Origin of the sequence: Cupriavidus sp. SK-3 (assembly GCF_000611145.1) — a bacterium.
In the GTDB taxonomy this organism is placed as follows: domain Bacteria; phylum Pseudomonadota; class Gammaproteobacteria; order Burkholderiales; family Burkholderiaceae; genus Cupriavidus.
This window is the reverse complement of sequence record NZ_JFJV02000060.1, coordinates 1-91,009: the sequence shown is the minus strand read 5'-3', so window position 1 is coordinate 91,009 and position 91,009 is coordinate 1. Positions and strand designations below refer to the sequence as shown.

General features: G+C 64.6%; 86 protein-coding genes and 4 pseudogenes. 58 read left to right on the top strand and 32 right to left on the bottom strand.

Going from position 1 to position 91,009, the window contains the following annotated elements:
* Positions 1 to 24: 24 nt before the first annotated feature.
* The 7 genes from narI to norR all read right to left on the bottom strand — a co-directional run bounded on the left by narI (position 25) and on the right by norR (position 11,466).
* Positions 25 to 708, bottom strand: a complete 684-nt coding sequence (gene narI, locus CF70_RS06900; protein ID WP_035862321.1) for a respiratory nitrate reductase subunit gamma — start codon at positions 706 to 708, stop codon at positions 25 to 27.
* Positions 709 to 718: 10 nt separating this feature from the next.
* On the bottom strand, positions 719 to 1,423 hold the full coding sequence (narJ, locus tag CF70_RS06895) for a nitrate reductase molybdenum cofactor assembly chaperone (protein ID WP_051648101.1): 705 nt from the start codon (positions 1,421 to 1,423) through the stop codon (positions 719 to 721).
* A gap of 91 nt (positions 1,424 to 1,514) precedes the next feature.
* Positions 1,515 to 3,065, bottom strand: a complete 1,551-nt coding sequence (gene narH, locus CF70_RS06890) for a nitrate reductase subunit beta (protein WP_035862320.1) — start codon at positions 3,063 to 3,065, stop codon at positions 1,515 to 1,517.
* A complete protein-coding gene (locus tag CF70_RS06885) occupies positions 3,062 to 6,802 on the bottom strand; it encodes a nitrate reductase subunit alpha (RefSeq protein ID WP_035862319.1) in 3,741 nt (1,246 codons plus the stop codon). The genes narH and CF70_RS06885 overlap by 4 nt, the downstream gene beginning before the upstream one ends.
* Before the next feature lie 175 nt (positions 6,803 to 6,977).
* Positions 6,978 to 8,363 carry a NarK family nitrate/nitrite MFS transporter gene (locus CF70_RS06880; protein ID WP_035862318.1) on the bottom strand — a complete coding sequence of 462 codons (1,386 nt, stop codon included), beginning with the start codon at positions 8,361 to 8,363 and terminating at the stop codon, positions 6,978 to 6,980.
* A gap of 66 nt (positions 8,364 to 8,429) precedes the next feature.
* Positions 8,430 to 9,713: an MFS transporter gene (locus tag CF70_RS06875; protein WP_200876706.1), complete on the bottom strand. Its 1,284-nt coding sequence runs from the start codon at positions 9,711 to 9,713 to the stop codon at positions 8,430 to 8,432.
* Between the two features lie 184 nt (positions 9,714 to 9,897).
* Positions 9,898 to 11,466 (bottom strand): nitric oxide reductase transcriptional regulator NorR, encoded by a 1,569-nt coding sequence (gene norR, locus CF70_RS06870; protein ID WP_035862358.1) that lies wholly within the window; start codon positions 11,464 to 11,466, stop codon positions 9,898 to 9,900.
* Positions 11,467 to 11,615: 149 nt separating this feature from the next.
* Between norR and ytfE the strand changes: the two genes are divergently transcribed.
* From ytfE to CF70_RS06835, 7 genes are all read left to right on the top strand, one after another.
* Positions 11,616 to 12,296, top strand: coding sequence for an iron-sulfur cluster repair protein YtfE (ytfE, locus tag CF70_RS06865; RefSeq protein WP_035862317.1), 681 nt, complete (start codon positions 11,616 to 11,618; stop codon positions 12,294 to 12,296).
* A gap of 40 nt (positions 12,297 to 12,336) precedes the next feature.
* Positions 12,337 to 14,622, top strand: a complete 2,286-nt coding sequence (locus CF70_RS06860) for a nitric-oxide reductase large subunit (RefSeq protein WP_035862315.1) — start codon at positions 12,337 to 12,339, stop codon at positions 14,620 to 14,622.
* A 280-nt stretch (positions 14,623 to 14,902) separates the two neighbouring features.
* On the top strand, positions 14,903 to 16,933 hold the full coding sequence (locus CF70_RS06855) for a ribonucleoside triphosphate reductase (RefSeq protein ID WP_035862304.1): 2,031 nt from the start codon (positions 14,903 to 14,905) through the stop codon (positions 16,931 to 16,933).
* 75 nt (positions 16,934 to 17,008) lie between these two features.
* Complete coding sequence (nrdD, locus tag CF70_RS06850) at positions 17,009 to 17,209, top strand: anaerobic ribonucleoside-triphosphate reductase (protein ID WP_035862303.1); 201 nt, start codon at positions 17,009 to 17,011, stop codon at positions 17,207 to 17,209.
* Positions 17,210 to 17,282: 73 nt separating this feature from the next.
* On the top strand, positions 17,283 to 17,927 hold the full coding sequence (locus tag CF70_RS06845; RefSeq protein WP_051648099.1) for an anaerobic ribonucleoside-triphosphate reductase activating protein: 645 nt from the start codon (positions 17,283 to 17,285) through the stop codon (positions 17,925 to 17,927).
* 138 nt (positions 17,928 to 18,065) lie between these two features.
* Positions 18,066 to 18,419, top strand: a complete 354-nt coding sequence (locus tag CF70_RS06840; protein ID WP_051648098.1) for a metal-sulfur cluster assembly factor — start codon at positions 18,066 to 18,068, stop codon at positions 18,417 to 18,419.
* Positions 18,368 to 19,555, top strand: a complete 1,188-nt coding sequence (locus CF70_RS06835; RefSeq protein WP_235184919.1) for a hypothetical protein — start codon at positions 18,368 to 18,370, stop codon at positions 19,553 to 19,555. The genes CF70_RS06840 and CF70_RS06835 overlap by 52 nt, the downstream gene beginning before the upstream one ends.
* A gap of 37 nt (positions 19,556 to 19,592) precedes the next feature.
* On the opposite strand, the gene CF70_RS06830 is transcribed toward CF70_RS06835, so the two are convergent.
* From CF70_RS06830 to CF70_RS06815, 4 genes and pseudogenes are all read right to left on the bottom strand, one after another.
* Positions 19,593 to 20,042, bottom strand: a complete 450-nt coding sequence (locus CF70_RS06830; protein ID WP_035862301.1) for an RrF2 family transcriptional regulator — start codon at positions 20,040 to 20,042, stop codon at positions 19,593 to 19,595.
* A 119-nt stretch (positions 20,043 to 20,161) separates the two neighbouring features.
* Positions 20,162 to 20,461 carry a DUF2249 domain-containing protein gene (locus CF70_RS06825; protein WP_035862299.1) on the bottom strand — a complete coding sequence of 100 codons (300 nt, stop codon included), beginning with the start codon at positions 20,459 to 20,461 and terminating at the stop codon, positions 20,162 to 20,164.
* Positions 20,462 to 20,573: 112 nt separating this feature from the next.
* Positions 20,574 to 21,155: pseudogene (locus CF70_RS06820) on the bottom strand (Crp/Fnr family transcriptional regulator); the annotation flags it as partial.
* A gap of 319 nt (positions 21,156 to 21,474) precedes the next feature.
* Positions 21,475 to 21,996 (bottom strand): hemerythrin domain-containing protein, encoded by a 522-nt coding sequence (locus CF70_RS06815; protein ID WP_035862296.1) that lies wholly within the window; start codon positions 21,994 to 21,996, stop codon positions 21,475 to 21,477.
* Positions 21,997 to 22,341: 345 nt separating this feature from the next.
* Between CF70_RS06815 and CF70_RS06810 the strand changes: the two genes are divergently transcribed.
* Positions 22,342 to 23,652, top strand: a complete 1,311-nt coding sequence (locus tag CF70_RS06810) for a hypothetical protein (RefSeq protein ID WP_035862294.1) — start codon at positions 22,342 to 22,344, stop codon at positions 23,650 to 23,652.
* A 97-nt stretch (positions 23,653 to 23,749) separates the two neighbouring features.
* Here CF70_RS06810 and CF70_RS06805 read toward each other — a convergent pair whose 3' ends face one another.
* Positions 23,750 to 26,203: a TonB-dependent receptor gene (locus CF70_RS06805; RefSeq protein WP_152561710.1), complete on the bottom strand. Its 2,454-nt coding sequence runs from the start codon at positions 26,201 to 26,203 to the stop codon at positions 23,750 to 23,752.
* A 167-nt stretch (positions 26,204 to 26,370) separates the two neighbouring features.
* Between CF70_RS06805 and CF70_RS33715 the strand changes: the two genes are divergently transcribed.
* The 11 genes from CF70_RS33715 to CF70_RS06750 all read left to right on the top strand — a co-directional run bounded on the left by CF70_RS33715 (position 26,371) and on the right by CF70_RS06750 (position 37,505).
* Positions 26,371 to 27,786, top strand: a complete 1,416-nt coding sequence (locus tag CF70_RS33715) for a sensor histidine kinase (protein WP_081862051.1) — start codon at positions 26,371 to 26,373, stop codon at positions 27,784 to 27,786.
* The gene (locus CF70_RS06795) at positions 27,783 to 28,406 is read left to right on the top strand and encodes a response regulator transcription factor (RefSeq protein ID WP_035862291.1); all 624 of its coding nucleotides are present in this window, start codon (positions 27,783 to 27,785) and stop codon (positions 28,404 to 28,406) included. Before CF70_RS33715 ends, CF70_RS06795 begins: the two co-directional genes overlap by 4 nt.
* Before the next feature lie 228 nt (positions 28,407 to 28,634).
* Positions 28,635 to 29,630, top strand: coding sequence for a tripartite tricarboxylate transporter substrate binding protein (locus CF70_RS06790; protein WP_035862347.1), 996 nt, complete (start codon positions 28,635 to 28,637; stop codon positions 29,628 to 29,630).
* Positions 29,630 to 30,418 (top strand): ABC transporter ATP-binding protein, encoded by a 789-nt coding sequence (locus CF70_RS06785; RefSeq protein ID WP_035862289.1) that lies wholly within the window; start codon positions 29,630 to 29,632, stop codon positions 30,416 to 30,418. The genes CF70_RS06790 and CF70_RS06785 overlap by 1 nt, the downstream gene beginning before the upstream one ends.
* Positions 30,419 to 30,465: 47 nt before the next feature.
* Entirely contained in the window at positions 30,466 to 31,425 is a 960-nt protein-coding gene (locus CF70_RS06780; protein ID WP_414629428.1) for a PQQ-dependent catabolism-associated beta-propeller protein, read from the top strand.
* Positions 31,418 to 32,599, top strand: coding sequence for an ABC transporter substrate-binding protein (locus CF70_RS06775; protein ID WP_035862283.1), 1,182 nt, complete (start codon positions 31,418 to 31,420; stop codon positions 32,597 to 32,599). The genes CF70_RS06780 and CF70_RS06775 overlap by 8 nt, the downstream gene beginning before the upstream one ends.
* 19 nt (positions 32,600 to 32,618) lie before the next feature.
* Positions 32,619 to 33,443: an ABC transporter permease gene (locus tag CF70_RS06770; RefSeq protein ID WP_035862277.1), complete on the top strand. Its 825-nt coding sequence runs from the start codon at positions 32,619 to 32,621 to the stop codon at positions 33,441 to 33,443.
* On the top strand, positions 33,440 to 34,204 hold the full coding sequence (locus CF70_RS06765) for a quinoprotein dehydrogenase-associated SoxYZ-like carrier (RefSeq protein ID WP_035862275.1): 765 nt from the start codon (positions 33,440 to 33,442) through the stop codon (positions 34,202 to 34,204). Before CF70_RS06770 ends, CF70_RS06765 begins: the two co-directional genes overlap by 4 nt.
* Complete coding sequence (locus tag CF70_RS06760) at positions 34,201 to 35,133, top strand: quinoprotein relay system zinc metallohydrolase 1 (RefSeq protein WP_035862273.1); 933 nt, start codon at positions 34,201 to 34,203, stop codon at positions 35,131 to 35,133. The genes CF70_RS06765 and CF70_RS06760 overlap by 4 nt, the downstream gene beginning before the upstream one ends.
* A gap of 192 nt (positions 35,134 to 35,325) precedes the next feature.
* Positions 35,326 to 37,068, top strand: coding sequence for a PQQ-dependent methanol/ethanol family dehydrogenase (locus CF70_RS06755; protein WP_035862272.1), 1,743 nt, complete (start codon positions 35,326 to 35,328; stop codon positions 37,066 to 37,068).
* Positions 37,069 to 37,205: 137 nt separating this feature from the next.
* Positions 37,206 to 37,505 (top strand): c-type cytochrome, encoded by a 300-nt coding sequence (locus CF70_RS06750; protein ID WP_152561711.1) that lies wholly within the window; start codon positions 37,206 to 37,208, stop codon positions 37,503 to 37,505.
* 161 nt (positions 37,506 to 37,666) lie between these two features.
* Here the strand turns inward: CF70_RS06750 and pqqE are convergent, their stop codons facing one another.
* From pqqE to pqqA, 5 genes are all read right to left on the bottom strand, one after another.
* Complete coding sequence (gene pqqE / locus CF70_RS06745) at positions 37,667 to 38,863, bottom strand: pyrroloquinoline quinone biosynthesis protein PqqE (protein WP_051648095.1); 1,197 nt, start codon at positions 38,861 to 38,863, stop codon at positions 37,667 to 37,669.
* Positions 38,835 to 39,107 (bottom strand): pyrroloquinoline quinone biosynthesis peptide chaperone PqqD, encoded by a 273-nt coding sequence (gene pqqD / locus CF70_RS06740; RefSeq protein WP_035862268.1) that lies wholly within the window; start codon positions 39,105 to 39,107, stop codon positions 38,835 to 38,837. Before pqqD ends, pqqE begins: the two co-directional genes overlap by 29 nt.
* The gene (gene pqqC / locus CF70_RS06735; protein WP_035862267.1) at positions 39,104 to 39,796 is read right to left on the bottom strand and encodes a pyrroloquinoline-quinone synthase PqqC; all 693 of its coding nucleotides are present in this window, start codon (positions 39,794 to 39,796) and stop codon (positions 39,104 to 39,106) included. The genes pqqD and pqqC overlap by 4 nt, the downstream gene beginning before the upstream one ends.
* The gene (pqqB, locus tag CF70_RS06730) at positions 39,793 to 40,710 is read right to left on the bottom strand and encodes a pyrroloquinoline quinone biosynthesis protein PqqB (protein WP_035862265.1); all 918 of its coding nucleotides are present in this window, start codon (positions 40,708 to 40,710) and stop codon (positions 39,793 to 39,795) included. The genes pqqC and pqqB overlap by 4 nt, the downstream gene beginning before the upstream one ends.
* 111 nt (positions 40,711 to 40,821) lie before the next feature.
* A complete protein-coding gene (gene pqqA / locus CF70_RS34530) occupies positions 40,822 to 40,896 on the bottom strand; it encodes a pyrroloquinoline quinone precursor peptide PqqA (RefSeq protein WP_081862055.1) in 75 nt (24 codons plus the stop codon).
* Positions 40,897 to 40,982: 86 nt separating this feature from the next.
* Between pqqA and CF70_RS06725 the strand changes: the two genes are divergently transcribed.
* Together CF70_RS06725 and CF70_RS06720 are read left to right on the top strand one after the other, a co-directional pair.
* Positions 40,983 to 41,909: an alpha/beta fold hydrolase gene (locus tag CF70_RS06725; RefSeq protein WP_035862264.1), complete on the top strand. Its 927-nt coding sequence runs from the start codon at positions 40,983 to 40,985 to the stop codon at positions 41,907 to 41,909.
* 23 nt (positions 41,910 to 41,932) lie between these two features.
* On the top strand, positions 41,933 to 42,868 hold the full coding sequence (locus CF70_RS06720; protein WP_051648094.1) for an MBL fold metallo-hydrolase: 936 nt from the start codon (positions 41,933 to 41,935) through the stop codon (positions 42,866 to 42,868).
* Between the two features lie 28 nt (positions 42,869 to 42,896).
* On the opposite strand, the gene CF70_RS06715 is transcribed toward CF70_RS06720, so the two are convergent.
* On the bottom strand, positions 42,897 to 44,942 hold the full coding sequence (locus CF70_RS06715) for a sigma-54-dependent Fis family transcriptional regulator (protein WP_035862261.1): 2,046 nt from the start codon (positions 44,940 to 44,942) through the stop codon (positions 42,897 to 42,899).
* Positions 44,943 to 45,203: 261 nt separating this feature from the next.
* Between CF70_RS06715 and pedF the strand changes: the two genes are divergently transcribed.
* Positions 45,204 to 45,683: a cytochrome c-550 PedF gene (gene pedF / locus CF70_RS06710; RefSeq protein WP_035862258.1), complete on the top strand. Its 480-nt coding sequence runs from the start codon at positions 45,204 to 45,206 to the stop codon at positions 45,681 to 45,683.
* Between the two features lie 101 nt (positions 45,684 to 45,784).
* Positions 45,785 to 46,678, top strand: a complete 894-nt coding sequence (locus CF70_RS06705) for a substrate-binding periplasmic protein (protein WP_051648093.1) — start codon at positions 45,785 to 45,787, stop codon at positions 46,676 to 46,678.
* Positions 46,679 to 46,933: 255 nt separating this feature from the next.
* Here CF70_RS06705 and hmpA read toward each other — a convergent pair whose 3' ends face one another.
* The 3 genes from hmpA to CF70_RS06690 all read right to left on the bottom strand — a co-directional run bounded on the left by hmpA (position 46,934) and on the right by CF70_RS06690 (position 50,376).
* Entirely contained in the window at positions 46,934 to 48,145 is a 1,212-nt protein-coding gene (gene hmpA, locus CF70_RS06700; protein ID WP_035862255.1) for an NO-inducible flavohemoprotein, read from the bottom strand.
* Positions 48,146 to 48,283: 138 nt separating this feature from the next.
* On the bottom strand, positions 48,284 to 49,033 hold the full coding sequence (locus CF70_RS06695; RefSeq protein WP_035862252.1) for a creatininase family protein: 750 nt from the start codon (positions 49,031 to 49,033) through the stop codon (positions 48,284 to 48,286).
* 56 nt (positions 49,034 to 49,089) lie between these two features.
* Entirely contained in the window at positions 49,090 to 50,376 is a 1,287-nt protein-coding gene (locus CF70_RS06690) for an MFS transporter (protein WP_035862249.1), read from the bottom strand.
* A gap of 250 nt (positions 50,377 to 50,626) precedes the next feature.
* Here CF70_RS06690 and CF70_RS06685 point away from each other — a divergent pair, with 250 nt between their 5' ends.
* Positions 50,627 to 51,562, top strand: coding sequence for a LysR family transcriptional regulator (locus CF70_RS06685; protein ID WP_035862341.1), 936 nt, complete (start codon positions 50,627 to 50,629; stop codon positions 51,560 to 51,562).
* Positions 51,563 to 51,575: 13 nt separating this feature from the next.
* On the opposite strand, the gene CF70_RS06680 is transcribed toward CF70_RS06685, so the two are convergent.
* The gene (locus CF70_RS06680; RefSeq protein ID WP_035862339.1) at positions 51,576 to 53,363 is read right to left on the bottom strand and encodes a cytochrome c biogenesis protein DipZ; all 1,788 of its coding nucleotides are present in this window, start codon (positions 53,361 to 53,363) and stop codon (positions 51,576 to 51,578) included.
* A gap of 573 nt (positions 53,364 to 53,936) precedes the next feature.
* Between CF70_RS06680 and CF70_RS06675 the strand changes: the two genes are divergently transcribed.
* From CF70_RS06675 to CF70_RS06640, 8 genes are all read left to right on the top strand, one after another.
* Positions 53,937 to 54,176 (top strand): hypothetical protein, encoded by a 240-nt coding sequence (locus CF70_RS06675; RefSeq protein WP_035862246.1) that lies wholly within the window; start codon positions 53,937 to 53,939, stop codon positions 54,174 to 54,176.
* Between the two features lie 157 nt (positions 54,177 to 54,333).
* Positions 54,334 to 54,609 carry a DUF2282 domain-containing protein gene (locus CF70_RS06670; RefSeq protein WP_035862245.1) on the top strand — a complete coding sequence of 92 codons (276 nt, stop codon included), beginning with the start codon at positions 54,334 to 54,336 and terminating at the stop codon, positions 54,607 to 54,609.
* A complete protein-coding gene (locus CF70_RS06665; RefSeq protein WP_035862242.1) occupies positions 54,609 to 55,055 on the top strand; it encodes a DoxX family protein in 447 nt (148 codons plus the stop codon). The genes CF70_RS06670 and CF70_RS06665 overlap by 1 nt, the downstream gene beginning before the upstream one ends.
* 66 nt (positions 55,056 to 55,121) lie before the next feature.
* Positions 55,122 to 55,883 carry an alpha/beta hydrolase gene (locus CF70_RS06660; protein WP_035862239.1) on the top strand — a complete coding sequence of 254 codons (762 nt, stop codon included), beginning with the start codon at positions 55,122 to 55,124 and terminating at the stop codon, positions 55,881 to 55,883.
* Positions 55,884 to 55,926: 43 nt separating this feature from the next.
* The gene (locus CF70_RS06655; protein ID WP_035862237.1) at positions 55,927 to 56,196 is read left to right on the top strand and encodes a hypothetical protein; all 270 of its coding nucleotides are present in this window, start codon (positions 55,927 to 55,929) and stop codon (positions 56,194 to 56,196) included.
* 85 nt (positions 56,197 to 56,281) lie between these two features.
* The gene (locus CF70_RS06650) at positions 56,282 to 57,109 is read left to right on the top strand and encodes a DUF692 domain-containing protein (protein ID WP_035862235.1); all 828 of its coding nucleotides are present in this window, start codon (positions 56,282 to 56,284) and stop codon (positions 57,107 to 57,109) included.
* The gene (locus tag CF70_RS06645; RefSeq protein WP_035862232.1) at positions 57,106 to 57,867 is read left to right on the top strand and encodes a DNA-binding domain-containing protein; all 762 of its coding nucleotides are present in this window, start codon (positions 57,106 to 57,108) and stop codon (positions 57,865 to 57,867) included. Before CF70_RS06650 ends, CF70_RS06645 begins: the two co-directional genes overlap by 4 nt.
* 175 nt (positions 57,868 to 58,042) lie before the next feature.
* Positions 58,043 to 58,948, top strand: coding sequence for an alpha/beta fold hydrolase (locus CF70_RS06640; protein ID WP_235184920.1), 906 nt, complete (start codon positions 58,043 to 58,045; stop codon positions 58,946 to 58,948).
* Positions 58,949 to 59,049: 101 nt separating this feature from the next.
* On the opposite strand, the gene CF70_RS06635 is transcribed toward CF70_RS06640, so the two are convergent.
* Positions 59,050 to 59,760: an SDR family NAD(P)-dependent oxidoreductase gene (locus CF70_RS06635; protein ID WP_035862222.1), complete on the bottom strand. Its 711-nt coding sequence runs from the start codon at positions 59,758 to 59,760 to the stop codon at positions 59,050 to 59,052.
* Between the two features lie 496 nt (positions 59,761 to 60,256).
* Here CF70_RS06635 and CF70_RS06630 point away from each other — a divergent pair, with 496 nt between their 5' ends.
* Complete coding sequence (locus CF70_RS06630; protein WP_035862220.1) at positions 60,257 to 61,309, top strand: alpha/beta fold hydrolase; 1,053 nt, start codon at positions 60,257 to 60,259, stop codon at positions 61,307 to 61,309.
* A gap of 131 nt (positions 61,310 to 61,440) precedes the next feature.
* Here CF70_RS06630 and CF70_RS06625 read toward each other — a convergent pair whose 3' ends face one another.
* Together CF70_RS06625 and CF70_RS06620 are read right to left on the bottom strand one after the other, a co-directional pair.
* Positions 61,441 to 61,968, bottom strand: a complete 528-nt coding sequence (locus tag CF70_RS06625) for a thioredoxin family protein (RefSeq protein ID WP_035862218.1) — start codon at positions 61,966 to 61,968, stop codon at positions 61,441 to 61,443.
* Between the two features lie 3 nt (positions 61,969 to 61,971).
* Positions 61,972 to 62,673 (bottom strand): cytochrome c biogenesis CcdA family protein, encoded by a 702-nt coding sequence (locus CF70_RS06620; protein ID WP_035862216.1) that lies wholly within the window; start codon positions 62,671 to 62,673, stop codon positions 61,972 to 61,974.
* 479 nt (positions 62,674 to 63,152) lie between these two features.
* Here CF70_RS06620 and CF70_RS06615 point away from each other — a divergent pair, with 479 nt between their 5' ends.
* The 6 genes from CF70_RS06615 to CF70_RS06590 all read left to right on the top strand — a co-directional run bounded on the left by CF70_RS06615 (position 63,153) and on the right by CF70_RS06590 (position 67,873).
* On the top strand, positions 63,153 to 63,893 hold the full coding sequence (locus CF70_RS06615) for a response regulator (protein WP_035862215.1): 741 nt from the start codon (positions 63,153 to 63,155) through the stop codon (positions 63,891 to 63,893).
* Positions 63,890 to 65,215: an ATP-binding protein gene (locus CF70_RS06610; protein WP_035862214.1), complete on the top strand. Its 1,326-nt coding sequence runs from the start codon at positions 63,890 to 63,892 to the stop codon at positions 65,213 to 65,215. Before CF70_RS06615 ends, CF70_RS06610 begins: the two co-directional genes overlap by 4 nt.
* Positions 65,216 to 65,643: 428 nt before the next feature.
* Positions 65,644 to 66,033 (top strand): hypothetical protein, encoded by a 390-nt coding sequence (locus CF70_RS06605; protein ID WP_051648092.1) that lies wholly within the window; start codon positions 65,644 to 65,646, stop codon positions 66,031 to 66,033.
* Between the two features lie 83 nt (positions 66,034 to 66,116).
* Positions 66,117 to 66,536: an organic hydroperoxide resistance protein gene (locus CF70_RS06600; protein WP_035862213.1), complete on the top strand. Its 420-nt coding sequence runs from the start codon at positions 66,117 to 66,119 to the stop codon at positions 66,534 to 66,536.
* 28 nt (positions 66,537 to 66,564) lie between these two features.
* Entirely contained in the window at positions 66,565 to 66,975 is a 411-nt protein-coding gene (locus CF70_RS37465) for a LysR substrate-binding domain-containing protein (RefSeq protein ID WP_235184916.1), read from the top strand.
* A gap of 430 nt (positions 66,976 to 67,405) precedes the next feature.
* Positions 67,406 to 67,873 (top strand): RidA family protein, encoded by a 468-nt coding sequence (locus CF70_RS06590; RefSeq protein ID WP_035862200.1) that lies wholly within the window; start codon positions 67,406 to 67,408, stop codon positions 67,871 to 67,873.
* Between the two features lies 1 nt (position 67,874).
* Here CF70_RS06590 and CF70_RS06585 read toward each other — a convergent pair whose 3' ends face one another.
* Positions 67,875 to 68,786 carry a LysR family transcriptional regulator gene (locus CF70_RS06585; protein WP_035862190.1) on the bottom strand — a complete coding sequence of 304 codons (912 nt, stop codon included), beginning with the start codon at positions 68,784 to 68,786 and terminating at the stop codon, positions 67,875 to 67,877.
* Between the two features lie 124 nt (positions 68,787 to 68,910).
* On the opposite strand from CF70_RS06585, the gene CF70_RS06580 reads away from it, so the two are divergent.
* The 6 genes from CF70_RS06580 (at position 68,911) to CF70_RS06555 (ending at position 73,937) form a co-directional block, all read left to right on the top strand.
* Positions 68,911 to 69,564, top strand: coding sequence for a DsbA family protein (locus tag CF70_RS06580; RefSeq protein ID WP_035862187.1), 654 nt, complete (start codon positions 68,911 to 68,913; stop codon positions 69,562 to 69,564).
* Positions 69,565 to 69,818: 254 nt separating this feature from the next.
* Positions 69,819 to 70,043, top strand: a complete 225-nt coding sequence (locus tag CF70_RS06575) for a hypothetical protein (RefSeq protein WP_035862184.1) — start codon at positions 69,819 to 69,821, stop codon at positions 70,041 to 70,043.
* 62 nt (positions 70,044 to 70,105) lie between these two features.
* On the top strand, positions 70,106 to 70,345 hold the full coding sequence (locus CF70_RS06570; protein ID WP_035862182.1) for a hypothetical protein: 240 nt from the start codon (positions 70,106 to 70,108) through the stop codon (positions 70,343 to 70,345).
* Between the two features lie 314 nt (positions 70,346 to 70,659).
* The gene (locus tag CF70_RS06565; protein WP_035862179.1) at positions 70,660 to 70,983 is read left to right on the top strand and encodes a hypothetical protein; all 324 of its coding nucleotides are present in this window, start codon (positions 70,660 to 70,662) and stop codon (positions 70,981 to 70,983) included.
* 188 nt (positions 70,984 to 71,171) lie between these two features.
* Positions 71,172 to 72,494, top strand: a complete 1,323-nt coding sequence (locus tag CF70_RS06560; RefSeq protein ID WP_035862175.1) for an NAD(P)/FAD-dependent oxidoreductase — start codon at positions 71,172 to 71,174, stop codon at positions 72,492 to 72,494.
* A gap of 585 nt (positions 72,495 to 73,079) precedes the next feature.
* On the top strand, positions 73,080 to 73,937 hold the full coding sequence (locus CF70_RS06555) for a transcriptional regulator (RefSeq protein ID WP_235184915.1): 858 nt from the start codon (positions 73,080 to 73,082) through the stop codon (positions 73,935 to 73,937).
* A gap of 55 nt (positions 73,938 to 73,992) precedes the next feature.
* Here CF70_RS06555 and CF70_RS06550 read toward each other — a convergent pair.
* Positions 73,993 to 74,354 (bottom strand): annotated as a pseudogene (locus CF70_RS06550) (transposase); the annotation flags it as partial.
* A gap of 164 nt (positions 74,355 to 74,518) precedes the next feature.
* Between CF70_RS06550 and CF70_RS06545 the strand changes: the two are divergent.
* From CF70_RS06545 to CF70_RS38875, 7 genes and pseudogenes are all read left to right on the top strand, one after another.
* The gene (locus CF70_RS06545; protein WP_035862172.1) at positions 74,519 to 75,511 is read left to right on the top strand and encodes a Bug family tripartite tricarboxylate transporter substrate binding protein; all 993 of its coding nucleotides are present in this window, start codon (positions 74,519 to 74,521) and stop codon (positions 75,509 to 75,511) included.
* The gene (locus CF70_RS38745; RefSeq protein ID WP_081862049.1) at positions 75,453 to 75,719 is read left to right on the top strand and encodes an alpha/beta hydrolase; all 267 of its coding nucleotides are present in this window, start codon (positions 75,453 to 75,455) and stop codon (positions 75,717 to 75,719) included. Before CF70_RS06545 ends, CF70_RS38745 begins: the two co-directional genes overlap by 59 nt.
* 4 nt (positions 75,720 to 75,723) lie before the next feature.
* Complete coding sequence (locus tag CF70_RS06540; RefSeq protein WP_051648090.1) at positions 75,724 to 76,425, top strand: DsbA family protein; 702 nt, start codon at positions 75,724 to 75,726, stop codon at positions 76,423 to 76,425.
* Positions 76,418 to 76,768 (top strand): Rieske (2Fe-2S) protein, encoded by a 351-nt coding sequence (locus tag CF70_RS34520; protein ID WP_081862047.1) that lies wholly within the window; start codon positions 76,418 to 76,420, stop codon positions 76,766 to 76,768. The genes CF70_RS06540 and CF70_RS34520 overlap by 8 nt, the downstream gene beginning before the upstream one ends.
* 468 nt (positions 76,769 to 77,236) lie before the next feature.
* Positions 77,237 to 78,217 carry a quinone oxidoreductase family protein gene (locus CF70_RS06535; RefSeq protein WP_035862168.1) on the top strand — a complete coding sequence of 327 codons (981 nt, stop codon included), beginning with the start codon at positions 77,237 to 77,239 and terminating at the stop codon, positions 78,215 to 78,217.
* Positions 78,218 to 78,850: 633 nt separating this feature from the next.
* A pseudogene (locus CF70_RS37455) lies at positions 78,851 to 79,001 on the top strand (IS5/IS1182 family transposase); the annotation flags it as partial.
* Positions 78,991 to 79,100 (top strand): annotated as a pseudogene (locus tag CF70_RS38875) (IS5/IS1182 family transposase); the annotation flags it as partial. The pseudogenes CF70_RS37455 and CF70_RS38875, both read left to right, overlap by 11 nt.
* Before the next feature lie 14 nt (positions 79,101 to 79,114).
* On the opposite strand, the gene CF70_RS06530 reads toward CF70_RS38875, so the two are convergent.
* Together CF70_RS06530 and glaH are read right to left on the bottom strand one after the other, a co-directional pair.
* Positions 79,115 to 80,311, bottom strand: a complete 1,197-nt coding sequence (locus CF70_RS06530; protein ID WP_235184914.1) for an alpha-hydroxy acid oxidase — start codon at positions 80,309 to 80,311, stop codon at positions 79,115 to 79,117.
* A 117-nt stretch (positions 80,312 to 80,428) separates the two neighbouring features.
* On the bottom strand, positions 80,429 to 81,358 hold the full coding sequence (gene glaH / locus CF70_RS06525; RefSeq protein WP_035862160.1) for a glutarate dioxygenase GlaH: 930 nt from the start codon (positions 81,356 to 81,358) through the stop codon (positions 80,429 to 80,431).
* A gap of 51 nt (positions 81,359 to 81,409) precedes the next feature.
* Here glaH and CF70_RS06520 point away from each other — a divergent pair, with 51 nt between their 5' ends.
* Positions 81,410 to 82,363, top strand: a complete 954-nt coding sequence (locus CF70_RS06520; protein WP_235184913.1) for a LysR family transcriptional regulator — start codon at positions 81,410 to 81,412, stop codon at positions 82,361 to 82,363.
* A 75-nt stretch (positions 82,364 to 82,438) separates the two neighbouring features.
* On the opposite strand, the gene CF70_RS06515 is transcribed toward CF70_RS06520, so the two are convergent.
* The gene (locus tag CF70_RS06515; protein WP_035862157.1) at positions 82,439 to 83,710 is read right to left on the bottom strand and encodes an MFS transporter; all 1,272 of its coding nucleotides are present in this window, start codon (positions 83,708 to 83,710) and stop codon (positions 82,439 to 82,441) included.
* A gap of 368 nt (positions 83,711 to 84,078) precedes the next feature.
* Here CF70_RS06515 and CF70_RS06510 point away from each other — a divergent pair, with 368 nt between their 5' ends.
* Positions 84,079 to 84,309, top strand: a complete 231-nt coding sequence (locus CF70_RS06510) for a transposase domain-containing protein (protein ID WP_035862154.1) — start codon at positions 84,079 to 84,081, stop codon at positions 84,307 to 84,309.
* A gap of 221 nt (positions 84,310 to 84,530) precedes the next feature.
* Complete coding sequence (locus CF70_RS06505; RefSeq protein ID WP_035862151.1) at positions 84,531 to 85,526, top strand: Bug family tripartite tricarboxylate transporter substrate binding protein; 996 nt, start codon at positions 84,531 to 84,533, stop codon at positions 85,524 to 85,526.
* 243 nt (positions 85,527 to 85,769) lie between these two features.
* Here CF70_RS06505 and CF70_RS06500 read toward each other — a convergent pair whose 3' ends face one another.
* The gene (locus CF70_RS06500; RefSeq protein ID WP_035862148.1) at positions 85,770 to 86,330 is read right to left on the bottom strand and encodes an RBBP9/YdeN family alpha/beta hydrolase; all 561 of its coding nucleotides are present in this window, start codon (positions 86,328 to 86,330) and stop codon (positions 85,770 to 85,772) included.
* Between the two features lie 9 nt (positions 86,331 to 86,339).
* Positions 86,340 to 87,251, bottom strand: coding sequence for a TauD/TfdA dioxygenase family protein (locus tag CF70_RS06495; protein WP_051648089.1), 912 nt, complete (start codon positions 87,249 to 87,251; stop codon positions 86,340 to 86,342).
* Between the two features lie 129 nt (positions 87,252 to 87,380).
* Between CF70_RS06495 and CF70_RS06490 the strand changes: the two genes are divergently transcribed.
* From CF70_RS06490 to CF70_RS06480, 3 genes are all read left to right on the top strand, one after another.
* Positions 87,381 to 88,424: an AraC family transcriptional regulator gene (locus CF70_RS06490; RefSeq protein WP_035862324.1), complete on the top strand. Its 1,044-nt coding sequence runs from the start codon at positions 87,381 to 87,383 to the stop codon at positions 88,422 to 88,424.
* Positions 88,425 to 88,595: 171 nt separating this feature from the next.
* Positions 88,596 to 89,438 (top strand): GntR family transcriptional regulator, encoded by an 843-nt coding sequence (locus CF70_RS06485; RefSeq protein ID WP_035862144.1) that lies wholly within the window; start codon positions 88,596 to 88,598, stop codon positions 89,436 to 89,438.
* Between the two features lie 670 nt (positions 89,439 to 90,108).
* Positions 90,109 to 91,009 (top strand): porin (locus CF70_RS06480; protein WP_051648088.1); only part of this gene is annotated, 901 nt, incomplete at its 3' end.

The window sequence follows — 91,009 nt, the reverse complement described above, 5'->3', positions numbered from 1 at the left end:
GGTGGGTGGGCGGATCGGTGGGCGTTAGCGGCTGCGGACCAGCTGCCAGGCGCGGCCAAGGTAGCCGATGGATCCAAAGCCGCTCCACACGTGCACCAGCCGGGTGAAGGGGAAGATGACGAACAGCGAGATCCCCATGAACAGATGGAGCTTGAACAGCAGCGGCGCGTCGGCGATATAGCCGGCTGCGTCCCCGCGCAGGGTGACGATGTGCTGGGCCCAGGTCATGAGCTGCACCATCATGTGGCCGTCCATATGGCGGGACGATTCAAAGATGGTGGAAAGGCCCAGCAGCAAGGTCACCAGGATCCACAGCAGCAGCACCTTGTCGCCGGTGCGCGTGACCGCGGACACGCGGGCATTGGCGAAGCGGCGGTGGAGCAGGATCAGCAGGCCGGACAGGCACATGGTGCCCATCAGGCCGCCGGCCGCCATGGCCACGCCTTGCTTGAAGCCATGCGAGACGCCCAGTGCGTCCCAGACCGCCACCGGCGTCAGCAGGCCCGCCAGATGGCCGAAGAACAGCCCGATGATGCCGACGTGGAAGAGGATGCTGCCGACGCGCAGGTTGCCCCGATGCAGCAGCTGCGAGCTGTCGCTCTTCCAGCCGTACTGTTCGCGCTCGAAGCGCGCCAGGCTGCCGAACAGGAAGACGACCAGGGCGATGTACGGATAGATGCCGTAGAGGAATTGATTGAGCAGGTTCATGGTCGTTGCCTCAGCAAGCGTTGGGCATGGGCGTGCGGGTTGGTGTGCGGGTCGGCGTGCGGGTTGGCGTCGTTCCACGGGCGTAGAAGTGCACGGGCTGGTCGCCCGAGGGGCGCGGCGCGAGCAGCGGCTCCACGCCGTCCGCGCCGGGGCCGAAGGTCTCCAGCGCTTCGTCCATGTCGCGCACCGGTGGCTCGGTCTGGGCTTGTGGCTGCACGTCCGTGAGCGTGCGCAACACGGCGAACACCGCGGCATACGGGCTCTCGTTGCGCGCCAGCCGGTCGCCGACCGCGGCGAGCACGTGGATGGCGTCGCCCAGCAGTTGTTCGGCATGTGCGTCCTTGCCGTCCGCCACCAGCGCGCCCAGGAACTCCAGGAACAGCGGCACGTAGTCGGGCAGCTCCGCCTCGGCGGGCTCGAAGCCCTCGCGGCGGTATTCGTCGATCAGGTCGACCATGGCCTGGCCGCGATCCCGGCTTTCACCGTGCACGTGTTCGAACAGGTGCAGCGAGTGGGCGGGGTTGCGGTCGAAGGTGGCGACGTAGTTCTCCTGGAGCTCGATCAGCGTGTTCGTCTTCAACAGATCGCCCAGCGGTGCCAGCGTGGCTTGCGCCTGCGGCCACTCGGCCAGCGCGGCGTCGATTTCGGGCATGGCGTCGAGAAGGTCCTGCTCGGGGTAGCACAGCAGGGCGCTAAGGATGGGGTAAAGCGGCATGGGTAGGCTCCCGTTTTGTATAGATGGCAAAAATGCGGATGCCGGCCGCACCCGTTTGCCAACGGATGCGGGGCGGAAAGTCATGCGCCGGTCATGTCGCCATGGCTTTCTTGCGCGATTTCGGCATGTCCGCGAACATCACGCTGCCTTGCGGCTTCTTGCCGAACAGGGAGCCGTCCGAGGTTCCGCCCGAGCAGCCGTTGCCGAAGGTGAAGCCGCAGCTGGCCTTGTCGTTAAAGCTGTCCTCCACCATTTCCTTGTGCGAGGAAGGGATCACGAAGCGATCCTCGTAGTTGGCGATTGCCATGATCTGGTACATGTCCTCCACTTGCGCCGGCGTAAGGCCGACCTGTTCCAGCACAGCCAGGTCCTGCACGTCGTCCACCACTTCCGAGCGCTTGTAGGCGCGCATGGCCAGCATGCGTTCCAGCGCTTTGAGCACCGGCGCGACTTCTCCCGCGGTCAGCAGGTTGGCCAGGTACTTGACCGGGATGCGCAGGCTCTTCACGTCCGGAATCACGCCGTTCATGCCCATGTGGCCGGCCTCGGCGGCCGACTGGATCGGCGACAGCGGCGGGATGTACCACACCATCGGCAGCGTGCGGTACTCGGGGTGCAGCGGGAAGGCCACCTTCCATTCGCAGGCCATCTTGTAGACCGGCGACTTGCGCGCGGCGTCCAGCCAGGTTTGCGGGATGCCCTGGCGCAGCGCTTCGGCCTGGACGGCCGGATCGTGCGGATCGAGGAAGATGTCCAGCTGCGACTGGTAGAGATCCTGCGTGTTCTCCACCGAGGCGGCTTCCTGGATGCGGTCGGCGTCATACAGCATCACGCCCAGGTAGCGGATCCGGCCGACGCAGGTTTCCGCGCAGACGGTAGGCTGGCCCGCTTCGATGCGCGGATAGCAGAACAGGCATTTCTCGGCCTTGCCGCTTTGCCAGTTGTAGTAGATCTTCTTGTACGGGCACCCGGAGATGCACATGCGCCAGCCGCGGCATTTGTCCTGGTCGACCAGCACGATGCCGTCGTCCTCGCGCTTGTAGATCGAGCCGGACGGGCAGGAGGCCACACAGGTCGGGTTCAGGCAATGCTCGCACAGGCGCGGCAGGTACATCATGAAGGTGTTCTCGAAGGTCGAGTACATCTCCTTCTGCACGTCTTCGAACAGCTTGTCCTTGCTGCGCGCGCTGAACTCGCCGCCCAGGTCATCCTCCCAGTTCGGTCCCCATTCGATCTTGTCCATCTTCTTGCCGGTCAGTACCGATACCGGGCGAGCGGTGGGGGGCGTCTGCACCAGCGGCGCCTTTTGCAGATGCTCGTAGTCGTAGGTGAACGGCTCGTAGTATTCGTCGATCTGCGGCAGGTTGGGGTTGGTGAACAGCTTCGCCAGAATGCCGAGCTTGCTGCCCTGGCGCGGCTCGAGCTTGCCGGCGGCATTGCGCACCCAGCCGCCGTGCCACTTGTGCTGGTTCTCCCATTCCTTGGGATACCCGATGCCGGGCTTGGTCTCGACGTTGTTGAACCAGGCGTATTCCACGCCGTCGCGGCTGGTCCACACGTTCTTGCAGGTAATCGAGCAGGTATGGCAGCCAATGCATTTGTCCAGGTTCAGGACCATGGCTACCTGGGCGCGGATTTTCATTGCTCAGCTCCTTCCTTCGCTTGTTTTTCCACCAGCGGGCCTTCCAGCCAGTCCACCTTGTTCATCTTGCGCAGGATCACGAACTCGTCGCGGTTGCTGCCGACGGTGCCGTAGTAGTTGAAACCGTAGGCCAGTTGCGCGTAGCCGCCGATCATGTGCGTGGGCTTGGTCACCGTGCGGGTCACCGAGTTATGGATGCCGCCGCGCATGCCGCTGGTTTCGGCGCCGGGCACGTTCACGATCTTCTCCTGGGCGTGGTACATCAGGCACATCCCCTTGGGAACCCGCTGCGAGACCACGACCCGCGCGGTCAGCGTGCCGTTGACGTTGAAGACTTCCACCCAGTCGTTGTCCCGGATGCCGCTGGCCTTGGCCTCGGTTTCGGAGATCCAGACGTGCGGTCCGCCGCGCGACAGCGTGAGCATGCGCAGGTTGTCCGAGTAGGTGGAGTGGATGCCCCACTTCTGGTGCGGCGTGATCCAGTTCAGCACCAGCTCGGTGTTGCCGTTGGGCCTGGCGCCGAGCATCGGCGCGGTGGTCTTGGTGTCGATGGCCGGCTTGTAGACGCAGTTGCCCTCGCCAAAATCCAGCATCCAGCGATGGTCCTGGTAGAACTGCTGGCGGCCGGTCAGGGTGCGCCAGGGAATCAGCTCGTGCACATTGGTATAGCCGGCGTTGTAGCTGACTTCCTCGGATTCCAGCCCGGACCAGGTCGGCGCGGAGATGATCTTGCGCGGCTGCACCTGGACGTCGCGGAAGCGGATCTTGTCGTGCTCGCGTCCGGCGGCCAGGTGGGTGTGATCCCGCCCGGTGATGGCCGACAGCGCTTCCCATGCCTTTACCGCGACATGCCCGTTGGTTTCCGGCGCGAAGGTCAGGATCATCTCGGCGGCGTCGATCGCGGTATCCAGGCGCGGCCGGCCCTGGCTCACGCCGGGTTCGTCCACGGTCTTGCTGAGCGCGCCGATTTCCTTGACTTCGTGGCGGGTATCCCAGTTGATGCCCTTGCCGCCGTTGCCGTGCTTGTCGAGCAGCGGTCCGATCGAGGTGAACTTCTTGTAGATGTCGGCATAGTTGCGCTCGACCACGGTCATCGACGGCGCGGTCTTGCCGGGAATCAGCTCGCACTCGCCGCGCTTCCAGTCCTTCGGCTCGAATGGCTGGGCCAGTTCGCCCGGCGTGTCATGCAGCAAGGGGCTGCAGACCAGGTCCTTGCGGGTGCCCAGGTGGGCGCCGCCGATCTCGCTGAATTTCCTGGCGATCGCCTTGTAGATCTCCCAGTCCGTGCGGCTCTCCCACAGCGGCTGCACCGCTTCCGACAAGGGATGGATGAAGGGATGCATGTCGGAGGTGTTGAGATCGTCCTTCTCGTACCAGGTCGCGGTGGGCAGCACGATATCGCCGTACAGGCAGGTGGTGCTCATGCGGAAATCAAGCACGGTCAGCAGGTCGAGCTTGCCTTCGGCGGCGGGGCGCACCTTCACCTCGCTCGGCGTGATGGCATCGGCCTCGTCGCCGAACACGGCGTTCTGGGTGCCGAGCAGGTACTTGAGGAAATACTCGTGTCCCTTGCCCGAGCTGCCCAGGATGTTCGAACGCCAGACGAACATGTTGCGCGGGAAGTTCTCCGGGTTGTCGGGGTCGTCGCAGGCGAACTGCAGCCCGCCGGACTTCAGTTGTTCGACCGTATAGGCGACAGGGTCCTTGCCTGCCGCCGCGGCCGCGTCGGCGACATCGAGCGGATTGCTGCTCAGCTGCGGCGCCGAAGGCAGCCAGCCCATGCGCTCCGAGCGGGCGTTCAGGTCCAGCAGCGAGAGGTTCTCGTACTTGGCCTTGTCGGCGGTCGGGGCAAGGATCTCGTCCACGGCGAGCTTTTCGTGGCGCCACTGGCTGGTGTGGCTGTAGAAGAACGAGGTGCCGTTCATCTGGCGCGGCGGGCGCGACCAGTCCAGGCCGAAGGCCAGCGGCGCCCAGCCGAATTGCGGGCGCAGCTTTTCCTGGCCCACATAGTGCGCCCAGCCGCCGCCGCTCTTGCCCACGCAGCCGCACATCATCAGCAGGTTGATGATGCCGCGGTAGATCATGTCGTTGTGGTACCAGTGGTTGAGCGCGGCGCCGACGATTACCATGCTCTTGCCCTGGGTGCGGTCGGCGTTGTCGGCGAACTCGCGTGCCACCTGGATTACAAGGTGGCGCGGCACCGTGGTGTGCTTCTCCTGCCAGGCCGGTGTGTAGGGCACATCGTCGTCGAAGGAGGTGGCCACGTTGTCGCCGCCCAGGCCCTGGTCCACGCCGTAGTTGGCCATCTGCAGGTCATAGACGGTGGCCACCAGCGCGCTGCTGCCGTCCGCCAGCGTGATGCGCCTGGCGGGCACGCGGCGCTTGAGCAGGGCGTCGTGCTCCGCGCCGAAATACGGGAAGCCGACTTCCGCCACCTCGTGATCCGCCGCCATCAGCGAGAGCAGGGGGTCCAGCGCGCGGCCGCTGCCGCCGTCTTTCATTTCCAGGTTCCAGCGGCCTACCTTCTCGCCGTCGTTGTGCGCGGCCTCGCCCCAGCGAAAGCCGATGGTGCCGTTGGGTACCGCGAAGTCGCCGCTGGCGCTGTCGAGCACCAGCGTCTTCCATTCCGGGTTGTTGGCCTCGCCGCGGGCGCCGGCCAGGTGGGAGGCGCGCAGGAAGTGGTCGGGGACCAGCGTGCCGCCGTTGTCGCGCAGCAGCACCAGCATGGGCATGTCGGTGTACTGCTTGATGTAGTCGCGGAAATAGGCGGAGCGTCCGCTCAGGTGGAATTCCTTCAGCACCACATGGCCCATGGCCATGGCCAGGGCGGCGTCCGTGCCTTGCGTGGGCGCCAGCCAGATATCGCCGAACTTGACCATCTCGCCGAAGTCGGAAGACACCGCCACGGTCTTGGTGCCCTTGTAGCGGACTTCGGTGTAGAAGTGCGCGTCCGGGGTGCGCGTCTGCGGCACGTTGGAACCCCATACCATCAGGTAGGTGGAGTTGTACCAGTCGGCCGATTCCGGCACGTCGGTCTGTTCGCCCCAGACTTGCGGGCTGGCCGGCGGCAGGTCGCAGTACCAGTCATAGAAGGACAGGCAGACCCCGCCCAGCAGGCTCAGGTAGCGTGCCCCGGCGGCGTAGGACACCATCGACATGGCGGGAATCGGCGAGAAGCCGACCACGCGGTCCGGGCCGAAGCGCTTGATGGTAAAGGCGTTGGCTGCCGCGATGATCTCGGTGGCGGTGTCCCAGTCGGCCCGCACGAAGCCGCCCTGGCCGCGCACGCTCTTGTAGCGCTGTGCCTTGACCGGGTCCTGGCTGATGGAGGCCCAGGCGGCCACGGGGTCCATGGTCTTGCGGGCTTCGCGCCACATCTCCATCAACCGGCCGCGGATCATCGGGTACTTCACGCGTTGCGCCGAGTAGACGTACCAGCTGTAGGAGGCGCCGCGCGGGCAGCCGCGCGGCTCGTGGTTGGGCAGGTCGGGCCGGGTGCGCGGATAGTCGGTCTGCTGCGTTTCCCAGGTGATCAGTCCGTTCTTGACGTAGACCTTCCAGGAGCACGAACCCGTGCAGTTCACGCCGTGGGTGGAACGCACGATCTTGTCGTGCTGCCAGCGGTTGCGGTAGCCGTTCTCCCACCGGCGGTCCTCGTCCACCACGGCGCCGTGTCCACCCGCGAAGGTGGACTTGACGCGTGACATGAATTTCAGTCGATCCAGAAAATGACTCATTGTTGTTCTCCGCGAGTGCTTTTGCTGACCGTCGGGCAACCGGTCCAGGGATGTTGCAAGCTTATGGGCAGGGCCCTGCCGTGCCCATTCGCTGGTGGAGGAGTAGCGTGCGATGCGCTCGGGCTAGTTCGGCCGCGGCCGCCTAGTTCGGAAGAACTAGGCCGGCCGGCGCCGTTCAGCAGGGCATGGGCGCGTTCTTGCGTGCGTAATACCACCAGGTCACCAGCACGCAGCTCACGTAGAAGGCCACGAAACAGTAAAGCGCCGCGTCCGCCGAGCCGGTCAGCTCCAGCGAGGTGCCGAAGCTCTTGGGAATGAAGAAGCCGCCGTAGGCCCCGATGGCGCCGGAAAAGCCCAGCACCGCGGCCGATTCCTTGCCGGCGTCCAGCAGCGCCTGCTTTTGCGCCGCCTCGTCCTTGCCGCGCGCGGCGCGCTGGCGCTCGGTCAGGAAGATCACCGGGATCATGCGGAAGGTCGAGCCGTTGCCGATGCCGGTCAGCGCGAACAGCACCACGAACGCGGCCAGGAAGCCCTGGAAGCTGCCGCCGGCGCCGTCATGCGGCAGCGTGGCCAGCACGCCGAACACGGCGGCAATCATGGCCACGAAGCTCCACAGCGTGACCCGTGCCCCGCCCAGCTTGTCCGATACCCAGCCGCCCACGGGCCGCATCAGCGCGCCCACCAGCGGCCCGAGGAAGGCATAGGCGGTGGGGTTGACCCCGGGAAACTGCGACTTGGTGAGCAGCGCGAACCCGGCCGAGAAGCCGATGAACGAGCCGAAGGTACCCACGTACAGCCAGCACATCAGCCAGTTGTGCTTGCGCTTGAAGATCACCGCCTGGTCGGCGAACGAGGCGCGCGCATCGGCGATGTCATTCATGCCGAACCACGCGGCAAGCGTCGCGGCCAGGATGAACGGCACCCAGATAAAACCGGCGTTCTGCAGCCACAGGCTCTTGCTCACCTCGCCGGCCTGGTAGGTCTGTGCTTCGCCGCCAAAGGCGCCGAACAGCCCCACGGAAACCACCAGCGGGGTGAGGAACTGCACCACCGACACGCCCAGGTTGCCGATGCCGGCATTGAGCCCCGTCGCCAGGCCCTTCTTGGCCTTGGGGAAGAAGAAGCTGATGTTGGACATCGAGGAGCTGAAGTTGGCGCCGCCGAATCCGCACAGCAAGGCCAGCACCAGCAAGGTGGGATAGCTCGTGGTCGGGTCGCGCAGCGCGAACCCCATGCCCAGCGCCGGCACCAGCAGCGTGGCGGTGGAGATGGCCGTGAACCGCCGGCCGCCGAAGATCGGCACCAGGAATGCGTAGAAGATGCGCAGCGTGGCGCCCGAGAGCGCGGGCAGCGCGGTGAGCCAGAACAGCTGGTTCTTGCTGAAGCGGAAGCCGGCGCGGTCCAGGTTGACGGCCACCACGCTCCACAGCATCCAGATCGCGAAGGCGAGCATCAGCGCGAGGATCGAGATCCACAGGTTGCGGTAGGCGATGCGTTCGCCCTGGGTGCGCCAGAAGGTCGAGCTTTCGGGCTCCCAGCGGGTTAGTACGGAGCTAGACATGACAATGTCCTATGTGACGGAAGGAGGAATCGGGGAATCGGGGAATCGAGGAATCGGCGCGCCGGTTCAGGCCGGCTGCGCCGCCAGCACGCGCTGGCCGGCGCCCGCGCTCTTGCCGCGCTGGCTGTAGTGCATCCACACCAGGCTCACGCAAACGGTGCCGTACAGCAGCATGAAGCAGCTGCTGCGCACGCCGGTCAGGTCCGCCAGCAGGCCGAACAGCACTGGCAGGATGAAGCCGCCCAGGCCGCCGGCCAGTCCCACCACGCCGGAGACGGCGCCGAGGTTGTGGCCGAAATCGTTGGCGATGAACTTGAACACCGAGGCCTTGCCCACCGCCATGGCAATGCCGACGATAAAGAGCAGCGCGGTGAACGGCAGCGCCGACAGGCCGATATGGAAGGCTTGCGGGCCGCGCGCCGTGTGGATGATGAAATCGGTCTGCGGATAGCTGAGGAGGAAGAACGCCACCCAGCACACCCACATCACCCACCAGGTGGTGCGGTGCGCGCCGTAGCGGTCGGAGATCCAGCCGCCGATGGCGCGCAGCACGCCGCCCGGCAGCGAGAAGCAGGCCGCCAGCAGGGCGGCAATCTTGATGTCGAAGCCATACTCGCCGATGTAGTACTTGGTCATCCACAGCGACAGGCCGACATAGCCGCCGAACACCACCGAGTAATACTGCGAGTAGCGCCACACGCGCGGGTCGCGCAGCATGGCGAGCTGGTCGCGCAGGCTGGCCGAGGACGTGGCGCGGTGAGCGGGATCGCTGGACGAGAACACCCAGAACAGCACCGCCGTGACCAGCATGGCGATGGCATACACGCGCGGCACCACGGTCCAGCTGCCGCCGGCGGCAACGATCAGCGCCGGTGCCACGAACTTGGTCAGGGCCGAGCCGGAGTTGCCCGCGCCGAAAATGCCCATGGCCAGGCCCTGGCGGGAGCGGGGAAACCAGCGCGCCACATAGGGCGTGCCCACCGAGAAAGAACCGCCCGCGAGGCCCACGAACAAGCCCAGGACAAGCAACTGCGGGAGCGTGGTGGCACGCGAGATCATCCAGATCGGGATGACAGTGGCCAGCATCAGCACAAAGAAGACGATGCGGCCACCGTAGCGGTCGGTCCAGATACCCAGCGGCAGGCGGACCAGCGCGCCGCTGAGCACGGGCGTGGCGGCCAGCAGGCCGAACTGGGTTTCAGACAGGCCGAGCTGCTGCTTGATGGGAATGCCCAGCACCGCAAACATCATCCATATGGCAAAGCAGATGGTGAAGGCGAAGGTGCTGGACACCAGCACCGCATAGGCGCGCGGTGGCACCGGCTCATGCGGGAAGGGTTGGGTGGCCATGGCCATGCTCCTGTGTCAACAATGACGATTGGTTCCCAGCGTAGAGAGCGCGACCGCAATTGACCATTCGCCGGCAGCACATTTGCAGGTGCCGGTGGAGCTAGTTCGGATGGGGAGGGGTGTGCCCGCACGGGGCACGCCCGGCGCCGCGGGAGAGGGCGCCAGGCCGGGTGACGGGGTACGTTCAGCCCGCTATGCGTTGTGGCCTGTCGTCGGGCTTGACGCCGAGCCGGCGCGCGAGTTTGTGCAGGTTGCTCGCGTCCACGCCCAACTGGCGGGCGGCCTGCGCCCAGTTGCCGCCCTGCGCGGCGAGTGCCTGCTCGATGCAGTGCCGCTGGCATTGGTCTACCGCCTCGCGCAGGGTGTCGGCTGATGGCACGAACGCGCGCGGCCCGGCGGGTGGCAGCGGAGCTGCCGCGCCGGCCGGCGCTGGCTCCAGCCCGTCGAGATCGAGGAGTTCCGCCTCCAGCGTGATGATGTCGTTGCGGTTCGCGCCGCGGCTGACGGTCTTGAGCGCGGCGCGGCTGATCACGTGTTCCAGCTCGCGCACGTTGCCCGGCCAGGGGTAGCGGCGCAGCGCGGCCTCGGCCGTGCCGGACAAGCGCAGGCTGCGCAGGCCGAGCCGGGCGCGATTGAGTTCCAGCATCCGGCCGGCCAGCAGCAAGACGTCGTTGCCGCGCTCGCGCAGCGGCGGAATCGGGATCGGGTAGACCGAGAGCCGGTGATACAGGTCGGCGCGGAACGAGCCGTCGCGCACGTGATCGCGCAGGCTGCGGTTGGTGGCCGCGATGATCCGCACGTCGACGCGGCGGGGGCGGTCGGAACCCAGGCGCTGGATCTCGCCGTTCTGCAAGGTGCGCAGCAGCTTGGCCTGGATCGAGAGCGGCAGTTCGCCCACCTCGTCAAGGAACAGCGTGCCGCCGTCGGCCGCTTCGAAACGGCCAGGCCTTTCGCCCACCGCGCCCGAGAACGCACCCCTGGCGTGCCCGAACAGCTCGCTCTCGGCCAGCGATTCCGGCAGTGCGGCGCAGTTGACATGGATCAGCGGTTGCGCGCGCCGCCGCGAGAGCCGGTGCAGCCGGTGCGCGAACAACTCCTTGCCCACGCCCGTTTCGCCCAGCAGCAGCACCGGGAGTTCCGAGTCGGCCACCACCGTGAGCTCATGCAGCAGGCGGCCGATCGCCTCGCTCTGGCCAATGATCTCGCCATCGTCCCGGGCGGCGTCGCCTTGCGGGGCTTCGCCGCGCGTCAGCCGCAGCGCGCGGATCTCCGCTTCCAGCCGTGTGGTACGGATCGCCGCCTCGACGACCACCGTCAACTGCCGCAAATCGGCCTGCGCCTCTTCGCCAAAGGTGCCGACCGTCAACGCATCGAGCGTCAGCACGCCCCAGGGCTGGCCTTCCACATGCAGGCTGGTGCCCATGCAGTCGTGCACCGGCAGGGGCTCGCCCACGCGCTCGTCGATCAGCCCGTCGTAGGGGTCGGGCAGCACGCTGTCATGGTGGAAGCAGGTCACGTCGCGCCTGGCCAGGATGGCGGCCAGGCGTGGATGGAGTCCCACCGCGAAGCGCCGCCCGAGGGCATCGCGCACCAGCCCGTCGGTTGCCACTGGCCGCAACTGATCCTCCTCAAGCTGCAGCAGCGCCACGGCGCCGCAGCGGAAGTGGGCACGCAGGCTGCTGACCAGCCGCTGCAGCCGCACTGCCTGCGGCAGGTCGGCGACGAGATCCGTCAGCAATAGATTTTCCATCATGGTCAATTTAACCCTATGGGGTTGTTTTCACCCTTGTTTGATAAGGGTAAATAGTACCCTGAAAAAATTAAGTCTTTGATTTTTTTCGTTAATTTTTCGGGCACGGGTTTCGCTATGTGAGTGATGCACATCTTACACAGGAGAACATCATGAGCATGAGCGAACAATCGCTGGGCCAGCTCGCCCGCCAGATTCCCGGCGCCACCCGGGTATTTCACGATTTCCAGCTCGATTTCTGCTGCGGCGGCAAGCAGACCCTGGGCGAGGCCGCGCAAGCCGCGGGCCTGGATGCGCAGGCCGTCGAGGCAAGCCTGCTGTCGCTACAAGCCCAGGCGCAGCGCGACGGCCGCGACTGGGGCAGCGCGTCCGCGGCCGACCTGATCGCCCACATCCTCGCGCGCTATCACGAGGTGCATCGGCAGCAACTGCCCGAGCTGATCCGCCTGGCGCGCCGGGTGGAGCAGGTGCATGGCGACCGCGAGGATTGCCCGCTTGGCCTGGCGGACCACCTGTGCGTCATGCAGCAGGAGCTGGAGAGCCATATGCAGAAGGAAGAGCAGGTCCTGTTCCCGCTGCTCGCGCGCGAGCTCGGCGGCATGGCGGGCGGCCCCATCACGGTCATGCGCATGGAGCACGACGAGCACGGGCAGGCGCTGCAACGTCTCAGCGAGTTGACCAACGACATCACCTTGCCCCGCGCCGCGTGCAACACCTGGCGCGCGCTGTACCTGGGGCTGCGCACCTTGCGGGAAGACCTGATGGAGCACATCCATCTCGAGAACAACATCCTGTTCGACAACGCCGAGCAAGCCGCCCCGGCCCACGCCTGATCCGATCGCGACAGGCGCACGTATTACAGCGAGACCCATCATGGGACAATACAAAAGACTCTGGTTCACCCTGATCGCCGTCGTGGCGGTCACCTTTTCGCTGCTTGGCTATTACGGCACCGAGGTCTACCGCAAGGCGCCGCCGATTCCGCAGCAAGTCGCGACCGCTGGCGGCAAGGTCTTGTTCAGCAAGGACGATATCCTCGACGGCCAGACCGCATGGCAATCCGTCGGCGGCATGCAACTCGGCTCCATCTGGGGCCACGGTGCCTACCAGGCGCCGGACTGGACAGCCGACTGGCTGCACCGCGAGCTGACCGCCTGGCTCGACCTGGCGGCGCGGGATACCTACGGCCGCACCTATGCCGTGCTCGACTGGCCGACACAGGCCGCGCTGCGCGAGCAGCTCCGCGCCGAGTACCGTGGCAACCGCGTTGACCCGGACAGTGGCGTGCTCACCGTCTCCGCGCGGCGCGCACAGGCCATCGCCGACACCGGCGCCTACTACGCGCGGCTATTCTCCGACGCACCGGAACTGCGCAAGAGCCGCGAAAGCTTCGCCATGAAGGAGAACACGCTGCCCAGCGCCGAACGCCGCGCCAAGCTGACGCACTTCTTCTTCTGGACCGCATGGGCCGCCGCCACCGAGCGTCCCGGCCTGAGCGCCACCTACACCAACAACTGGCCGCACGAGCCGCTGATCGGCAACCAGCCCACTAGCGAGAACATCATCTGGTCCATCGCCAGCGTGGTGGTCCTGCTGGCCGGTGTCGGCTTCCTGGTATGGGCCTGGGCATTCCTGCGCGGGCATGAAGAGGCGCCGCCCGCCGTGGCCGCGCGCGACCCGCTCACGACGTTCGCGCTCACGCCGTCGCAACGCGCCCTGGGCAAGTACCTGTTCCTGGTGGTGGCGCTGTTCGTGTTCCAGGTGCTGATCGGCGGCGTGACGGCCCACTACACGGTGGAGGGGCAGAGTTTCTACGGCATCGAGCTGTCGAGGTGGTTCCCGTACACGCTGATGCGCACCTGGCACATCCAGAGCGCGCTGTTCTGGATCGCTACCGGCTTTCTGGCTGCCGGCCTGTTCCTGGCGCCGCTCATCAACGGCGGCAAGGACCCGAAGTACCAGAAGCTTGGCGTGGACGTGCTGTTCTGGGCCCTGGTGGTGGTCGTGGTGGGTTCGTTCACCGGCAACTACCTGGCGATCGCGCAACTCATGCCCGAGAACCTCAACTTCTGGCTGGGGCACCAGGGCTACGAGTATGTCGACCTGGGCCGGCTGTGGCAGATCGGCAAGTTCGCCGGCATCCTGTTCTGGCTGGTGTTGATGCTGCGCGCCATCGCGCCGGCGCTGCGCACGCCGGGCGGCGACAAGAACCTGCTGGCCTTGCTGACATCCTCGGTGGTGGCCATCGGCCTGTTCTACGGCGCCGGCCTGTTCTACGGCGAGCGCACCAACCTGTCGGTGATGGAGTACTGGCGCTGGTGGGTCGTGCACCTGTGGGTCGAGGGCTTCTTTGAAGTGTTCGCCACCACGGCGCTGGCCTTTATCTTCTCCACGCTTGGCCTGGTGTCGCGGCCGATGGCCACGGCGGCCAGCCTGGCCTCGGCGTCGCTGTTCATGCTGGGCGGCCTGCCTGGCACCTTCCACCATCTCTACTTCGCCGGCACCACGACGCCGGTGATGGCGGTGGGCGCCAGCTTCAGCGCGCTCGAAGTGGTGCCGCTGATCGTGCTGGGCCATGAAGCCTGGGAGAACTGGCGCCTGAAGGACCGCGCACCCTGGATGGCCAACCTGAAGTGGCCGCTGATGTGCTTCGTCGCCGTGGCGTTCTGGAACATGCTGGGCGCCGGCGTATTCGGCTTCATGATCAACCCGCCGATCTCGCTGTACTACGTGCAGGGCCTGAATACCACGCCGGTGCATGCCCATGCCGCGCTGTTCGGGGTCTACGGCTTCCTGGCGCTGGGCTTCACGCTGCTGGTGCTGCGCTACATACGGCCTGCCTGCGCGCTGAACCAGGGCTTGATGAAGACGGCGTTCTGGGGGCTCAACGCGGGCCTGGTCCTGATGATGGGCACCAGCCTGCTGCCCATCGGCATCATCCAGTTCCACGCCAGCGTCAGCCAGGGGCTGTGGTATGCGCGCAGCGAGGCCTTCATGCAGCAGCCCATCCTGCAGACGCTGCGCTGGGTGCGCACCTTCGGCGACGTGGTGTTTATCGTCGGCGCGCTCTCGATGGCGCTGCAAGTGGTACTGGGCCTGCTCGGCAAGGCACCGGCGCAGACCGCGCCGGAAGGGCGCCTGAACGCGGCGCAACGTTAAGCCCATTCACATACGCAAAGTAAGTAGCGGGTTGCGGCGGCCCTGTCGAGGCGACCCGCCCTGGTTGAAATAACAGCCGCCCGGGCACCCGGCCCAGCGGCTGTTTTTGCGTTCATGGGCTGGTACGCAGACACCCGGCCATCCATCGATAGGCAAACAGCTTGCCGTCCGCGCCTGACAGCTTCCGACATGTCATACGCTTGTCCGTCGTCAATCTACATATAGTGTTTGGGCGGTACGCTCTATCCCACATCTAGTGTGAATGCTGTTGGGAGAATATATGGAGCACTGTACTGAAACCGTCGTTGCCAGCCTGCCGAGTGAGGTCATCAAACGCAATGGCGAAAAGACGGCATTCGCCATCGAGCGGATCCAGTCCGCGTTGCGCCGCGCCGGCGTGGCAGCCGGCGAGTTCAACGATGCGCAGGCAGCCAGCCTCGCCGAGCAGGTGGCCAGGGTCCTGGCATACCGCTTCCATGACCAGACGCCAGGCGTCGAGCAGATCCAGGATGTGGCCGAGCAGGTCCTGATCGCCGCCAACTACTGGAACACCGCGCGTGCGTTCATTGCCTACCGCGGCCAGCACGCCAGGCTGCGCCAGGATCGCAAGGCACTGGTCGACGTGGAAGCCTCGATCAATGAGTACCTGAGCAAGGCTGACTGGCGGGTGAATGCCAATGCCAACCAGGGCTATTCGCTTGGCGGGCTGATCCTGAACGTGGCGGGCAAGGTCACCGCCAATTACTGGCTGTCCCATGTCTACGCGCCGGAAATCGGCGAGGCCCACCGCAACGGCGATATCCATATCCACGATCTCGACATGCTCAGCGGCTACTGTGCCGGCTGGTCGCTGCGCACGCTGCTGCATGAGGGATTCAACGGCGTGCCGGGCAAGGTGGAAGCGGGGCCGCCCAAGCGCATGTCCTCCGCCGTGGGGCAGATCGTCAATTTTCTCGGCACGCTCCAGAACGAATGGGCCGGCGCGCAGGCGTTCTCGTCGTTCGATACCTATATGGCGCCATTCGTGCGCAAGGACACCATGTCCTATGCCCAGGTGCGGCAGTGCATCCAGGAGCTGATCTACAACCTGAACGTGCCGTCGCGCTGGGGCACGCAAACGCCCTTTACCAACCTGACTTTCGACTGGACCTGTCCCGAAGACCTGCGCGAACAGGTGCCGGTGATCGGCGGGCAGGAAATGCCGTTCGCCTATGGCGAGCTGCAGGAAGAGATGGACCTGATCAACCGCGCCTATATCGAGGTGATGACGGCAGGCGATGCCAAGGGCAGGGTGTTCACCTTTCCCATCCCGACCTACAACATCACGCGCGATTTTCCGTGGGAATCGGAGAATGCCACGCGGCTGTTCGAGATGACGGCCAGGTACGGGCTGCCGTACTTCCAGAATTTCATCAACTCGGAGCTGGAGCCGAATATGGTGCGCTCCATGTGTTGCCGGCTCCAGCTCGACCTGCGCGAACTGCTCAAGCGCGGCAACGGTTTGTTCGGCAGTGCCGAGCAGACCGGCAGCGTGGGCGTGGTCACCGTCAATTGCGCACGCCTGGGCTACCTGCATGCCGGCGATGAAGCGGCGCTGCTGCGCGCGCTGGACCGCCTGCTTGAATTGGGCAAACAGAGCCTGGAGAACAAGCGCAAGCTGATCCAGCGCCTGATGGACCAGGGCCTGTTCCCCTATTCGAAGCGCTACCTCGGCACCTTGCGCAATCATTTCTCGACGTTGGGCGTGAACGGCATCAACGAGATGATTCGCAACTTCACCGCTGACCGGCACGACATCACGTCGGAGTGGGGCCATGCCTTCGCGCTGCGCTTGCTGGAACACGTGCGCGAGCGCATCGTGGCCTTCCAGCAGGAAACCGGCCACCTCTACAACCTCGAAGCCACGCCGGCCGAGGGTGCGACATACCGCTTTGCCCGCGAAGACCGCAAGCGCTGGCCGGAGATCCGCCAGGCCGGCACGGCGGCGCAGCCCTATTACACAAACTCCTCGCAGTTGCCGGTCGGCTGGACCGACGACCCCTTCGAAGCGCTGGCGCGGCAGCAGACCTTGCAGTCCAGGTACACCGGCGGCACGGTGCTGCATCTGTATATGGGCGAGCGCCTGTCCAGCGGCGAGGCCTGCCGCGAGCTGGTGCGGCGCGCGCTGACACGCTTCCGCCTGCCGTACATCACGGTGACGCCGACCTTCTCGATCTGCCCGACGCACGGCTACCTCGCCGGCGAGCATCCGTTCTGCCCGCGCTGCGACGAGGAGATCCTCGCGCGCAAGCGGGAACAGATCGCCGCCTGACCCGGCTCAACCGTTCTTCTCGTTCCTTTGTGTTTTTCTGTTGTTTCAACCCACTCTCAAGACGGAGCAAACCTGATGACTCACCAATTTCAATCCTCGCCATCCATGCAATCCCAGCCTCGCGACGCCGTGCTGCGCGACGAGGAGCGCCAGCCCTGCGAGGTCTGGACCCGGGTGATGGGCTACCACCGGCCGGTTTCCAGCTTCAATACCGGCAAGCAGGGCGAGCACCGCGAGCGCCGCTTCTTCGCGCAGCCCCATGCCGTTGCCTGCTGACGCTTGCGCGGTGGCCAGGCGCCGGCACGACGCGGCCACGTTGCCCACGTTGCCCACGTTGCGTATTGGCGGCATGACGGCGCTGACCACGATCGACTTCCCCGGGCGCCTGGCCGCCGTCCTGTTCTGCCAGGGCTGTCCCTGGCGGTGCGGCTACTGCCACAACCAGGACTTGCTGGATGCCAGCGCGCCACCCGCCATCGCCTGGGCGGACGTGCAGGCCTTCCTGCAGGCGCGGCGGGGCCTCCTCGACGGCGTGGTGTTTTCCGGGGGCGAGCCAACCCTGCAGGCGGGACTGCCCGGTGCCATCGAGGCCGTGCGGGCCGGGGGCTTCGAGGTCGCGCTGCACACCGCCGGCATGTACCCCGATCGCCTGGCCGCCATCCTGCCCCGGCTGGACTGGATCGGCCTGGACCTCAAGGCACCGCTGCATCGCTATGACAGCGTGACGCGGGTGCCGGGCAGCGGGGAGCGGGCGTGGGAATCGCTGCACCGGTGGCTTGCCAGCGGCGTGGCGGGCGAGTGCCGCACCACCTGGCACGCCGGCCTGTTCGATATCGCGGAGCTGCATGTGCTGGCCGAGGGCATCGCAGCGCTTGGCGTAACGCACTGGGCGCTGCAGGAGAGCCGCGGCAGCGGCGCGAGCGCATCGCTTGGCCGCGGCGATGTCGACAGGCTGGCATCGCACTTCAACCGTTTCACGCTGCGCAAGGCCTGACGGAAGCGCCGGCCTTGCGCAAGGTCAATCGATCGCAGTACGGGCCACGCAGAAGACGCGGCCCGTACTACGATGAAAGCTGCGTAACAGGAATAACAGCTATAACAGCAATAGCAGGAATTCGACAAGGAGAGAAGCATGCTCACCAGGCAAGCCTCAACCGAGGCACGCAGGCTTGACTACCACGGGCCGGAGGAATGGCGCATGCCCATCATGGACGCCCTGCGCCGCGTGGTGGATCCGGAACTGGCACTGTGCGTCCTTGACGTTGGCCTGATCTACGCCATCACCGTATCGGACGGATCCGTGCATGTCTCGATGACCATGACATCCGCCGCATGTCCGGTGGCCGACATGATCCTGGACGATGTGCAGCTCGAACTGGAAGGCGTGATGCCCCTGGGGTACCTGATCGATGTGGAATTGTGCTGGGAGCCCGCATGGACGCCGGAGCGCATGAGCGCCAGCGCGAAGCACGCCATGGGATGGTGAGCGTGGCCGCGCGTCGCGCGCAAGGACGCCAGCGCAAGACCTGGCCCCGGCTGGCGGTGCTGCTGCTGGCCGTAATCGCACTGCTCGCGGGCATGCTCGGCGGATTGTTGCGCGCCGGCGTGACGCTGCCCTGGGGCGGCGATTACCACCTGCCGTGGCACGCGCTTCAGTTTCACGGCGCCTTGATGACCGGCGGCTTTTTCGGCACGGTCATCGGCATCGAGCGTGCGGTGGCGCTAGGCCGTCCCGCCGCCTTTGCGGCGCCAGTGGCATCGGGGCTGGGCGCTTTGCTGATGGTGGCGGGATTGCCTGCCGCCGGCGCGTGGGCCATGGCGGCCGGCGCGCTGGTGTTCGTGGGCGTCAGCGTGGCGGTAGTGCGGCGCCAGCCGGCCGCCCATACCGCCTTGCTGCTGGTCGCCGCGGTGGCCTGGCTGGCCGGCAACGCGGAACTGGCGTCAGGTCACTGGCTGGACTCGGTCAACGCCTGGTACTTTATTTTCCTGGTTGTCACGGTCGCAGCCGAGCGGCTTGAGATGACGCGCCTGATGCGCCGCAGGCCCGGCGCACAAGCGGCCTTGCTTGCCATCCTGGCGATGCTGGTGCTGGGTGCCGCCGGCTCGGCGCTGGACGGGAGCGCAGGCAGGCTCGGCGGTGTTGTCTATGGCGCATCGCTGGCGTTGCTTGCCGCCTGGCTGGCACGCTTCGACATTGCGCGCCGCACGGTGCGCAGCCACGGACTGAGCCGCTACATGGCGCTCTGCCTGCTTCTGGGCTATGGCTGGCTGTTGGTGGCAGGCGTGGCGTGGGCGGCAACCGCGGCAGGGCTGCCATGGCGCGACGCCGCGCTGCATGCGCTGGGACTGGGCTTTATCGTCAGCATGGTGATGGCGCATGCGCCTGTCATCCTGCCGGCGATCACGCGTATCAAGCTGCAGTTCGGCAATGGCTTCTATGTGCCGCTTGCCGTGCTGCACCTCTCCCTGGCCGCGCGACTGAGTTTTGGCCACGCGTTGCCGGCAGTCAGGGCCGTGGCGGCGGCGGGCAACGTTGCCGCCATCCTGCTCTTCATCGCCGTTGCCGCCGCCGCGGCGCGGGCATGGCGAGCGCGCGAGGCGCCACGGCCCCGGCAGCCCTGAATCTTCCACCGGACGGCGAGGGCCACATCGGCCGGCCTCAGTGCCTGCCCGGATCTACTACTGCGCTGGCATGCGGCAGGGCCGGGAAGGCCCGCGCCAGCAGGTCGGCGAGCGTGTAGCTTTCAAGATGCCGCAGGAAACTCCGGCGAGCGCCATCCATGACGCAGCAAAGATGCTCGTCGCTCGCGAACTTGCGGGTGCTGCCGTCGGCGAGGCCGGCAACCAGATCGAAATCGGGCTCCACGCTGCGAACCACGTCGCCCAGATTGATGCTTCCCGGCCCGGACGACAGCTGCATGCCGCCGCCTCTGCCGCGCATGGTCGCGATCCATCCCTGGCGGCTGAGCTTGTGCGTCACCTTGACGATGTGTGCTCTGGAGATGCCGTAGGCCTGTGCGATCTCGCTATTGGTGCACATCCGTTCAGGATGTCGCGCAACGTAGATCAGCAACCGTAGCGCGTAGTCGGTCATGGTGGTGAGGCGCATCGTATGAACCTGTTGATATTCAGGCCTGCCCGGGCCGGCTTGTCCGCGGGCAAGCCAATTGCGGAAAAGGCGAATCGGGAGGGCGCGGACGGCCTGGATGCAGCGGAGGAGGGCGAGGTTCAGCCGCCGCTGCAGCCGCAGCCCGTGCCGTTTGCGCTACCGCATCCCTGTGTGGCAGCGGCGGGATGGACGGTGAAGTCGATCACCACGGCATCGCCCGCGCGCTCAACGTAGGCAATCTGGAGTTGATCTTGATAGCGCCGGCGCAGTTGCTCGATCAGGGGAAGGGGATCGTGATCGTTGACGAATCGCATCGACTCGCCTTCGCCCAGCGCTTCCAGCGCGCCAAAGATCGCGGCATGGCGAAAGCGCTTGGCAATGCCGCGCGCGTCGAAGAGAAAGGGTGTGTTGGTTTGCATGGTAGCGTCCTTGGTAGCGTGTCTACGCAAGCATGCTAGCGAGGTATTGGCCCGCCGCGATTGACGCCGGTCAAGCAATTTCCGGTTGGGGTTTCACGCGGCAAGGGCGCGCTTACCCACCGGCAAACCTGCGCTGAAGCGCCTGGATATCGTGAATCACGACTTCAGGGCCGGCCACGCTGATCAAGGCCGCTTCGCTGAGCCGCTGCAGGGTGCGCGAAAGCGTTGCCGGCGACAGCCCCAGCTTGGAAGCGATGAGATTCTTGTTGACGGCAAAGCGCGTGAGGTTGCCCTCGCGAGGCCCGTTCAGCAGGTAGCCGATGACTCTCTGTTGCGAATTGTGCAGGTTCACCGTCTCGATATCCTGCACCAGGGTATGCAGGCGCATCGACAGGCCCGCAAGCATGCGGCGCGCAAAGGACGGATCGCGATCGATGGCGGCAAATATATCCTGCTTGTCGAGCAGGATAAGCAGCGTGTCGTCGAGCGCCTGGGCGTCCACCAGGTAGGGGCGGTCAAGGAACATGACGGCCTCCCCAAATGCCTCGCCGGGGCCGAAGAACTCGACGATTTTCTCGGGGTTGCCGTGCACCGAGGGCAGTGCCAGCTTGATCTGGCCAACGGCAACAACGTATAAGCCCGCAGCCGCGTCGCCGCGCCGGAAGAGATGGCTGTGCTTGGATACCCTGACCTCNGTGCTTGGATCCCCTGCCCTCATGGCAGGAGCCCGCCAGTTCGGCCAGTTGCTCTGTGTCGAGGTTACGGAAGAGCGGCAGGCTTCCCAGCAGCCCCTCGAGATTTAGTTTGTGGCGCATGGATTGCCTCAGTGGCAGTGGTTGCATCGGTCAAGCTGTCGCAGCTTGCCTTTGGGGCAGGCCGGCCTTGCGGACCGGCAAATGACGGCGTATCCCGGCGTGCGGCGACAGCTACGTAGTGCATAGGATTCCACGCCCCGGTCAACCGGGTCTTGCGGCAGATCAAGTTCCCCTGTCCTGGCGGGCGAGCTATGACGGTCAGGACTCCTGGCGTGCGCCTCTTCGTTGCGCCATGCGCTGGCCAATCCCGGCGAGGCGATCGTGCGGCAGGCGGACGGCCGCGGGATAGACCTCGCGCTCCTCCCGCAATGCGTGCTCGGGATAGAGGGTGGAGAACGCCTCGAGCTCAGGCGGAGCAGGGTGCCTTGTCCCCAGCGACATCGCCTCCAGCCAGGGCTGCACGCAACACCACAATTCACCCAGGTACTCATGCTCGGCATCCAGCTCGTCGATACTTGCTGTCAGGCTGGCGTCACCCAGCTCCCGCAATGCGGGGAACAGGTCCTCCTCTTCGTCCGCATGGTGCAGCGGCGCCGCGAGCTGGAAGTATCTCAACACACTGGCGGCCGCGGCCCGTGCCTCTTCATCTGCGCCGTGCCGCGCCGCATGCTGCTCAAGTCTGGAACACAGGCCGGCGAAACGCCGGACTTTCTCATGGCATGCCAGCAGCAGCTCAATCGGTGAATCGAAGCCAGGAAGACTGGCCGCGGTAGAAAACATTGTTGCGCTCCGGTTGGGCCCGGCAACCTTCAATTGCCTGCTGCCGACTCTCAAGTATCGCCTGAAGCAAAGCACGCATTGTTGAGATAGCGCAAAGATGCGCGCTGCCGGTTCATGGGTAGCTTCGCCAGTTGCGCAACCCTTTGCCGCGATCAATCACGATGCGTGCGTTTGGCGTCTAGCATGGCGGCGCCAGGAGTGAGTTCCAGATGAATGCAGCAACCCTGCTGCCCTGCATGCGGAGATTGACAAGATGCCGACCCGACTTCCCCCTTCCGAAATCCGCGAGGATGCCGGTGCGCCACATCGCCTGTGCCGGCAGCGCCCCATGGCATGGCAGGAAGCATGAGGGCTGCGCACCTGAAATACGAGAATGCACCGCGGCCATCCGTAGTCCTTGGCTGCCTGCTGCCGGCGCCATGGCTTGGCGCCACCGCGGGATTGCTGCTGGCATTCGGTCCCTCTGCCGGCCTGCCGTTCCGCTTCTCCCCGACGGTGCTGGCGGCGGTCCATCTCCTTGCGCTGGGGATGCTGGTTCCCGTCATGGTGGGGGCATTGTTCCAGATGATGCCGGTGGTCGCCGGGGTGCGCGTACGCGGGTCCGATGCATTGGCTCGCCTGGTCGCGTTGATAGGAGGGGGTACGGCGCTCGGGCTGGCCGGTGGATTCCTTGCCGGCCGGCCACTCGGTTTTCGCGTGGCAATCGTGCTTGGGGCGCCTTTCCTGTGCCTGGTCGGCCTGGCATTGCTTCGGGCAGGCGCGCGCGTAGCCGCCGTGGACGCAACCACGCGAACACTGGCAGGCATAGGCGCCGCGCTGATCGCAACGGCCACGACCGGCGCGGCGCTGGCCGGCGTACTGGGCGGACAGTGGCAACTGGCGCCGGGTCCGTTGCTGCGGCTGCATGTCGCCTGGGGACTGGTGGGCTGGCTGGCCACGCTCGTTACCGGTGTCGCAACCACGGTGGTCCCGATGTTCTGGCAGACCAGGCGTCTCCCGGCCGCGCTGGAACGCTTCCTGCCTTGGGGAATCTGGTTGCTTCTGCTGGCCTATAGCGGCGCCGTGATCGACGCGCCGCGATTTTCCGGCGCCGGTGCAACGCCGCTTCTATTGCTGTTGGGAACACTCGCGGCATCCGGACTGCGGGGCCTACTGTGCGCGCGGCGCCGCCATGATCCGTGCTGGCGGCTATGGGCTGCCGCCTGCGTGAGCGCCATCGGCGCGGTGGCATTGTCGCTCGCGGCCATCGCCGTGCCTGCGTCCATCGCGATCCCCTGGTGGATCGGCACCGCCGTGCTGGTCGGATGCGGCGTATTGCCGGTAACGGCGATGATCGGCAAGATCGTGCCTTTCCTGATCTGGATGCATTTGCGCCGCCGCTTGCCATTGCCGGCCCGGATTCCCGCCATGCAGGCGATGATTTCGCCAGGCCAGCAGCGCTGGCAAGCCAACTTGCTGCTGCTGGCCTATGTCCTGCTGCTGGCGCTGCCGCTAGCCCCGCGATGGCTGGCTTTGCCTGGTGGCGTGCTGTTTGCAGCGGCCAACTTCTGGCTCGGTTTGCAACTGTTGCGCGCAGTGCGCTGCCTCCGCCGCACCATGAGCACCGGCGGGTTGCCACCTCGGCATTCTGATCTGGCCAGGAAAACGGATCGTTGAATTCAGGCGGGATCTCCCGCCATGACGAGCCGAATGCCGGCTGCATCTGATCGCGTTCAAGGTGCTCGGGTGCGCAAGGCGCGCTCCCATTGTCGGATCACATGCGGCAAATCACGCCGGCCCAGACGCTGCGGGGAGCGCCGGGGGCAACAAACAGTGCGCTGGCGTTGTCTCCCGGCGTATTCTGCGGCCGCAGCAGATTGCCATTGGGAAAGACGTCATTGGCGATCTGCCCGTAGGTCTCGTAGCGGCGGTCGAACAGGTTGGCCACACGCACATAGACTTCGAAGCCTTTGCTCACGCGATACGAGGCGCGCAGGTTGACCGTGGCATACCCCGGCGTACTCCAGTTCACGGACTTCGGCGCCTTGCCGGGCTGCGGGTCGGCGCGCAGGCCGTCTTCGTTGCCGCTGGTGACGCTGCTGGACACGCCAACCAGGTCGGCTCCCAGGGTCAGTTCGGGCAGCGCCTGCCAGTCCACGCCCAGCTTGATGGTGTGGCGCGGCAGGCCGGCCAGGCGCATGCCCGGCTTGACGTCGATGGTCCGTTCGCCCACCGCGAGCTGCCCGGTGGCCTGATAGGTGGCGTCGAGATAGCTGTAGCCGAGGCGCAGGGTGACGTTGCCCAGGCGCTGCCGGGCGGACAGGTCGAAGCCCTGGTTGCGGGTCCGGTCGAAATTGGCGAAGTAGCCCTGCTGCGTGTTGGGGGCGCGCAAGAAGAGGATGTCGTCGTGGTTATCAACGCGATAGAGTGAGCCGGACACTTCGGTGTCCTTCGAGGGCCGCCAGCGCGCGCCCACTTCATAGGAGTGCGAGACGACCTGCTTGAGGTAAGGGTCGGCCTGCAGGCCGGCAGGCAGGCGGCAGGGCTGGGCGGGATCGGCGCAGCCCAGCTCCAGCGCCGTCGGCACGCGGTTGTTCTGGGCGTAGCCGCCAAATACCGAGACCCCGGCGCCCAGCTTCTGCGTAATGCCAAGCGCAGGGTTGAGCCTGCGGTAGGTGAAGCTCTCGTTCGGCTGCTCGCTGCCGTCGCTGTTGCGCAGCGTATTGCTCACGGTCACGTGGTTCCACCGGGCCGAACCCGTCACGAAGGTGCTGGGCGTCACGGCCCAGGTGTCCGACAGGTACAGGCCAATCGCGCGCGAGGTGCCGCTGACGCCGGAGAACAGTTCGTTCGGTGCATCCGGGTTGGCGATCACGCCGCGGTCGTCGGTAAAGGTGCCTGGCTGCTCGTACTGCGAGTACGTCAGGCGGCTGCGGTCGAACGTCAGCCCGGCGTTGATCAGATGCTTTTCCGTTTCCTTGGCGAAGCTGAACGCCATGCCAATGGACTGCTGCCACATGTGCGTCGTGTTCAGCACCGCCGGATCCAGCGCCGCGCCTTCGGCCCGGGTGTAGCCGCAGCGGGACTTGCGCGGGCTGCCGTCGGCGTTGAAGCCGTCTTCGCAGTCTTCCGTGTAAGCCGCGTAGACCGGGTTCACGTCCCCGTTGGTGGTGTCGCGGCGGCTGGTGCGCACATAGGCGAGCACGGCGGTGCTGGTCTTCTCGTCGAACCAGTGGCGGCCGTTTAGTGCGGCCTGGGTGACCATGTTCTCGGTTTTGTCGGGATAGGTATAGACGGCACCGCGATTGCTCTCATAGAGCCCGGGCAGCATGGCATTGCCGCTCGCTCGGTAGCTGGGTACCAGGCCGTTGCCGATCAGGGTGCTGCGCCCATGCAGCACGGAGACGTCCCAGCTGTTGGTCTCGCCCTCGTGTCCGGCCTTGATGAACAGGTTGCCGAGCCGGCCCTCGGAATGATCGCGCCAGCCGTGCTCCTGGAACAGGGTGCCGGCGGCGAAGGCGTGCCAGCCGCTGTCGCTGCGGATGCCGCCTGACAGGTCGGCGCGCTTGCGGTTGCCGCTGCCATAGGAGAGATCAGCGGTGAAGCCAGGTGAAGTCAGCCCCGAGCGGGTGGTCATGGCAAGCGCGCCGCCGAGCGTGTTGAGGCCATAAGCGGGGTTGGCGCTGGAGACCAGCGAGACGCTTTCCAGGGCGGACTCGGGAATCATGTCCCAGCTCACCACATCGCCGAAGGGCTCGTTGACGCGGATGCCGTCCAGGTAGACAGACAGCCCTTGCGATACACCCGGGATCGACGAGGCGCGAAAGCCGCGGTAGGTGAGGTCGGTCTGGAAGGGGCTGCCCTGGATGTCGTTGACGTTGACGCCGGTGAAGTTGCGCGCCAGGTATTCGGCGAGGGTGCCGGTGCGCGTGCCGTTCAGCTCGTCGCCGCTGGCCGTCTGTACCGTGTAGGGCACGAGATCGCGGTCCACGCCGATGCCGGGCAGCGGAGCCGCCGCCACCACCAGGACCTCGGGCAGCGTGGCACTGTCCCCGATTTGCACACCATTGTCCTGTTGTGCAACAGCGGGCAGGGCGGCCAGCAGTGCCACGGCCAGTGCGATGGCGGTGACCGCGCCGCGCCGTGGCGCGCGGCGCAGCGGCGCCGGGCGCAGGGCAGCGCCTCGCGGCACGGCACTGCGCCTGGGCGGGGGAAGGTTGGCTGGCATCTTGCATCTCCTCGGAATGATTGGCCGGGGCACCTGCGTTGGGTGCCGGCCTGGCGGAAACAACTCGAGGGACAGTGAGCAGGTTCCATACCTCGGGCTTCGGGAAAACCTCCCGATCCGCAGGCGAATTCCACCGGCCACCGCAACCTTCCGGGGGCGTCATTGCCATGACGATGTCTCGCTATCTGTTAAGCCGTGCCATCCTGATCTCCGCGGCCTGCCTGTGCTGCGCGCTGGTGGTCGCGCTATGGCTCGCGGTGCGCGCCATCGGCGACGAGCGCCGTGGCGCGGACGCCATGGCACAACTGATTCCTCGCCTGTCGGCCTTGCAGATGGCGGCGCCGGACGAACGCGAGGCGCATCTTGCCGCCCTGCGCGCCATCAATGCATCGGCCCGGATGCGCCACTTGTGGCTGCATCTGGAGGACGCCACGGGCCAGGTGCTGGTGAGCACGCCGCAGCCACGGGACAGCGCCGCCTGGGGCGGCCTGCTTGCCCTTCCGGGCCTGGGCGCCGATGCGGCGCGGCTGGAAAGCCGCTGGGAGATCCGCACCCGCGACGGCGCCACCTACCGCGCCGCCTTGCGCTGGAATCCTGAGAGCGAAATCCAGGAAGCCAGCGACGACATGGCCGGCAATCTCGCCGTGCTGGCCGTCTATGGCGCGCTGCTACTGTTTGGCATCCACTGGGCCCTGGGACGGGCGCTTGCTCCCCTGCAACAGATCCTGGAGGCTATCCGGCGCTACGAAGACAAGGACTACAGCGTGCGCCTGCCGCCCATGCGCACGCGCGAGATGGACCAGGTCGGCCGTGCGCTCAACCACCTGGCCGGTGCGCTGGACGATGCCCAGGCGGAGCGCCGCGCCCTGAGCCGCAAGCTGCTGACTGCCCAGGAAAGCGAGCGCGCGCGCCTGGCGCGGGAGCTGCACGACGAGTTCGGCCAGGTGCTCGCCGCAATGCGCGCCGATGCCGCCTATCTGGTACGCAAGAGCGTCCATGAGCCCGTGCTGCAACTCGTGGCCAACGACCTGGCCGGGCATTGCGCCAGGATCCAGCACGAGGTACGCCATCTGCTGCACCGGCTTCGGCCGCACGGCGTGCAGCCCGACGGCCGGCTGGCCTCAGTGGAGCGCTTGCTGCAGGACCTGGTGCAAGCCTGGCGCGACCAGCCGGGCCAGCAGACGCAGGTGGACTGTGAGGTGGCGCTTGGTGGCGTGGCGCCGGGCCCGGACCTGGTCCTGACGCTGTACCGGATGACGCAGGAAGCGCTGACCAACGCGATGCGCCATGCCGGCGCGCGCCGCGTGGCGATCCGCATTGCCGCCACGGCCGCAGGGGAGGCGGTGCGCTGGAGCGTGGAGGACGACGGCCAGGGCATTGCCGACGTTGCCGCGGCCCTGCAGTGCAGTCATGGCCTGCGGGGGATGCAGGAGCGCGCGTGGGCCCATCTGGGCACGCTGCATATCGAACCTGCCTCTGCTGCGGTCGTTGCCACGCCCGGCTGCCGCCTGAGCGCCAGCTTCCCGCTTGCGCAGCAAGCCTTCGCCGAGCCGGTTCAACCGCATGGGAGCCAGAGCAAATGAAAACGATCGACGTAGTCATTGCCGATGATCACGCGGTAGTGCGAACCGGGTACCGGCGGCTGCTCGAACTGGAGGAGGGGGTGCGCGTGGTAGCCGAGTTCGGCGATAGCGATGCCGCCTACGCCTGGCTGACACAGCATTCGGCCGACGTGCTGATCCTGGACCTGTCGATGCCCGGACGCGGCGGCATGGAAGTGCTGCAGCGGCTGGGCGCGCGGGTGCCCGCATTACGGATCCTGGTGTTCAGCATGCACGACAGCGCCGCCATCGTAAGCCAGGCCATGCGGGCCGGCGCCGCCGGCTACCTGACCAAGAGCAGTGCGCCGGAGGCACTGGTGGACGCGGTGCGCAAGGTGGCCAACGGGGGGCAGGCGCTGTCCGACGATGTCGCGGGCCTGGTCGATGCCGGCAGCCGGCCGCCGCCGCACCTGGCCTTGTCGCCGCGCGAGTTCGACCTGTTCCGCCTGTTCGCGCGCGGCACGGCGATCGAGGAAGTGGCCGCGCAGCTCTATCTCAGCACCAAGACGGTGGCGAACTACCAGACGCTGATCCGCAAGAAGATGGGCCTGGCCAACCGGGTGGAAATGCATCGCTATGCGGTGGAGCACGGCTTCGGCTGAGCCTCTGTTTCAAAACGGGACAGGTCTGGCCCGGGCGCTGGTGGCGTGTTCCACGGCGGGACAACCATCAATAGTGCACTGCACAACGCACAGCCCTGCAGCGATGTCTGGCTGCCTCCAGGATGACGCCGGAGAAGGCCAGGCGCCCGATAGTCCGCATGTTGCGCCGCACATGGTATCGGCCTTGCTCTTCTAGCCAGCATGAACACTTCCACCTTCTGCCATGCCATGCTTCGTCGCCTCGCTTTCGCGCTGCTGCTCGGCTTTGGCCTGGCGCATGCGCTGGCCAATGCGCTGGCCGCGCCAGCGCAGGGGGCGCCGCGCTTTCCGGTGCGCCCGATCACGTTGATCGTGCCGTGGCCGGCGGGCGGTGCCACCGATATCTCGATGCGCGTGCTGGCGGAACTGGCCGGGCGGGAACTCGGCCAGCCCATCGTGGTGGAGAACAAGCCGGGCGCCGGCGGCACGCTGGTGGGCGGCGCGCTTGCCGCCGCGCGGCCGGATGGCTACACCATCGGCCAGTTGCCGCTGACGGTCTATCGCTTCCCGCATCAGCAGAAAACCGCGTGGCAGCCGCTGCGCGACATCCAGCCGGTGCTGATGATCTCCGGCTACACCTTCGGCATCGTGGTGCCCGCGGACAGCCCCTTCCACACGCTGGAAGACCTGATTGCCTGGGGCCGGGCCCATCCCGGCGCGCTGACGGTGGGTTCGACCGGCATCGGCACCACCGCCCACCTCGCCATGGAGGATGTGCTCGGACGCAGCGGCGTGCGCTACGTGCACGTGCCTTACCGCGGCACCGCGGACCAGATGCTGGCGGTGGCCAATGGCTCGCTGATGGCGGGCGTGAATTCGACCGGCTTCGCGCCCTTCGTGGAGAGCGGGCGGATGCGCCTTCTGGCCGTGTTCAGCGCGCAGCGCTCGGCGCGCTGGCCCGAGGTGCCGACCGTCAGCGAGCTGGGTTTCGACAACGCGATCCACAACTCGCCCTATGGCATCGGCGTGCCGCGCGGCACCGACCCGCTGATCGTCAGCCGCCTGCACGACGCGTTCCGCATCGCCATGCAACAGCCCCGCCACGTGGCCGAGCTGGCCAGATACGACCAGGAACTGACCTACCTGGACACCGCCCGGTACGAAGCCTACCTGCAGCGCGCCTGGGAGGCGGAGCGGCGCTTCGCCGAGCGGGTGGGCACGGCCCAGCCGAAGGAGCACCTGTGATGGCCCCGGAATCCCCGCTGGCGCTGCGCTGTGAAGCCGTGCGCAAGCGCTTTGGCAACCAGCACGCGCTGGACGGCGTTTCGCTCGACGTGCGGCGCGGCGAATTCGTCGCGCTGCTGGGCCCCAACGGCGCAGGCAAGACCACGCTGTTCCAGATCCTCAGCGGCTTGTTCGTGGCCGACGCGGGGCGGGTTACGGTCATGGGGGTGGATATGCGGCGCCACCCGGTGCGTGCGCTGGCCCGGCTCGGCATCGTGTTCCAGCAGCCGGCCATCGACCTGGACTTGTCGGTCTTGTCGAACTTGCATTTCCATGCAGGCCTGCATGGGATGGCGCGCCGCGTTGCCGCCGGGCGGATTGCCCGGCTGCTGGAGGATTTCGGCCTGGCGGAGCGGGCGGGGGCATCCGTGCGCGAGCTCTCGGGCGGCAACCGGCGCAAGGTGGAACTGGCGCGCGCGCTGCTGCACGAGCCCGCCGTGCTGCTGATGGACGAGCCTACTGTCGGACTCGATCCGGCTTCGCGCGCGCAGATCGTTGCCGATGCGCGCCGGCTTGCCGCGCAGGCGCAGGCCGGCGTGCTGTGGGCTACGCACCTGGTGCAGGAGGTGGAGCAGGCGGACCGCGTGATCGTGCTGCATCGGGGCGCGGTGCGCTTCGATGGCACGCCGGCCGCGCTGCGCGGCGCCGCCGAGTGCGACAGCCTGGAGCAGGCATTCCTGGCCCTGACGCGCTTCCCCGCAATGCCAGTCCATACCACCGAGCGCGCCAGCGAGCGTGTCCCGGCATGAACAAGCCGCCCACCCTTGGCTTTATCGCCTGCGTCACCCTGGCCGCCATGTTGCTGCTGATCGCCGCCGGCGTGGCGGGTGCCGCCGAAAGCCGCACCGCCACCGGGCAGGTCTTCGTCTCCAGCGAGAAGGACGATGCCGTGGTCGCCTATAGCGCGGCCAGCAGGCAACTGATTGCCGTCTGGCGGCAATGCAAGCGCCCGCGCCACCTGCAGTTGTCGCCGGACCGGCGGCGCCTTTACGTGGCCTGCAGCGACGATAACCGGGTGGACGTCGTCGACGTGGCGAGCCGCAAGACCGTGGCCTCGCTGCCGGTCGGCGACGACCCGGAACTGTTCGACCTCAGTCCCGACGGCCGCACGCTCTACGTCTCCAACGAGGAGGACGGACTGCTGTCGGCCTACGACATCGCGTCCGGCAAGAGGGTGTTTGCCATCAAGGTGGGCGAAGAGCCCGAGGGCGTGAAGGCCAGCCCGGACGGCAAGCGGGTGTACGTCACCTCGGAAGTCGCCAACCTGGTCCATGTGATCGACGTGGCATCGCGCAAGCTGATCAAGAACATCCGGGTCGGCAACCGCCCGCGCCGCCTGCTGCTGGCCATGGACGGCAAGGAGCTGTGGGTGACCAATGAACTGGCCGCCAGCGTCAGCGTGATCCGCACCGATACGCTGGAAGTGGTGCAGACCATCGCCTTCACGCCAAAGGGCTTTCGTGCGGAGGACGTGACTCCGGTCGGGCTGACAGCCAGCAGCGACGGCAAGCGTGCCTATATCGGGCTGGGCCGCGCCAATCGCGTGGCCGTGGTCGATGTGGCTGAGCGCCGGGTGCTGGACTACGTGCTGGTGGGCCGCCGCGCCTGGGGCCTGGCGCTGACGCGCGACAACGCCTTGCTCTATGTGGCCAACGGGCTGTCCGACGACGTCAGCGTGGTCGACACCGCAAGCAACAAGGCCGTGACCACGCTCAAGGCGGGCAGGGTGCCGCATTCGGTGGCGATCGATGATTAATCCGGCGACCGGGCTGCGCTGGTTGGCCGTGTTCGCGTGGCTGGCGGCCACCGCGCACGCGGCTGACCTGAGGGTGGCCGTGGTTTCCATGGCCGGCGACGGGCGCTATGCACCCAGGCGGATGGAGCAACGTTATCCCGGCCAGCCCCAAGGCCGTCCCGTGGACGGCGCGCGCGTGGCAGTGGCGGAATCGCGCTTTGCGCTGGAAGCCGCCGGGCAGGCACTGCGGCTCGATGCGCAGGAAGCCGGCAGCGAAGCCGAGGTGGGGCCGATGGTAGCCGCGCTGGCGCGCCAGGGCACGCGCTTTATCCTGCTGGACCTGCCGGCTCCGGCGGTCAGGCTGGCGGCGCGTGCGGTCAAGCCCGGCGAAGCGCTGCTGTTCAATGTTTCCGCCGACGACGACGAACTGCGCGGCGCCGGCTGCGCGCCGCATCTGCTCCACACGCTGCCCAGCCGGCGCATGCAGGCGGACGCGTTGATGCAATACCTGGCGCTGCGCAAGTGGCGCCGCGCGCTGTTGCTGAGCGGGCCGTCGCCGGAAGACGCGGCGCAGCGCGCCGTGCTCGCGCAGGCTGCCCGCCGCTTCGGCATTGCCTGGTCGGCGCAGCGCGCGTTCAAGCTGTCGAACGATCCGCGCGAGCGCGAGCTGGGCAATCTCGGCCTGCTGACTGCGGGCGTGGACTATGACGTGGTGGTGGTCGCCGATGCCGACGGCGAGTTCGCGCGCGGCGTGCCCTATGCCACCCAGCTGCCGCGCCCGGTGGTGGGCTCCAGCGGACTGACCGGCCAGGCCTGGCACTGGGCCTGGGAGCGCAACGGGGGGCCGCAGCTGAACCGGCGTTTCATCAAGGCGGCAGGCCGTCCCATGACCGGATACGACTGGGCCGCGTGGGTGGCTGTGAAGGCAATCGCCGAAAGCGTGGCGCGGCAGCCCAAGGACGGCTTTGCCGGGCAGGCCGAGGCGCTGGTCTCCGAGGCGGTGGTAGTGGACGGCTTCAAGGGGCCGCCGCTGTCCTTCCGGCGCTGGGACGGCCAGTTGCGCCAGCCCGTCCTGTTGGCGCATCCCGACGGCGTGGTCGGCGTGGCGCCGGTGGAGGGCGTGCTGCATCCGAAGAACAATCTCGACACGCTGGGCGCCGACGCGGCCGACACCGCGTGCCGTCCAGGCAAATAAAGGGGGCGACGGCCAGGCCATGACTACCACCCTGATCCATGCCTGGCGCGCCTTGCGCGCGGTGGCCGGGCGCGAACTGCACAAGTTCTTCCGGCAGCCCGGGCGGCTGTGCTCGTCGCTGGCGCGGCCGCTACTGTGGCTGCTGGTATTCGCGGCCGGCTTCCAGAATGCGCTCGGCGTCGCCATCGTGCCGCCCTATGACACCTATGTCGAATACAAGGTCTTTGTCACGCCCGGCCTGCTCGGCATGATCGCGCTGTTCAACGGCATGCAGTCCTCGCTGGCGATGGTGTACGACCGCGAGATGGGCGTGATGCGCCTGCTGCTGACCGCGCCGCTGCCCAGGGCCTGGCTGCTCGCCTGCAAGCTGGCTGCCGGCACCTTGCTTTCCTTGCTGCAGATGGTTGCCTTCCTGCTTGTCGCCATGGCCTTCGACGTGACGTTCGCGCCTGCATGCCTGCCCGGCGCGCTGGCGGTGATGGTGCTGGCCGCGCTGATGCTGGGGGCGTTGGGCTTGCTGCTGTCGGTGCATGTGCGGCAACTGGAGAACTTCGCCGGCACCATGAATTTTGTGATCTTCCCGATGTTCTTCATCAGCTCGGCGCTGTATCCGCTCTGGAAACTGGAGGAGTCCGGCGCCACGGTGGTCTACCAGCTCGCGCGCTTCAATCCCTTTACCCATGCCGTGGAAGCGATCCGCTTCGCCTTGTACGGGCAGGCCGCGCCAGTCAGTCTCGCGGTGGTGGCCGGTTGCACGGCTGTGTTCTTCGCTTTGGCGCTGTTCGGTTACGACCCGCAGCGCGGGATGGCGCGCCGCGTGCGCCAGGCCGGGGGGCCGGCATGAGGCATGCCGTGCCGCTGGCAGCTTGCCTGGCGTTGGCCGCAACGGGCGCGTGGGCCTTGGACAGCCGGGATCCGTTGCAGTCGCCGCAATGGCCGCTGGTGCACAAGGAAGCGCTGCAACAGGCGCCGTTCGTGTTCGACAGCCGCGTCAAGGTCACCGGGCCGGCCTTTGCCGAAGATCCGATGCGGGTACCGATCGCCTTCGATGCGTCGGCGCTTGGCGAGGTGGATCGCATCGTGGTGGCGGTGGACCGCAACCCGATCCGCAAGGTACTGGAGTTCGAGCCGCTCAAGGTGCGCCCCTCGCTGTCGTTCCGCTTCAAGCTGGAGCAGGCCTCGCCGGTGCGCGTGGCGGCCCGCACGCGGGACGGCGTGTGGCATGTGGGCGGGGTGATGGTGGATGCCAGCGGCGGCGGCTGCACGGTGCCGGGCGCTACCCGCCGCGATGGCTCATGGAGCACCACGCTGAACCGGGTCGAATCGCGCGTGTTTCCCGGCCTCGGCGGCGCGGGTGGCCGGGTGCGGCTACGCGTGATGCACCCGATGGACACCGGGCTGGTGGCCGGTATCCCGGCCTTCCATGTGGAGTCCCTGAGCCTGCTCGACGCCACCCGGGAAACGATGCTGCGGATGACGCTGTACGAACCGGTTGCCGAGAACCCGATCTTCTCCTTCGACCTGCGCGAGGCCATCGAGCGCGGCATGACGGTGACCGGACGCGATAACAACGGCAACCGGTTCGCGGCGCAGGTGACGCCATGAAGCGCGCGCTCGGGATCCTGCTATGGCTGGCAGCGCAGGCGGCGCTGGCGCAGGCAGGGGACTATCGCCTGGCGCCACGCCAGGTCGCCGCCGACGTGTGGCTGCTGGAAGGGGCCAATGCGGATTTCGCGCCGGGCAACGGCTGCAACATCATCAACACCGCCTTTATCGATACGGGTGACGGCGTGGTGGTGATCAATACCGGGCCGTCGCGCCAGTACGGCGAGCAGCAGCGCCGCGCCATTGCTTCGGTCACGGCGGCGCCGGTGAGGCTGGTGCTCAATCTCAACCTGCATCCGGACTACTTCTTCGGCAACCAGGCCTATGCCGAAGTGGGCGGCAGCGCGCTGGCCGGCACCATCGACGGCGCCCGGCGCGAAGGACCTGCTTATGCCGACAACCTCTACCGCCTGTGCGGCAACTGGATGCGCGACACCGAACCGGCGCCGCCGCGCCACGTGCTGACCCCGGGCCGGCGCACGATCGGCCGGCACACCTTCGATCTGATCCGGATGGACGGCCACACCGCCGACGACCTGGTGATCGTAGACCGCAGCGCCGGCATTGTGTTCGCGGGCGGCGTGGCATTCCGCGAGCGCGTGCCGACCACACCCCACGCCGATCTCAAGCGCTGGCTGGCCAGCCTGGACCAATTGCAGGCGCTGCTGCGCGACAGCGGCGCGCGGCTGCTGATCCCCAGCCACGGGCCGGCGCTCGGCAGCGCGGACGCCATCGCGCAGACACGCGGCTACCTGCAGTGGCTGGACGCCCGCATGACCCAGGCGGCCTCCGAGGGCCGCGACCTGGCCGAGGTGATCGCCATGCCGGTGCCGGACGCCTACGCGCGCTGGGGCGCCATGCCGGCGGAGTACTTGCGCAATGTGACGCACCTCTACCCGGCGTATGAGGATGCCGCGTTGAGACGCTGAGTCCGGACAGGTGTGCTGTTCAATTCCGCAACAACGGCAACGGAGTGTTCCGCGCTGGTACGCCATCCGCGCATCCACCGGCCGCCGCGGGGCCGGATGCGGGTGTTTTCCATTGGCATGGGAATTGCCAAGAGTCAGTCTGGTGTGCGTGGCGCACTGGTGAAGATCGACAACAAGAGAGAGGAGCAGACAATGAGGACGTTACGCGTGATGATGGTGCTCGCGGCGACTGCCGCGAGCCTGGCGGCGCAGGCCGCGGTGACCGATGCCATGATCGAGAATGACGCGAAGTCGCCGGGCGACGTGCTGTCGTGGGGGATGGGCCCGCAAGGCCAGCGCTTTTCCGCGCTGAACCGCATCAACACCAGGAACGTCAGCCAGCTGGTGCCGGCCTGGTCGTTCTCGTTCGGCGGCGAAAAGCAGCGCGGGCAGGAAGCGCAGCCGTTGATTCATGACGGCAAGATGTTCGTGACGGCCTCGTACTCGCGCATCTACGCGCTCGATCTGAAGACCGGCAGCAAGCTCTGGAAATATGAGCATCGCCTGCCCGAAGGCATCATGCCCTGCTGCGACGTGGTCAACCGTGGCGCGGCCCTGTACGACAACCTGGTGATCTTTGGCACGCTCGATGCGCAACTGGTGGCGCTGGACCAGAAGACCGGCAAGGTGGTGTGGAAGGACAAGATCGAGGACTATGCCGCTGGCTACTCCTACACGGCAGCGCCCCTGATCGTCAAAGGCATGGTGCTGACCGGCATCTCCGGCGGCGAGTTCGGCGTGGTGGGACGGGTCGAGGCACGCGACGCCAAGACCGGGCAACTGATCTGGTCCAGGCCGGTGGTGGAAGGCCATATGGGCTACAAGTACGACAAGGACGGCAACAAGACCGAGGACGGCGTGACCGGTACCCAGAACGCCAGCTGGCCCGGCGAGACCTGGAAGACCGGCGGCGCGGCCACCTGGCTGGGCGGCACCTATGACCCGAAGACCGGCCTGGCCTACTTCGGTACCGGCAACCCGGGGCCGTGGAACAGCCACATGCGCAAGGGCGACAACCTGTATTCGGCCTCGACCGTGGCGCTCGACCCGACCACCGGCAAGATCGTCTGGCATTACCAGAACACGCCGAACGATGGCTGGGATTTCGACGGCGTCAACGAGTTCGTGACCTTCGACCAGGATGGGAAGCGCCTGGGCGGCAAGGCCGACCGCAACGGTTTCTTCTACGTCAATGACGCCACCAACGGCAAGCTGGTGAACGCCTTCCCCTTCGTCAAGAAGATCACCTGGGCCAGCAGCATCGACCTCAAGACCGGGCGCCCCAACATGATCGCGGAAAGCCGGCCGGGCGACCCGGCCGCGGGCAGCGATCCGAAGAAGGGCCAGTCCGTGTTCGCCGCGCCGGGCTTCCTCGGCGGCAAGAACCAGCAGCCGATGGCCTACAGTCCGCAGACCGGCCTGTTCTATGTACCGGCCAATGAATGGGGCATGGACATCTGGAACGAACCCGTGGGCTACAAGAAGGGCGCCGCCTTCCTCGGCGCCGGCTTCACCATCCATCCGCTCAACGAGGACTACATCGGCTCGCTGCGCGCGATCAATCCCAAGACCGGCAAGATCGAGTGGGAGGTCAAGAACTACGCGCCGCTGTGGGGCGGGGTGATGACCACTGCCGGCGGTCTGGTGTTCTGGGGCACGCCAGAGGGCTACCTGAAGGCAGCGGACGCCAAGACTGGCAAGGAACTGTGGAAGTTCCAGACGGGCAGCGGCGTGGTGGCGCCTCCGGTTACCTGGGAGGAGGGCGGCGAGCAGTATGTGGCTGTGGTGTCGGGTTGGGGCGGCGCAGTGCCGCTGTGGGGCGGGGAAGTTGCCAAGCGCGTGAATTTCCTGGAGCAGGGCGGATCGGTGTGGGTGTTCAAGCTGCACAAGAGCTGAACGTTGCCGGACACCATGTAATAAAGCGGCCCTGCGCGTGCCGGCCTCGCACACCGAAGCCGGCACGCGCAAGGGCTGGTCGATGATCAGAGCATTGGGACGTAGATATGCGGAAGGCGAAAGGATACCTGTCGTTGATGGCCACGGTGGCGATGGTGCTGTGTGCCGCCCGGGTCGAAGCGGCGCCGGATATGCAGGCGCTGGCAGACAAGAGCGGCTGCTTTTCTTGCCACAGTATGAATGCCAAGGTGGTAGGGCCGGGCTTTGCCGAGGTAGCGGCCAGGTACAAGGGCGATGGGGAGGCGCCCGAGCGGCTGGCGAAAAAGATCCGTGAGGGCGGAAAAGGCGTTTGGGGACGGATTCCCATGCCGTCGCACGAGAGTATCAGTGAAGCGGATGCCAGGAGGCTGGCAGAGTGGGTGCTGAGTATTGGATGAAAATCGGATGAGCATTGGAAGAAACCGGTGCCTGACCTGACGGTCGGACAAAAACCGGATACGAAGGAAGGATTTGCAAAGACGTTTCACATCGGCCCGAACGGCAGCCCAGGCACGGCGTGAAACGTCTTTGGTTTTTTTGTTCTCTGTTCCCTGTCTTCTTACTTCCGTTTTTCGCTGCCAGCGCAGCCAGCTTCGCTGCTTAGCCTGAGCGAATTTCCATCGCTGCGGAAGACCATCCCGTTCTCCCGCCCACGCGCCTGCACTTCGGCCAGCCTGCCCTGCAACACGATCTCCGCGACCTTTCCATGGTCAGCCGACCGATCGCAAACCGGATCCGTGGCGGCGGCATCGCCAGTCAGCAGGAATGCCTGGCAACGGCACCCGCCATGGTCTTCCGCCTGCGAGTCGCAGGATCGGCAAGGCTCCGGCAGCCAGTGCGTGCCGCGAAAACGCTGGAAGGCGTCGCTCTCGCGCCATATCTCACTTAGCGATTGCGTGGTGACGTTCGGCAGGTCGAGCCCGGGCAGCATGCGGGCCGCATGGCAGGGCAGCGCGACGCCGTCGGGCGCCACGCCAAGGAAGGTCGTGCCCCATCCGTTCATGCATTTCTTGGGCCGTTGCTCGAAGTAATCGGGCACCACGAACAGGATCTTGCAGCGGTTGCCGATGCGGGCGCGGTATGCCTTCACGACCGCTTCGGCTTCGCGCAGTTGCTCATGCGTGGGCATCAGTGCCTGCCGGTTCTCCCAGGCCCATCCGTAGTACTGGGTATTGGCCAGTTCCAGGTATTCCGCGCCCATCTCCAGCGCCATCTCGATGATGGCGCCGACGTGGGGCAGGTTATGCCGGTGCAGCACGCAGTTCATCACCATCGGATAACCGTGCGCCTTGATCAGGCGGGCCACGCGTTGCTTCAGGTTGAAGGTGCGGGTGCTGGAGAGAAAATCGTTGAGTTCGCGCGTGGAGTCCTGGAAAGATAGCTGGATATGATCGAGCCCGGCGACGCGCAAGGCGGCCAGCCGCGCATCCGTGAGGCCGATGCCGGAGGTGATGAGGTTGGTGTAGAAGCCGAGCCCGTGGGCATGTTCGACCAGTGTTTCCAGGTCTTTGCGCAGCAGGGGTTCGCCGCCCGACAGGCCCAGTTGCACGGCGCCCAGCGCGCGCGCCTGCGTGAAGACGTCGCGCCACCGGGCGGTGTCAAGCTCGGTGTCGTGCCGGGCATAGTCCACCGGGTTGGAGCAGAAGGCGCAGTGGAGCGGGCAGCGGTAGGTCAGTTCCGCCAGCAGCCATAGCGGTGGCCCGGGCGGCGCCATGGCTGCCGGCGGCTCAGACCAGCCAGCCGCGTTCGATGGCATGTTTGACAAAGGCGTGTACCTCCGGTGCGATGCCCTGCACGCCGAAGGCGGACTGCAGGTCGTCGATCAGCATGTCGAGGGTGTGGCTGCCGTCGCAGCGCTGCAGGATGGCGGCCGCGCTGTCGTTGAGCGTGACCATGCCTTCCGGATACAGCAGGATCCAGCTCTGCTGGGCGTCTTCCCACTGCAGGCGGAAGGTCCGGTGCAGCGTGGGCTTGGTCAGGTCGGCTTCGGTCGGGGTCATGGGTGGGCGAGTTGGATGGCGTCGAGCATCGACCACAGGATGTCGAGCTTGAATTGCAGGATGTCCAGTGCGCGCTGCTGCTGCTCCGGCGTGCGGAAGTAGCCGAGCGTCACGCGCAGGCCGTGATCGACATCGCGCTGCGCAAGCGGAATGCGCGAGCGGAAATAATCCAGGCCTTGCGCTTCGATCCACGGATAGTGACCGGGCCAGCCGGCCAGGCGCTCCTTGTGGATCTCCGGGGCGAACATCTCGGTCAGCGAGGAGCACACGGCCTCCTGCCAGGGCGCGCGGCGCGCAAAATTCACGTAGGCGTCGACGGCGAAGCGCACGCCGGGCAGCACGTGCCGGTGCGACCACAGCGCCTCGCGCTCGAGTCCCACCGCCTGGCCCAGCCGCAGCCAGGCTTCGATGCCCCCTTCCTGGGTCCCGGTGCCGTCATGGTCCAGGATGCGCACGACCCATTCGCGGCGCGTGGCGCGGTCGGGGCAGTTGGAGAGGACCGCCGCGTCCTTGAGCGGGATGCTGGTCTGATAGTAGAAACGGTTGGCCACCCAGGCGCGGATCTGCTCCGGGGTGCATTGCCCGGCCGCCATGCGCAGGTTGAACGGGTGGTGGATGTGATAGCCCGCTTCTTTCGCGCGCAGGCGCGCTTCGAATTCTGCGGCGCTCCATGCCGTGGCTTGCGTCATAGCTTGATCTCCATGCCGTCGTAGGCTACCTCGATGCCGTGGTCCGCCAGCAGGCCGCGCTGCGGCGAGTCGTCCACCAGGATCGGGTTGGTGTTGTTGATGTGGATCAGGATCTTGCGGGCCGCGGGCAGGCGGTCGAGGGTCTCGATCATGCCGCCCGGGCCGGACAGGGCGAGGTGCCCCATGTCCGCGGCGGTCTTGGCGGAGAAGCCAAGCTGCTGCATCTCGTCGTCGCGCCAGCAGGTGCCGTCCACCAGCACCACGTCGGCGCGCTGCAGTTCGTCGAGCACGTGCGGCTCGATGCGGCCCAGCCCGGGCGCATAGAAGGCGCGCCGGCCGGTGGCGGCATCCACGATGCGCAGCCCGATATTGTCGCCACGCCGCGGCGCGTTGCGGTTGGGGGAATAGGGCGGCGCCTTGCTCTCCAGCGGCACCGGCGTCAGCATCACGCCATGGAGCGGCGGCACCGTGAAGGGCGTGTCGTCCAGGGACAGCGTGTGCGTGTCAAGGCCGCAGTAGTGCGACAGCATGCGTGTCAGCGGGAACGCCGTGCCGAGATCCTGCAGCACCGCCGCGGTGGCGTAGACCGGCAGCGCCTGCCGGTGCTCGCGCAACATCAGGAGGCCGGTGACGTGATCGATCTGCGCATCCATCAGCACCACCCCGGCGATGCCTGTGTCGCGCGGCTGACGCGCCGGCTGCAGCGCCGGCGCGTGGCGCAGCTGGTCGAGGATGTCGGGGGAGGCGTTGACCAGCACCCAGTCTTGTGCCTCGTCGCTCAAGGCGATCGACGACTGCGTGCGCGGCGTGGCGCGCAGTGTGCCGTTGCGTACGCCATCGCAATTGCGGCAATTGCAGTTCCACTGGGGAAAGCCACCGCCTGCAGCCGATCCAAGGACCCGGAGTATTGTCATGGCACGTATCGATAGGGTTCGTTACGGAGTCGAAGAGCAAAAAGCCCGCCAGCGAGAAAAAAGGCCCGCGGGGGCGGGCCTTGCCAGATCGGGGTGTTCAGGCAAAAGTGCTCAGCGGTTGGCTATGTACATCGTGATCTCGAAACCCAGGCGTAGTTCCTTGTAGGCGGGGGTACTCCAGTTCATGTCTCCTCCTCGGGGGTGGCATAGTTAGTGAATGCATCGCGTCTTCTTGCGGCGAACGTCGCCGCGTTCTTTTCGAGGCAACATCCATGCCCGCCGCACCGCTGCCGTCCCAATGTTTTTTTCTCCGTACGCGGGATGGCCACCGCATGCACGTGCGGCAGGCGGGCCCGGCCACCGGCGATCCATGGCTGGTGCTTCACGGCGGGCCGGGCAGCGGCTGCAGTCCGTCGATGGCGGCGTGGTTCGATCCGCTGCGGCACCGTGTGGTCATGCCCGACCAGCGCGGCGCGGGCCGTTCGCGGCCCGCCGGGACGCTGCGCCGGAATACGGCGGGCGCGCTGCTGGCAGACCTGGAACAGTTGCGCGAGGCGCTTGGCGTCCGGCGCTGGAGCGTGGTGGGTGGATCCTGGGGGGCGGCGCTGGCGCTGGCCTATGCCGCGCGCTATCCCGACGCGGTGGCGGCTCTGGTCCTGCGGGGCGCTTTCCTGACTGGCCGCGACGATATCCATCGGCTTTTTTCTCCGCGCGGCGGCGCGATGCCGCGGCGCATGGCGAGCGGCGAGCGGGCGTCCGATGCCCGGGCGCGCCTGCTCACTGTGTCGCAAGTGTTGCAAAGTGGTACGACTGTTCAAAAACTGGACACTGCCGGAGAGTGGCAGCGCGCCGAACGGCGGATGCTGGGCCTTGGCCAGACGCAGCCGGGGCGGCAGCCGTGGCGCGAGCGCATGGCGGCGGTGGACAAATACCGGATCCAGGCGCATTACCTGCGCCGCCGCGCCGGGCTGGGCAAGCCGGCGTTGCTGAAGGCGGCGTCGCAGATCGGTGCGCGGGACGTGCCGGTGACGTTGCTGCATGGCCGTGCCGATAAGGTCTGCCGGCCGGCCAACGCCCTGCGTTTGCAGGCGGTCATGCCCCAGGCGCGGCTGGTCCGGGTGCCCGGCGGACACTTGCCTGCCGGTGCCATGGCCGAGGCCCTGCGGGCCGCCATCCGCGCGGCGGGCTGCCCGCGGTGACGGATCCCACCCGGCGCGGATTCATGGGCGCCCTGCTGGCGATGGCGCTCGGCGGTGCCGGCCCGGCCGCCGCACATGGCCGCGTGGTGCTGGCGAGGCTGCAGCCTGGCGTGTACGTGGCCAGCGCAGCCAATGCCGAGGTGGCGCGGGCCAATGCCGGGGAGGTGGTGCCGACCCTGGTCCATGTGACCGGAGCCGGGGTGCTGGTGGTCGACCCGGGCCCGCATCTGGCCTGGGGGAACGGGTTGCTGGCGGCGATCCGGGCCGTGACGCCCGAGCCGGTGCGCTGGGTGGTCAACACCCATGCGCATCCCGAGAACGTGCTGGCCAACGCGGCCTTCGCGTGCTTGCGGCCGCGCCCCGCGTTCCTGGCCTCTGCCGCCACCGCCAGCCTGATGCGGCAACGCTGCGAGGCGTGCCTGGCCCGCCTGGCCGCGCTGCTGGGGCCAGCCGCGATGCGCGGCACGCGGATCGTGCTGCCGGAACCCGGCTTGCGGCATGGCGATCGCCTGCAGACCGGCGCCACCGCGTGGGAGGTGCATGTCCACGCGGGGGCGCATAGCGCTTCGGATACTGTGCTGCATGCGCCGCGGCGGCGGCTGTTATGCGTGGGTGGCCTGGCCTACCGCGACCGCGTTCCGGAGATGCAGGAGGCTTCCCTGCAAGGCTGGCGGCGCGCGCTGCGGGCCGTGTCGGCGCTACCCGCCGATCTCGTGGTGGGCACCGCGCCGGGCACGCCGGCGCAAACGCTGGCGCCCACGCTGGCCTACCTGGATGCGTTGGCCGGCGGCGTTGCCGCCGCACTGGAAGCGGGCGGCGATGCGGCGCGCGTGCTCAGCCCGGCGGCCGCCGGGCCATACCGCCATTGGCGCTACTTCGCTTCGCGCCATCCCTTGAATGTGCAGCACGCCTGGCGCGAACTGGAAGACCTTTGGATGAACGGCGAGCCGCTGGCCTGAGCGCCAGCCGGCGCGCGCGGCTGCCGTCTCAGCCATCTTGCGGCGGCAGCGCGCTGGCCTCGTCCAGCTTGCGGTAGACCGTATTGCGCGAGATGCCGAGCGCCTTGGCCGCCGCGGAAATATTGCCGTGGTGCGCCTTGACCGCGGCGACGATGGCCAGCACCTCGACGTCGGCCAGGCGGGTGGGCTGTGGGCGGGGCGCTACCTCCGGGCCGCGCTCGCCGGCCGGCGCGGCATCGGCTTCCAGCGTGGCGCCGTGCACGGGGTGGATGGCCTGGCGTGCCAGCCGGTCTTCCAGGAAATCGTCGGGCAGGTGGTCCTCGGTGATCTCCGCCTCGCCCTCGGCCATCAGGCGCGCGGTGCGCAGCAGGTTGCCAAGCTGGCGGATATTGCCCGGCCAGTGATAGCTGCGGAACATCGCCATCACCGAATCCTTGATGCGCGGTCCCCCGTTTGCCTCGCCCTCGCGCAACAGCTTGTTGGCCACCACATCGAGGTCGGTGCGCTCGCGCAAGGCCGGCAGGCGCACCACGAGGCCGTTCAGGCGGTAGTAAAGGTCTTCCCGGAACAGGCCATTGGCCACCTGCTCGCGCAAATTGCGATTGGTGGCGCAGATCACCGACACGTCGACGTGGATCACCCGGCTGCTGCCCAGCGGCGTGACCGCGCGCTCCTGCAGCGCGCGCAGCATGCGCGCCTGCAGGTGCAACGGCATATCGCCGATTTCATCCAGGAAGAGGGTGCCGCCGTTGGCCAGCAGCATCTTGCCGATACCGCCCTTCTTGCGGGCGCCGGTAAAGGCGCCTTCCTCGTAGCCGAACAGCTCGGATTCGATCAGCGTCTCGGGTATCGAGGCGCAGTTGACCGCGATGAAAGGCCCGGCATGGCGCGGGCTGTCGGCGTGGATGGCGCGGGCCAGCAGTTCCTTGCCGGTGCCGGTTTCCCCCAGCACCATGACGGGAATATCCTTGCCGATCACCTTGCGCAGCTTGGTGATGACGCCTTTGATCTGGGCGTCGCCGGTGTCCAGGTCGTCCAGCCCGGCGGGGCGCCGGGCGGGTTGCGCGCCCGCACGGCGGGGCAGGGAGGCGGCATCGGGCATGCACTGCGCCTCTGCGCTGCCATTGTCGATGGCAACCGCCGGGACGGACACGGCAGGCGCCTTCCACTCGACGCGCGCGCTGACCTTGACGCCGCTTGGCAGCGGCAGGTGCACGATGCCCCCCGGGGCCTTGCGCTCGGCGTCGAACAACTGCGACAGCGACAGGCCGAACAGCGAGGAGAAGGTGTGCGCGTGCAACGCGCCGACCGACATCCCGAGCTGGAACTGCGCGCTGCGGTTGGCCGACAGGAAGCGTCCGCCTGGCGTAAAGGAGGCGATGCCTTCGACCAGGGTGCCGATAAACTCCGCGCGCGAGTGGAAACGCACGCACACCATATCCTGGAAGGCATTGGCGAAAAGCTGGTTCTCGATCATTTGCGCCGACATCCGCACCAGCGCCATCGTGTGCTTGTGGAATCCGCGCTGGTCACCCGTCACATCGAGCGCGCCGACCGTCTTGCCGTAGGCATCGAGGATCGGCATGCAGGAGCAGGTGAGGAAGCGGTTGGCCTCCAGGAAATGCTCCGCGCCGTGGACCAGCGTGGCCTTGTTCTCGGCCAGCGCGGTGCCGATGGCGTTGGTGCCCCGGCTTTCCTCGGACCACAGCGCGCCGGGCTGCAAGGCCACCTTGTTGGCCCTGGCGAGGAAGTCGTCGTCGCCCAGCGAGTGCAGGATCAGGCCGGCGGCGTCGGTCAGGATCACCATGCTCTGCGTGTTGACGATCTGGTCGTAGAGCGTCTCCATGACCGGCAGCGCGTGGGTGAACAGCGACTGGCTGCGCTCTATCTGCGTTTTCAGCTCGCTTTGCAGCACCGGGCAGAAGTCCGGCGATTCATAGGGCCGCAAGCCATAGGCTTCGGATCGCTGGTGGGCCTGGGCGATCAGGTCTGGCCGTTCGCCCTCCGCCGGGTTGCCCGTTGCCGCCGGCGGGACGCCGGGCACCCGCGGGCCGCCGGCCGCTTGGAAAGTCATTTTTCTGTCTCCTGTGGAAGTCGCCCGCGATCTGTGCGCGGGTCGCTCCGGGTCCTGGCGTGGTCGACATGGCCCGAAGTGTTGCTTCATGAAGCAAAACGCTTGCCAGGGTGTTGCATTCCAGGGCACTGCTTTCGGCATGCTGTGTCACACGCCTGCCATTTGCCGGGGCCTGGTCCGGTTTATGGTCCACTTTGCGCTTGGTATGGCTTTTGCGGAAGTCACCTTCAAAACATAGTTCAACAACTGGAGGTGACACTGATGAAAACACCACGCTGCACACTTGCCCTGATTGCCATCTGCACGCTTCTGGCCGGGGGGCTACCCCAGTCCGCCTCGGCCCATGGGGACGTCACGCCGCAAGCCGTGGACACCAAGACACTACCGCAACTCGGTGAAGAATGGCGTCCGGATAATCCATACAGGACCGGCGGTGCGCAGCAGGAAGCACTGCGTATCGGCTCCTCGGCCTACAACCAGAACTGCGCGCGCTGCCATGGGCTGGAAGCGGTGTCGGGCGGCATCGCGCCGGACCTGCGCAAGCTGGACAGCGATTGCGCGTCGCTGGCCAACGCCAAGAAGAAGCAGGAATGCATGGGCGAGGTCTCGCAGTACTTCACCACCACCGTGCGCAAGGGGCGCACGCGAGATGGCCGGGTCTACATGCCGCCGTTCGATGGCGTGCTGAGCCAGGAAGCGGTCTGGTCCATCAAGACCTATCTCGAATCGCGGCACGAGTAAGGGCTGCGGGCCCGCCCGCGCGTCCCCACATTCCCGCATTCCGGCATTCCGGCATTCCGGCATTAGCAAACACAAAGATCAAGAAAACCAGGAGACCTCCCATGCGCGCCAGCCCTCTCCGGGACGCCGCTCCCTTCCTGCCGGTCCCCGCCGGTCCCCGTCGCCTGGCCGGCGCACTGCTGGCGCTTGCCGCGCTCGCCTGCGCCCAGCCGTCGCTGGCCGATATGGCCAGGATCCGCCAGATCGGGACCTTGAAGGTGGCCGTCTATAAGAGCCTGCCGCCGTTTTCCACGGTAGCGGGCAACGCGTTGCCGGGCATCGACGTGGCGCTGGCGAAGGCCCTGAGCAAGCAGATGGGGCTGTCGGTGTCGCTGCTGCCGTTCGATGCTGACGAGAACATGTCCGATGACCTGCGCAATATGGTGTGGCGTGGCCATTACCTGGGCTATGGCCCGGCGGATGTGATGCTGCATGTGCCGGTGGACCGTGCGTTCATGCGCGCGAACGACAAGGCGCTGATCTTCGCGCCTTATCACCGCGAGATGTTCGTGCTGGTCCACGACCGCGAGCGCGTCTCCGAGGTCCGGCAGCTGGAGGATCTGGCCGGCCAGCCTACCGGCGCGGAAGCGGGCTCCGCCGGTGCCAATGCCCTGTTGTCCGGGGCGCAGGGCGCGCTGCGCGACAAGGTCAAGATTTATGCTGGGCCAGACGAAACGCTGCGCGCGCTGTTCGCCGGCGAGATCGCCGCGGCGATGGTCACGCGCTCGCAATACGAAAGCGCGCTCAAGGCGGCCGGCCAGTCCGCCGGGCGCTTCGCCACGGCGGACATTGCCTCGCCGCTGCTGCCCGCGCGCGGCTGGGCCATCGGCATGGCGGTCAAGGCGGACGAGGGCGAACTCGCGGAGTCACTGCAGAACGCGCTGGACGCGATCCGCCGCAGCGGCGAACTGCAGCAGATCTTCGCGCAGTACGGTGTGTCGCTGCAGACGCCGTGAGATTCTCCAGCGGTTGGACGTGCGGAACCGGACCTGGCTTCAGGCGGGGGAGTGGTGCCCGGTCCGGCACTGTGTCGCTGTCTGACGCTGGTACCGCGCCCGCAAGGCGAACCGCCGGACTTGCCGCTGCAAGTCCGGCCTTGCAGGAAAGCGGCGTCGAAGAGTTTGACCGGCCCCATAACGCGTATAGCGCGTATAACGCGTCAAGCACCGGGGGCAGGGTGCAGGGCAAGTGCTTATTGCCGCCGGTTCGCGCTACTCATCGAACAGGTCCGGCCCGAACACTTCATAGTGGATGCGCGTCTCCGGGATGCCCAGGTTCTGGAGGGCATCGTGCTGCATCCGCATGAACGGGATCGGTCCGCAGATGTAGTAATCAGCATCCGGCAGCATGATGGAATCCTTGATCAAATTGACGTCGACCAAGCCCTTGTAATCGAAATCCTTACCCTGGATGTCTTCCGGGAGTGGCTCGTTATAGAACACAAGCAGCTTGAAGTTGGCGTGCTCATGCGATGCTTCGCGCAGACGGTTGCGCATGGCCTGCACCGCACTATTGCGGGCGCCATGCACGAACACTACCTGCCGCGGCGGTTCCTGAAGCGCCTTCTTCAGCATGCTGACCATTGGGGTCAGCCCTACGCCACCGCTGATCAGCACGATCGGGGACCTGGCATTTACGTCGATGTAGAAGATGCCGTACGGCGCGGCGAGCATGACCTCGTCGCCAACACCGACGTGATCGTGCAGCAGGCAGGAGACATAACCCGCCGGCGTCGTGCCGCCACTCTCGCGCTTCACCGATATCCGGTAACTTCGCCCATTCGGCACATCGGAGAGGCTGTACTGCCGAATCTGCTGCAGGCCAAGAGAGGGCACCTGGATCGCGACGCTGGTGTACTGGCCAGGCTCGAAATTTACCACCGGGCCACCATCGGCCGGTTCCAGAATGAACGAGGTGATGACGTCGCTCTCAGGCCGCTTTTCGCGGACGATGAATGTGCGCCAGCCTTTCCAGCCGCCATCCTGCTCGGCGGAGCGCTCGTACAAATCGCTTTCCATACCCATCAGGATGTCTGCGAGGTTCCCGTACGCCTGTGCCCAAGCGGAGATGATCTCGCCGGTCGCCGCATCCCCGAGAACATCCTTGATCGCGCCGAGCAGGTGTTCACCGACGATCGGGTAATGCTCCGGCCGCACGCCAAGACTTGCGTGTTTGTTTGCGATGTTCTTCAGAACGGCCGAGAGACTCTCGGGATTCTCGATATTCGCGGCGTAGGCATACACCGCGCGCGCCAGGGCCTGCTGCTGCTGCCCTTGTTCCTGGTGCGCCATATTGAATACGTTTTTGAGTTCCGGGTGCGCCTCGAACATGCGTTTATAGAAACGCTGGATGATGGGGTATCCGTGTTCCGCCAGCACCGGGGCGGTGGATTTGACGATGTCCTTGGTCTTCTGGGTGAGCATTGCATCGTTCCTTCGAAGATTGGCAACAGGTGTGAACCACACCCGTTCAAAGTCTATACCTCACCCGGCTTCGGGGGGGATGCGGCAACCCTGGCGCAGCCCGTCATGTACGCCGTAGCGAACTCGCGATCGCGTGCGTCAGAGGGTCATTGGCTCACACCCGAATGCCTCAAGCTCGCGCGCGAGGCTTTGCGCGGCCAGTTCGACCAGTGCGCGTCCCTTTTCCGGTGTCGCCTGTCCCGGGTCAGAACCGATGCGCCCGTCCGGGAACCGCGCACGAAAGTCGAGCGCCTCCCGGATGGGGCCCGATGGGGCGATTTGGGGTGCATAGCCGGCCGACTTCACGGCGCCGGGAAAGGCCCACTGTGTAATGGCAATCTCGGAAGGCGTGGCGTGAGAGCCATGGCCGGTCGGGAACTGCTCGCGCGCCAGCTCGTTGACGCCTGCCAGGTCCCACCAGTTGCACAGCTTCAGCGCAAATCCGGCGCGGCGCCGGGAAAAACTGGCTTCGGCATAGATCTCGGAGAACGCGGCCTCGATGGAGGCGATATTGCCGCCATGGCCGTTGAGGAACAGGATCTTCTCGAATCCGTGCCCCGCCAGTGAGCGGGTCCAGTCACCGATCGCGGCAATGAAGGTCGACGGGCGCAGCGAGATGGTGCCGGGAAAGCCGAGGTGATGCTGGGCCATGCCAATGTTGAACGTCGGCGCCACCAAGATATCGGCCGTCTTTTCCGCCTCGCGCGCAATGATCTCCGGGCAAAGCCAGTCGGTGCCAAGAAGCCCTGTTGGCCCGTGCTGCTCGTTGGAACCGATTGGCACGACAATCACGCGGCTACGTTTGAGAAACTGTTCGACTTCGGCCCAGGTGGATAGATGTAAAAGCATGGCTGCTCCTTCTTTCGTGTGTTCCTCTCGGAACCTTGTACGTGGTTTGTAGTGGACTACCGGCGCTCAGGCAACTTGTTGGCGAGGAGGATCAGCGAGGCAATCAGCGGCATCAACGCCATGACCAGCACGCCAGGATGCAGGCTGCCGGTCGCGGTCTTGGCCCACCCGATGATGGCCGGGCCCCAGAAGCCGCCGGACAGGCCGATCGTGTTGATCAGCGCAATGCCGCCGGCTGCCGCCGGGCCCTTGATGTACTCGGCCGGCATGGCCCAGAACACCGTGTAGGTCATCCAGAGCGCGGTGGTGCCGAGCGTAAGCAGGACAAGCGACAGACCGAGATTGCCGTCTGCGAGTGCCGACCCGGCGAGCAACAGCGCAGCGAAGAAGGCGGGCACGGCACTGTGATATCGGCGCTCGCCCTTTTGATCGGACCGGCGCCCCATGTAGTACATGCCGAATGCGGCGCCAAGGTACGGCAATGCGGTGTACCAGCCGAGCTGTACGGTATCGGTCACGCCCTGCGCCCTGATCAGGGTCGGGAGCCAGAAGCTCATGGCATAGATGGCCGCGATAATGCAGAAGTACGCAAGGGCGAGCACATAGACCCGTGCATCCCGTGCCACCGCCATGAACGAGTGCTTGTGCGCGACGGATACCCCGAGCTCGGCTGCCAGAAATCGTTTTTCCTGGTCCGTCAGCCAGGCCGCATCCGCGGGGCGGTTCGGCACGAGCGACAGTGCAAGGAACCCCAGCAATACGCAGGGGACGGCCTCGATCAAGAACATCCACTGCCAGCCGGCGAGGCCGGCGGTGCCGGACATGGTGGTCATCAGCCACGCCGAAGCGGGTCCTCCGACAATGCCGCCGATCGGTCCCGCCAGGAAGACGATCGCGATGGCGCGCCCCATGCGCTGCGGTCCGTACCAGCACGACAGGTAGTAGATCATGCCCGGGGCGAAGCCTGCCTCGAAGACGCCGAGCAGGAAGCGCATGGCATAGAACGTTGGCACATCGCGCACGAAGAGCATGCAGGCGGACGTGATGCCCCATAGCACGAGGATCCGGCTGAACGTCTTGCGCGCCCCCACGCGAGGCAGCAGCAGATTGCTTGGAAGCTCGAACAGCACATAGCCGAGAAAGAAGATGCCCGCACCCACGCCATAAGCGGCATCGGAGAAGCCGAGGTCGCTTTGCATCTGCAGTTTGGCAAAGCCGATGTTGACCCGGTCGAGATAGGCAAACAGGTAACAGATCAGGAGGAACGGCAGCAGGCGCCAGTTGATCTTGTTGTAGAGCGTCGAAGTGTCGTCGACGGCGCTTTCGTTCGGAATCACTAACATGCCGGTCTCCAGTGCGTTGTGTTTGATGCCGCTTATCCAGTCCGCCGATGGTGACAGAGCCGGGGGGGCCGACCAACAGTAAGCGGGCTCACGCTTCGTTCTAATCTGAGCAACGCAACCCATCCGTATCGCATGGTGAAGATGGCCGAAGTCAGGCGCGGTCGTCATGGCGGGGAATGGCCGGGCAGCAGCGATGAAGTTCATGTATGGTTGCCTTCTGCCCATCACATTGGCTCAATGGTGTTTCGACATGCGAGAGATCAATCAGCTGCGATTACGATACTTCCGTGAGGTTCTGGCGCACGGCACCATTCGCGGGGCGGCGGACAGCCTCAATACGTCACCCTCCGTGATCACTCGACAGATCAGGCTGCTTGAAGAAGAACTGGGTGCTACGCTGTTCGAGCGCCAGTCGCGCGGTGTGAAACCGACGGAGGCGGCCGCGCATCTGCTCGAGTTCTGGCGCGGCTACCGTTCGCATCAGGAGAATCTCGAGGACCAGCTGCACGCGCTGAAGGGATTGCAGCAGGGCAAGGTCCAGGTGGCCATGAGCGAGGGCTATGTCGATGCGCTCGTCAACGAAGTCCTTGCGCCGTTTTGCGCGCGGTATCCCATGCTGGATATCAGCATGGAGATCCTGCCAGTCGACGATGTCCTGAATGAAGTCGCTGAAAGCCGCGCCCACATCGGCCTTGCCTATAATCCACCGCCTCACCCGCGCATCGAGTACCGTGCCAGTTCTCCGCAGCCCGTGGTGCTGCTGGTTCGTCCCGATCACCCGCTGGCGTTGCGCGGCGGCGAAGCCAGCATCCGCGATGTGCTGTCATACCCGCTCGCGCTGATGCCGGAGTCCTTTGGCATCGGGCACGCCGCGAAGATGCTGGAGTTCGCGGAGAACATAAAGATCCGCCCGACGCTCGTCACCAACTCGCTGACGGCGCTGAAGCAATTTGTCGCCTATGAGAACTTCATTACTTTGATCGGAGAATTCGCGGCGTATCGCGAGATCGCGGCCGGGAGCCTGGTCACCGTACCGATCAATCATCCATTGCTCCGGGGCACCCAGGCGCGGTTGCTTGTGAAAACCGGCCGGCCCCTGCCTGCCGCGGCAACCGAGTTCCTTGAGCACATTACGCGCCGCATGTCGATGTTTGCCGCCAGCCGGAAGTCATCGGACAAGCAGTAGCCCGCGGAGACGGTTACCCAAAAGTGAAGACGAAGGCCTGGACGCCCGGGTCCAGGAAGCGGATGTCGAAGGTGTGCTCGCCGACTTCTCCCGACTGGCGAACGAGTTGGTAGAGCCTGGTCTGCGTGACGGTGCCGTTGCCATCCGCATCGGTATCGGTACCGTGGCTGGCGCCGGGCGCCTTGCCGTCGACCGTGACGCGGAAGCGCACCGGCTTGCCGTCGGCGCCGGGGCCGAGCACGAGGTGCAGGTCACGCGCGCGGAAGCGGTAGGCGATGCCGCCGCCGGCGCGGTTGAGCGTGGCTTGTTCGGCGTCCACCGTCCAGTTGCCGCTCAGGCCCCAGCGATTCAGGCGCGGCTCGGCGATCGTGTAGCCGCTTGCGGCGCCGGCGCGCAGGCCCTCGGGCGAAGCGAAGCCGGATGCCTGCCGGTAGCCGATATAGGTCTCCTGCGAGCGCACGTTGTCGAGGTCTGGCGCCGCTTGCGCACCTGGCATGTCGAACCTGACCGGCGCGGTGCCGGCCGTTTGCGCGCCGGCTTCCTGCAGCAAAGCCTGAATGACGGCCTCGGACTGTTCATAGCCGCCCTCTCCGAACTGGTGGTGGCGAATCTGCCCGCTGGCATCGATAAAGTAGAGCGCCGGCCAGTAGCTGTTGCCGAACGCCCGCCAGATCCGGAAGTCGCTGTCCACCGCGACCGGGTAGCGGATCTTGAATTGCTCCACGGCCTGGCGCACGTTGCCGATTCGCTTCTCGAAGGCGAACTCGGGCGTATGCACGCCGATGACCACCAGCCCCTGGTCCTTGTATTTTTCCGCCCAGGCGCGGATATAGGGGAGCGTGCGAATGCAGTTGATGCAGGAGTACGTCCAGAAATCCACCAGGACGACCTTGCCGCGCAACTGCCCGCTCGTCAGCGGCGGGGCGTTGAGCCATTCGACAGCGCCGTCGAGCGACGGGAGCTGGCCTTCGTAGGGTAGGCCGCTGCGCCGGGCCGGAAGCGACTCAGCCGCTACGCGCATCATGCCGCCGCCGGCTGCCGCCATCGTCGTCGCGGCGGTTGCCGGTGCGGGATGGCCAGCGTGGAACGCGTTCAGCAGCGCTTGTTCGAAGCGCGTGGTTGCCGCGCCCGGGAACACGGCAAGCAGACCCGTGCCGGCCCCGGCCGAGACCGCGGCCACGCCACCGAGCACCGCCGCGCCGAGGCCGCGGCGGATCCACTCGCCAGCCCGCAGGGACCGCTTGAGGGCGCCCAGGATGCGCCCCCCGACGGCCAGCGCCAGGGCCAGCGACGTCGCCGCGCCTGCCGCATAGGCCACCACCAGCACCGTGGTCTGAGCCTGGGCGTCGTGCAGGAAAGCACCGGCGAGCACTAGGCCCAGGATCGGCCCCGCGCACGGAGTCCATACCAGGCCGGTGGCGATGCCGAGCATCAGCGCGTAGCCGATGCCAGGCACGGCACGGGCCGCATCCCGGGGCGGCAGAAGGCGCTCGGCGAGCGTCATGAGCGGGCGCGCAAGGGCACTGGCCAGCCGTGGCGAAAGCAAGGTCAGGCCGAAGAGCGTCAGCAGCGCGAGCGCAATGTAGCGGCCGTCGCGGCTGGCCTCGACTGCCCAAGTGCCGCCCACCGCCGCCAGCGTGGCGACCAGCGAGAAGGCGAGGACAAGGCCGGCGAGCATCGGCAACCTGTAGCGCAGGAAAGGCTGGCTGGCGGTGCCGAACACAAAGGGCACGACGGGGAGGATGCATGGGCTCAGTATCGTCAGCACGCCGCCGAGATAGGCAATCAGGAGAGTGGGCATCATCGTCTTCCGGTAAGGGCGGGCGTGGCGACGCCGCGAGCCCGCGATGACCGTGATGAGACACCAGTCGCATGTCCGCGATGTATCGGCGCAGGGCAGGGCTGGTAAGACACTGTGCCAGGGCCACCGTCCGATACATTGCGATACAAGGCGGGGTGCCTCTGGTGCGCCGCTTTGGGCACACGCTGCCTTCCCGGCAGGTATGCCTGGCTCCCTCCCTATCCCTATCACGCCCGAATTGTTCCGGACCGGACGCATGCCGGCGGCGGACATTCCGTGTCGCCAAGACCAAGGCATCGGTATCTGTGGCGGACGCCTGCTACCGCGCCCGGTTGGTTCATGCCAGGCCGAGTGACAAGCATCGCCATTCTTTGAAGCCTCAGACGCACCGTTATTTGTACCCGTCTGTATCAAGCCGCGGCAACGATACGGGTAGTGACAAAAACGGCCCTCACGCGCTACGAGCGCGATACAGCAGTCTCCTTTAATGCGTTCCGTGGCCCCGCAGCGAACAGCAACGATGCTGTCCCAGGGCCGCGCAGTCACCGACGCAAATGTTCAAGGAGATCGACCATGAGTACCAACATCGCAAAGCACTTTGTATTCGCTATCGCCCTGGTTGCCGCCGCCGGCGCGCAGGCCGCCGGCCTGTCCCAGGGGAGCACGCGGGATCCTTACACCGATGGTGCCCGTTCGGTGCAAGAGCAACGCAGCCCTTACGCCGATGGCGCCCGCTCGGTGCAAGGGCCACGCGACCCATACGCCGACGGCGCGCGCCACGTTGATCCGTACTACGACGGCGCTAACGCCTGACGCGCCACGCGCCCAATGGCGACGGGACGCGATCAACATCGCCCCGCCAGGATCATAAGAAAAGTCTTCTCAGTGCGCGGACTACGACCGGCATCGCCGCGATCCGCTCCGGGCGGTTGGTTTAACACGCTTCCCCATTCTCAACTCTGGAGTTCCCATGAAACGCTCGAATGCACTTATCGCGGCCACGCTCGCTCTCTCGATCAATGCCTTTGCGGGCGCCGCCCACGCTGCGGAACCGGCCAAGGCCACCGAAAAATGCTACGGCGTATCGCTCGCCGGAAAGAATGACTGCTCCGCCGGCGCGGGCACCACCTGCGCGGGGACGTCCAAGGCGGACTACCAGGGCGATGCCTGGGTGATGGTGGAGAAGGGTACCTGTGCGCAGATCAAGACGCCCAAGGGCTACGGTTCGCTGAAGGCCATCCAGTGATGTCGCGCACCGGTCAATATGCAGGCGCCGCGGGGCAGGGCACGTCAGCAGTGGACGGTGCATTGCTGCTGGTTGCCCGTCTGGGCATTGCCTCTGTGTTCTTTCTCTCGGGACGGACGAAGGTGGAGGGGCTGCTGACGATCAAGGCGTCGACCTACGCGCTGTTCGCATCGGAGTACGCATTGCCGCTGATCCCGGCTGAACTTGCCGCCCGGCTTGCAACGTGGTCTGAACACCTGTTCCCGGTGCTGCTCGTGCTCGGCCTGTTCACGCGTTTCTCGGCGGCAGCGCTGCTCGGCATGACGGCGGTGATCGAGATCTTCGTCTATCCGGACGCATGGCCGACGCACCTGAGCTGGGCTGGCTTGCTGCTGCCGCTGGTGGCATACGGGGGCGGGGCCTGGTCGCTCGATCGCACAGTGCCCGCTGGCGTACGCAAGAACTAGCCGGCTCGCGCTTTATCTGTCTTCACACACCCAACGCAGGCCACACCGGCCTGCCGGAGATACTACATGCGGTACATTCCGTTGCTCGCCGCCGTGGTGGCACTTGCAATCCCCTCGCTCGCCCCGGCGGCTACGCCGGCCGCGCCTGCGGGCGCCAAGAACATCATCCTGGTGCACGACGCCTTCGTCGACGGCTCGGGCTGGCGTGTGGTTCACGACATCCTGATCCACAAAGGCTACAAGGTCAGTGTGGTCCAGCTTCCGCACACGACGCTCGGCGATGACATCGCTGTCGTGCGCGAGCGTATCTCCATGCAGATCGGCCCCGTGGTGATGGTCGGTCACGGCTACGGCGGGCTGGTCATCACGGAAGCCGGTGCCCGTTCCAAGGTGAAGGCGCTGGTCTACGTCGCAGGCATGGAGCCGGACGTAGGGGAAGGCATGAACCAGCTCAACGCTTCGATGCCGGCGGCCGCTGCTTCAAGCGTCCGCTCGACACGCGATGGCCACCTCTTCATCGATTCCGCCCGGTTCAACGCCGACTACGCCGCCGATCTCAAGTCCAACCGCACCGACTTCATGGCGGCCTCGCAGGTGCCGGTGCCCGGCGCCTTGTTCGCGGGCAATGTCTGGTCGGCCGCGTGGCGCGAAAAGCCGAGCTACGGCATTGTCGCAACGGAAGACCGTGTGCTGAACCCGGACCTGCAGCGCTGGATGTACAAGCGAGCGGGCGCCAAAGTCACGGAGATCAAGGCCAGCCACGCTCTCCCCATCTCGCAGCCCGAAGCGGTTGCGCTGGTGATCGAAGAAGCGGCGCGAAATTCGTGATTGCAGCAAAGCATTTTTCCCCCAACCAACCTGGAGTTTCACCATGAACATGACCAAAAAGTCCCGTGCCACCCTGGCCGCCGCCGCCGCGCTTGTCGCGCTGTCATCCCTTTCGATCATGGCACCGGCACGCGCGGCCGGTAGCGATGAGCCTGGCCGCTGCTATGGCGTCAATTCCTGCAAGGGCACCAGCCTGTGTGCCACGGCCAGCAACGACTGTGCAGGTCTTAACGATTGCAAGGGCAAGGGCGTCCTCGTCAAGCCCGCATCGGTCTGCCTGAAGGAAGGCGGCACGCTGGCGGAACCGAAGTAATCCCTGAAGTCAGGCCCAGGGGAGAGCCCGGGAGGCGCAAGCGTCCCGGGCTCTCCCGGCCTGTTGCACCGTTGGGAGCATACCCATGCCAGTTTTCAGTCCGCCCTTCGCCGGCTATGGTCTCGGCTTGCGCAAGGAACACTACCAGGACTTTCTTGAAACGGAAGTTCCGGTCGATTTCGTTGAAGTGATCTCCGAAAACTTCATGGTCGACGGCGGGCGGCCCCGCCATGTCCTGCGCGAGGTGCGCAGCCGATATCCGGTCGTGCTGCACGGCGTATCGATGTCGGTCGGCTCATCGGACGGACTTGACCGAAACTACCTGCAAAGACTCAAGGCGCTGGTCGATGAATTCGATCCACTCTACGTCTCCGACCATCTGAGCTGGTCGCGGATCGCCGGCTTCAATTCCCACGACCTGCTGCCGATCCCGTATACCGACGAGGCACTGAATCTCGTCTGCGCCAACATCGCGGTGGCGCAGGACGTGCTCGGCCGCGCCATGCTCTTCGAGAACCCGTCCAGCTATCTTGCCCTGCCAGGAGCCACCATGACCGAATGGGAATTCCTCGCGGCCATGTGCGACCGCACCGGCTGCGGTCTGTTGCTGGACGTCAACAACGTGTTCGTCAGCGCCACCAATCACGGCTTCGACGCGCACGCCTATATCGACGGCATTCCCGCGGCCCGCGTACGCCAGATTCACCTGGCCGGCCACAGCCAGGGGCGCGAGTTGCTGATCGACACCCACGACAACGAGGTCTGCGAGGCGGTATGGCAGCTCTACGCCCGGGTGCGCTCGCGCGTCGGCCCCGTGGCCACCATGATCGAGCGCGACGACAACATACCGCCGCTTGCCGGACTGCTTGACGAGCTTGCCGTCGCGCGCGCCATTGGGGGAGATGAAGCATGAGCCTGTCTGCCATGCAGGAGGATTTTCGGGCCTGGCTGATGACGGCATCCCCCGCGGCGGCGCGCCGGATCGGGTCTGATGCCGCGGCGGGCCTCGCGGTCTACCAGAACAATTACCGCGCGCAGCTTGTCGGCTGCCTTGAAACGTCGTTTCCGCGCGTGCACGAATGGATGGGCGACGAAGCGTTTCTCGCCTCGGCCATCGCACATATTGACAGTCATCCGCCGCACGCATGGACGCTCGATGCCTATGCCGACGGCTTTGGAAAAACGCTGATCGCCCGGTATCCCGACAATCCCGATCTCCATGAACTGGCCTGGATCGAACACGCAATGTCCCGGGCCTTCGTCGCGGCCGACGCTGCGCCGCTGCCCGCTGCCGCGCTGGAAGGCATTGACTGGGACGCGGCGACGCTGATCCTGGTGCCGTCCCTGCAGGTTAGTGCGGCAACGACCAATGCACGGGACATCTGGACTTCGCTCAGCGACGGCATGCCGCCGCCCGCCAGCGAGATGCTCGAAGCAGGCGCCGGACTGGTGGTCTGGCGCAGGGCGTTCGGCTGCTTCCTCCATCAGGTCGATGCAGTGGAGCACGACGCCCTGATCCAGGTCCAGGCGCACGGCCGGTTCGACGCGCTCTGCGCCATGCTGGTGGAGCGCCTCGGCGAAGCCGAGGGCATCGCCAGGGCCGGCGTACTGCTCGCCAGCTGGCTGGGCAACGCGCTAGTCGCCAATATTGCCGATATCAAGAATGTCTGACGATTCCCCCGATCCAACCCTGAGAAACAGCACTGTGTCCAACCATCAAAGTTCCCGCCGGGCGTTCCTGCTCTCCGGCGTCGCCGGCGCCACGCTGGTCGCCGCGTCGCAAGCGCTGGCCATACCGTCCGTGAATCGGGTCGAAGCCGGTACATCCGTTGCCCCTGTGCAACGCATGCCGGTCAGGCAGGTGCGCACCGACTGGCTCGAAATCGGCTATCACGAGACGGGCCCCGAACACGGCCGCCCCGTGATTCTGCTGCATGGCTTTCCTTACGACATCCATAGCTATGTGGATGTCGCTCCTATCCTGGCGTCGCGTGGCTGCAGGGTCATCGTGCCCCATCTGCGTGGCCACGGCACCACGCGCTTTCGCGAGGCATCCACGCCACGGGCGGGACAGCAGGGGGCGATCGGGGAAGACGTGATTGCGCTGATGGATGCGCTGCACATCCCCGAGGCTGTGCTGGCGGGATATGACTGGGGCGGCCGTGCCGCCTGCGTGGTGGCTGCAATCCGTCCTTCGCGCTGCGTCGGCCTGGTTTCCGTCAACAGCTATCTGATCCAGGACATTGCCCATGCCACCGCCCCCCTGGCGGCGCAGGTCGAGCGGGGCCTCTGGTACCAGTACTACTTCCAGACGGAGCGCGGTCGCGCCGGCCTCGAAGCCAACCGCCGCGATATCGCCCGCCTCCTGTGGGAGAACAATTCGCCGACCTGGCACTTTGACGAGCCGGCGTTTGCGCGCGCGGCCGAGGCATTCGACAACCCGGACTATGTCGATGTCGTGATTCACTCGTACCGCCACCGGCTTGGCCTGGCGCCCGGCTATCCGCAGCATGAGGCAACGGAAAGAAAGCTGGCGGCGATTCCGCCGATCCCGGTTCCCGCCATCACGCTGGATGGCACGGCCGATGGCGTCGTCCCGGCAACCGACGGCAAAGCCAGCGCCGCACGGTTTACCGGGCCGCGCATGCATCGGCAGATTCCGGGTGTCGGCCACAACTTGCCGCAGGAAGCACCCGAGGCCTTTGCCGACGCGGTGACAGAACTCGTGCGCGGCGGCAGATGGCGCACGTGAGTGGCGCGGGCCGAAGCCAGGCGGCATTGGACTGGCTGGCGCACGAGATGTCCGCCCCGCCCACGCGGGCCGGGCTGCGTTCAATGGCGCCCTGGAGTGCTCTAGTGACCAGCGCTCTGCCCGCCGTCGACATGCAGGATTTCGCCAGTTACGAAGGGCGCCGAATCCAGATACAGGATGGCGTCCACGATATCGCTCATCTCGCCCATACGGCCTACCGGATGGAGTGCCCCGAGCGCGGCATGGGTTTCCGGCGGGTGCATCGGGGACTTGATGATTCCCGGCGAGACGGCATTCGCGCGAATGCCGCTCCTGGCGTATTCGATGGCGAGCGATTTCGTGGCCGCGTTCAGTCCGCCCTTGGTCATCGATGCCAGTACGGAAGGCACGCCGTTGATGGCGTGGTCGACCAGGCTGGTGGTGACGCTGATCACGTGGCCGCTCGACCTCTTCTCCATTTCAGCGATGGCGAGCTGCGTGATGTAGAAGAAGCCTGCGAGGTTCACGCTCGTTTTCGCCGCGTAGTCTTCGGCGGTGTACTGGGTAAAAGGCTTCGCGATGAAGATGCCGGCGTTGTTGACCAGCGTGTCGATGCGGCCGAAGCGCGCCACGGCTTCGGAGATTACGCGCCGGGCGGTGGCCGGATCGGCGATGTCGCCTGCGACCGTCAGGATGTTGTCGTCGTCCGACGGCTTGATGGATCGCGCCGTTGCGACAACGCGGTAGTCGCGCTGGCGGAAAGCCTTGACCACCTCCGCACCAATACCTTGCGATGCACCAGTAACGACGACGACTTTTTGCGATGTGCTCATGATAAACCTCGATACAAGTTGATTCGGCTCTCTTGCCGATCGGGCCGGCGGCACCGATTGGTCCTAAATCTAGTTGAATCGATGCTGAGTTCGAATACCCGCCATGGACAAAGAGTCTTGCCTGACGGGAACAAATCAGGCGGACAGCCAGTGCCCGCGTCAATCTGTCCGTCTGTTGAGTGTGCGGGAACGCCGGCGCAGCGGCTCAACAGCCTCACGGGCCGGAAGACGGCAGGAACGGCGGCGCGCAGGCGTGCGCCACATGCCATGCGCCTTGCGATTGCCAACGCGGATAGCAGGCATCGGGGGCTGTGACTGCCACGTTGGGCGAAAGCCCGGCGCATTTCGATTTACACCATGTAACAACCCATGTGCTGTGCGGCGGGTTAATCGGCGGACCGATTGCACCTATATTTTCCGCACGGACGACGGGTAGTCATCCGCTTCGTTGGAAATTCTGGAAATCAAAGCCAACCACAAAGCAGGGGAATTAAGCATGTCTGAAGAGATTAACCCTGACCGTCGTCGCTTCCTTGGTGCCGCGGCTGTCGGCATCGGTGCCTTGGAGTTGGGCCTGACCGGACTCGCCCGTGCGCAGTCGGATCCTGCCGGGCAGTCTGTTCCTGTCGCCGCCTGGGCGACGTCCGGTGCGTCGTTCGGCAACATCAGGCAGATCGAAGCCGGTGTTCTCAGCGTCGGCTATGCCGAGGTTGGGCCACACGATGGTCCCGTCGTTATCCTGCTGCACGGCTGGCCGTACGACATTTACAGCTACGTCGATGTGGCCCCGCATCTGGCAGCCGCTGGCTACCGGGTCATTGTTCCGCATACGCGCGGTCACGGCACGACGCGGTTTCTCTCCGACAAGGCATTCCGCAATGGCCAGCAATCGGCAGTTGCGCTCGACACCATTGCATTGATGGATGCACTCAGGATCGACAAGGCGATTCTCGCCGGTTACGACTGGGGATCGCGGACGGCTTGTGTCATCGCAGCGCTGTGGCCGGAGCGTTGCAAAGCCATTGTTTCCGCCAATGGCTACATCATCAATAACCTTGAGTTCAACAAGCGCCCGTTGCCGCCGAACGCCGAGCACGCGTGGTGGTATCAGTTCTACTTCGCTACGGAACGCGGCAAGGCCGGCCTCGAGGCTCACCGGCGCGATCTCGCCAAGGTGATCTGGAAGGAGAATTCCCCTAAGTGGAACTTTGACGATGCAACGTTCGACCGTACCGCGGCGTCCTTCGACAACCCGGACTATGTGGCGATTGTGATTCACAACTACCGTTGGCGACTCAGTCTTGCCGCGGGCGAGCCCCAATACGACAGTCTCGAGAAGCGCCTGGCCACGGGCCCGGCGATCACGGTGCCGGCGATCACGATCGACGGAGATTCGAACGGCGTCGCACCGGCTACGGACGGTAGCGCTTACGCGAAAAGGTTCACAGGCAAGTACGCGCATCGGATTGTCAAAGGTGCGGGCCACAACCTGCCGCAGGAAGCGCCGAAGGCCTTTGCGGATGCCGTAGTCGAAGCCGCCCGCTACTGAGCGAGCGCGGGTCGGGGGAAGTTCCGGATCGTCTGTGCCGGGAAGGTCCCCCTGGTGGATCGGCGCGGCCCCGCGTCGATCTGTCTTTCCGGGGAGCGGCGGTTGCTGGCGTGATCCGGGCTTGCACAGGGCTATCTGCGATCGGAAAGGAGTTTCTGTATGGCCGCTTCCGTTTCCTCGTAGTGTCCTTCGCCAAAATGCTGGTAGGCGATCTTGCCGCTGGCATCGACAAGATAGAGGGCGGGCCAGTATTGGTTCCTGTAGGCGTCCCAGATGACATACGCATTGTCCTGCACGACCGGATAGCGGATGTCGAGGCGCTTGAGAGCAGCCTGTACGTTCGAGGTCGATTTCTCGAACGGGTACTCGGGCGTATGCACGCCGACCACCATCAGCCCCTTGTCCCGGTATTTGTCGTACCACTGCCTGACGTGCGGGAGCGTGTTGATGCAGTTGATGCAGGTGTAGGTCCAGAAATCGACAAGCACTACCTTGCCGCGCAGTGCGGAGATTGTCAGCGGCCCGGTGTTCAGCCACTTCGCGTTGGCGGGAAACTCCGGCGCCTTGCCATGGTCGGCAGGCGAGGGGGCTATCGCACTGCCGTGTGTTGCTGCGAGTAGGGATACGGCTGCGATACAGGCACGAATCGAGCGGTGCATGAGTCAGGCTCCAGGGTTGATTGAGGGAAACGAGTTGGTCAGCCAGGCTACGGCAAGCACGTCATACTGGAAGTACATGGCAACGGCGGTTGCGGCGACAATCGCGCCAAAGCCGCGCTGCAAATGATGTGCATGGCGGGCGACCTTGTGGCCGCGGGTGGTCACGAACCGGCCGCCGTAGGCAATGGCCAGCATGGGAATCGCGGCACCCGCGGCGAACAGCGTGAGGAGCTTTGCGGCACGCCCCAGGTCCTGCGCCCTGGCGACCAGTGCGAGGATGGAAGCCAGTACGGGCCCGGCGCACGGCGTCCAGACCACGCCCAGCGTGGTGCCTAGCACGAAGCCGCCAACCATGCCATTGCCTGCCCGGGCACCTACGCCGGCAAGGCGGTCGATCACGGCGCCAAACGGCGTCATGAGCCGGTCGAATAGCCTCGGCCAGATTCGAGCGAGCCCGGATGCGAACAGAATCAGGATGGAGACATCCCGGATCAGGTCGTGCACGTCACCGAGAGAGCTTGAAAGTGCACTGAACGCAATGCCCACCGAGGAGAACGCGGTGACGAACCCCAATGCGATTGACAGCGGACGCAGAGGATTCTGCTCGCCGATGGACGTGCTCACCACCATCGGCAGCACGGGAAGCACACATGGGGACGCGATCGTCAGCACGCCGGCCGAAAATGCCAGTACGAGTTCGATCATGGCTGGCGCCCGCGAAGCCCCGGCAAGGCGCGCCTGGTGATGCCCGCTCTGCGGCGCCGCTGCGGTAAATGGGGTAGGGTGGCGGTGGTTGTTGAAGTCACGAATGCCTCCGGTGTTGACGCAATGGCGCTATTGCAACGCTCGCGCGTATTCCGGATGTTTCGGGAAACGGCCGGAAATGAAATGTTTCTTGTCCGCGGGCGGTCCAGATACATGCCGATACAAAGCGCCGCTGAGGCCACAGCACAATGGCATCAAGGCGCGGGTTGCGCGCCGCGATCCTGGAGGGGAAACGAAAATGAAGCGTTCACTGCTGCTCGCCACGATGATCTTGTCCGCACTCGCGTATGAGCTTCGCGCAGGCGCGACCTGCCGATGGGCTTTCTCCAGACCGCCTGTTCTGCGCCTGGCGGGCGCCGCACGGCGACGGCGTGTTCGCCCTGTGACCGGAAACCACCCTGCCAATCTGAAGGTGCGCCATGACTCAGCCTGACCATATCCTTATCGTGGACGACGACCGGGATATCCGTACGCTGGCGGCCGAGTATCTCGAACGCAGCGGGATGCGTGTGACCCTTGCGGCGAACGGGCGCGAGATGCGCGCGGCCTTGGACAAGGGCGCGGTGGATCTCGTCGTGCTGGACCTGATGCTTCCCGGCGAAGACGGACTGACGTTGTGCCGGGACTTGCGCGCAAGCGAACGCAAGAACATGCCAGTGCTGATGCTTACTGCCCGCAACGAGGAGGCCGATCGTATCCTGGGGCTTGAGATGGGCGCGGACGACTACCTCGTCAAGCCATTCGCGGCGCGCGAACTGCTGGCCAGGATACGTTCGGTGCTGCGGCGCACGCGCATGTTGCCCCCCAACCTGCAGATCACCGAAGCGGCTACCATGCTGGCTTTCGGCCCCTGGCGGCTGGATACGACCGCGCGGCACCTGCTCGACGATAACGACGTCATCGTCGCCCTCAGCGGCGCGGAGTACCGGCTCCTGCGGGTCTTCCTCGACCATCCGCAGCGCGTGCTGAACCGGGACCAACTGCTCAACCTGACGCAGGGACGCGAAGCCGAACTGTTCGAGCGCTCCATCGACCTGATGGTGAGCCGCCTGCGGCAGCGCCTGCGCGACGATGCCAAGGAGCCCCGCTATATCAAGACGGTGCGCAGCGAGGGCTATGTGTTCGCGGCGATGGTGGAGATTCGGGAGGAGCGCACATGAGCCGCCCGGACGGGACCCTGCGAGGATGGCCGCGCACGTTGTTTGCTCGCCTGATGGTGATCCTGCTGATCGGCCTCGTGCTGGCGCAAGGGCTTGCCTTCAGCCTCGTGCTGCGGGAGCGCTCGCAGGTCGCCGACAGGTTGATGCTGGGCAACCTCGGGCGCGATGTAGCCAGTTCCGTTGCCATCCTGGACATGATGCCGGCGGATAAGCGGCCGGCCTGGCTCGATCGGCTGGGGCGCCGAAACTACAGCTACCTGCTCAACGCCGGCACGGCCGGCGGCGACCCGCCAGCCTTGCAACTATCCCAGGAAGCCGTCGCGACGATCGCAGAGGCACTGGGGGAGCGCTACGATGTGACGGCAAATACACTGTCTGCCGATGGGGCGCAATTCCAGGTGCATTTGCGCCTGAGCGACGGCAGTCCGCTCACCATCGATGTCCATCCGGCGCCAACGGGATTGTCGGCCTGGTTGCCGGGGCTCCTGTGCGTTCAGCTGGCGCTGCTGGCAGGCTGCGCCTGGATCGCCGTGCGCCTGGTAACGCGCCCGCTGAAGCAACTGGCGGCGGCCGCGGAGAACCTGGGGCCGGATCTGAAGGCCGACCTTATCCCCGAGCGCGGGCCGGCCGAGGTGGTACACGCTGCGGCGGCCTTCAACGCCATGCAGCAGCGCATCGCGGGGTATCTCGCCGAACGCGTGCAAATTCTCGCGGCGATTTCCCACGACTTGCAGACGCCCATCACGCGAATGCGGTTGCGCCTGGACTTGATGGAGAGATCCGAGGCGCAGGACAAGCTTTACAGCGATCTTCGCGCGATGGAGCATCTGGTCCGCGAGGGGGTCACCTATGCGCGCACGCTGCATGGCAGCGCGGAAGCGCTGGCCCGCGTGGACCTCGATGCACTGCTGGACAGCCTGGCTTGTGACTATCGGGACGGTGGGCATGCGATTACCCTGGACGGCAAGGTCGGCGCACCGGTACTGACGCGCCCGCAGGCGCTGCGCCGCATCCTGACGAACCTCGTGGACAACGCGCTCAAGTTCGGCGGCGACGTGGATATTGCTGTGTTCCGGGAGGAGGAAGGCAGTCTTGCCATTGCAGTGCGGGACCGCGGTCCCGGCATTCCCGAAGCCGAGCTTGAACGGGTCATGCAGCCGTTCTATCGCCTCGAGACGTCCCGGAACAGGGGGACGGGCGGTACGGGCCTGGGGTTGGCGATTGCGCAGCAACTGGCGCAGGCCCTTGGCGGGCGGCTCGTACTCTCCAATCGGCAAGAGGGCGGCCTTCAAGCCAGGCTCACCCTGCCTGCACAGGCATAGCGGGCTGTTCCGGCGCGCGGCGCCTCGTTTCCAGCGACGGCGGGCAGGGCGGGCTGCACGTCGCGTTTAGCGTTTAGCGGTGGCGGTTGGTGTTTGGCATGAAGCACTTCGTGCCGCGTCCCGACAAGGTGGGGTCCGTGCCGTCCTCTGGTCCGGGTCCAGTCTCTCCGCCCTCGGCTGCCGTGTCTTCATTCCCTCCTCCCCGCTGCCGCGACGGACGATTTTGTATTCGTTTGTATCGCTTGCCCAGTGCGATACGCGTGCTCACAGTGCCACGGCGAAATCGCTACGGGCCAGATACATCGGTCGCCTTAAATGCTTCGTGTAGCGCGGCGGCGGCAACCAAGACCAGATCCTCCCGCCCGCGCCGCAACACCGCCCGCGCCGGACACCGGCGCAACTGCCCTACACGAACCTGGATAAGCATCATGAAAATCATCAACGTCACAATCTTTGCCAAGCGCCTTGTCTCGATCGTTGCCCTCGCCGCCGCCGCCGGTGGGGTACAGGCTGTGTCCGCAGCCGAGCTGGCTTCGAATCATGGCGCTGGCCCAGGCGCAGCCGCCGCGCGCAGCGTAGAGCGGGACCCGTTCACCGACGGCGCGCGTAGTGGCGAGCGTGACGTCTACACGGATGGCGCCCGTTATGTCGATGGCACCGCGCGATTCGTCGCGGGCCTGGATCGCGTTGGCGTCTCCGCTTCGCCCACCCGCGGCTCAGATGCCGCTGCCGACAGCGCTGCCATGCTCGCCCGCATCAGCAACCGTGACGGCTATACCGAAGGCGAACACGCTGCAGATCCCCGCTTGGCCGCATAGCACGTACGGTCACTCCGATGACCGCCCGGATTGATCGCTTGCAATTGATAAACAGCTTTTCTATTTCCAGTAAGGAATCCACCATGACCCAACTCGAAAACGTACTCTACACCGGCAAAACCCACACTTCCTCCGGCGGGCGGAACGGCACATCCCGCAGCTCTGATGGCCGCCTGGACATCCAGCTCTCGTCACCTGGCACCGCCGGCAGTGGCACCAATCCGGAGCAGCTGTTTGCCGCTGGCTGGTCGGCCTGTTTTATCGGTGCGATCGGGATCGCGGCTGGCAAAATGAAGGTCGCTCTCCCGGCCGACCTGGCCATCGACGCGGAAGTGGACCTGGGCACAACCGGCGGCGCTTACTTCCTTCAAGCGCGTCTCAATGTCAGCCTCCCGGGGCTGGAGCACGAAGTCGCCCAGGCGCTGGTGGACGCCGCGCACCAGACGTGCCCGTACTCCAAAGCCACAAACGGCAACATCAACGTCGTGATCAACCTGGTCTGAGCCAGCGTTTCATAAATCCAGCCTGCCCGTGCCTATCGGGCAGGCAACCCTTCCACATCCCCTTGAACTCGCACCTGGCCTATCGATTTCCACGGGCGCCTGGGATGTACCGATCTGCCCGGCGGGCAAGCGGAGGTTCACACTGCCTGACGCGCGATTTCGCGTCAACGTACCGGATGCGATGGCGGTCGCCTTGCAAGAAGGGATGGGTATCGGCGCGCTGCCTACGCTGACGGTGCGCGCGGCCTTCCGGGCCGGCACCCTGGTTCACGTACTCCCCGAATATCATCTCCAGCGGCTAGATATCTACGTCCTCTATGCGTCGCGACAGTACCTCGACACCAAGATCAAGACCCGGATCGCCTTCATACGTGAATGGATTCCCGATGCGTTACGCGCGGACGAAATTCTTGTCCAGGGAGTAGACCGGCCTGTGTGACCCTGGCGGCGCCGGAAGGGATAACGCATCCGATCGGAGACTGGTGCGCGGGCACCGTGTGGGGCCTCAGGCATGCAAGACCCGGGAGGCGTCAAGTTACTGTGGCCGGCGAAGTCCTGGACGCGGCGGTGAAGGCCACCTGGATTTATTCCGTCGTGTACCAAGTGATTTTCCACGTTGGCGGCTTATCGGGGCGGCGCCGGAGCCTATAGTTTAGCCAAGGCGGAATGCGGATCGTCTACACCATCCGTCCGGCATGGAAGATCGGATTCCGCATCTGCGGCAACGCGGTTCCCGTTGTTGCTATGTCAATTCGGAAGACGTCCCTCGCCAGAAGTAGCAGATGGCCTACGGGAAGCATGCCGAGCCAATCAATCAATCAATCATTCTTGAGATGTCTTTGTTCAGCCGTAATCATTGAGGAGCCGAAATGTCCGTGGAATCCAATCTCGCCGATCTTGGCCTTGCGCTGCCGCAGCCACCGCAGCCCCTGGGCAGCTACACAGCGACCAGTGAAGCAGGCGACCTTCTTTTTATATCGGGGCAACTCCCGCTTCAGGAGGGCCGCGTCGTTTTTCAAGGGCGCGTTGGCGAAGTCCTGACCCTGGAGCAAGGCAAGCAGGCGGCTGAGCTGGCCGCTTTGAACGTTCTGGCGCAAATCAGGCACCACCTTGGCGGATTTGAGCGGCTGGATCATATCGTGCGCGTCGAAGGCCATGTGAGCAGTGCCGAGGGCTATTTCGACCAACCCGCGGTGATCAACGGCGCCTCGGATTTGTTTGCCGCCGTGCTGGGTGAAAAGGCCGGCCATGCACGTTCGGCGTTCTCGCATAGCCAGCTGCCTGCCAACGCCGCTGTCGTGCTGGTAGTCATCGCGAAGATAAGGCCGGCACAGTAGCTCAGTGCGCGAACTTCTCCACCAGAAAATCGACGAAGGCTCGCACGCGCAGCGACAAATGGCGCGCGTGTGGGTAGAGCAGGATGAACGGCCGGGTGGCCCCGCCGTACTCCGGCAACACCTCCACGAGATTCCCCTCGCGCAGGTCAGACTCCACCACGAATCGATAGGTCTGAAACAATCCCGCTCCTGCGCGCGCCAGCGTGGCGCCGCCGAGCACGTCCTCGGAGCATCCGTAGCTTCCTGTTGTCGCGACGTCGATGTGTTTCCCTTCATGACTGAAGGTCCAGGCCAACCGGCGTCCGCTGCTGGGAATATCGAACTGAATGCACTCGTGCGTGTGCAACGCGTCAAGCGTCGCCGGTTTTCCCGCGCGCTTGAGATAGCCCGGCGTAGCGACGACCACAAGTTCCGCGTCCTCCAGTTTCCTTGCGATGAGAGTGGAGTCCTCAGGCGCCTTGCCACGGACCGACAGATCGTAGACGTCGTCTGCGAATTCGACGTTGCGATTGCTGATATGGGTTTCGACGGAAACATCGGGGAAGCGCCGATGGAATTCCGGCAGTACCGGTAGCACCCGGTAGTGCGCATATGGGGTTGGCAGGCTGATGCGCAGCAGGCCTGCCGGACTCCCGTGCTGACCGCTCACTTGCCGCTCGGCATCGACCAGTTGCGCCAGCGCGTTGCGAGATTGCTCGAAATAGATCCGGCCTTCATCCGTCAACCTTATCTGTCGTGTCGTCCTGACAAAGAGGCGTACACCCAGGCGCGATTCCAGGCGGGAAACGGAGCGGCTTACTGCTGCCGGCGTCACGCTGGTGGCAATCGCTGCCGCCGTAAAACTGCTGAGTTCCGCGGCGAGACAGAAGAGCTCGATGCTGCCGAGCTGAAGGTCATCGAATTTGCGTTTCATCGTTTTGCGGGCATGTAACGACTGTTATGTCGCGAGGGGCGTTTATCGGTGCCGGCCCATCCAATAGATTGGAGTCCCCGGGCTGGACACGCATTGCAATCAGCCCTTCATTCAGGAGAATTCGATGCAGTTGATCTACGTTGGCGACCCGATGTGTTCGTGGTGTTACGGATTTGGAAATATTTTGACGGAACTCACGGAAACAAGGCCGGACCTCCCCTTGAAAATTGTAGTGGGCGGCATACGCGCAGGGGCAACGGACATTCTGGACGACGCCGGCAAACGCTTCCGCCTTCAGCACTGGACGCGCGTGGAGAAGGCTAGCGGTCTTCAATTCAACCGCAAGGGGTTCCTGGCTCGCGAAGGCTTTATATACGACACGGAACCCATCTGCCGAGCGGTGGTAACCGCGCGCGCATTCGCTCCTGGACAGAATCCGCTTCCGCTATTTTGTACTCTGCAGCGAGCATTCTACATGGATGCCCGGGATACCACGGCAACGGATGTCCTGGTCGAAGTGGCAGCGGGCGCCCTGGCAGACAGCGGCCTCGATGTATCGAAGCAAGCATTTCGCGATCTCTTCGAATCCGACAGTGTGAAGCAAGCGACGCAGGCGGATTTTGCCCTCGCCCGTAGCTGGGGTATATCAAGTTTCCCGAGTTTGCTCGTCGAAGATCGAGGGCAGTTGCAACTTCTGGCGATGGGGTTCACATCCCTGGATATTTTGAACAATCGATTGAACAAGGTATTGGGCGAGCGCGCATTTGCGGCGGCATGAATGAAACGTTGTCTCCATGGCCGGGGGGGGGCCATGTGTCGGCAATCCAGTTTCGCTGTATGGATCGTAGCGGTTCCGGCAATATCGCACCCTGAGATGCGCGGATTCTTGCGCGGCGAGCTGATGCGCAGCCTGCCCGGCAGCGGGGGCAGGTCCATCAGGTGCAAGACCTGTGTGGATGGTCTGCGTGGTCAGGTGCTACATGCTACGATTTCCTCCATAAAGCTCTCCGACATCCATACAGGGAGGCAAACATGGCGATAGTCGAAAACGGCAACCAGGAAACCGAGTTTTGGGAGGGCGTGCGCATAGCCGCGGACTCCCGCTACCGGGCCGAACAGGCCGCGAAGATGCGGCGCACTATCGGCTGGGCCCTGGGGTTGTCAATCGCAGGCCTGTGCCTTGCGCTGGCGGCTCACCGACGATACCGGGACACCGTGCATCTGTTTGGCTTGGGTGATGAGAACGACAATGGCTAGTGATTTTCTGCCCACTCCATGATCCATGGTCCATGATCCATGAGTAACGATGGGAGATTGCCGTGTCGAGCCATGTCTTTGTCGAAGAAGGGGATTACCACTGCCACTGCACGGTCTGGGAGTCACATGGCGGGATTTGGCAGGCATCAGTATTGTTCGAGCGGAAGATCGATCACACCAACGAGTTCATCCCTGGGTTGCGGCACAAGATGAAAACCCGATTCGGCAGCAAGGAAGAAGCGATCCGCGAAGCCATTGCCTACGCAAAGGCTTGCGTGGAGAACACGCAGACGGGGCTGTAGTCTCGCGCCATTTTCCCGGCCGATGTGCCTGCTTCATGGCCGATCATGGGCCGTGCAATGATGGCACTTGCCGTGCGACTGACCGGTATCGGCCAGGTCATACGGGGTATGACACCACTATCCAGGGGTGACCAGCGTGTACCTGGGCGTGGAAGCCCAGGCACGAGGCGGCCCGAAGCGCTTTTGACCGTGCGTATCTTCTCCGCTATTCCGCTATTGCGTCCCGGACACAGGTGGGGGCGGAGATGCAGGGCCCGGCGCCATTCAGCGCCGGGCCAGGCGAACTACGGACAGGCGCGGCTGAAGGAGTCATCATGCAAGAGCTTGCCTTTCGCACCATGCTGTACCGCTACTTCTTCTTCGGCTGGCTGTTCCGCGATGTCAGCCGGGGCAATCTCGTCGAACGTACCGTCGCCTGGCGTTTCAACCAGGCGCACGCGCACTGGCTGCTGACCTATATGCGGCGCTGGCTCTGGTGCGGGCTGGCCTTCTGCGCCTTGGGCGGCGTGGTCGAACTGATGCTGCGCGCGCCTGGCCTGTCAGCGCTCTTCTACGTGCCCGGTGTGCTCAGCGTGCCGGTCAATGTCGTCATCGTTGTGCTCTGGATCGGCCTGAAGGCACTTCCCGGGCCGCCGTGAGCGGTGGCGCCGGCATCGGCCAGAGTGCCGGATGTTTCGGACCAGGAAGGCCCGACATCCCCGGACGCTTCGGGGGATGGTGCCGGGCGGCCGCGGCCGGCCAGCCTTGATTCCCGCTGCCAGTCGCCATGTCAGGCCCACTATGTGTATAAAATGGCGCCTGCTCTTCCCGGGCAGCCAATTTATCAATGCAATCCATACACAAACGACCAGCCATCGACGGTGATCTCGGCTGGTATGAATCATCACCTTCCCGTCATTCCGGTCTCGGAGCGCGCCTCAAGGGGGAGCAGCATTTCGATGTTGCCATCGTAGGGGCCGGGTTCACCGGGATCTCGCTGGCACGCCGGCTGGCGGAGATCCGTCCGCAGGCAAGGATCGCCCTTATCGACGCACTTGAGATCGGCCAGGGCACCTCGGGCCGCAACGCTGGCTTCCTGATCGATGTGCCGCACAACGTGGATGGTGGACAGCCGGACGCCGAATACGAGCGTCAGCTGTTCGCGCTGAATAATCTTGCCATCGGCCAGTTGCGCAGCCTGAAAGAACGATACCGCATCGATTGCGGCTGGCACGACGCGGGGAAATACATGTCGGCGCACGAGGAAGGCAATCTCGCCAGGCTCGAGTGCTTTGCCGATGCCCTGAAGGCCGCCGGCTTCGAATATGAAGTCGTGGAAGGACAGGCCCTCTCGCGGCGGCTCGGCACAAGCTATTACAAGGCGGCGGTCTATACACCCGGCAACGTGCTGGTAAACCCGGCGGCCCTGGTTCGCGGTCTGGCCGCTGCGCTACCGGAATCCGTCACGCTGTTCACGGCGAGCCCGGTAGTGGCCTGCGACTACGGGCCAGTCCATACCCTGAAGTTCCTGGGCGGCACCTTGCGCGCTGACGTGCTGGCGCTAACCGTCGGCAGTTTCAGCGAGGCATTCGGCCGCGTCGGGAACCGGCTGGCTTCACTCTTCACCTATGCGAGCCTGACCGAACCGCTATGCGGCAGCGAAGTCTCGGCCCATTTCAACGGGGTACGGCCCTGGGGCACCACATCGGCGCACCCGGCCGGAACCACCGTCCGCTACACGCCTGACGGGCGCATCTTTGTGCGCAACACGTTTCACGTTCAGCCTGCGCTGCGCAGCAGCGACACCTGCCTGCAGGCCGCATGGGAAAACCACCGCAGGTCATTCGAGGCGCGCTTTCCCTCCATTGCCGGTAAGCGCTTCGAATACACATGGGGCGGGCTTATCAGCATGACGCTCAACCATCACTCCGTGTTCCGCAAGGATGGGGACAACTTCTTCAGCACCGTGGGGTGCAACGGTGTCGGTGTTGTCAAGGGCACGTATCTCGGCCACTTCATGGCCGAGTACATGAACGGCATGCGGAGCAGGGAGCTCGACTTCATCATGGCAAACAGCCTTCCAGGCTGGATGCCGCCTGAACCTTTCAAGCGCATCGGTGCATCGCTTCGACTCAGGCGTGAAGTGGCGGGCGCAGGAGGGGATGTCTAGGGAGGCTTGCGGAGCCGGGCCTTCGTCAGGCCCGAAGGGGGCGACGGAATATTCCTTGCTGCCCTGTGGAGGGCTTCCTGCCTGCCGCATGGGAACGCTGGGTGTGAAAAAAAACCGGAACTGTGCGGGGTGCCCGTTCCGGTTTCGCGCAGCGTGCGCGTAAGTGGTGCAGCGACGCTGCGAAGGGTGAATTTAAACATATTTACATCTGAAATAGATGTCTCTTAATTCTCATGTTGTTGTCAGCCAACGCTGAATAGTGATTTGAGGTCCGTCACGTGAGGGTTTCATCATATCCGGCGGGAACCTCGGAGACACTCATGTCCGGAAGACGGTTGGATGCACCGGACGATGCCGGGAGAGCCAGGCGGCAGGCGGTTTTTCCCTTGCACACTTGCGTGCGGCACCAGCGGATTTTGCGTGCCGTTAGAGGCGGGGAAGATATGGCGCCACGCCGCTGACGCCTGAGTTTCGAGTGTTGCACCCCGTCAACATCGGACAGGTCTCGGGCTTGCAATGCTGTCGGAAGTGGTTAAGCTCCACTCCTATCGTTATAGTTTTTATAACCAATAAGAGGCGTGAAGCATGAACGCACTAGCTGCGCTTGCCGTTGGATTGAGCGGGGTTGCGCCGAGCGACGGCATTCGGAATGCGGTTCAAGGAAACCCATCAAGTATTGCCGGTTTGTCCAGTGAGGAGGTAGATGCTTACCTTGCTTCCTATGTCGGCATGCACGGAAATCCCGCCGCGCCCGTCTGGCTCTGCGACATTACGCCAAAGACCGATGGCAAGTCGCTGACAGCACCGCTCAATCCTTTGCACGAGCCAGTTGTATGGGACAAATACTTTCGACAGCGGAATCAGGAAAGTATGATGCGCTGGCAAAGCCATCAGAAAGCGGCAAAGCTCATTTCCTCAGCGCGCTCGGCGGCAATTGGCGCAGAAGCATGCGACTGGAAGCATTACTTCATGCACCACCTTTACGGTCCCTCCGGCGGGGAATTCAGGATCAGTCTGTTTCCTTTGCCCACGGGCGCAAGCGGAAACAGATGCTGGGCCAGGGTGTACCGGAACCAACCGGCGCTTAATCCCCAGAGTCGATACCTCAGTCTATGCCGGACGGGTGGCCGTTTCCGCTTCATTGCGAAATTGAGGCAACGCATGCAGCCCAAGGTAATTGTCTGCATAGGCGCATGCCATGCGGACGACTTCCTGCGCGCATTCGAGTTCTCCAATGCGAGAGGTACGGACGCGATACTGCAGCCAGCGGATTTACCCGTGAGATTGCAGGTGTACACCCAGGACAATACGGCGTTGGTCATCTCGCCGGCGTTTGGAGGAGTGGCAGGCCTCAACTCCGACGTATTGTTAAATGCGATGGGGCGCTTCACCGCGCAATGGCTGGCCGCCACCGATTTCCCTTCGCCATTGGAGAAAGTCTGATCGTTAAAACGACTCGGCAGCTGCACCAAGAGCCCGTTTGAAAACTGAAGGATGAAGGATGGGCGACTCTGCGCAGTAGCAGCCCGCCCATTGCGATATAGGCCATGGTCTCGGACGCATCAGGACGCCGCTCGTAGTCCCTCCATCCGAAGGTACGCTCCATCACCCAACGCCAGGGTGACACCGCGAAGCCAACCTGATCCTCGTGGCGGCGCATCACCTGCACGACGAAGTCGAGCATCGCGGCCTTATCCATCAAAGTGCGACGATCGTACGCACCATCTGCAAACAGATCCTCAGTCCCGGCCGGCGCTTCGTTAGCGTCTCCAGAACCGCCAACGCCCCTGTGCTGTCGGCGATGCCCGCTGGCGTCAAGTTCACCATCGAGCACCGCGAGGAGCCGGTGGCGGCATGTCGCGTGCACCGCATGAATACAATAATGTCGACATTAAAATTTAGCGCTGCTATGATCGTGCTCACGATAGCCTGGGCCAATAGAAATCGCCTGCCGCACAGTTGCGCTGGTGAGGCAAGCAGCACCTGGCAGGCTGGGTGATAGTCCGGAAAACATGGGGGAGACGATGTCATTACTGAAAAAGCTGCTCGCAGCGGCGCTGTGCGCCGAGGCAATCATTGCCTTGTGCGCGGCAGGTCCGCTCCAGGCACAGGAAGCCTGGCCCGCGCGCCCGATTCAAATGATCGTGCCGTCGTCTCCCGGATCGGGAACCGACGCGCTGGCGCGGGTCATGGCGCGGCGCCTTTCCGAATCGCTGAAGCAATCCGTGGTCGTGGAGAACCGGCCGGGTGGCAGTGGGGTGATCGGGACCAACGCCGTCCTCAAGGCGGCGCCGGATGGCTACACGATTCTCTACACAACGGCATCCAACATGGTGGTTGCGCCGGCGGTCATCAAGCCCATTTCCCAGGAGGCAAGAAAGAGCCTCGTGCCGATCGCGCAAACTGCGGTGGGTGGGGTGTTGCTGCTGGTGAGCCCGGATCTGCCGGTGCACGACTTGCCTGGACTCATCGCGCTGGTGAAGGCGAATCCGGACAAGTACAGCTATGGCAGCTGGGCCACCGGCTCTTCCGCGCACTTGACGATGGAGTGGCTAAAGAAGCAGACCGGCATGAAGACCGAACACGTTGCATATCGGACATCCAGTCAACTGCTCACCGAACTATCCTCGGGGGTGCTGAAGATCGGCTGGACCGATCCCAGCGTGGCGGTTCCGTTCCTGCAATCCGGGAAGGTGCGCGGCATTGCCATTGTGGGCAACGTGAGGTCTCCCCAGCTCGCCGACGTCAAAACGATGGGTGAACAGGGTTACAAGTTCAGCACGGTGGGATGGTTCGGCATGTTCGCGCCGGCGGGAACTAGTCCGGCAATCGTGAAGCGGCTGGCCGATGAGGCCAACAAGGTGCAGGCGTTGCCGGAGATCGCGGCCCTGATGAAGAAACTGAACTTCGAGCCGCCTCCTGTAAAGTCCTCAGCGCAGTTGGGCGAGATCGTCCGGAATGATCTGCAAGTCTGGACGAAGATCGCCAACGACGCAGGAATCAGGCTCGAGGAATAAGATGTGCCGTGCGCGGCATTGCGCGCTGCCCGGGACAAAGCCGCCATTTCCCAGCCCGATAGCAGCCAGCCGTCCTGATCCCTTGGCCAGCTTCGAGCGGGTCGTCCATTTGGCGGGTGACCGGCGTTCTCGCCTTGTCGATCCTGGTGATGGCGGTCATATCAACCCTGCATCCGGATACGGCCCCTGGCCGGGCGCTAAGGAATGATTGCGTGAATTACTCTGAACTTTCGGGTGCGGTTCCTGCCGCCACATCGCCGCAAACTCTGCGCGTTGATTTTTTCCTTGACCTGATTTGCCCCTGGTGCTGGATTGGGTTGCGTAATCTGCGTTCAGCATGGGCAACCATTCGACAGCAGCATCCTGGGTTGGTGCTGGAAACGATATGGCATGCCAATGCTTTGCTGCCGCAGATTCCTGCGCAAGGCATTCCGTACCAGGAATTCTATGAAGCAAGGCTTGGTGGCCAGCCGGCTGTGGCGATGCGCCGCGCACAGATTCGCGCTGTGGCCGAATCGGTCGACCTGTCGCTGAACTTCGAAGCCATTGCGACCTTCCCGAATTCGGCGCTGGCATGTGCCCTGGTCAATGCGGCCCAGTCCAGGCTGGTGCCGGAGGCCATGTACCAGTTGGTAGAGTCCATCTACTGTGCATTCTTCTCCCAGGGGCAAGACATCGGTTCGACCGAGACACTGCAAGCCCTGGCTCAATCGTCAGGGTTCAGTTGGGACGCCAGGGCGTGCTCTCCGGTCCCGTCCTCAATGGGGGCCGGCCATGCCGGAGGGGTTCCTCATCTCGTCTTCAATGGGCAGTGGCCGGTCACTGGCGCAGTTCCGGCAAGCGAGTTGATTCAGATCATGCAGAAAGCCGTGGCGGCCGGGCGTTTGGACAGCGAGTGCAAATCCGATGCCTGATTCCGAATGGATTCCGGTCGGGCCTCCGGAGTCGCTGGCTCCAGGCGCACGCAAGCTGGTCTTGCTGCAAGACGGTCAATCGGCAATCGTGTTCAACCTTGGCGGCCAGTTCTTTGCCATGGAAAACAGTTGCCCGCATGCGGGAGCCTCCATGGCGGGAGGTTCGTGTGTTGAGCACGTTATCAGCTGCCCTGCACACGGCTTGCGATTTGACATTCGCAACGGCCAATGCACCGCATCTCCGGGCTTGCGTATCCGCACCTATGAAGTCGTCGTGGAGGACAGGCAACTTTGGCTACGCCCGTCAGAATTGGTGCGTCGGGCAGCGGGTCCGCGCACGTAATGCAGTCTTGCCTTGCGTCGCCGTCCGGCTCGAAGCTGCGGTAGCCGGCGATCCGGTGCTGCTGCGTCAGCGGGCTATTGTCATAAAAGGACAAGTTCGAGGCGTGCAAGGTAAAGCGGGAAGTAGCGCCAGGCCAGATGATTCACTCATCGCGAAGGACACGCTGACTTCAACCGGCTAAGCGAGATGCAAATGCACTTCGCGCCCTCCGGTCCGCAATGGCTACAGCACAAGGCCGATACGCAGCGACGCTTGAGCGCCCGGAGCCCAGCAGCAATCCAAGCCGTTCCTGCTTAAGCATTGAGCATCACTGCTAGCCAGTAGAGGCCATAGGTGGCTTTCCCAAGCCGCCCATGGCAAATTTTCTGCAGCCTGACCAACTGTGCCACCAAATTCATTTGTCCTTTGGCGAGTGCAAGCGGCAAGCCGCAGGCGAACTGTCATTTTTGATACAGAACAGGAGACAACATGGCAAAAGTCGTTAAATTCTACGAAACGGGTGGGCCCGAGGTCCTTCGTTTCGAGGACGTCGAGGTTGGTGAGCCGGGACCGGGAGAGGTCCGCGTCCGCCACGTGGCCGTGGGCCTGAATTTTGCCGATACCTACTTCCGCGGTGGCATTTACCAGGTTCCGCTGCCCAGCGGCGTTGGCAACGAGGCGGCCGGCGTGGTCGAGGCAGTTGGTGCCGGCGTGACCCAGCTGGCGGTCGGCGACCGTGTGACCTACACGGGCTTTATCAACACGCTAGGCGCCTACAGCACTGAGCGGCTGATTTCTGCCGCATTGCTGATCAAACTGCCGGAGGCCATCAGTTGCGAAACCGCGGCGGCCATGACCATGCGGGGCTTGTCCGCTGCTTACCTGGTGCGTCGAATCTATCCTTTCGTGGCGGGCGAGGCCGTGCTGCTGCATGCCGCAGCAGGCGGTGTTGGCCTGATTGTTTCGCAATGGGCCAAATTGCTTGGGCTGACGGTGATTGGCACGGTTTCGACCGATGCCAAGGCCGAAGTGGCGCGCGCCCACGGCTGCGATCACACGATCAACTACAGCCATGAGGATGTGGCCAAGCGCGTGCGGGAACTGACGGACGGAGTGGGTGTGTCCGTGGTCTTCGACAGCGTGGGCAAGGCCACCTTCATGTCCTCGCTGGACTCCCTCAAGCGCCGCGGGCTGATGGTCTGCGTCGGTACCGCCTCCGGCACGATCCCGCCGTTCGATCCGCAGATTCTGGCCCGCAAGGGCTCGCTGTACCTGACCCGCCCGGGCCTGGCCGACTACATCGCTGATCCGGCCGAGAAGGCGGCACTGGTCGATGAGCTGTTCGGCCATGTGGCGGCAGGCCGCATCCGCATCGAGATCAACCAGCGCTATGCCTTGGAGGACGCCGTGCAGGCGCATCGGGACCTGGAAGCCCGAAAGACCACGGGCTCGTCCATTTTCGAGATCTGAGTGTTCCCGCTTCCTGGGAAACGCGAGCCGTCAGGCTGTTTTGGCCAGCGAAGCGTAACCCGGTGATCTGGCAGTCGGGTCAGGTTGTTCAGGACCGCTGTCGGCAGCGCTCTTCGTTGTACGTGGCGTCGGGATCCACATGTCCCACGCCATTGGCGCTGTGTGTCGCAGAAGAGCGCCGCGATCTCATTAACGGTGGCGGAAGCGGTGATAGCGATCGCCTTGGCGTCGCCGATCCGCACCGGCAGCCGTCGGCAAAAGCCGCTCGGTGTGGTTTCCGGCTCGCCGAATGCGACGGCAACACGACGCCGCGCGGCAGAGGCTTTGCTGGACAAGCGGCGCGTCTTTGACGGCAGTATCTTGCCAACAGAGATCATGTTGCCCGGAACCAGGCATAGCCACGACGTGAATGCCGCCTCCCCCCTGAATGCACGTACGGCTTCCGATCATCTACCCGCGACCTGCACCCTTCAATTCCGAATGACGCCGCGCGGCGTGAGCACGCCGGTTAGGGCATGCGTGCTCAATCCCGATCACATGACGCCAGGAAAATGCCGATCAACTCGGTGCGCGAGTCGCCGCGACTTCGGCTGGGTGCGTTGCCATGAGCATGTGTACAAGTCAGGTGCGGAAATGAAGCGTCCAGTCAGTCTTGCGGAAGCGTAAGGGCAGGGTAAGAAGAGGGCAACGCGCCGGCAGCGCTTCCTGGCGGCGATTGAAAAGCGTTGTGCCGTGGCAGCGGCTGATGGCGGCGCACCAGCCAAACGACCCCAGCGGCCAACGAGTCGAACGTATCGCAGGCGCAGGCATTGCCGCATGGCCACGAGGACCATGCGTTTGGCGATGCGGCTGCACGGGAGCAGGGAAGCGCGATGCAATTCGGCTGGTTCTGTGGCCCTAGACGATGACGGTATTGTTCACGTCCGCGATGGTCGTCGCACCGAGCATGGCCATATTCCGGTCGACCTCATCGCGCAAGAGCGTTATGGCGTGGCGAACGCCCTCGGCGCCCCCAACGGCCGCCGCGTAAACAAAAGGTCGCCCCAGGAAGACAAAACGGGCGCCCAGTGCCAACGCTTTCAGCACATCACCGCCTCGGCGGATACCGCTGTCCATCATGACGGTTGTCTTGTGCGCGACTGCCTCGCAAATCTCCGGCAAGGCAGCAAGCGGTTCCACGGCACCGTCCAATTGGCGCCCGCCGTGATTCGAGACAATGATGCCGTCGGCGCCCAAGGCGACAGCGCGTGCGGCGTCGGACGGATGCAAAATGCCCTTGATGACCAGGTTGCCGCGCCATCTTTTCCGGATTCGCTCGATATCCGTCCAGCTCAGGTGATCGCGTCCCGTCGTATCGCGAATGGCGGAGGCCGACAGGATCGGCGCGCCGCGAGACGCAAAAGAATTCTCAAAATGCGGCATCCCGCTCGAAACGAGCGTTCTGGCGAACGTCCCGGCCAGCCAACGCGGCCGAGACACGCCATCGAATGCCAGGCGGACAGATGGTCGCAAAGGCAAAGAGAAGCCAGTACGGACGTTATTCTCCCGGTTGGCCCAAACGGGAATATCAACCGTAAGGACAAGCGTAGCGAACCCGGCCGCTTCAATCCGCTCAATCAGGGCATCCCTGCGCGCGGCGTCACCCGGCAGGTAGGCCTGAAACCACGTACCTGGCGCGGCCGCGTGAACGGCTTCCATCGGAATCAAGGACGTGCCGCTCATGATTGCGGGTATCTGCTCTTCCCGCGCTGTTTGCGCGAGGACCACATCGCCGCGGTAAGCGGCAATCGCACTGATTCCAACGGGCGCCACGCCAAAGGGAGACGCGTAACGTTGCCCAAAGATCTCAGTCGCTTGCGACCTTCCCGACACGTCGACAAGAACTTTGGGGCGAAACTTGACCTCGTCGAATGCCGTCCTGTTCGCGGCAAGCGACTTTCCATCCTCCGCCGCACCGGCGATGTAGCCAAAGATCGGGCGCGGAAGCACTCTCTTTGCCGCGACTTCAAAATCGGCAAGCGAGAGGATCGGCCGCAGTCGTCCATGAAGCTGACGGTTGGCGCCATAGGCAGGCTTGGCAGCCTTGGCAGGCATTCCAGCGCTCGGGGCGGCTTGGCTTTCTGCAACTTCTGTTTGAGATGTCATCTTGATTTGAAGCGTCTATCAGGCCCAACCGCTGTCACTATCAGCCACGCCGGATCACATCGATAATCAGGCGAACGTGCCTCGCTGGCGCATCAGCTCACGGAACAGCGCCTCGTTTTTCTCGAACGGCGCACGCCCGTGGAGGTAGAAGTAGTTGTTCAGCACAACCAGATCGCCGACGGGTAGCGACACTTCCTTTGTTCCCGGCGAAGCTTCCATGGAAGTCGACAGGTCGTTGAGAAATGCAGCCTCCTCGCGATTGCGAGGCTGTACGAACTGATCGATGAAGGACATCGACAACCCGAACTCATTCTGGAAGAAGAGCGGGCGCTCGACCCTGTCGCCGACATTCTTGGAGCCCGGTGCCTTGTAGAGGAAAGGCTGCGTCCCGAGACGGTGACCGACAAACCGGTCACGCGCCTCCCAATCGTCCAGATGCAGGAATCGGGACTCGCCGCCGATTGCATTCTGTTCCGCAAACTTCATCATCAACAGCCAGTCCGTCGCCTCGGAAACGAAGGTGCCATCGGTATGCATCGTGAAGAGTCGATAGGCTTGGCGCAAATAGGAGTCGCTATCGTCCGTGTGCTTGACCACGAAGCGAGCATAGTAATTGCCCGACATCGCATCGTGGTTGCTGGGGCCCAGGAGGTGCCCGATGGCAGTGCCGAAGCGAACGAAATCGTCGGCGTCCGTCGTCAGTCCCTGGAGGCCTACCGTAAAGCCACCCTGCTGCCGATTCTTCACAACGCCGTTGATGGTCGTGGCGAAGTCCTCGCCGACGTGCTTCGCGAGTACATCCGCGAGGGCGTAGCGCATGAAGGGGACATACTCGAGGTTCTGAACATCGACCTTGCGTACGTCGTGCAGGAACCCAAGAAGGGCCTCGCGCTCAACGGTCACATGCAGGATGCGATGGTGATCTGCGTGGGCAGACAACTGGAAGCGGGGCTCGTCATTGCTGGCAAGCACTGCCGCAGGAAGCGGGGCATTCATCGATAGCTCTCCGGGATGTTGTATGGCGCTATTTCATCTGGATTCTTTGATATGATCCAGATGGAAAACAGTAATCTTTGTTCCGAAATCGAGATTAAAACGATGATTGACGTTCGCCAGTTGCAGTGTTTCCTAGCCGTGGCGGAAGAGCTTCACTTTGCGAAGGCGGCAGATCGCCTGGGTGTGGCCCAATCAGGGCTCAGCACCCAGATCCAGCGCCTTGAACAGGATTTGGGGGTCACGCTCTTGAATCGGAACAAAAGGAAGCCGGTGTCACTTACCGACGCGGGGCACCTGTTCCACGCCGAGGCTGTCGCGGCGTTGCGGCACATTGAGCGAGCCGACCAGGTGGGACGCCTGGCTGCCCGAGGGCTGGCTGGCGTCATCCGTGTCGGCTATGTGGCATCTGGCGCAAGCAGTGGCCTGTTGTCCATGATGCTGAGCGAGTTTCGGAAATCACACGAGATGGTCCGGATCGAAGTCGTGCCAATGGAAACGCCAAGGCAGCTCGAAGCGCTCAGCGATGGTCAGATCGATGTGGGAATTGTCAGGCCAAGACGGCTCTATCCGGCCGGCGTCATCACGAAAATCGTACAGACTGAACGCCTGCTGGCCGCAATGACAGGAAGCCATCCCCTTGCAAAGCGAGGGACGGTTTCAGCGCGCGCGCTAGCGGACCAGTCCTTTATCGTCCCTCAGTTTGCGGACGAGGAAGGATTCGGGTCTGCGTTATCCGCCCTGGGCAAAGCCGGAGGGTTCACGCCTCATCTGGAATATCGCGTCCAGGATTTCATCTCCGCGATTTGCCTCGCGTCCGCGGGATACGGAGTGGCCATCGTGCCTGAGTCAATGCAGAACTTCTCCCAGCCAGGCATCTTTTACACGCAGATCGCCGACTTTAAGTTCTCAGTGCACCTGGCGCTGGCTCACAGGCGTCGGGAAATATCCCCGGCGGTACGGGCATTCGTGCAACTCGGAACCGAGATATTCAATGGCCGTGCTTGAATCGATCAACGGGATCCTGCATCGTCCCCGCGATGGAGGATCGTGGGGACGATGGGTTGGGTGCCGGCAGCGCGCTCAGCCGCGTCGCGTTTCCGCGACGTAGCACCATCTGCCAATGAGGAACACGGTGAAGGGCAGAACTGCCGCGAGCGGTAGCCAGCGCAAGGCGACTTGAAGACCGACCGCGTCCGCTACCATACCGGTGACAAAGGGGCCTGCTGCGAGGCCCAGTATATTGTTGAACAGCGTCAGTGTGGCAAATGCCGAGCCATGAATGGCTGGCGGTGTGGCTCCGGCAATGATCGCGCTGCATGTGCCGAACGAGCTCGCAAGGAAGAACACCCCGGGCGCAAGGAGGGCGAGTTGCAGATTACCTTGTGGCAAGCGGAACGCGATCGCCAGCAGAGTGCCTAGCACGAGGCAATAGCCAATGGCCATGTTCCACCGCTTGAGCGACGAATCCCCGCTGATCCGATCGGTCATCACACCGCACATGAGCTGGCCCAGGCCGCTGACAAGGACGAGCCCGGCCGCCAGTACGGCCGCCTGGCTGACTGGCATGCCCCAGTAGCGATTCAGGTAGCTGGGCAGCCACACGAAAAGCGTGCCCTGAACGAAGATCTGCAGGGCGCAGCCGAGGTACGCGCAAAAGACGGAACGGGACGGAAACAGGCCAGAGAAAAGCGCACGCGGTGTCAGTTTCACATGCCCGTATACCTGAGTTCCGTTCGCATTGTCCGGTTGCGCGCTTGCGAGTTTTTCTTCCGTGACTACGAAGTAATAGATGATCACCAGCACGAAGCCAATGATCGCCATCAGACCCATCGACCATCGCCAGCCAAAGTGCGTCGCAATGATGCCGGAAAGCGAAACACCGAGCACGGACCCAAAAGCGGCTGCAGACGTAAAGCCTCCGGCAATGGTGGACCGCATATGCTTTGGAAAGACGCTCACGAGCATGGCGAAGCCGACACTTCCGTAGGCAGCCTCGCCGACACCAACGAACAAGCGCGCGACTAACATCTCGTGGTAGGTGCTGGCAATGGCGCACCCGAGCGTGGCGACACTCCACACCGCAACCATCAGTGCAATGCTTTTGACTCGTCCCCAGCGGTCCGCGATGATGGAGAATGGGAGGGTCAGCACGCCGACCGCCAACGGCACCACGCCGCTAATCGAACCGAGCTGTGTATCGGAAATCTGCCACTGCACTTTCAAGAGTGGAAACAAGGCGTTGATCGCCTGCCGCGACATGTAGTCGGACAGTAACAGGCAAAACATCAATGCAAACACGACCCACGCGTAGGGTCGGGCACCAGTGGTAGCCGCGGCCGGCTCAGCCGGCATCGCGTTACTCGTACAAGGGTTCAATTCTGTCTCCTCTAGTGATTCTCGAAACTGATGGCTATTAGTGCAGCCTGCTGTCGTGTGGACGGTGTGAAGCAAGGCTTTCGGGCCAGGGCGGCAGTGGTGACTGCTGGCCATCAGCATTGCCGGGCGCTTTCCTTGTGTCGCCGTGCGCGCTTTGGGATTCGAAGCTCGATCAGTCAAGGCCCACGAGCAAGGCGGCATCACGTTCGACGACACGACGCTCGTCAAGGACTTCTCGCACCGGATCATCTAGCCTGGCGCTACTTCCCGCTTTACCTTGCACGCCTTGAACTTGGCCTTTTATGACAGTAATCCGCTGACGCAGGGAGCACGGGATCACCATAATGGCCAGCGCTTCGGCCAACCCGCACTCCCTGGCGGACACCGCCAGGGCCAACGGCATCGATACATACCCGTATCTCGTTGCCCTGTTCAAAGCGCTGCCGTTCGCCGCGAGCGTCGACGACGACGAGGCCTTGCGGCCATGGAACCTCAAGACCTCGATCCCTGCACGGCTGATACTGGCAGCGCTCGCAGGAGACGGCTTCGAAAGTGCGCTCGCTATATCTTGCTAGGGTTTTCCCGCTGTTTGCGCGAAATGGCAAAGACTTGTCGTAATCGGTCAAGCCGGTTGACCCGGTGCGATCCGAGAATAGACAAAGGACAAAGGACAGAGGGTGAATGTATCGCAAAGCCCGCCGCAGGATCGCCGGCCTGAAGGTTAAACGCGGCATCGAGGTCATCGGCGACAGACCTTTCCAGACACGCAAAGCGTAGCAATCAAAAAGGTATAGACATGAAGAAGCAGACTAATAACTTCCGGTGGCGCGGTTACGCCTTGGCGATCGGTGTCGGTGTCGCCAGTGGGATTCCCATGGCCCAGGCCCAGGAGGCTTGGCCCAGCAAGCCGATCCGTCTGGTGGTGGCGGGGCCAGCCGGCGGCAGTGCCGACGCGTTGGCGCGGCTACTGGCGGACGGGCTGCAGAAGACATTGAGCAAGCCGGTCATCGTAGAGAACAAGCCCGGTGCCGCCGGCGCGCTGGCGATCAGCGATTTGCAGTCCAACGGCAAGGATGGCCATACTCTCCTGGTCATCCAGGGCGGCGTCGTGAGCGAAGCGCCGTTGGCCTACAAGGTCCATTACAACCCCTTTGCGGACCTGAAGCCCCTGGCCCAGATCAGTCGCACGGGGTTGGTGCTGGTTGCCAACAAGGATGTGCCCGTCTCCAACCTGAAGCAGTTGGTGGACTACGGCAAATCGCAAAAAGACGGACTGGTCTTCGCTTCGTACGCTGCGGGACTGAAGGGCCACACCTCGGGCATGCTGCTCGGGCAACTCACGCATGTGCAAATGCGGCACGTGGGCTACAAGGGCTCTCCACCGGCATTGAACGACCTGATGGGCGGCCATGTGCCCCTGATGTTCGATGGCGTGACGACCTCCTTGCCGCTGATCAAGGCCGGAAAGATCAAAGCGATTGCGCTGAACTATCCGACGCGGATTGCCGGATTGCCGGATGTGCCGACTTTCAAGGAACTCGGTTACCCGCAACTGGCGGAAGCAGGCTGGTTCGCCGTGTGGTCCCGCCCGGATGTCGCTCCGGCAGTCCAGCAAAAAATCCGCGAGGCGACGCTGGCGTATTTCAAGCAACCCGCAGTGCAGAACCGCGTCAGGGACATGGGCATGGAGCAGGGCGAGGGCGCTACCTCGGAAGCGTTGATGGCGGACCTGAAGCAGGCATACCAGCAACAGTCCGCGCTGCTGAAGTCCATTAACTACCAGCCAGAATAATAAGAAATATCCGGTGCCCCGGCAATCCGGTGCCCCGGCAATCCGGTGCCCCGGCAATAGCCCGGCCGCGCAACTGGCCGGCTGGGTTACTACCGTTCCGGCACGGCCGTCAGGTAAGCACACGGATCGTGGTCGTTGGGATCGTCGTTGAACCTGGCCGGTGGTCCCTGGTGGCACTGTCATTTTCAAATTCCGCAGCCCAGGTCCTTTTTTCCCGGCCGATGGCACTCGGCCATGTTTCGGTCACGAGAGTTCGCGAATGAACGCTTCGGCCTGCGGCCACTCGCCATAGCCTGACGCGGGATTCAGATGCCCGACCTCGCCGAGTTCGACGAAGCGACTGCCCCATGCCTGCGCCAGGTCACGGGCACGATCGAGACGCGTCAGGGGATCGTTGCTGCTTGCCGCAACGATGCTCGGAAACGGCAATTTGCCGCGAGGGATCGGCAGCCAGCCGTGGTCGCTCAGTGTGTCGGTTGTCGGGTAGCCTGCCGGCATGGGCGTCTCGAGATCCGCGGGCGCTGCAAGCAGTGCGCCGAGGATCTCGCGTTTGGCGCCTCTTGCCGCCCAATGGGCGACCATCATCGCGCCTGCGCTGTGCGCCACGATGATCACCTGCCCCTCGATGGTGGCCAGCGCACGATCGATCGCGTCGACGCGGGCAGCGCAGCTCAGCTTGTCTTGCTCAAGCGGAGCGACGCTGACCACGTCAGGCAGCTTCGCCGCCAGCAGGGTCTGCCAGTGTTCCGGCACATGGTCACGCAAGCCAGGGACGATGAGAACGGTCGTTTTCGTAGAGGCCATGTCGATCTTTCAGTAAGGCGCGTCACCGATGATGGCGGTACGCTCCATCTTTCGGTGACACGGGGGGTAATCCATCACTGCGTAGTGTTGGGTTGAGCGGTTGTCCCAGAACGCAACACTGTTTTTCTTCCAACGGAAACGCACCTGGTATTCGGGGATGGTGGCCTGGCTGACCAGGTAGTTAAGCAAATTGCTGGCACCCGGCGCCTTGTCCAGCCCGTAGCGGACGTTGGCCGGCACGTTGTAATTTGTGAAGTGCGTCGTAAAACTCCCGTTGACGAACAGCACTTTCTCCCCGGTTTCGGGATGAATGCGCACCACCGGGTGCTCGGCGTCCGGATACTGAGCCTTCAGTGCAAGACGCTTTTCGATCGGCATTGCGGCGCCGAAGCTTGCCTCGATGCTGTGGCGCGCGCGCAATGAGGCGATCTTCGTCTTGATATCCTCGGGCAACTGGTTGTAGGCCTCGACCATGTTGACCCACATCGTGTCGCCACCCACAGGCGGGCATTCGATACAGCGCAGCACGCAGCCCAACGGAGGCTTTTCGCGCCAGGTGGCATCGGTATGCCAGGAATTCTCGTTGCGCTCGGGAGGGCTGTCCGGGGTTTTGTAGATCTGAACCAGTCCGGGGTAATCGGGATGGCTGCCCACCACGGGATGGTCCTCCAGCTCGCCAAAGCGGCGCGCAAAGGCCACGTGCTGCGCGCGAGTGATGTCCTGGTCGCGGAAGAACAGCACGCGGTACTTTAAGAGCAGGGCCCGGATTTCGGCCATCAGCTGGTCGTCTTCGGCAGCCGCGCCCAGGTTGACGTTGCTGAGCTCCGCACCGATCGTGCAGGTGACTGGCTCGACATGGATCGAGTTGCCCAGAGAGGTTGCGCGGACCGCTGCGGGTGCCGCATTTAGGCGTTGAATCATGAACGTTTGTCTCCCATTGCCGATTGTGTCCTTCGATCCTGGCGAGTTTGGGCGTCGCGGGTTTCTCCCGCTTGACAATACATGACAGGCATTTATCATTCTATGTCACCCTCCTACGTCAGTTCCCCGATGTCGTTACTTGTCCGCGCCGCGGCCCTCACGAACTACAGCGAGGTCGCCCGTGCCGCCGGGCTGGATCCGGTGCGAATGCTCTTTGACGCAGGGATAAGTCCGAGCGTACTGCGCGAGCCGGACCTCATGATTCCAGTCGAGCGTTTTGGACGCCTGCTCCAGGCGTCCGCAACCATGTCAGGCAACGAGAGTTTCGGGCTGTGCATGGCCGAGTCGCGGCTATTGTCCAATCTTGGGGCGGTAGGATTGCTGATCCGCGACCAGGCAACGCTGCGCGACTCGCTTGGCATGCTGATGCGCTACCAGGCGATGCTCAATGGTGCGCTGTCGCTGACGGTCGAGGAATGCGGAGGACTGGTCATTATTCGCGAGGCGGTAATGGCTGGCAACGCACATCAGCCAACGCGCCAAAGGGTTGAACTGGCACTAGGGGTAATGGTGCGGTTGATTCGCCAGCTCCTCAAGCCCGACTGGGAGCCGCGGCGCGTATGCTTCGAGCACCCGGCGCCGCGCGACCTTAGTGCACACCATCGGTTTTTTGGCCCTCACGTCGAGTTCGACTACGACTTCAACTGCATCATCTGCGCGAAGGCCGATCTCGATGCACGCAACCCGTCGGCCGATCCGGCCATGGTGCGCTACGCGCAGCAGTTGATAGACGCGTCCGCCATGTCGCAGCAGGCGACAATGCTTGAGGACGTGCGTCGCACGATCCTTCTGCTGTTGCCCAGTGGGCGCTGCAGCATCGAACAGGTGGCCGAGCACCTGGGCGTGGTGTGCCGCACGGTCCAGCGCCGGCTGGCGGAACAGGGGCAGAGCTTCTCGTCGATCGTTAACGACATCCGCACGGAACTCGCAGCGCGTCACGTCATCGAGAGCGATCGGCCGTTGACCGAGGTGGCGACCCTGCTGGGTTTTTCCGCGCCAAGCGGATTCTCGCGCTGGTATCACGCGCAATTCGGTTGCAGCCCCAAGGAGAGCCGGGCCGCAAGCGGCACCGTGCGCCGGCAGACAGCACCTCCGCGGGCGAGCAGGGCATAAGCCTTCATAAGGCCAGGGCATTACGGACTTACGGACGCTCCTTGCGCTGGCTCGCGGAGATCTTCCGCCTGGCCAGCGCATCGCGCCGGATCGAGGACCGGGGAAGGATAGAATACCGAAGTTACGCAGCAGCCATGCGGCGTCCAGGACAGTACACCGGTATTCGAAACCATGAGCAGAAGTAAGACTGAAAACCTCCCGGATCTCTCCAGCCTCCTCACGCCAAAAAACCAGCTGATGCTGGCCGTCGAGCACGCCGTGCTGAGAGGGCAGGACTGGGCACGCGCATCCGCGCCCATTGCCGAACAGATCGCCGCCAGACTGGCGGGCGTGATCACGCTCGATCTGATCCGGTCGGGTCAGCGTCTGCTTGAGAAGGACATTAGCGAAGTCCTGCATGTAAGCCGCGCGCCGGTCAGGGAGGCTATGCGCATCCTCGAACGAGACCGGCTGGTCGAGTTTCAGGCCAGGCGCGGTGCCATCGTCACCGCGCCCGGCGAGATGGAGCTTCGCGATATCTTCAAGGTTCGAGCAGTACTCTACGTTACGATGCTGGAGCAGGTTGTGCGCGAGAACTCGGACGGACTCCAGGAAGTCCTCGACGAGCGCATGCCGAAGCTTGCCAAGGCAGCGGAGGAGTCGGTCGACGCCTATGCTGTCGAGAGCTTTCTGCTGAACTTTGCGATTGTCGATTTGTGTGCCAACAGATTGCTGGTTGACATGCTGCAATCCATCTCGCTTCGCACGTTGCGCTACGCTCGCCTTGGACTATCTGCCGCTCCGCAATCCATTCCTGCTTCGTTGAAGACCTGGCGTGCGCTTCAAAACGCGGCGCAGAAGCGTGACGAGAAGTTGCTGCTCTCCGTTGCCCAGAAGCGGCTGGATGAGGCGAGGGATGCCGCGCTGCGTGCTCTCAAGATGAAGCCCGGTGCTCCGGTGGTCTCAAAGGACGACAAAGGCTCGGCCACGCGGGAGCACACTGCGCAAACAGCCAGGCGGCGCAAGGCCGCCTAGTTGCACCTGCGGGCCATCAGGGTTACTGGTTTGATGCCTGCGGTACGCAGTTCCTTCTGTTGATGCTTCGTGCCGGTGGCTGCCACCGCGGTAGCTACGCGAAGCAGTCCGGCGCGTGTAGCCGTATTGCCAATCTCTATTGACGTACCGCATCCCGCATGTGCTACCTGCGGGGCATCGTGGACGGTTTCGCCAATCAAGGCGACCGGCCGGGCACTGTCAAGCCGGGCACTGTCAAGCATTACCTGCGGCGCGACGACGGCGTGGAGCGACGGCGCTTGCCCGGCTTCACCGTCATCTGCGGCTCTCTCCACCCTCGCGCTGCTGCAATCATCCACACGGGATGGCACTTCATCATGGCTGTCGGCCCGCCGCATCAGGTTGAGGCCGCCTCACGCCCCATCTGCTGTTCTCTCCATTCTTGTGCATCGATGAATCGGTCCGTAAACCAATGGCTGGCTTGCCGCGCTAAAATTTATTGTTGTCGACAATAATATATTTGGTGTAGAGTCCATGGACTCAAGGAACTGACCGGGCAACCGATTTGTCGGTGCGGTTGCTGTTGAGGCGCCCTAAGCAACTTGGGGTGTTCTTCGCCATGGCCACGACACGCGTGGCTGATGGCATCGCTTGTGACAGGCGAAAAAAATAATCTAGAGGAGAGGAGGCAATGGGATCATTCAGAAAGCTGAGCAAGCTCAATCACGCACTCATCGCTGCGGGCGCAATCTGCACCGGCGGCGCACACGCACAGAGCAGCGTGACGCTATATGGCGTGGCGGATATAAACGTTGAGTTCGCCAACCATGTCGGCGCCGTTCCCACCGCAGCCAACAAGTTCAATGCGGGCCCGTCCAACCATGTCTACCGCATGGACTCCGGCGGCCTGTCCGGCTCGCGTTGGGGCTTGCGCGGCGTGGAAGATCTGGGCAACGGCGTGAAATCCGTTTTCGTACTGGAGAGTGGCTTTAACCTGGATACCGGCACGTCGCAGCAAGGCGGCCGCCTGTTCGGTCGACAGGCCTACGTTGGCATCCAGAGCACGCAGTTCGGCCAGGTGACCTTCGGCCGTCAGTACACTTCGATGTTCGAGAGCATCGCGAACTTCGTGCCGGCAGCCTTTGCCACCCAGTATGAACCGATCGTGATGCTGACAGGCGCGAACTTCCGCGAGGACAACACCATCAAGTACACCGGCCGGTTCGGCTCGGTCTCCGCACTGGCACACTGGTCCTTCGGTACCGGCCTGGCATTGCCGACGACGGTGGCCAACGGCCCATTGCTCGGTGGCAACGGCGAAGTGCCGGGCCAGTTCCGCCGCGACACCGCCTACGGCGCAGGGTTGACCTATATCTCTGGCCCTGTCGGTGTGGCCCTGGCTTACGACCAGTTCAACCCGACCATTTCCAACCCGCTAACGGCTGTCGCCCTCGGCAGCGGCAGCTTCAAGAAGGCGACGGTCGCGGCAAGCTATGCGTTCGGCGCGGCAAAGATCATGGGCGGCTACCGCTGGGGTCAGAACAAGGACCAGAATGGCAGTCTGATCGAGCGCGACGACTTCTACTGGATCG

Excerpts from the sequence above, each read along its gene's own strand:
- narI (WP_035862321.1), bottom strand. The coding sequence starts at position 708 with ATGAACCTGCTCAATCAATTCCTCTACGGCATCTATCCGTACATCGCC.
- narJ (WP_051648101.1), bottom strand. The coding sequence starts at position 1,423 with ATGCCGCTTTACCCCATCCTTAGCGCCCTGCTGTGCTACCCCGAGCAG.
- narH (WP_035862320.1), bottom strand. The coding sequence starts at position 3,065 with ATGAAAATCCGCGCCCAGGTAGCCATGGTCCTGAACCTGGACAAATGC.
- CF70_RS06885 (WP_035862319.1), bottom strand. The coding sequence starts at position 6,802 with ATGAGTCATTTTCTGGATCGACTGAAATTCATGTCACGCGTCAAGTCC.
- CF70_RS06880 (WP_035862318.1), bottom strand. The coding sequence starts at position 8,363 with ATGTCTAGCTCCGTACTAACCCGCTGGGAGCCCGAAAGCTCGACCTTC.
- CF70_RS06875 (WP_200876706.1), bottom strand. The coding sequence starts at position 9,713 with ATGGCCACCCAACCCTTCCCGCATGAGCCGGTGCCACCGCGCGCCTAT.
- norR (WP_035862358.1), bottom strand. The coding sequence starts at position 11,466 with ATGATGGAAAATCTATTGCTGACGGATCTCGTCGCCGACCTGCCGCAG.
- ytfE (WP_035862317.1), top strand. The coding sequence starts at position 11,616 with ATGAGCATGAGCGAACAATCGCTGGGCCAGCTCGCCCGCCAGATTCCC.
- CF70_RS06860 (WP_035862315.1), top strand. The coding sequence starts at position 12,337 with ATGGGACAATACAAAAGACTCTGGTTCACCCTGATCGCCGTCGTGGCG.
- CF70_RS06855 (WP_035862304.1), top strand. The coding sequence starts at position 14,903 with ATGGAGCACTGTACTGAAACCGTCGTTGCCAGCCTGCCGAGTGAGGTC.
- nrdD (WP_035862303.1), top strand. The coding sequence starts at position 17,009 with ATGACTCACCAATTTCAATCCTCGCCATCCATGCAATCCCAGCCTCGC.
- CF70_RS06845 (WP_051648099.1), top strand. The coding sequence starts at position 17,283 with ATGACGGCGCTGACCACGATCGACTTCCCCGGGCGCCTGGCCGCCGTC.
- CF70_RS06840 (WP_051648098.1), top strand. The coding sequence starts at position 18,066 with ATGCTCACCAGGCAAGCCTCAACCGAGGCACGCAGGCTTGACTACCAC.
- CF70_RS06835 (WP_235184919.1), top strand. The coding sequence starts at position 18,368 with ATGGACGCCGGAGCGCATGAGCGCCAGCGCGAAGCACGCCATGGGATG.
- CF70_RS06830 (WP_035862301.1), bottom strand. The coding sequence starts at position 20,042 with ATGCGCCTCACCACCATGACCGACTACGCGCTACGGTTGCTGATCTAC.
- CF70_RS06825 (WP_035862299.1), bottom strand. The coding sequence starts at position 20,461 with ATGCAAACCAACACACCCTTTCTCTTCGACGCGCGCGGCATTGCCAAG.
- CF70_RS06815 (WP_035862296.1), bottom strand. The coding sequence starts at position 21,996 with ATGTTTTCTACCGCGGCCAGTCTTCCTGGCTTCGATTCACCGATTGAG.
- CF70_RS06810 (WP_035862294.1), top strand. The coding sequence starts at position 22,342 with ATGAGGGCTGCGCACCTGAAATACGAGAATGCACCGCGGCCATCCGTA.
- CF70_RS06805 (WP_152561710.1), bottom strand. The coding sequence starts at position 26,203 with ATGCCAGCCAACCTTCCCCCGCCCAGGCGCAGTGCCGTGCCGCGAGGC.
- CF70_RS33715 (WP_081862051.1), top strand. The coding sequence starts at position 26,371 with ATGACGATGTCTCGCTATCTGTTAAGCCGTGCCATCCTGATCTCCGCG.
- CF70_RS06795 (WP_035862291.1), top strand. The coding sequence starts at position 27,783 with ATGAAAACGATCGACGTAGTCATTGCCGATGATCACGCGGTAGTGCGA.
- CF70_RS06790 (WP_035862347.1), top strand. The coding sequence starts at position 28,635 with ATGCTTCGTCGCCTCGCTTTCGCGCTGCTGCTCGGCTTTGGCCTGGCG.
- CF70_RS06785 (WP_035862289.1), top strand. The coding sequence starts at position 29,630 with ATGGCCCCGGAATCCCCGCTGGCGCTGCGCTGTGAAGCCGTGCGCAAG.
- CF70_RS06780 (WP_414629428.1), top strand. The coding sequence starts at position 30,466 with ATGTTGCTGCTGATCGCCGCCGGCGTGGCGGGTGCCGCCGAAAGCCGC.
- CF70_RS06775 (WP_035862283.1), top strand. The coding sequence starts at position 31,418 with ATGATTAATCCGGCGACCGGGCTGCGCTGGTTGGCCGTGTTCGCGTGG.
- CF70_RS06770 (WP_035862277.1), top strand. The coding sequence starts at position 32,619 with ATGACTACCACCCTGATCCATGCCTGGCGCGCCTTGCGCGCGGTGGCC.
- CF70_RS06765 (WP_035862275.1), top strand. The coding sequence starts at position 33,440 with ATGAGGCATGCCGTGCCGCTGGCAGCTTGCCTGGCGTTGGCCGCAACG.
- CF70_RS06760 (WP_035862273.1), top strand. The coding sequence starts at position 34,201 with ATGAAGCGCGCGCTCGGGATCCTGCTATGGCTGGCAGCGCAGGCGGCG.
- CF70_RS06755 (WP_035862272.1), top strand. The coding sequence starts at position 35,326 with ATGAGGACGTTACGCGTGATGATGGTGCTCGCGGCGACTGCCGCGAGC.
- CF70_RS06750 (WP_152561711.1), top strand. The coding sequence starts at position 37,206 with ATGGCCACGGTGGCGATGGTGCTGTGTGCCGCCCGGGTCGAAGCGGCG.
- pqqE (WP_051648095.1), bottom strand. The coding sequence starts at position 38,863 with ATGCCATCGAACGCGGCTGGCTGGTCTGAGCCGCCGGCAGCCATGGCG.
- pqqD (WP_035862268.1), bottom strand. The coding sequence starts at position 39,107 with ATGACCCCGACCGAAGCCGACCTGACCAAGCCCACGCTGCACCGGACC.
- pqqC (WP_035862267.1), bottom strand. The coding sequence starts at position 39,796 with ATGACGCAAGCCACGGCATGGAGCGCCGCAGAATTCGAAGCGCGCCTG.
- pqqB (WP_035862265.1), bottom strand. The coding sequence starts at position 40,710 with ATGACAATACTCCGGGTCCTTGGATCGGCTGCAGGCGGTGGCTTTCCC.
- CF70_RS06725 (WP_035862264.1), top strand. The coding sequence starts at position 40,983 with ATGCCCGCCGCACCGCTGCCGTCCCAATGTTTTTTTCTCCGTACGCGG.
- CF70_RS06720 (WP_051648094.1), top strand. The coding sequence starts at position 41,933 with ATGGGCGCCCTGCTGGCGATGGCGCTCGGCGGTGCCGGCCCGGCCGCC.
- CF70_RS06715 (WP_035862261.1), bottom strand. The coding sequence starts at position 44,942 with ATGACTTTCCAAGCGGCCGGCGGCCCGCGGGTGCCCGGCGTCCCGCCG.
- pedF (WP_035862258.1), top strand. The coding sequence starts at position 45,204 with ATGAAAACACCACGCTGCACACTTGCCCTGATTGCCATCTGCACGCTT.
- CF70_RS06705 (WP_051648093.1), top strand. The coding sequence starts at position 45,785 with ATGCGCGCCAGCCCTCTCCGGGACGCCGCTCCCTTCCTGCCGGTCCCC.
- hmpA (WP_035862255.1), bottom strand. The coding sequence starts at position 48,145 with ATGCTCACCCAGAAGACCAAGGACATCGTCAAATCCACCGCCCCGGTG.
- CF70_RS06695 (WP_035862252.1), bottom strand. The coding sequence starts at position 49,033 with ATGCTTTTACATCTATCCACCTGGGCCGAAGTCGAACAGTTTCTCAAA.
- CF70_RS06690 (WP_035862249.1), bottom strand. The coding sequence starts at position 50,376 with ATGTTAGTGATTCCGAACGAAAGCGCCGTCGACGACACTTCGACGCTC.
- CF70_RS06685 (WP_035862341.1), top strand. The coding sequence starts at position 50,627 with ATGCGAGAGATCAATCAGCTGCGATTACGATACTTCCGTGAGGTTCTG.
- CF70_RS06680 (WP_035862339.1), bottom strand. The coding sequence starts at position 53,363 with ATGCCCACTCTCCTGATTGCCTATCTCGGCGGCGTGCTGACGATACTG.
- CF70_RS06675 (WP_035862246.1), top strand. The coding sequence starts at position 53,937 with ATGAGTACCAACATCGCAAAGCACTTTGTATTCGCTATCGCCCTGGTT.
- CF70_RS06670 (WP_035862245.1), top strand. The coding sequence starts at position 54,334 with ATGAAACGCTCGAATGCACTTATCGCGGCCACGCTCGCTCTCTCGATC.
- CF70_RS06665 (WP_035862242.1), top strand. The coding sequence starts at position 54,609 with ATGTCGCGCACCGGTCAATATGCAGGCGCCGCGGGGCAGGGCACGTCA.
- CF70_RS06660 (WP_035862239.1), top strand. The coding sequence starts at position 55,122 with ATGCGGTACATTCCGTTGCTCGCCGCCGTGGTGGCACTTGCAATCCCC.
- CF70_RS06655 (WP_035862237.1), top strand. The coding sequence starts at position 55,927 with ATGAACATGACCAAAAAGTCCCGTGCCACCCTGGCCGCCGCCGCCGCG.
- CF70_RS06650 (WP_035862235.1), top strand. The coding sequence starts at position 56,282 with ATGCCAGTTTTCAGTCCGCCCTTCGCCGGCTATGGTCTCGGCTTGCGC.
- CF70_RS06645 (WP_035862232.1), top strand. The coding sequence starts at position 57,106 with ATGAGCCTGTCTGCCATGCAGGAGGATTTTCGGGCCTGGCTGATGACG.
- CF70_RS06640 (WP_235184920.1), top strand. The coding sequence starts at position 58,043 with ATGCCGGTCAGGCAGGTGCGCACCGACTGGCTCGAAATCGGCTATCAC.
- CF70_RS06635 (WP_035862222.1), bottom strand. The coding sequence starts at position 59,760 with ATGAGCACATCGCAAAAAGTCGTCGTCGTTACTGGTGCATCGCAAGGT.
- CF70_RS06630 (WP_035862220.1), top strand. The coding sequence starts at position 60,257 with ATGTCTGAAGAGATTAACCCTGACCGTCGTCGCTTCCTTGGTGCCGCG.
- CF70_RS06625 (WP_035862218.1), bottom strand. The coding sequence starts at position 61,968 with ATGCACCGCTCGATTCGTGCCTGTATCGCAGCCGTATCCCTACTCGCA.
- CF70_RS06620 (WP_035862216.1), bottom strand. The coding sequence starts at position 62,673 with ATGATCGAACTCGTACTGGCATTTTCGGCCGGCGTGCTGACGATCGCG.
- CF70_RS06615 (WP_035862215.1), top strand. The coding sequence starts at position 63,153 with ATGACTCAGCCTGACCATATCCTTATCGTGGACGACGACCGGGATATC.
- CF70_RS06610 (WP_035862214.1), top strand. The coding sequence starts at position 63,890 with ATGAGCCGCCCGGACGGGACCCTGCGAGGATGGCCGCGCACGTTGTTT.
- CF70_RS06605 (WP_051648092.1), top strand. The coding sequence starts at position 65,644 with ATGAAAATCATCAACGTCACAATCTTTGCCAAGCGCCTTGTCTCGATC.
- CF70_RS06600 (WP_035862213.1), top strand. The coding sequence starts at position 66,117 with ATGACCCAACTCGAAAACGTACTCTACACCGGCAAAACCCACACTTCC.
- CF70_RS06590 (WP_035862200.1), top strand. The coding sequence starts at position 67,406 with ATGTCCGTGGAATCCAATCTCGCCGATCTTGGCCTTGCGCTGCCGCAG.
- CF70_RS06585 (WP_035862190.1), bottom strand. The coding sequence starts at position 68,786 with ATGAAACGCAAATTCGATGACCTTCAGCTCGGCAGCATCGAGCTCTTC.
- CF70_RS06580 (WP_035862187.1), top strand. The coding sequence starts at position 68,911 with ATGCAGTTGATCTACGTTGGCGACCCGATGTGTTCGTGGTGTTACGGA.
- CF70_RS06575 (WP_035862184.1), top strand. The coding sequence starts at position 69,819 with ATGGCGATAGTCGAAAACGGCAACCAGGAAACCGAGTTTTGGGAGGGC.
- CF70_RS06565 (WP_035862179.1), top strand. The coding sequence starts at position 70,660 with ATGCAAGAGCTTGCCTTTCGCACCATGCTGTACCGCTACTTCTTCTTC.
- CF70_RS06560 (WP_035862175.1), top strand. The coding sequence starts at position 71,172 with ATGCAATCCATACACAAACGACCAGCCATCGACGGTGATCTCGGCTGG.
- CF70_RS06555 (WP_235184915.1), top strand. The coding sequence starts at position 73,080 with ATGAACGCACTAGCTGCGCTTGCCGTTGGATTGAGCGGGGTTGCGCCG.
- CF70_RS06545 (WP_035862172.1), top strand. The coding sequence starts at position 74,519 with ATGTCATTACTGAAAAAGCTGCTCGCAGCGGCGCTGTGCGCCGAGGCA.
- CF70_RS38745 (WP_081862049.1), top strand. The coding sequence starts at position 75,453 with ATGATCTGCAAGTCTGGACGAAGATCGCCAACGACGCAGGAATCAGGC.
- CF70_RS34520 (WP_081862047.1), top strand. The coding sequence starts at position 76,418 with ATGCCTGATTCCGAATGGATTCCGGTCGGGCCTCCGGAGTCGCTGGCT.
- CF70_RS06535 (WP_035862168.1), top strand. The coding sequence starts at position 77,237 with ATGGCAAAAGTCGTTAAATTCTACGAAACGGGTGGGCCCGAGGTCCTT.
- CF70_RS06530 (WP_235184914.1), bottom strand. The coding sequence starts at position 80,311 with ATGCCTGCCAAGGCTGCCAAGCCTGCCTATGGCGCCAACCGTCAGCTT.
- glaH (WP_035862160.1), bottom strand. The coding sequence starts at position 81,358 with ATGAATGCCCCGCTTCCTGCGGCAGTGCTTGCCAGCAATGACGAGCCC.
- CF70_RS06520 (WP_235184913.1), top strand. The coding sequence starts at position 81,410 with ATGATCCAGATGGAAAACAGTAATCTTTGTTCCGAAATCGAGATTAAA.
- CF70_RS06515 (WP_035862157.1), bottom strand. The coding sequence starts at position 83,710 with ATGCCGGCTGAGCCGGCCGCGGCTACCACTGGTGCCCGACCCTACGCG.
- CF70_RS06510 (WP_035862154.1), top strand. The coding sequence starts at position 84,079 with ATGGCCAGCGCTTCGGCCAACCCGCACTCCCTGGCGGACACCGCCAGG.
- CF70_RS06505 (WP_035862151.1), top strand. The coding sequence starts at position 84,531 with ATGAAGAAGCAGACTAATAACTTCCGGTGGCGCGGTTACGCCTTGGCG.
- CF70_RS06500 (WP_035862148.1), bottom strand. The coding sequence starts at position 86,330 with ATGGCCTCTACGAAAACGACCGTTCTCATCGTCCCTGGCTTGCGTGAC.
- CF70_RS06495 (WP_051648089.1), bottom strand. The coding sequence starts at position 87,251 with ATGATTCAACGCCTAAATGCGGCACCCGCAGCGGTCCGCGCAACCTCT.
- CF70_RS06490 (WP_035862324.1), top strand. The coding sequence starts at position 87,381 with ATGTCGTTACTTGTCCGCGCCGCGGCCCTCACGAACTACAGCGAGGTC.
- CF70_RS06485 (WP_035862144.1), top strand. The coding sequence starts at position 88,596 with ATGAGCAGAAGTAAGACTGAAAACCTCCCGGATCTCTCCAGCCTCCTC.